This is a genomic window from Pontitalea aquivivens (genome assembly GCF_046507575.1).
In the GTDB taxonomy this organism is placed as follows: Bacteria; Pseudomonadota; Alphaproteobacteria; order Rhodobacterales; family Rhodobacteraceae; genus Pontitalea; species Pontitalea aquivivens.
This window is the reverse complement of record NZ_JBKFEY010000004.1, coordinates 109,305-191,091: the sequence shown is the minus strand read 5'-3', so window position 1 is coordinate 191,091 and position 81,787 is coordinate 109,305. Positions and strand designations below refer to the sequence as shown.

General features: G+C 66.0%; 81 protein-coding genes (1 of these 81 running past the window's edge). 40 read left to right on the top strand and 41 right to left on the bottom strand.

The annotated features are described in order from the left end of the window. Positions 1-54: 54 nt before the first annotated feature. On the bottom strand, positions 55-897 hold the full coding sequence (locus ACK8OU_RS08520) for a lytic transglycosylase domain-containing protein (protein WP_410302949.1): 843 nt from the start codon (positions 895-897) through the stop codon (positions 55-57). Between the two features lie 17 nt (positions 898-914). Between ACK8OU_RS08520 and ACK8OU_RS08515 the strand changes: the two genes are divergently transcribed. From ACK8OU_RS08515 to ACK8OU_RS08445, 15 genes are all read left to right on the top strand, one after another. Further along, on the top strand, positions 915-1,127 hold the full coding sequence (locus ACK8OU_RS08515; RefSeq protein ID WP_410302948.1) for a hypothetical protein: 213 nt from the start codon (positions 915-917) through the stop codon (positions 1,125-1,127). A 138-nt stretch (positions 1,128-1,265) separates the two neighbouring features. Continuing rightward, positions 1,266-1,481 carry a hypothetical protein gene (locus tag ACK8OU_RS08510; RefSeq protein WP_410302947.1) on the top strand — a complete coding sequence of 72 codons (216 nt, stop codon included), beginning with the start codon at positions 1,266-1,268 and terminating at the stop codon, positions 1,479-1,481. Positions 1,482-1,680: 199 nt separating this feature from the next. Continuing rightward, a complete protein-coding gene (locus ACK8OU_RS08505) occupies positions 1,681-1,866 on the top strand; it encodes a hypothetical protein (RefSeq protein WP_410302946.1) in 186 nt (61 codons plus the stop codon). Between the two features lie 160 nt (positions 1,867-2,026). Then, positions 2,027-2,896 (top strand): Flp pilus assembly protein CpaB, encoded by an 870-nt coding sequence (gene cpaB / locus ACK8OU_RS08500; RefSeq protein WP_410302945.1) that lies wholly within the window; start codon positions 2,027-2,029, stop codon positions 2,894-2,896. Between the two features lie 203 nt (positions 2,897-3,099). Continuing rightward, on the top strand, positions 3,100-4,515 hold the full coding sequence (locus ACK8OU_RS08495; RefSeq protein ID WP_410302944.1) for a type II and III secretion system protein family protein: 1,416 nt from the start codon (positions 3,100-3,102) through the stop codon (positions 4,513-4,515). 22 nt (positions 4,516-4,537) lie between these two features. Further along, positions 4,538-5,182, top strand: coding sequence for an OmpA family protein (locus ACK8OU_RS08490; RefSeq protein ID WP_410302943.1), 645 nt, complete (start codon positions 4,538-4,540; stop codon positions 5,180-5,182). 263 nt (positions 5,183-5,445) lie between these two features. Then, on the top strand, positions 5,446-6,711 hold the full coding sequence (locus ACK8OU_RS08485) for an AAA family ATPase (protein WP_410302942.1): 1,266 nt from the start codon (positions 5,446-5,448) through the stop codon (positions 6,709-6,711). A gap of 12 nt (positions 6,712-6,723) precedes the next feature. Further along, positions 6,724-8,178 (top strand): CpaF family protein, encoded by a 1,455-nt coding sequence (locus ACK8OU_RS08480; RefSeq protein WP_410302941.1) that lies wholly within the window; start codon positions 6,724-6,726, stop codon positions 8,176-8,178. Between the two features lie 5 nt (positions 8,179-8,183). Then, the gene (locus ACK8OU_RS08475) at positions 8,184-9,152 is read left to right on the top strand and encodes a type II secretion system F family protein (RefSeq protein WP_410302940.1); all 969 of its coding nucleotides are present in this window, start codon (positions 8,184-8,186) and stop codon (positions 9,150-9,152) included. 11 nt (positions 9,153-9,163) lie between these two features. Then, on the top strand, positions 9,164-10,177 hold the full coding sequence (locus ACK8OU_RS08470) for a type II secretion system F family protein (RefSeq protein ID WP_410302939.1): 1,014 nt from the start codon (positions 9,164-9,166) through the stop codon (positions 10,175-10,177). A 6-nt stretch (positions 10,178-10,183) separates the two neighbouring features. Further along, positions 10,184-10,750 (top strand): tetratricopeptide repeat protein, encoded by a 567-nt coding sequence (locus tag ACK8OU_RS08465; RefSeq protein WP_410302938.1) that lies wholly within the window; start codon positions 10,184-10,186, stop codon positions 10,748-10,750. Between the two features lie 38 nt (positions 10,751-10,788). Continuing rightward, positions 10,789-11,646 (top strand): tetratricopeptide repeat protein, encoded by an 858-nt coding sequence (locus ACK8OU_RS08460; RefSeq protein WP_410302937.1) that lies wholly within the window; start codon positions 10,789-10,791, stop codon positions 11,644-11,646. Positions 11,647-11,652: 6 nt separating this feature from the next. Then, complete coding sequence (locus ACK8OU_RS08455) at positions 11,653-12,147, top strand: prepilin peptidase (RefSeq protein ID WP_410302936.1); 495 nt, start codon at positions 11,653-11,655, stop codon at positions 12,145-12,147. 107 nt (positions 12,148-12,254) lie between these two features. Then, positions 12,255-13,565 carry a P-loop NTPase family protein gene (locus tag ACK8OU_RS08450; protein WP_410302935.1) on the top strand — a complete coding sequence of 437 codons (1,311 nt, stop codon included), beginning with the start codon at positions 12,255-12,257 and terminating at the stop codon, positions 13,563-13,565. Positions 13,566-13,885: 320 nt separating this feature from the next. Then, the gene (locus ACK8OU_RS08445) at positions 13,886-14,314 is read left to right on the top strand and encodes a PaaI family thioesterase (RefSeq protein WP_410302934.1); all 429 of its coding nucleotides are present in this window, start codon (positions 13,886-13,888) and stop codon (positions 14,312-14,314) included. Between the two features lie 5 nt (positions 14,315-14,319). Here the strand turns inward: ACK8OU_RS08445 and folD are convergent, their stop codons facing one another. The 17 genes from folD to ruvC form a co-directional block, all read right to left on the bottom strand. Continuing rightward, positions 14,320-15,210: a bifunctional methylenetetrahydrofolate dehydrogenase/methenyltetrahydrofolate cyclohydrolase FolD gene (gene folD / locus ACK8OU_RS08440; RefSeq protein ID WP_410302933.1), complete on the bottom strand. Its 891-nt coding sequence runs from the start codon at positions 15,208-15,210 to the stop codon at positions 14,320-14,322. Further along, positions 15,207-15,512 (bottom strand): chorismate mutase, encoded by a 306-nt coding sequence (locus ACK8OU_RS08435; RefSeq protein ID WP_410302932.1) that lies wholly within the window; start codon positions 15,510-15,512, stop codon positions 15,207-15,209. The genes folD and ACK8OU_RS08435 overlap by 4 nt, the downstream gene beginning before the upstream one ends. Before the next feature lie 74 nt (positions 15,513-15,586). Further along, positions 15,587-17,257, bottom strand: coding sequence for a formate--tetrahydrofolate ligase (locus ACK8OU_RS08430; RefSeq protein ID WP_410302931.1), 1,671 nt, complete (start codon positions 17,255-17,257; stop codon positions 15,587-15,589). Positions 17,258-17,372: 115 nt separating this feature from the next. Then, the gene (locus tag ACK8OU_RS08425; RefSeq protein ID WP_410302930.1) at positions 17,373-18,191 is read right to left on the bottom strand and encodes a methyltransferase domain-containing protein; all 819 of its coding nucleotides are present in this window, start codon (positions 18,189-18,191) and stop codon (positions 17,373-17,375) included. Between the two features lie 4 nt (positions 18,192-18,195). Beyond that, positions 18,196-20,106 carry an ATP-dependent zinc metalloprotease FtsH gene (gene ftsH / locus ACK8OU_RS08420; RefSeq protein WP_410302929.1) on the bottom strand — a complete coding sequence of 637 codons (1,911 nt, stop codon included), beginning with the start codon at positions 20,104-20,106 and terminating at the stop codon, positions 18,196-18,198. An 80-nt stretch (positions 20,107-20,186) separates the two neighbouring features. Then, on the bottom strand, positions 20,187-21,413 hold the full coding sequence (gene tilS / locus ACK8OU_RS08415; RefSeq protein WP_410302928.1) for a tRNA lysidine(34) synthetase TilS: 1,227 nt from the start codon (positions 21,411-21,413) through the stop codon (positions 20,187-20,189). Beyond that, positions 21,410-22,237, bottom strand: a complete 828-nt coding sequence (gene ybgF / locus ACK8OU_RS08410; protein WP_410302927.1) for a tol-pal system protein YbgF — start codon at positions 22,235-22,237, stop codon at positions 21,410-21,412. Before ybgF ends, tilS begins: the two co-directional genes overlap by 4 nt. 17 nt (positions 22,238-22,254) lie before the next feature. Next, positions 22,255-22,785: a peptidoglycan-associated lipoprotein Pal gene (gene pal, locus ACK8OU_RS08405; RefSeq protein WP_410302926.1), complete on the bottom strand. Its 531-nt coding sequence runs from the start codon at positions 22,783-22,785 to the stop codon at positions 22,255-22,257. Between the two features lie 75 nt (positions 22,786-22,860). Further along, on the bottom strand, positions 22,861-24,180 hold the full coding sequence (gene tolB / locus ACK8OU_RS08400) for a Tol-Pal system beta propeller repeat protein TolB (protein ID WP_410302925.1): 1,320 nt from the start codon (positions 24,178-24,180) through the stop codon (positions 22,861-22,863). 109 nt (positions 24,181-24,289) lie between these two features. Continuing rightward, positions 24,290-25,480, bottom strand: coding sequence for a hypothetical protein (locus ACK8OU_RS08395; protein ID WP_410302924.1), 1,191 nt, complete (start codon positions 25,478-25,480; stop codon positions 24,290-24,292). Between the two features lie 7 nt (positions 25,481-25,487). Then, positions 25,488-25,979, bottom strand: coding sequence for an ExbD/TolR family protein (locus tag ACK8OU_RS08390; RefSeq protein ID WP_410302923.1), 492 nt, complete (start codon positions 25,977-25,979; stop codon positions 25,488-25,490). A gap of 3 nt (positions 25,980-25,982) precedes the next feature. Next, complete coding sequence (tolQ, locus tag ACK8OU_RS08385; protein ID WP_410302922.1) at positions 25,983-26,678, bottom strand: protein TolQ; 696 nt, start codon at positions 26,676-26,678, stop codon at positions 25,983-25,985. A 55-nt stretch (positions 26,679-26,733) separates the two neighbouring features. After that, entirely contained in the window at positions 26,734-27,195 is a 462-nt protein-coding gene (gene ybgC / locus ACK8OU_RS08380) for a tol-pal system-associated acyl-CoA thioesterase (RefSeq protein WP_410302921.1), read from the bottom strand. Further along, a complete protein-coding gene (locus ACK8OU_RS08375; protein WP_410302920.1) occupies positions 27,192-27,824 on the bottom strand; it encodes a hypothetical protein in 633 nt (210 codons plus the stop codon). Before ACK8OU_RS08375 ends, ybgC begins: the two co-directional genes overlap by 4 nt. Before the next feature lie 50 nt (positions 27,825-27,874). Beyond that, positions 27,875-28,948, bottom strand: a complete 1,074-nt coding sequence (gene ruvB / locus ACK8OU_RS08370) for a Holliday junction branch migration DNA helicase RuvB (protein WP_410302919.1) — start codon at positions 28,946-28,948, stop codon at positions 27,875-27,877. 88 nt (positions 28,949-29,036) lie between these two features. Further along, a complete protein-coding gene (ruvA, locus tag ACK8OU_RS08365; protein WP_410302918.1) occupies positions 29,037-29,705 on the bottom strand; it encodes a Holliday junction branch migration protein RuvA in 669 nt (222 codons plus the stop codon). Further along, a complete protein-coding gene (gene ruvC / locus ACK8OU_RS08360) occupies positions 29,702-30,208 on the bottom strand; it encodes a crossover junction endodeoxyribonuclease RuvC (protein ID WP_410302917.1) in 507 nt (168 codons plus the stop codon). Before ruvC ends, ruvA begins: the two co-directional genes overlap by 4 nt. Before the next feature lie 309 nt (positions 30,209-30,517). On the opposite strand from ruvC, the gene ACK8OU_RS08355 reads away from it, so the two are divergent. Continuing rightward, positions 30,518-30,709, top strand: a complete 192-nt coding sequence (locus ACK8OU_RS08355) for a DUF1127 domain-containing protein (RefSeq protein ID WP_250040142.1) — start codon at positions 30,518-30,520, stop codon at positions 30,707-30,709. Positions 30,710-30,780: 71 nt separating this feature from the next. Here ACK8OU_RS08355 and ACK8OU_RS08350 read toward each other — a convergent pair whose 3' ends face one another. Beyond that, the gene (locus ACK8OU_RS08350; protein WP_410302916.1) at positions 30,781-31,140 is read right to left on the bottom strand and encodes a hypothetical protein; all 360 of its coding nucleotides are present in this window, start codon (positions 31,138-31,140) and stop codon (positions 30,781-30,783) included. 68 nt (positions 31,141-31,208) lie between these two features. Next, the gene (locus ACK8OU_RS08345) at positions 31,209-32,078 is read right to left on the bottom strand and encodes a 50S ribosomal protein L11 methyltransferase (RefSeq protein WP_410302915.1); all 870 of its coding nucleotides are present in this window, start codon (positions 32,076-32,078) and stop codon (positions 31,209-31,211) included. A gap of 173 nt (positions 32,079-32,251) precedes the next feature. Here ACK8OU_RS08345 and ACK8OU_RS08340 point away from each other — a divergent pair, with 173 nt between their 5' ends. Next, the gene (locus ACK8OU_RS08340) at positions 32,252-33,316 is read left to right on the top strand and encodes a YeeE/YedE family protein (protein WP_410302914.1); all 1,065 of its coding nucleotides are present in this window, start codon (positions 32,252-32,254) and stop codon (positions 33,314-33,316) included. A 99-nt stretch (positions 33,317-33,415) separates the two neighbouring features. On the opposite strand, the gene ACK8OU_RS08335 is transcribed toward ACK8OU_RS08340, so the two are convergent. Then, positions 33,416-35,614, bottom strand: a complete 2,199-nt coding sequence (locus ACK8OU_RS08335) for a primosomal protein N' (protein WP_410302913.1) — start codon at positions 35,612-35,614, stop codon at positions 33,416-33,418. Between the two features lie 170 nt (positions 35,615-35,784). Here ACK8OU_RS08335 and fsa point away from each other — a divergent pair, with 170 nt between their 5' ends. From fsa to ACK8OU_RS08315, 4 genes are all read left to right on the top strand, one after another. Continuing rightward, entirely contained in the window at positions 35,785-36,435 is a 651-nt protein-coding gene (gene fsa, locus ACK8OU_RS08330) for a fructose-6-phosphate aldolase (RefSeq protein WP_410302912.1), read from the top strand. Positions 36,436-36,559: 124 nt separating this feature from the next. Next, entirely contained in the window at positions 36,560-37,291 is a 732-nt protein-coding gene (locus ACK8OU_RS08325) for a DUF484 family protein (protein WP_410302952.1), read from the top strand. Next, entirely contained in the window at positions 37,291-38,214 is a 924-nt protein-coding gene (locus ACK8OU_RS08320; protein ID WP_410302911.1) for a tyrosine recombinase XerC, read from the top strand. Before ACK8OU_RS08325 ends, ACK8OU_RS08320 begins: the two co-directional genes overlap by 1 nt. A 39-nt stretch (positions 38,215-38,253) precedes the next feature. Then, positions 38,254-38,949: a CDP-alcohol phosphatidyltransferase family protein gene (locus tag ACK8OU_RS08315; protein ID WP_410302910.1), complete on the top strand. Its 696-nt coding sequence runs from the start codon at positions 38,254-38,256 to the stop codon at positions 38,947-38,949. 59 nt (positions 38,950-39,008) lie between these two features. On the opposite strand, the gene ACK8OU_RS08310 is transcribed toward ACK8OU_RS08315, so the two are convergent. The 3 genes from ACK8OU_RS08310 to ACK8OU_RS08300 all read right to left on the bottom strand — a co-directional run bounded on the left by ACK8OU_RS08310 (position 39,009) and on the right by ACK8OU_RS08300 (position 43,384). Next, positions 39,009-39,845, bottom strand: coding sequence for an EamA family transporter (locus ACK8OU_RS08310; protein WP_410302909.1), 837 nt, complete (start codon positions 39,843-39,845; stop codon positions 39,009-39,011). 126 nt (positions 39,846-39,971) lie between these two features. Then, entirely contained in the window at positions 39,972-42,905 is a 2,934-nt protein-coding gene (ileS, locus tag ACK8OU_RS08305) for an isoleucine--tRNA ligase (protein ID WP_410302908.1), read from the bottom strand. A 272-nt stretch (positions 42,906-43,177) separates the two neighbouring features. Beyond that, entirely contained in the window at positions 43,178-43,384 is a 207-nt protein-coding gene (locus ACK8OU_RS08300) for a cold-shock protein (protein WP_250040567.1), read from the bottom strand. A 298-nt stretch (positions 43,385-43,682) separates the two neighbouring features. Between ACK8OU_RS08300 and rocF the strand changes: the two genes are divergently transcribed. Beyond that, on the top strand, positions 43,683-44,609 hold the full coding sequence (gene rocF, locus ACK8OU_RS08295; protein WP_410302907.1) for an arginase: 927 nt from the start codon (positions 43,683-43,685) through the stop codon (positions 44,607-44,609). After that, the gene (locus tag ACK8OU_RS08290) at positions 44,606-45,649 is read left to right on the top strand and encodes an ornithine cyclodeaminase (protein ID WP_410302906.1); all 1,044 of its coding nucleotides are present in this window, start codon (positions 44,606-44,608) and stop codon (positions 45,647-45,649) included. The genes rocF and ACK8OU_RS08290 overlap by 4 nt, the downstream gene beginning before the upstream one ends. Before the next feature lie 97 nt (positions 45,650-45,746). On the opposite strand, the gene ACK8OU_RS08285 is transcribed toward ACK8OU_RS08290, so the two are convergent. From ACK8OU_RS08285 to ACK8OU_RS08260, 6 genes are all read right to left on the bottom strand, one after another. Next, entirely contained in the window at positions 45,747-46,235 is a 489-nt protein-coding gene (locus ACK8OU_RS08285; protein ID WP_410302905.1) for a holin family protein, read from the bottom strand. Beyond that, positions 46,226-46,837, bottom strand: a complete 612-nt coding sequence (locus ACK8OU_RS08280) for a holin-associated N-acetylmuramidase (protein ID WP_410302904.1) — start codon at positions 46,835-46,837, stop codon at positions 46,226-46,228. The genes ACK8OU_RS08285 and ACK8OU_RS08280 overlap by 10 nt, the downstream gene beginning before the upstream one ends. A gap of 72 nt (positions 46,838-46,909) precedes the next feature. Then, positions 46,910-47,353 carry a cytochrome c maturation protein CcmE gene (gene ccmE, locus ACK8OU_RS08275; protein ID WP_410302903.1) on the bottom strand — a complete coding sequence of 148 codons (444 nt, stop codon included), beginning with the start codon at positions 47,351-47,353 and terminating at the stop codon, positions 46,910-46,912. Between the two features lie 9 nt (positions 47,354-47,362). Beyond that, the gene (gene argC / locus ACK8OU_RS08270; RefSeq protein ID WP_410302902.1) at positions 47,363-48,391 is read right to left on the bottom strand and encodes an N-acetyl-gamma-glutamyl-phosphate reductase; all 1,029 of its coding nucleotides are present in this window, start codon (positions 48,389-48,391) and stop codon (positions 47,363-47,365) included. 18 nt (positions 48,392-48,409) lie between these two features. After that, positions 48,410-49,222, bottom strand: a complete 813-nt coding sequence (gene murI / locus ACK8OU_RS08265; protein ID WP_410302901.1) for a glutamate racemase — start codon at positions 49,220-49,222, stop codon at positions 48,410-48,412. Positions 49,223-49,319: 97 nt separating this feature from the next. Continuing rightward, positions 49,320-52,715 (bottom strand): indolepyruvate ferredoxin oxidoreductase family protein, encoded by a 3,396-nt coding sequence (locus ACK8OU_RS08260; RefSeq protein WP_410302900.1) that lies wholly within the window; start codon positions 52,713-52,715, stop codon positions 49,320-49,322. A 155-nt stretch (positions 52,716-52,870) separates the two neighbouring features. Between ACK8OU_RS08260 and ACK8OU_RS08255 the strand changes: the two genes are divergently transcribed. From ACK8OU_RS08255 to ACK8OU_RS08230, 6 genes are all read left to right on the top strand, one after another. Then, positions 52,871-53,779, top strand: coding sequence for a LysR family transcriptional regulator (locus ACK8OU_RS08255; RefSeq protein WP_410302899.1), 909 nt, complete (start codon positions 52,871-52,873; stop codon positions 53,777-53,779). A gap of 269 nt (positions 53,780-54,048) precedes the next feature. Then, a complete protein-coding gene (gene purL / locus ACK8OU_RS08250) occupies positions 54,049-56,211 on the top strand; it encodes a phosphoribosylformylglycinamidine synthase subunit PurL (protein ID WP_410302898.1) in 2,163 nt (720 codons plus the stop codon). Positions 56,212-56,401: 190 nt separating this feature from the next. Continuing rightward, positions 56,402-56,644 (top strand): BolA/IbaG family iron-sulfur metabolism protein, encoded by a 243-nt coding sequence (locus tag ACK8OU_RS08245; RefSeq protein WP_250040183.1) that lies wholly within the window; start codon positions 56,402-56,404, stop codon positions 56,642-56,644. A 96-nt stretch (positions 56,645-56,740) separates the two neighbouring features. After that, entirely contained in the window at positions 56,741-57,100 is a 360-nt protein-coding gene (grxD, locus tag ACK8OU_RS08240; RefSeq protein ID WP_410302897.1) for a Grx4 family monothiol glutaredoxin, read from the top strand. A 152-nt stretch (positions 57,101-57,252) separates the two neighbouring features. Further along, the gene (gene deoC, locus ACK8OU_RS08235) at positions 57,253-58,254 is read left to right on the top strand and encodes a deoxyribose-phosphate aldolase (RefSeq protein WP_410302896.1); all 1,002 of its coding nucleotides are present in this window, start codon (positions 57,253-57,255) and stop codon (positions 58,252-58,254) included. 7 nt (positions 58,255-58,261) lie between these two features. Next, the gene (locus tag ACK8OU_RS08230; protein WP_410302895.1) at positions 58,262-60,601 is read left to right on the top strand and encodes an aldehyde dehydrogenase family protein; all 2,340 of its coding nucleotides are present in this window, start codon (positions 58,262-58,264) and stop codon (positions 60,599-60,601) included. Between the two features lie 3 nt (positions 60,602-60,604). Here the strand turns inward: ACK8OU_RS08230 and ACK8OU_RS08225 are convergent, their stop codons facing one another. Further along, positions 60,605-61,255: a DUF1523 family protein gene (locus tag ACK8OU_RS08225; protein ID WP_410302894.1), complete on the bottom strand. Its 651-nt coding sequence runs from the start codon at positions 61,253-61,255 to the stop codon at positions 60,605-60,607. A gap of 7 nt (positions 61,256-61,262) precedes the next feature. After that, the gene (locus ACK8OU_RS08220; RefSeq protein ID WP_410302893.1) at positions 61,263-61,541 is read right to left on the bottom strand and encodes a hypothetical protein; all 279 of its coding nucleotides are present in this window, start codon (positions 61,539-61,541) and stop codon (positions 61,263-61,265) included. Positions 61,542-61,636: 95 nt separating this feature from the next. Here ACK8OU_RS08220 and ACK8OU_RS08215 point away from each other — a divergent pair, with 95 nt between their 5' ends. Next, positions 61,637-62,929, top strand: coding sequence for an acetylornithine deacetylase/succinyl-diaminopimelate desuccinylase family protein (locus tag ACK8OU_RS08215; RefSeq protein ID WP_410302892.1), 1,293 nt, complete (start codon positions 61,637-61,639; stop codon positions 62,927-62,929). A gap of 7 nt (positions 62,930-62,936) precedes the next feature. Here the strand turns inward: ACK8OU_RS08215 and panC are convergent, their stop codons facing one another. After that, a complete protein-coding gene (panC, locus tag ACK8OU_RS08210) occupies positions 62,937-63,776 on the bottom strand; it encodes a pantoate--beta-alanine ligase (RefSeq protein ID WP_410302891.1) in 840 nt (279 codons plus the stop codon). Next, the gene (gene panB, locus ACK8OU_RS08205; protein WP_410302890.1) at positions 63,773-64,597 is read right to left on the bottom strand and encodes a 3-methyl-2-oxobutanoate hydroxymethyltransferase; all 825 of its coding nucleotides are present in this window, start codon (positions 64,595-64,597) and stop codon (positions 63,773-63,775) included. Before panB ends, panC begins: the two co-directional genes overlap by 4 nt. A 228-nt stretch (positions 64,598-64,825) precedes the next feature. Here panB and ACK8OU_RS08200 point away from each other — a divergent pair, with 228 nt between their 5' ends. Together ACK8OU_RS08200 and ACK8OU_RS08195 are read left to right on the top strand one after the other, a co-directional pair. Next, a complete protein-coding gene (locus ACK8OU_RS08200) occupies positions 64,826-66,298 on the top strand; it encodes an ABC transporter substrate-binding protein (RefSeq protein ID WP_410302889.1) in 1,473 nt (490 codons plus the stop codon). Positions 66,299-66,407: 109 nt separating this feature from the next. Further along, positions 66,408-66,749: a cupin domain-containing protein gene (locus ACK8OU_RS08195; RefSeq protein ID WP_410302888.1), complete on the top strand. Its 342-nt coding sequence runs from the start codon at positions 66,408-66,410 to the stop codon at positions 66,747-66,749. A 25-nt stretch (positions 66,750-66,774) separates the two neighbouring features. Here the strand turns inward: ACK8OU_RS08195 and ACK8OU_RS08190 are convergent, their stop codons facing one another. Then, positions 66,775-67,575 (bottom strand): L,D-transpeptidase, encoded by an 801-nt coding sequence (locus ACK8OU_RS08190; protein WP_410302887.1) that lies wholly within the window; start codon positions 67,573-67,575, stop codon positions 66,775-66,777. Between the two features lie 234 nt (positions 67,576-67,809). Here ACK8OU_RS08190 and ACK8OU_RS08185 point away from each other — a divergent pair, with 234 nt between their 5' ends. The 6 genes from ACK8OU_RS08185 (at position 67,810) to ACK8OU_RS08160 (ending at position 74,678) form a co-directional block, all read left to right on the top strand. Next, a complete protein-coding gene (locus tag ACK8OU_RS08185) occupies positions 67,810-68,754 on the top strand; it encodes an ABC transporter permease (RefSeq protein WP_410302886.1) in 945 nt (314 codons plus the stop codon). After that, positions 68,751-69,566: an ABC transporter permease gene (locus tag ACK8OU_RS08180; RefSeq protein ID WP_410302885.1), complete on the top strand. Its 816-nt coding sequence runs from the start codon at positions 68,751-68,753 to the stop codon at positions 69,564-69,566. The genes ACK8OU_RS08185 and ACK8OU_RS08180 overlap by 4 nt, the downstream gene beginning before the upstream one ends. Further along, positions 69,563-71,236 carry an ABC transporter ATP-binding protein gene (locus ACK8OU_RS08175; protein ID WP_410302884.1) on the top strand — a complete coding sequence of 558 codons (1,674 nt, stop codon included), beginning with the start codon at positions 69,563-69,565 and terminating at the stop codon, positions 71,234-71,236. The genes ACK8OU_RS08180 and ACK8OU_RS08175 overlap by 4 nt, the downstream gene beginning before the upstream one ends. Next, on the top strand, positions 71,233-72,693 hold the full coding sequence (locus tag ACK8OU_RS08170; RefSeq protein ID WP_410302883.1) for an aldehyde dehydrogenase family protein: 1,461 nt from the start codon (positions 71,233-71,235) through the stop codon (positions 72,691-72,693). The genes ACK8OU_RS08175 and ACK8OU_RS08170 overlap by 4 nt, the downstream gene beginning before the upstream one ends. 155 nt (positions 72,694-72,848) lie before the next feature. Further along, positions 72,849-73,586: a glucose 1-dehydrogenase gene (locus ACK8OU_RS08165; protein ID WP_410302882.1), complete on the top strand. Its 738-nt coding sequence runs from the start codon at positions 72,849-72,851 to the stop codon at positions 73,584-73,586. A gap of 99 nt (positions 73,587-73,685) precedes the next feature. Continuing rightward, positions 73,686-74,678: a P1 family peptidase gene (locus ACK8OU_RS08160; protein ID WP_410302881.1), complete on the top strand. Its 993-nt coding sequence runs from the start codon at positions 73,686-73,688 to the stop codon at positions 74,676-74,678. On the opposite strand, the gene ACK8OU_RS08155 is transcribed toward ACK8OU_RS08160, so the two are convergent. After that, positions 74,668-75,450 carry an alpha/beta hydrolase gene (locus ACK8OU_RS08155; protein WP_410302880.1) on the bottom strand — a complete coding sequence of 261 codons (783 nt, stop codon included), beginning with the start codon at positions 75,448-75,450 and terminating at the stop codon, positions 74,668-74,670. The genes ACK8OU_RS08160 and ACK8OU_RS08155 overlap by 11 nt on opposite strands. Positions 75,451-75,534: 84 nt before the next feature. Between ACK8OU_RS08155 and ACK8OU_RS08150 the strand changes: the two genes are divergently transcribed. Then, complete coding sequence (locus tag ACK8OU_RS08150) at positions 75,535-77,013, top strand: NAD-dependent succinate-semialdehyde dehydrogenase (protein WP_410302879.1); 1,479 nt, start codon at positions 75,535-75,537, stop codon at positions 77,011-77,013. 143 nt (positions 77,014-77,156) lie between these two features. Here ACK8OU_RS08150 and ACK8OU_RS08145 read toward each other — a convergent pair whose 3' ends face one another. Genes ACK8OU_RS08145 through ACK8OU_RS08135 form a run of 3 tightly spaced genes read right to left on the bottom strand, consistent with a single transcriptional unit; the run spans position 77,157 to position 79,737 of the window. Continuing rightward, positions 77,157-77,741: a DUF1190 domain-containing protein gene (locus ACK8OU_RS08145; RefSeq protein WP_410302878.1), complete on the bottom strand. Its 585-nt coding sequence runs from the start codon at positions 77,739-77,741 to the stop codon at positions 77,157-77,159. An 11-nt stretch (positions 77,742-77,752) separates the two neighbouring features. After that, positions 77,753-78,922, bottom strand: a complete 1,170-nt coding sequence (locus tag ACK8OU_RS08140) for a glutathionylspermidine synthase family protein (RefSeq protein ID WP_410302877.1) — start codon at positions 78,920-78,922, stop codon at positions 77,753-77,755. Between the two features lie 53 nt (positions 78,923-78,975). After that, positions 78,976-79,737 (bottom strand): DUF1013 domain-containing protein, encoded by a 762-nt coding sequence (locus ACK8OU_RS08135; RefSeq protein ID WP_410302876.1) that lies wholly within the window; start codon positions 79,735-79,737, stop codon positions 78,976-78,978. Between the two features lie 135 nt (positions 79,738-79,872). Between ACK8OU_RS08135 and ACK8OU_RS08130 the strand changes: the two genes are divergently transcribed. Beyond that, entirely contained in the window at positions 79,873-80,505 is a 633-nt protein-coding gene (locus ACK8OU_RS08130; protein WP_410302875.1) for a ribonuclease T2 family protein, read from the top strand. On the opposite strand, the gene ACK8OU_RS08125 is transcribed toward ACK8OU_RS08130, so the two are convergent. Further along, positions 80,506-81,492, bottom strand: coding sequence for an NAD(P)H-quinone oxidoreductase (locus ACK8OU_RS08125; protein WP_410302874.1), 987 nt, complete (start codon positions 81,490-81,492; stop codon positions 80,506-80,508). It abuts the gene before it with no gap. Next, positions 81,489-81,787 carry the 3' portion of a COQ9 family protein gene (locus ACK8OU_RS08120; protein ID WP_410302873.1) on the bottom strand. Its footprint extends 376 nt past the window's final position, so 299 of the gene's 675 nt are visible here — the last part of the coding sequence; its start codon lies beyond the right edge, outside the window — the gene reads right to left on this strand; the stop codon is at positions 81,489-81,491. The genes ACK8OU_RS08125 and ACK8OU_RS08120 overlap by 4 nt, the downstream gene beginning before the upstream one ends.

Here is an 81,787-nt window from a genome sequence, read left to right as displayed (position 1 = left end):
GGCAAAAGGACAAGGGGGCCCCGCATCCGCTGCGGGGCCTTTTTCATGGGGTAATCAGGTGCCCTTCAGCGCAAAGACGCAGCCATCGGTCACAAGCTCGGGCGGGGTGCGGCACAGACCGCGCGCCACCGTCCAGGCGGCCAGAACCTTGGGCACATAGGCGCGGGTTTCCGCAAACGGTGGCACGCCACCGTTCTTTTTCACCGCATTTTCACCCGCATTATAGGCGGCCAGCACCATCAGCGGGTCGCGGTCGAATTCCTTCATCAGCCAGTCCAGATAGGCCACGCCGCCGCGGATGTTCTGCACCGGATCGACGCTGTCGCCGACCTTGAACCGATCCGCCGTGGCCGGGATCAGCTGCATCAGCCCCACCGCCCCGGCGGATGACACGGCATCCACCCGCCCCCCGCTTTCGATGCCAATCACCGCCAGCACCAGCGCGGGCGATACCTCGGTGCCGATCGTGGCGGCCAGGATGTCGGCGCCGTGGCGGGTCGCGATATCCTGCAGATGGGCAAGCCGGGGCGCGGCCACCGCCTTGCCCCCCGGCCCCTGCGACAGCGCCGCCAGCGCCTTGCCAAAGCGCCCGTCGCGGTCGCCCAGGCTGGGCGAGACGGCATCCCAATACCAGTCATAGATGCCCGGCCCCTTGGGCGCCGCCGCATCGGGCAGGCGCGTCACCGGGGTAAAGGGCCGGGCGGCGGCGGCGGCCAGCGCGCGGCGCTGTTCCTCGGGGTCGATCTGGATCGTCAGGAACCGCCTGGTGCCGGGCTGCGGCACGCCCACGCGCTTGGGCTGGATGTCATTCGTGATCGGCGCGGCAAGCTCTGCCCCCGCGGGCGCGGCGCCAAGCGCCACACAGATCGCCATCGCCCCTGCCCATATGCGGTGCATTCCGGCCGTCCTGCCTTGTGAAATACCTGCTCTGGGGTCTTTGCCCCTTGGATTTCTTATCCCCGCATCGGGCCGGAAAATCCAGAAAAACCGGCCAAATGGGGGCGAAAGCGCCCGAAATCGACCAGAAGGCAACAGGTTTCCGGGGCGGAAAATCCGAAAATTCAGGAATGTTTCATTTATTTTCAATGCTTTGGGAAAATCACCCAAAGAAAATTAACGCTTCGTGAAAAGGCCCAAGGCCTGCCCAAATCCTGCCACCATCCAAAGGCGATATAGGGACATGCCGCGACGGTTAGGCCACAGCAACACAGGGCCAGCGACCCGGGGCGCGGAGGATGCAACCAGTGACCGCAAGGGGAAATACGATGAAACTGTTCAAATTCGCTCGCAAGATCCGCACCGAAGAAGACGGCGCCGTGACCGTTGACTGGGTTGTGCTGACCGCTGCCGTTGTTGGCCTGGGCGCGCTGGCGCTGAGCTTCATCCGTCAGGGCACCGAAGATCTGGCAACCGGGATCGGCGGCTACATGACCACCGAATCGACCAACGTTGGCGTTGTTCCGCCCGCTAATCCCGGCTGATCCTTCCAGCCCCCAAAAGACAATCAGGGCCACGCGATCTTCGCGTGGCCTTTTCATTTTGCCGTCACGCCAAAGCCGAAAATCCGCCGTGGCCCAAACATTTCCCCAATTTGCCCGAATTTGGCCCAGATACAAAAGCACCCTTATCCCGGAAGCCACCGATCATGGTAGCAGCCAGGTAGATTTACGAGGATTGCCGATGAAGACCCATTTTGCTGCCCTGCGGTTGGCATGGAAAGATGAAGACGGCGCAGTCACGGTGGACTGGGTCGTGCTGACGGCGGTTGTGGTGGGTTTCGGCGCAATGGTCGTTGGCCTGCTTTTCGATGGAACATCGTCGCTGTCCGAGGCAATCGCGGCATACCTGAGCGCGCGCGAGGTCTGATCCAGCCGGTCAAGCCAGCCTTAACCGGTTTACCTGTTCGCGCCGCCGCTTCATGGTTCCCCCGAAAATCCGCCACGGTGTTGCCACTTTTTGCGCTCAGGAAGGCAAAAACGCCCCGGGCCCCGGCCACGCTGGCGGTGCATGAGGAAGGAGTAGTCGGATGCGTATGGTTGTTGTGCTGGTGCTGGCGCTTGGCGTCGCCCTTGCGGGGGCTGCGGTCTATATGGCGCAGGAAACGATTGCCCGCGCCCAGGCTGAACGGGACTATCTTCTGCGCGAACGGCAGAAATCGCCGCAGCTGATCGATGTGGTGGTGGTCAAACGCCCGCTTGAATACGGCGAACGCTTTACCCGCGACGACCTTGAGGTGATCAAGGTTCAGGCCGGCAAGGTGCCCGAAGGCGCCTATCAGGCGATCACCGTGGCGCAAGGCGCCCAGAACGCCCCCCGCGCCGTGTTTCTGGATGCCGAAACCCGCCCCCGCGCCGCGCTGCGGTCTTTCGCGGCGTTTGAACCGATCCTGGAAAGCAAGGTCACGGCGCCGGGCACCGATGCGGGCATTCACGCCGCGCTGTCGGTCAACATGCGCGCCTTTACCATCAATGTGGACGTGGCATCGGGCGTGTCGGGCTTTTTGCGGCCGGGCGATCATGTCGATGTCTATTGGTCGGGCCAGATCAACGGCCAGCCGGTCACCAAGCTGATCGACACCAACCTGCGCCTGATCGCCGTGGACCAAAGCGCCGATGCCGACCGCAGCGAAACCACCCGGATCGCGCGCACCGTCACCGCCGAAGTGTCCCCCGAACAGGTCGCGGCGCTGACGCTGGCGCAATCCACGGGGCGGCTGACGCTGTCACTGGTGGGGATGCAGAACACCAGTGAAATCGGCGCGATCGAGATTGACCGCAACCAGCTGCTGGGCGTCACCGCCCCCGCGGTGGTGAAGGTCGAGGCCGCCAGGGTCTGCACGATTCGCACCCGCAAGGGCGCCGAGGTGGTCGAGGTCGAAATCCCCTGCACCAACTGACCCTGCCCCGCCGCGCGCAGCGTTGGCGGGACAGGCAGGCGACACCCGGCCTGTTGCAGGATTTCCACATGAACGCCCTGCGGCAATGCGTTGATTCTTGCAAAAATATCGCAACTCGCACATGATGTGGCAAATTTCGGGCAAAACTTCCTAAGGCGGGCGCCAGATCCGCCATGTGACGTGATCAGAGAGGCAGGATCACAATGAGTATGAAATATCTGATTCAGGCCGGGCTTTTGGGTGGCGCGCTGGTGCTTGGCATGGCGGCGCCCGTTGCGGCGGAAACGCTGCGGGTGATGTCCGGCTCGGCTTCCAGCCCGCTGAACGTTCCGATGAACCGCGCCGTGGTGGTGGAAAGCGACCAGCCCTTTGCGGAACTGTCGATCGCCAACCCCGGCATCGCCGATATCACCACGCTGTCGGACCGCACGATCTATGTGCTGGGCAAGGTGCCGGGCCGCACGACGATGACGATCCTGGGCGCCGACGGCAAGCTGATCACCAATGTCGAGGTGCAGGTCACCCCCGACATCGGCGAATTCAAGGAACGGCTGCGCCAGATCCTGCCCGGCGAAACCATCGAGGTGCGCACCGCCAACGACGGGATCGTGCTGTCGGGCACCGTTTCGTCGACGGCCAAGCTGGACCGCGCGCTGGACCTGGCCCAACGCTATGCGCCGGACCGGGTTTCGAACCTGATGACGGTGGGCGGCACCCAGCAGGTGATGCTGAAGGTGCGCTTTGCCGAAATGCAGCGATCCGTGTCCAAGAACCTGTCGGCCTCGCTGGGGGTGCGCGGGGTGACGGGGGATGTGGGCGTTGCCTCGGGCACGGGCAACTATACCTCGAACGGGGCGCTTTCCGGTTCCTTTGACAACGGCAATTTCCCGGTGAAAACGACCTCGACCGGGGCCCTGGGGCTGGGGTTCACCTCGGGCAACCTGGAATTCGCGGTGCTGCTTGAGGCGCTGGAATCCAAGGGCGTCGTGCGCACGCTGGCCGAACCGAACCTGACCGCGCTGTCGGGCCAGGAGGCCAAGTTCCTGGCCGGCGGGGAATACCCGATCCCGGTGGTCGATGACGGCAGCATCTCGATTGAATACAAGCCCTTCGGCGTGGAAATGTCGTTCATTCCGCGCGTGGTGGATGGCGATATCATCAACCTGGCGATCACCGCGGCGGTGTCGGAAATCGACACCTCGGTCAGCCTGCAATCGGGCGGCTTTTCGGTCAACGCCTTCAAGCGGCGCGAAACCAAGACAACGGTTGAAATGCGCGATGGCGAAAGCTTTGCCATCGCCGGCCTGCTGCAGGACAGCTTCAACGACCTGAACGCGCAGGTGCCGTGGCTGGGTGACGTGCCGGTTCTGGGCGCCCTGTTCCGGTCGGCGGATTACAAGCGCCAGCAGTCGGAACTGGTGATCATCGTGACGCCGCATCTGGTTTCGCCCACCCGGGGCGAGGCGCTGGCCCTGCCGACCGACCGGGTCCGCCCGCCGACCGAGGCAGAGCTGTTCCTGTTTGGCAAGACCGCGGCCGGCACCGGCCCGAAATCGGGCGCGGCCGCCGAAGTGGCCAAGCAGGATTTCACGGGCTCCTACGGCTATGTGATGGAGTAAGCGGATGAACAGGGGGCCAGCAATGCGCAATCTCATGCTCGCGGCGGCGGTTCTGGCGCTGGCCGCCTGTGAACCGGCCGCCCGCGGTTTCCATTCCGAGGCGGGAAGCGAACTTGACACCGGCGGCTTCGGCAATGCCACGATGAACAACACGCTGGTGCAAACCGGCGATCGCGATCTGGCGGTCAACCTGACCAACCGCTTTGCCGCCGAGGTGCCCAATACCGTCACCTTTGCCTTCAATTCCTCGGTTCTGGACGGTCAGGCCCAGGCGGCCCTGCGCCAGCAGGCGGACTGGATCCGGCAGTTCCCCGAAGTGCGGTTCCGCGTCTATGGCCACACCGATCTGGTCGGATCGGAAAGCTACAACAAGGCACTTGGCCTGCGCCGGGCGCAGGCGGTGGTGGCCTATCTTGCCAGCCAGGGCATTTCGCGCACACGGCTGGAGGCGGTCGTTTCCTTTGGTGAAACGCAGCCCCTTGTCTACACCCAGGCGCCCGAGGAACGGAACCGCCGCACCGTCACCGAGGTTTCGGGCTTTGTCAAAAGCCACCCGATGGTGCTGAACGGCAAATATGCCGCCGTGATCTTCCGTGAATATGTGCGCAGCGCCGCGCCGGCACACACGCTGAACGACACGATCATCCAGACTGGCACCGGCGGCTAAGCGACCACAACGTCACGATCAGAACCGGACACGGCGGCCTTGTGAAAACAAAGGCCGCCGTTCCCGTTCCATCGTAAACCAAAATCGCACAATTGGAACATTATAGCCCCAATGTCGCCAAGATTCCCGACGACCGTAAACCCAGGCAAAAGTGGCACGACCCCGAGTCGTGCCCGGATGACGGGATCGGTCTGACAGATGGCTGGCAAAAGCATGATCAACGTTAGGGCGCCCCGGATCCGCGTGCAAAAGGACGTGAGGCTATGAGTACCGCAGCAGTTCTGAAACCCGAACCCGCGCCGATCGTGGCCTGCACGATCTCGCGCGATGTGGCGAATTTCGATCTTCTGATCGAGGATATGGAAGCCGAGCTTGGCGAAAGCTGGGGCGACCTGACCTTTGACGACGCGGTTCAGTTCCTGTCGCAACCCGATGCGGATTCGCTGGAATTCGTGGCCGTCGCGGTGGACAGCCAGGATGAGACCGATCTGGCCCGGATTTCTTCGGTAATCACCACCGCCAAGGACCGGGGCATCCGGGTGATCGTGATCGCCGAAGAGGTCAGCCCGATCGCCCTGCATCAACTGCTGCGGCTGGGGGCGGATGATTTCGTCCCCTACCCCCTGCCCGAAGGCGCCCTGCATGAGGCGATCGAACGGCTTGGCCAGGCCGATGCCCCCGCCGCCATGCTGCCCCCCCATGTCAGCGAAACTGCCGACACCGCCTTCAAGGCCACCGGCGGGCGTGACGGCGTGGTGCTGCCGGTGCATGGCCTGTCGGGTGGTGTGGGCGCCACGACGTTTGCGGTGAACCTGGCCTGGGAACTGGCGCGCGAACAAAGAAAGGGCGCGTCCGCGCCGCGGGTCTGCCTGTTGGATTTCGATTTCCAGTATGGCTCGACCGCGACCTATCTGGATCTGCCGCGCCGCGAGGTGGTGTTCGAACTGCTGTCGGACACGGCGCATATGGACGCCTCATCCTTCCGGCAGGCGCTGTTGACTTTCAATGACCGGCTGCATGTGCTGACCGCGCCGGTCGACATGCTGCCGCTGGACATCGTTACCGGCGAAGACGTGAACCGCATCATCGACATGGCGCGGGCCAATTTCGACTTTGTCGTGATCGACATGCCCTCAACCGTGGCGCAATGGACCGAGGCGGTCCTGCAGCAGGCCAAGGTCTATTTCGCGCTTCTGGAACTGGACATGCGTTCGGCGCAGAATGCGCTGCGGATGATCCGCGCGCTCAAGGCCGAGGGGCTTCCGGCGGAAAAGCTGCGCTTCATCCTGAACCGCGCGCCGAAATTTACCGACCTGACCGGCAAGTCGCGCGTCAAGCGGATGGCTGAAAGCCTGGACATCTCGATCGAGGTGCAACTGCCTGATGGCGGCAAGCCGATCACCCAGGCCAATGACCACGGGCTGCCACTGGCCGAAACGGCCGCGAAAGCGCCCCTGCGCAAGGAACTGCAAAAGCTTGCCCAATCGCTGCTGGCGCTGACGCAGGTCGCCGAAAGCGCCGCACCCTGAGGAGACTGACCGATGTTCTCGCGCTACAAGAAGGCCGCGCAGCCGACCAAGGGCCCGGCGCTGAAACCTGCGGGCACCGACAGGCCCGAGGCCGCGGGCGCGCCGGTCGTCGACCACAAGCCCCTGATCCAGCGCCGCCCCGTCGCCCCGGCCGAATTGGCCGCCCAGGCCGCCGCCCTGGACAAGGAGCGCAAGCGCAAGGAACGGATGAGCGAGCTAAAGGTGGAACTGCACCGCCGCCTTCTGGAAAACCTGAACCTGTCCGCGCTGGAACGCGCCTCGGAAACCGAACTGAAGGCGGAAATCGCCTCGATCGCGGGCGAGGCGATGGCCGAGATGTCGGTGGCGCTGAACGCCACCGAACGCCAGACGCTGAACCAGGAACTGTATGATGAGGTCATGGGCCTTGGCCCGCTGGAACCGCTGCTGAAGGACGAAACCGTCAGCGACATTCTGGTGAACGGGCCACAACAGATTTTTGTGGAACGCGGCGGCAAGCTGCAGCTGACCGACATCACCTTCAAGGACGAACGCCACCTGCTGCGGATCATCGACAAGATCGTGTCCGCCGTGGGCAGGCGGGTGGATGAATCGAATCCCTATGTCGATGCCCGCCTGGCCGACGGGTCGCGGTTCAACGCGATGGTGCCGCCGATCGCGGTGGATGGCAGTCTGGTTTCCATCCGAAAGTTCAAAAAGGACAAGCTGGGGATCGATGATCTGGTGCGCTTTGGCGCCTTTACCGAAGAAATGGCCGCCTATCTGCAGGCCGCCGTGTCCACCCGGCTGAACGTGATCGTTTCGGGCGGGACGGGTTCGGGGAAAACCACCACGCTGAACGCGCTGTCGTCGTTCATCGACAATTCCGAGCGCATCCTGACGATCGAGGATACGGCCGAACTTCAGCTGCAACAGATCCATGTCGGCCGGATGGAAAGCCGCCCGCCGAATGTGGAAGGCAAGGGCGCCGTCACCCCGCGCGACTGCCTGCGCAACGCGCTGCGGATGCGGCCCGACCGGATCATCGTCGGCGAAACCCGCGGCGAGGAAGTGATCGACATGTTGCAGGCGATGAACACCGGCCACGACGGGTCGATGACCACGATCCACGCCAACAGCGCCCGCGACGGCATCAGCCGCCTGGAAAACATGATCGCCATGTCGGGGATCGAAATGCCGATCAAGGCGGTCCGCAGCCAGATCGCCAGCGCGGTCAACCTGATCGTGCAGGCCAGCCGACTGCAGGACGGTTCGCGCCGGATGACCTCGATCACCGAGATCACCGGGATGGAAGGCGAAGTAATCTCGATGCAGGAAATCTTCCGCTACGAACGGCTGGGCCTTGCGCCGGATGGCAGGATCATCGGTCGCTTTACCGCAACCGGGGTCCGGTCGCATTATTCCGATCGGTTCCGGCAATGGGGCTATGATCTGCCCGCCTCGATCTATGAACCGGTGGAGGGCTGAAACCAATGATCATCAGCCCCACCCCGATCATCTACGGCCTGATCTTCGTTGCGGTTCTTCTGCTGGTGGAAGGGATCTACCTGCTGGTCTTCGGCAAGTCGATCTCGCTCAACAACAAGGTCAACCGCCGCCTGGCGCTGCTGGACAAGGGTGGCCGGCGCGAAGAGGTGCTGGAACAGCTTCGCAAGGAAGCCACCCAGCACATGAACGCCAGGGGCATCCCGCTTTATTCCCTGCTGGCCGAAAAGGCGCGCAAGGGCAACATCGCCTTTTCCCCCGCCGCGCTGATCGGGGTGATGGCGCTTTTGTCGGCGGTGGCCTTTGTCGGGCTGACGCTGGCCAGCCAGGCGGGGCTTGCCGTGCGCATCGCGCTGTCGGTCGGCATGGGGGTGGGCGCGGTCTATTTCTGGGTCAGCGGCAAGGCATCCAAGCGGATCAAGCTGGCCGAGGAACAATTGCCCGAAGCCGTCGAACTGATGGTGCGCAGCCTGCGCGTGGGCCATCCGTTTTCCTCGGCGATCCAGATCGTGGCAAAAGAGGTGGCCGACCCGCTTGGGTCGGAATTCGGCATCATCGCCGACGAGGCCGCCTATGGCCGCAACGTGGCCGATAGCCTGCGCGACATGGCCGAACGGATGGACATGCAGGATTTGCGCTTCCTGGCGGTGGCCGTGTCGATCCAGCAAACATCGGGCGGCAACCTGGCCGAGATCCTGGATGGCCTGTCCAAGGTGATCCGCGCGCGTTTCCGGCTGTTCCGCCGGGTCAGCGCGATCACCGCAGAACCACGCTGGTCGGGGATCTTCCTGTCCGCCTTCCCGATCGTGGTGCTGGTGATCATCCAGATCGTGGCGCCGGACTATTATGACGCGGTCAAGGATACGCCCGCCTTCATCCCGACCGCGATCGTCGTTTTCGCGCTGCTGGGGGCGAACATGCTGTTCATGAAGATCATGACGACGATCAAGGTCTGAGGAGGCGGGAAATGGATATTGTCCAATCGCTCAACGCGACGCTGACGAATGCGCTGGGGCCGATGGGCCCGCTGATCGCGCTGGGGGGCGTGGGTCTGCTGATGGTGCTGGCCACCCTGCCCGCGCTGCTGAAGAAACGCGCCGACCCCTTTGACCGGCTGCGCGAAGGGCGCAAGGGGCCGGGCGGGGCATCGCCCCTTCGCGGGCGCGACAAGGCGGGCAAGACCACAAAGGCAAGCCTGCGCCTTGGCGGCGGGTCGGACAAGCTGGACAAATATGCCAACTTCCTGGAACCCAAGACCGAGCAGGAGATGTCGGCCGCCCGCATGCGGATGACCCGCGCCGGCTATCGCAGCGCCAGCGCCGTGCGGACCTTTCACGCCATTCAGTTCGGGCTTGGGCTTGGGATGCTGACGCTGGGCGGGGTCTATGCCTTCGTGATGAACGCCAATGGCGCGTTCAGTTCAACCGAGGCGATCCTGTGGGTGCTGATCCCGGGTCTTGCCGGCTATTACGGCCCGCAGCGCTGGGTCGATCAGCGCATCGCCGCGCGCACCGCCGAAATCCAGAACGGTTTTCCCGACGCGCTGGACATGCTGCTGGTCTGCGTCGAGGCGGGGCAGTCGCTGGATCAGGGGATCTTGCGGGTGGCCAGGGAACTGCGCACATCCTACCCCGTGATGGCCGAGGAATTCGAAACCGTCAGCCAGGAAATCAAGGCCGGCAAGGACAAGGCGCAGGTGCTGCGCGCCTTCGGCGAACGGTCGGGCGTGCCGGATGTGGCCTCTTTCGTGACCGTGATGATCCAGTCGCAGACCTTCGGCACCTCAATCGCCGAGGCGCTGCGCCTGTATGCCGCCGACATGCGCGACAAGCGGATCATGCGCGCCGAAGAGGCCGCCAACAAGATCCCTACCAAGATGACGCTGGGCACGATGATGTTCACGGTGCCACCGCTTCTGATCATCCTTGTCGGCCCCTCGGTGCATGATATGATGGAAAACTTCAAATCCATGAGCTTCTAGACCTTCATGCCCCCTCTGCGCACCGGCCGCGCCCTGGCCGCCCTGTTCGTGCTTCTGGCCGCCTGTTCCCCGGGCGGCCTTGCGCCGCAAGATGGCAGCCCCTATGCCCCCGGCACCGCCGCGGGGGGCGAGGCGGTGGATGGGCTGACCGTCGGCCACCGGCTGATGGCCGCGGGCGAATATGAACTGGCGCTGAAGGCCTATTACCGCGCCGCCGCCAGGCAGGGGGCAGATGTCGATGTGCTGTCCGCCGTGGGATCGGCCAACCTGCATCTGGGCCGGCTGGGCCAGGCCGAACAGCTGCTGCGCCGCGCCATCGAACAGGATCGCAGCTTCGTACCCGCCTGGAACAACCTTGGCGTCGTGCTGATGGAAAAGGGCGAGGTGGCCGAGGCCGCGAAGGTCTTTGAAACCGCCTATGCGCTGGATAGTGGCCATTCGGACGCGATCCGGGAAAACCTGCGCCTCGCGCTCGCCAACCGGGGCGATCCGGGCTACGGTGTTCCCGAGGAACGGAACTTCACGCTGGTGCGGCGGGGGGCGGGTGAATACCTTCTTCTGACCAAACGCTGAACCCGATCCTGAGGCAACGAGCAAAAGGACGCAGAAACATGCGCCACCCTGTTTTCTTCATGCTGCTTGCGGGCGGCGCGCTTGCGCTGGCAGGCTGTCAGAAAACCGATGCCGATGTCGCCCACGCGATGAAAAGCGTGAACGCGATCGATGAAACGAACCTGTCCGACATCATGCTGACGGTGGGCGACCCGAATGAGGCGGTGGCCTATTTCAAGCGCAGCGCGGATGAAAACCCCGACCGGATAGATCTGCGGCGGGGCCTGGCGAAATCGCTGGTGCGCGCCGGCCGCCCCGACGAGGCCGCGCGCGTCTGGGCCGAGGTCATCGCGTTGCCCGGCAGCGACAACGAAGATCGCGTGCAACTGGCCGATGCCCAGATCCGCGGCAACGACTGGAAGGGCGCCGAAGCGACGCTGAACCAGATCCCACCCACACACGAAACCTATCAGCGATACCGCCTTGAGGCGATGGTGGCCGATGCCAACAAGAACTGGGCCAAAGCCGATTCCTTCTATGAAACCGCAGCGGGGCTGACGACAAGACCGGGCGGCGTGCTGAACAACTGGGGCTTTTCCAAGCTGACGCGCGGCGATGCGAAGGGCGCTGAAAGGCTGTTCTCCGAAGCGTTGACACATGACCCGCGGGTCTTCACGACCAAGAACAACCTGGTGCTGGCCCGCGCGGCACAGCGCAAATACGACATGCCGGTGATCGACATGTCCCAGACCGAACGCGCGCAGCTGCTTTACACGGCGGCGCTGTCGGCGATCAAGCAGGGCGATGTGGCAATCGGCAAAGGGTTGCTGCAAGAGGCGGTCGATACCCATCCGCAGCATTTCGAGGAAGCCGCCCGCGCGCTGGCCGCGCTGGATGCCAATGTGGCCAAGGGCTAGGCCGCGATGCTTGGCCTGCCCCCCGCCACATCGGCGCTGATCTTTCTGATCCTGATCACCCCGATTTGCGCCTGGGTGATCTGGACCGACCTGAAGTTCATGAAGATCCGCAACAAGGCGGTGCTGGCACTGCTGGCGGTCTTTGTCCTGGCCGGTCCCTTCCTGCTGCCGCCCGGGGTCTGGACCTGGCGCCTGGCGCATGTGCCGGTGGTGCTGGCCGTCGGCGTCTTTCTGAACATGATCGCGCATTTCGGCATGGGGGATGCGAAATTCGCCGCCGCCGCCGCGCCCTTCTTCCCGCTTGAGGCCCTGTCGGCGGCCTTCCTGTTGCTGGCGGCCTTCCTGCTGGGCGCTTTCGCCGCCCACCGCCTGTTCCGCGCGATCCCGGCCGCACGCGCCGCCGCCCCCGATTGGGTCAGCTGGCAGCGCGCCGATTTCCCGCTGGGCCTGGCGCTGGTGGGAACACTGTGGACCTGGGTCGCCCTGGGCCTGCAGGCCTGATCCCCATCCCGCCCGGGGCTTTCCCTCATTTTGCCATATTGGCGGGGCAACCTGCGGCGGGGCTGGCATCAGACAGCCGAAACGGCCGGAAAGAGGGACCGCAGGCAATGAATATGATGGCAACGAACGTATTGGCGCCGGTGCCACCCAAATCCCTGCAGGACGTCGGCCTGACGGTGGTGATGATGCGCGACATCCTCCTCAAGACGATGTTCCGCACCAACATGGACACGGCCACCGGACTGTCGCGCCTGATCGCGCTGCCACTGACCCTGACGCAGGAACTGATCGACATGTGCCGCGCCCAGCGCCTGGTCGAGGCCACCGGCACCCTGCACGCCAATTCCGGCGGCGAGATGGGCTATCAGCTGGCCGATGCGGGCAAGGCCCGCGCGCTCGATGCGCTGTCGCAATCGGAATATTACGGCGCCATGCCGGTGCCGCTGGCGCAATATCGCGAACAGACGACGCGCCAGTCGATCCGCAATATCCAGCTTACACGCGATCAGCTGACCACGGCCATGGGCCACCTGATCCTGCCGCCGACGCTGCTGGACCAACTTGGCCCCGCCGTGTCCTCGGGCCGGTCGATTCTGATGTATGGCCCGCCCGGCAACGGCAAATCCTCGATCTCGAACGGCATCCGCGACGCGCTGGGGGATCGCATCTACATCCCCCGCGCCGTTGAATACGCAGGCCAGGTGATTACCGTCTACGACCCGATCGTGCATTCCGCTGCGACGGAATCGGTGGATGACCCCAACAGCCTGCGCAAATCCGGCAACCGCTTCGACAACCGCTATGTGCTGTGCGAACGCCCCACCGTGATCACCGGGGGCGAATTGTCGCTCGACATGCTCGACCTGACCTACAACCCCACCGCACGCACCTATACCGCGCCCTTGCAGATGAAATCCTCGGGCGGGGTCTTCATCGTAGACGACCTTGGCCGACAGGCAGAACCGCCGCAAAAACTCGTCAACCGCTGGATCGTGCCGCTGGAGGAAAGCCGCGACATCCTGGCCCTGCAGTCGGGCGAAAAATTCGAGGTGCCCTTTGACACGCTGGTGATTTTTTCCACCAACTTCCACCCAAACCAGATCTTCGACAAGGCGGCGCTGCGCCGGATCTTCTTCAAGATCAAGATCGACGGCCCCAGCCAGCAGGATTTCCTGAAGATCTTCGCGCTGGTGGCGAAGAAGAAAAAAATGCCGCTGAACGAAGCGGCGCTGGTCTATCTGCTGAAGACCAAATACCCCACGATCGACAACGTCTATGCGAATTACCAGCCGGTGTTCCTGATCGACCAGATGATCGCGATCTGCGAATTCGAAGGCATCCCTTATCAGATGAGCCCCGAACTGATCGACCGCGCCTGGGCCAACATGTTCGTACGCGAAGAAGCGATCCAACACTGACCGGCGCACCCGGCCGCAGCGCCGGAATCCGAGTATTTTTTCCAAGAAGAAGCGGCAATCTCTTCCCCCGGCCCTGGCTTCTTCTTGGCCCAAATACTCCCGCCGGAGGCTTCCGCAGGCAGTGTCCGGTCCTTGTGGCAGGCAAGCGCGGGACCGTCTTGGTGCCATGCGGCACGGCCCCGCCGCGGCGCGGGCCGCGCATGCGACACTGGTGATCCCGCCGCCCCGCCCGGCACAGAACGCGCAGCACGGATGACAGGCGCTTTGCCTGTTGCCAGCCCCCCCGCGCCGGGCCAGACTGTCGGCCCGGAGGACCCGTAATGACAGACATGCCCCTTGCTGCGCGCATCAACGACAGCTTTGCCCGGCAGGGCCTGATGCAGACCTTTGGCGCGCGGATCACCGCGCTGGAACCCGGTCTGTGTGAGATCACGGCGCCGATCCTGCCGGCGGCCTGTCAGCAACATGGCGCGGGCCATGCCGGTCTGACCTTTGCCCTGGGCGATACCGCCGCGGGCTATGCCGCCCTGAGCCTGATGCCCGAAGGGCGCGAAGTCATGACCGCCGAGATCAAGATCAACCTGCTGGCCCCGGCGGTCGGCACGCAACTGGTCGCGTCGGGCCGGGTCGTCAAGGCGGGCAAACGGCTGAGCGTGGTCACCGCCGAGGTTGCGGCCGAGGCCACCGATGGCAGCCGCAAGCTGATCGCGGTCCTGCAGGGGACGATGGTGCCGGTAGACCCCGCCTGATCCGGTCAGGCCGTCAGGCCTTCGGGTTCCGGCAGGCCATGTGCGCGGCAACAGGCGGTGACGGTATTGGCCAGCAGGCAGGCGATGGTCATCGGCCCGACGCCCCCCGGCACCGGCGTGATCGCGCCTGCCACCTGCACGGCAGAGGCGAAATGCACATCGCCTGCCAGACGGGTTTTGCCGTCGCGTTCGATCCGGTTGATGCCGACGTCGATCACCGTGGCGCCGGGCCTGACCCAATCGCCGGGGATCATCTCGGGGCGGCCGACGGCAGCGACAAGAATATCGGCGCGCCGGCACACCCCGGGCAGATCGCGGGTGCGGCTGTGGGCGATGGTCACGGTGCAGCTTTCGCCCAGCAGCAGTTGCGCCATGGGCTTGCCCACGATGTTGGACCGGCCCACGACAACCGCGTTCAGCCCGGTCAGGTCGCCCAGGTGATCGCGCAGCAGCATCAGGCAGCCCAGCGGTGTGCAGGGCACCATCGCCTTTTGCCCCGTGCCCAGAAGCCCCACGTTCGAAATGTGGAACCCGTCCACATCCTTGGCCGGGTCGATCGCATTGATCACCAGATCGGCGTTCAGATGCGCGGGCAAGGGCAGCTGAACCAGAATACCATGCACCGCAGGGTCGGCATTCAGCCGGGTGATCAGCGCCAGAAGCGTCTCTTCGGTGGTGTCGGCGGGCAGCTTGTGTTCAAAGCTGTTCATCCCCGCGGCGCGGGTCTGGATGCCCTTGTTCTTGACATAGACCGCCGAGGCCGGATCTTCGCCCACCAGCACCACGGCCAGCCCCGGGATCAGGCCATGTTCGCTGTGCAGGCGCGCGGCATGGGCGGCGACCTTTTCACGCACCCGCGCGGCGAAGGCCTTGCCATCAATGATCGTGGCGGTCATGCCCCCTCTCCTTTTCCCAGAACCTGTTCTTCGCGGGTGATCGCCCATTCGATGATCTGACGCCAAAGCGCCTCGGCCTGGGCGGGGTCCAGCCCTTCGCGTTGGGCCACGGCGCGCACATGGGCCACGACCTCTTCCACCCGGGCGTCGATGCGCGCCGGAAGGCCCGCGCCCTGTTTGATCTGCGCCGCGCGTTCGATCAGCCGCGCGCGCGTGGCCAGCAGCGCCACAAGCCGGGCATCCAGCGCATCGATTTCCGTGCGCAGTTCTGCCATGCTGGCGATGGTTTCCGGTGTCTTCATCCGTGCCCCCAAGCCTTGCACAATCCGTGCATGCCCTATCGCAGGGATCGCGCCAAGGCTCAAGCCCGGAAGGCCTAGAACAGGCCCATCACCGCGCCATCGGGGCCAAGGCCGATCGTTTCGGCGGCGGGGCTGCGCGGCAGGCCCGGCATTGTCATGATCTCGCCGCAGATCACCACGATGAAGCCCGCGCCGGCCGACAGGCGTACCTCGCGGATCGGCAGGGTGTGGCCGGTGGGTGCGCCGCGCAGCTGCGGATCGGTGGAAAAGCTGTATTGCGTCTTGGCCATGCAGATCGGAAAATCGCCATAGCCCGCCGTTTCCCAGGCGCGCAGCTGATCGCGGATCGCCTTGTCGGCGATGACCTCGCCGGCGTGGTAGATGCGCCGCGCGATCGTGTCGATCTTGTCGAACAGGCCCATGCCGTCGGGGTAAAGCGGGGCGAAGGCCCCGGCCCCGCTTTCGGCCAGCGCCACGACCTTGCGCGCCAGTTCCTCGGCCCCGGCGCCGCCTTCGGCCCAATGACGGCAAACGATCGCCTCGGCGCCCTGCCCCGCCACATAGTCCCTGACCGCGGCGATCTCGGCCTCGGTATCGGTGGCGAAATGGTTGATCGCGACCACGACCGGCACGCCAAAGCCCTTGGTATTGGCGATATGGCGGCCAAGATTGGGACAGCCCTTCTGTACCGCCCCGACGTTCTCGGTGCCCAGATCGGCCTTGGCCACGCCGCCGTTCATCTTCATCGCGCGCACGGTGGCCACGATCACCGCTGCCGCAGGTGTCAACCCCGCCTTGCGGCATTTGATGTCAAAGAACTTCTCGGCCCCCAGATCGGCACCAAAGCCCGCCTCGGTCACGACGTAATCGGCCAGCTTCAGCGCCGTGGTCGTAGCCATCACCGAATTGCAGCCATGCGCGATATTGGCAAAGGGCCCGCCATGGACGAAGGCCGGGGTATGTTCCAGCGTCTGCACCAGATTGGGCTGCATCGCCTCTTTCAGCAGCACCGTCATCGCGCCATCGGCCTTCAGATCGGCACAGGTGATCGGGGTCTTGTCGCGCCGATAGGCCACGACGATGCGGCCCAGCCGGTCCTGCAGGTCGGCCAGGTCGCGCGCCAGGCACAGGATCGCCATCACCTCGGAGGCGACGGTGATGTCAAACCCGGTCTGGCGGGCAAAGCCGTTCGACACGCCGCCCAACCCCACGACGATGTCGCGCAGCGCGCGGTCGTTCATGTCCATCACCCGGCGCCAGGTGATCCGGCGTTCGTCAATCTCCAGCGCGTTGCCCCAGTAGATGTGGTTGTCAATCATCGCCGACAACAGATTGTGCGCCGCCGTGATGGCGTGGAAATCGCCGGTAAAATGCAGGTTCATTTCTTCCATCGGCACGATCTGGGCAAAGCCGCCCCCCGCGGCCCCCCCCTTCATGCCGAAATTCGGGCCAAGGCTGGCTTCGCGGATACAGATCGCGCTGCGCTTGCCGATCCGCGACAGCGCATCGCCCAGACCCACGGTGGTGGTGGTCTTGCCTTCGCCCGCGGGCGTGGGGTTGATGGCGGTCACCAGGATCAGCCTGCCATCCGCCCGGCCCTTCAGCCCGTCGATGAAGGCGCGATCGACCTTGGCCTTGTCGCGGCCATAGGGGATCAGCGCGTCTTCGGGAATGCCCAGGCTCGCGCCGATCTCGGCGATAGGGCGTTTGTGGGCGGCGCGGGCGATTTCGATATCGGATTGCATCCTGTCCTCCGTCAGTTGGAGCCAGCCTAATCGCGCGCGGGGGCAAGGCGAACCGAAATGCGACACAACAGGGCGGAAATCGCCCTGCCCGCCGGACGGCGCAGGGCCGCCCGCGTCAGCCGCCGACGCGCAGGGTCAGGAACATCCGCCGATAGGGAAAGATCACGCTGCCATCGGCTTCGGCCGGATAGGCCGCGCCAAGCGCCATTTCATAGCGGTGCAGAAAGGCCGCCGCCTCATCCCGGGCCAGAAGATCCAGAAAGGGGCGCATCGTGGTGGGTTCGGTGAACAGCCGCACCGGGTGCCCCGTTTCGGCAGCGGGCAGGCGCTGAAGGTAATCGGTTTCCCAGACATCCGCCGCCCCCAGCGGCGCCAGCATCCGCAGATAGTCGATCGGGGCGGCAACCGGGGGCTGCCAGCCGGTGAAATCGAACCGATCGGGGAACATTTCCGCCGCGAATTCCCGCAGGAACCGGTGCGAGGGCGCATTGTGCTGGCGCGACATCTGCAGCGCCAACACCCCGCCCGGCGCCAGACGGCCCGCAAGATCGGGGATCAGCCGGTCATGATCGGGCAACCATTGCAGCAGGCCATTGGCAAAGATCAGCGCAGGGGGCTTGCCCGGGCGCCAATCCACCGCATCGGCCAGATCGCAGCGGTGGTAGGCGCCGGTCGCCGCGGCCTCGGCCAGCATGGCCGGCGCGGCATCGACGCCGATGATCTTGCGATCGGGGAAGCGGTCCGCGATCGCCGGGCCCGCCGCGCCATTGGCGCAGCCCAGATCGACGATCTTGCCGCCGGGCAGGTCATCGGGCACCCGCGCCAGCAGATCCCGCGCAGGCCGCAGCCGCAGCGATGCATAGCGACCGTAAAGGGCGGGGTCCCACCCCCCGCCCTGCGCGACCGTGCCCCTGGGGGCGGACAGGCGCGTCACCGGATCAGGCCGACGGTTCGGGGGCGGCGTCACCGCCCTTGGGCGCCGCGGGCTTGGTCTTGGGGATCGCCGTCACCGAAGGCAGGCTGCCCGAGGGCGGCACTTCGGCGTCATCATCGCCACCCAGCGGCGTTCCCGCGATCACCTTCCTGATCTCATCCCCGGTCAGCGTTTCGTATTCCAGCAAACCCTTGGCCAGACGTTCGAACTGTTCGGACTGTTCCAGAAGGATCTGGCGGGCCTGCTGATAGCCTTCCTCGATCAGGTCCTTCACCTCTTGCTCGATCAGTTCCTTGGTATGGGCTGAAACCGAGAAGCCGCCGGCATTGCCGGAATACCCCTCATGCGCCTCGGCATAGTCGATATTGCCGACCTTGTCGGACATGCCCCAGCGCATGACCATGGCGCGGGCCAGGGCGCTGGCCTGCTGGATGTCGCCGGCCGGGCCGTTGGACACACCTTCCTCACCATATTTGATGATCTCGGCGGCCTTGCCCGCCATGGTCATGGTGATTCGCTGCCTGGCTTCATCCTTGTGCATGTTCAGCCGGTCCATTTCGGGCAGGCTGACAACCATGCCCAGCGCGCCGCCGCGCGGGATGATTGTGGCCTTGTAGACCGGGTCGCATTTGGGCAGCGCCAGGCCGACAATGGCGTGGCCGGCCTCATGATAGGCGGTCTTTTCCTTCTGCTCGGGCGTCAACACCATGGACCGGCGTTCAACCCCCAGCATCACCTTGTCCTTGGCGTTTTCGAAATCGGCCATGCTGACCTGACGGCGATCGACGCGGGCCGCCATCAGGGCAGCCTCATTCACCAGGTTCATCAGGTCGGCACCGGAAAACCCCGGTGTGCCGCGCGCGATCAGGCGCAGGTCGACATCGGGCGCCAGCGGCACCTTGCGGGCATGCACCGACAGGATCTTTTCGCGGCCCTTGATGTCGGGGTTGGGCACATGGATCTGGCGGTCAAAGCGGCCGGGACGCAGCAATGCCGGGTCCAGCACGTCACGGCGGTTGGTGGCGGCGATGATGATGATGCCCTCATTCGCCTCAAAGCCATCCATTTCGACCAGCAGCTGGTTCAGCGTCTGTTCGCGTTCGTCATTGCCGCCGCCGATGCCCACGCCGCGCGCACGGCCCACGGCGTCGATTTCGTCGATGAAGACGATACAGGGGGCGTTCTTCTTGGCCTGTTCGAACATGTCGCGCACGCGGCTGGCGCCCACGCCCACGAACATTTCCACGAAATCCGAGCCCGAGATGGTAAAGAACGGTACGCCCGCCTCGCCCGCAATGGCGCGCGCCAGCAGGGTCTTACCCGTGCCGGGCGGGCCGACCAGCAGCGCCCCTTTCGGGATCTTGCCGCCCAGACGGCTGAATTTCTGCGGGTTGCGCAGGAATTCGACGATTTCTTCCAGTTCTTCCTTGGCCTCGTCGATACCGGCCACGTCGTCAAAGGTCACACGGCCTTGCTTTTCGGTCAGCAGCTTGGCCTTGGACTTGCCAAAGCCCATCGCGCCGCCCTTGCCGCCGCCCTGCATGCGGTTCATGAAGAAAATCCAGATGCCGATCAGCACCAGGAACGGCAGCCACACCCCCAGCAGCGACATGAAGCCCGACTGTTCCTGCCGGACCACCGAAACCTCGACCCCGCGTTCGATCAGCTTTTCCGCGATTGGGTCGGATGCGGGCTTGATCGTGGTGAAGGTGCTGCCATCGGCCACCTGGAAGGTCACCGTCTCGCCATCCAGGCGGACGTTCCGAACCTCACCCTTTTCGACCCGGTCCATGAAGGCCGAATAGCTGGTCGAGCGCGCATTGACCGAGCTTTGCCCGTCACCAAACAGGTTGAAAAGCGCCAGGATGAGCAGGAAAAGCACTGCCCAGAAGGCAAGATTGCGCGCGTTACCCAAGGGGAAACCTCCAATAGTTCGCCGGCGCCGGATGCAGGTCCGCGCCTTTGGTTCTGAAAATAGGGATTAGTTGGGCAGGTTCAACGTCTGAATAGCGATCGGCGGAAACTGCCGCGCGCGATCTGCGCTTTCCAGCCGTTTTCCACGCCCGCAAGCGGCGCCGCCACAAGCTGCGCCCCCGCCCAGATGGCCGGGCTGGCCAGCAGCGTGGCGCGTGGCAGGCCCGTCGCGCGCCAGTCGGGGCAGTGGCGCAGCCCCTCCAGCCCAAGCGCGGCAATGGTCAGGCCCGACCGGACGGGGCCGCCCAGTTGCCAGCGGTCCCAGATCTGGCCTGCGGGCACGCGAAGGCCCGCCACGGCGCGAAATTCGCGGGTGATGCGGATCTGGCCGGGGCCGGCCAGCACACGGCAACCGTGCAGGGTGCGGTCGCGCAGATCCGCCAGAAGCCCCGAAACCTTGGCTGCGCGGGGGGCATAGTCGGCGCCCGACACCCAGATCAGCGCGGCATTGATCAGGCGGCGGCGCATTTCGGGGTGGACATCGGGGGCAAAGGCGGCGGCCTCGATCACCACATCGCCCGCCGCTTCGGTGACATGGGCCGTGACCAGCCGGTCAAGATCTGCGCAAAGCGCGGCCTCGGCCTGGGCCAGATGGCCGACGACGGTCGTGATCGTGCCCGTCCCGATCCCCAGGGGCGCCAATGCAGCAAGGACGCGGCGCGCCTTCACGCGGTCAAAGCGCAGGTTGTCGTTCGACGGGTCGTCAACCCACGGCACATCCCGCGCCGAAAGCCAGGCACGCAGATCGGCGCGGGTCACGGCCAGAAGCGGGCGGTGCCAGGTGACACCCCCGGCCTCAAAGCGGGGGCGCATGCCGGACAACCCTTCGAGCCCCGCGGCGCGCGACAGGCGCATCAGAAAGGTTTCCGCCTGATCGTCGGCGGTATGGCCCAGCGCGACATGCGCGATGCCCTGCGCGCGCGCCCAGTCACCGATCAGCGACAGCCGCGCACGGCGCGCCTGGTCCATCAGGTTGCCCCGCGCCGCCGCCCCTTGCCAGTGCAGCGTGGCCTGCCCCACCCCCAACCGCGCGCAGGCCCGGGCAACAAAGTCGGCCTCGGCCTTCGCCTCGGGTCGCAGGCCATGATCGACGGTAACGGCCTGAAGCTGAAACCGCCCCGTCGCGTGCAACAGATGCAAAAGCGCCATCGAATCGCCGCCGCCGGAAACGGCAACCCCGACACGCACGGGCATGTCGGGGGAAAAGGCCATTCGTGCCAGGTCTTCCAGCACCCTGGGCGCGGTCACTGACAGCCCAGACCCTGCATGGCGGATGCCGCCTGCCCCGCCGCCGGCGCGCCCGGAAAACGGATGCCCACCTCGGCCAGGGTGGCGCAGGCCTCCAGCTGTTGGCCCAGATCACCCAGCGAACGGCCCAGCATCAGCAGGCTGTCGGCGGCGCGCAGGCCCTGCGGCTCGGCCGAAAACGACTCAAGCCAGGCGCGGGCCGCGCCGGGCAGGTCGCCCGCCTGCTGCAACGCCTCGCCGCGCAGGAACATCGCCTCGGCGGTCAGGGGGCCGCCCGGATAGGTTTGGGCAAAGGTCGCAAAGAGGTCAGCGGCGCCGCGAAAGTCACCTTGACCGAGCACCTCCCTGGCCCGGTCGAAATCCGCCTGTTCGTTCATGGCCATCGACGGCGCGGCGGTGGGCGCGGTGGCATTGGGGGCCGGGGCGGTGACCGCCGCGGCCGTGACCGGCGCGCCGCCCAGCGTGGGCGTCTGGCCGATGGTGGAAATGTCGCAGCCCGGTTCCAGCTCGCACAGGCGGAATTCCAGATCGCCCAAGCGGTTGGTGCCGTCGCTGACGACGCGATTGATGCGGTTTTCCAGTGCTTCGGCGCGCGCGGTCAGACGCGACAGGGCCGCCTCCAGCGTGTTCATCCGATCCAGCGCCGACGCCCCGCCCGCGGCCTGCAGCCCCTGCGCACCCGAGGCCACCAGCTCGGATCGCAGGCCCTGCAGGTCGGCCGACAGCTGCGACAACTCGGCCCGGATATCGGCAAGGGTGCCCGCATCCTGCCCGAAGGCAGGCGCGGCCAATCCCAGGGCCAGCGAAAGAACAACCGCCCGCATCATCGCGCCACCGCCCTTCAGCTGCCCGCGCCGATCGAGATCACGGTAACCGCGCGGCGGTTCTGCGAATAGCACTGCTCGGTCGAGCAGACAGCCAGCGGGCGTTCCTTGCCATAGGAAACAGTACGCAGGCGGTTCGGGGCAACGCCTTGCGAAATCAGGTATTCCTGTACCGAATTGGCGCGGCGGGCGCCCAGCGCAAGGTTGTATTCACGCGTGCCCTGTTCGTCGGCATGGCCTTCGATGATAGCGGAATATTGCGGCCGGCCGGCCAGCCACTGCGCCTGGCCGCGCAGGGTATTCTGCGCATCGGGGCCAAGCGTCGACTGATCGACCGCGAACAGCACCTTGTCGCCGATGGTCTGGGCGAAATAGGCCGGCGAATTCGGATCAGAGGCCAGACCCATCTGGTCCACCCCCCCCGCGCCGCCGCCAAAGGCACCGCCCGGATCGACGACACCACCGCCCGCGCCATAGCGGTCGGGGTTGTTACAGGCCGCAAGCGCAAGCGCGGACAGAAGAAGAAGTGCCTTGGGTGCGAAAGTCATGGTGTACCGCCTTTTTTTCACTGGCTCGATGCCGTTCATCCTAACAGGTTCGCCGCAGCTTGGGAATCACCCGCCTCATGGCAGAAGCGGCGACCAGGCCGGGTCCGAGGCCGCGCCCGAAAGCGGTACCGCCTTCAGGTTGCGCCCCGAAATATCCACCGAGAAAAGCTGCGCCCCGCCCGCCGCGCCGGGGCTTTCGCGGGTGAACATGATCACGCGGCCATTGGGCGACCAGGTCGGCCCTTCATCCAGGAAGGACGAGGTCAGCAACCGTTCCTCCGACCCGTCGGTGCGCATCACGCCGATGTGAAAGCGCCCGGCATGTTGCTTGGTAAACGCGATCAGGTCACCGCGCGGCGACCAGACCGGCGTGCCATATCGCCCCTCACCAAAGGAAATCCGTACCGCCTCGCCGCCGCCGGCGGGCATGATGTACAGTTGCTGGCTGCCCGAACGGTCGGATTCGAACACGATCCGGCTGCCATCGGGGGAATAGGACGGCGCCGTTTCGATCGCGGGCGTATTGGTCAGCCGTTGCGGCGCGCCACCGTTCACGCCCATGCGCCAGATGTCGGTATTGCCACCCTGTTCCAGCGAATAGACGATGCTGCCGCCATCGGGCGAAAACCGCGGGGCAAAGGTCATCGTGCCGGGCACCTCGGGCAGAAGCTGGCCTGCGACATTGGCGACGTTCAGCATCTTGATGCGGGGGAAGCCGGTTTCAAAGGTCGTGTAAAGGATGCGGTCCCCGGTGGGCGAAAACCGCGGGGCCAGAACGATGGTGCTGGAATCCGTCAGATACTGCACATTCGCGCCATCATAATCCATCACCGCAAGACGCTTCTGACGGTTGTCCTTGGGCCCGCTTTCGGACACAAACACCACCCGGCTGTCGAAATAGCCCGTTTCCCCGGTGATCCGGCTATAGGCGATATCGGCGACCTTGTGTGCCAGACGCCGCCAGCTGGCCGGCGAGGCCGCAAGCTGCTGCCCCTCGCCCAGTTCCTGGCCCGAGAACACATCGAACAGCCGGAACTTGACCACCACGCGCCCACCCGAAACCGACACCGCCCCGGTCAGCAGCGCCTGGGCATTGATCGCCTGCCAATCGGGGTAGGACACCGGCGCGTCAAAGGATGAAATGCGCTGGATATGCGCGCTTTGCGGAATTTCCCGAAACAGCCCCGTTCCCGACAGGTCGGTGGCGATGACGCGGGTGATATCGGCGGCCAATTGCCCGGCATCACCGCTTTCGGGCACGAAACCGGGCAGCGCGAAAGGCAAGGGCTCGATCACACCATCGGTGATCTCGATGCGCAGCGGCCCTTGCTGGGCATGCAGCGGGACGGGGGTCAGCGCAAGGGCGGCCAGGGCGGCCAGGGCGAAGCGGATCATTCGGTGCATCCCTGAAATGCGGGTGAAACTGTTGTAACGGGTTTTCGCGGCGGCTGGGATCACAACTGCCTCAGCGGGCGCGCGGTTCCCCGGCGGGGCGGCGGCGGGGTCATTTCATCCTCATCTTTTCAGGATTGAAGACGATCTCGATTTCGCGCCAGTGGTCGTATTTTTCCGGTGGCAGCGGAAAGCCATCCGACCCACAGCGCACGATGGCGCGGCGCCCGGCCTCAAAGGCCTGGTTGGCCGCGGCCTCGGACCCGCCTTCATGGCTGATCCGGCGGATGGACCCCACATCGGGACGGCCATCGGGCATCATCGTGACGCCCAGCGTGACAACGGTGCGCAGCGCCTCGGTCGACAGCGCGCCAACGTTCCAGCAGGCCTTCACATCGACGATCAGCGCATCCTTTTCCCCCGAGGTCAGCGGCGGGCCCGAGGCCGCACGGCCAGCGCCGCCCGTGCCGGTGCCGGTGTCCGAGGCCAGCGCCTCGGCCAGCGCATCGGCGACAGCATCCGACTGGCTTGGCATCGCGGCAGGCGGGGTCGGGCGCGAAGCGGTTTCGACCTGCGGCGCGGGCCGGGCGGGGGCGGGCTGGGCCGGGCGCGCCCGGGGCCGTGCCGAGGTCAGCGGGGCCGAAGATTGCGGCCTGTCGTCGGTTTCCGTGGCCTCGGTCACGATCTCGGTCGTGGCCTCGGGCGGGGCGGCTTCGGGTTCCGGCGCCTCGACGGTTTCCTCGGGCGCGGCGGCCTCATCGGGGCGGGTTTCGGCCTGCGCCATATCGGAAACCTGCGCATCCGGCGGGGGCGCCTCGGCGGGCGTCGGGGCCACGCGCGGGGCCGGGCGCGGCCGGGGGCGCGGGCTGATTTCCATCAGCACGGTGGCCGAAGGTTCCTCGACCGGGGGCATCGGCTGCATCGGTGGCGCCTCGGTCACCTGGGCCTGGGCGGGCGGAGTCGTCAGATCGCTCATGTCCGGGGCGGTTTCCGGTTCCGGCTCGGTCATCGGCGCGGGCGGGGCCTCGGCGGCCACCCCGGGGTCAGGCTGCGGCGCGGGGGCCGCGTCCTGTGCAACCGACGGCGCCTGCGGCTGGCTCACCGCCAGATCCGATGGACGCGGCGCCGCCGCCATCATCGCGGCAAATTCCGCCTCGGACATCACCGAAACTTCGGTCATGACCACCGGATCGGCGGGACGCGCACGAAACAGATCGCCGCCAAAGGCCACCCAGGCGATCAGCCCCAGATGAACCGCCGCCGAAACCCCGGTGCCAATCCTGTCCGCCCGATCCATGGGCATGATGACCTCAATTCCCTGCCGGGGCGGTCTGCCCGCCGGTCAGCGTGGGCCCGCCCGCATCCGTCACCAGAACGATATTGGTGAACCCCCCCGCATTCAGCGCACCCATCACCTGCACCACGCGGGCATATTCGATCCCGCCATCCGCGCGCAGGAACACCTTGTCGCTTTCGCGTTCCTGCGACACGGCGCGCAGCCGGTCGACCAGCTCGCCATCGGCCACCGGCGTGTTCATCAACGACACGGTGCCATCCAGCTGCAACGAGATCGTCAGCGGCTCTTCCTGTTCGGTGGGCACGGTCCGCGCGGCAGTCTTGGGCAGTTCCAGCGGCACGCCCACCGTCATCAGCGGCGCTGCCACCATGAAGATGATCAGCAACACCAACATCACGTCGACAAAGGGCGTGACGTTGATCTCGCTCATCGCGGCATGCTTGCCACGCGCGCCCCGGCGGCGGCGCCCGCCCCCGCCCGACTTTTTCATCACCCCCGCACCCATGGCTCAGGCGTCCAGCTGGCGCGACAGGATCGTGGCGAATTCGTCGGCAAAGGCCTCATACCCCGAGGCGATGCGGTCGGCATCGGCCGACAGCTTGTTGTAAAAGATCACCGCCGGGATCGCCGCCAGCAGGCCCAGACCCGTGGCCAGAAGCGCCTCGGAAATCCCGGGCGCCACGACGGCAAGCGAGGTGTTTTGCGAAATCGCGATTTCCTCGAAGGCAACCTTGATCCCCCAGACCGTGCCGAACAGCCCCACGAAGGGCGCGGTCGACCCGACGGTCGCCAGGAACGGCAGGCCTGCGTTCAGATACTCGGTCTCCTTGGCGATCGCCACATCCATCGACCGGTCAATGCGCGCCTGCGCCCCGGTGATCAGCGCGCCATCGCTGCGGTGACTGCGGCGCCATTCCAGCATCCCGGCGGCAAAGATCTTCTGGCTGGCCCCGTCCGGTGCCGGACCGATCTGGTCAAACAACTCATCCAGCGGCTCACCCGACCAGAAGGCGCGATCAAAGGTCGCGGCTTCGGCGCGGGCGGCGCGGAAGGTGATGAACTTGCGGATGATGATCGACCAGGACCAGAAACTGGCCACGATCAGCATGATCATCACGACTTGAACGATAAAGGATGCGCGCGCGAACAGCGCCACAAGGGAGAAGTCAATCTCCTGCGCCATCGCAAGGGCTTCGGTTTCCATCTGTCACTGCTCGCCGGTTGGGGCCACATTCTCGCGGCTCTGATTAACAGTGATTCTATACAAGGTTCAGGGGGAGCGCCATAACAACTGCGTCATTTGGCCCGATGCCCCGCGCCTGGCGCAAGGCGGGCGCGATCTTGTGCCGGATATCGGCAGGAAGCCGCGCAGGCGCACCGCCGTCGCCAAGGCACACAAGGGTCACGGCCGCGGCAAACAGCCGCTCGCCCGCGCGCCGCACCTCTTGTTCCAGAACGATGCGCGCGCCCGAGGCGGACACAGGCACGGTGGTGACGCAAAGCTCATCATCGAAACGCGCAGGGCGCAGGTAATCGGCCTCGACCCGGCGCACGGCAAAGACGATGCCATGATCGCGCTTCATCGCCGCCTGATCCACGCCCAGCGCGCGAATCCATTCCGACCGGCCCCGCTCGATGAACTTCAGATAATTGGCGTAATAAACAATGCCCGCCAGGTCGGTGTCCTCGTAATAGACACGAACGGGAAAAGCATGGGTCATTGCACGCCCCCCGCCGCCCCGGTCCGGGCCGCAAGCCGCAGCGCATGGGCGGGGTCGCGCGCCACCGCAGGCAGCACCGGGTCATAGCCCGCCCGGATCACCGCGGCGATCCCGGGGCGCAACACCGTCACCCCGCGCGCCAGCGCCAGGGGCGAGGCCTCGGCAAAGGCGCGGTCCGACCACAGCAGGATCATCTGCACCGCCTGGCTCAGCGCCAGGGTCTCGGCGGGCACCTCATCCAGCGCCTCATCCATCCGCACAAAGGCGAAACAGGCCCGGATCGCGCCTTCCTGGTCAAAACGGAACACGCGATACTGGTTCGCGCCCCCGTCATCCAGCCGCACCACCAGATCGTGCAACCCCTCGATCAGCTGGTCCAGATTGGGCACATCCAGCAATTCATGCCAGTCACGGAAAAAAAAGATCATCAGGTTCGCGCCCAGTTCGGGGTCGGTTTCGGCCATCTTGTGGCCCGCCAGCGCCACCACCGCCTCAACCGCACCCTTCACGACCGAAAGCGTCGTGGCATTGACCCCAAAGACCACCGGAACGATCGGCCGCCCCCAGCGTGCGAACAGATATTCGCCCGTGCCGCGGGTAAACAGCGCCTCGACCTCTGCTGCCTGCATCCTGGTTCCCCTTCTTCTTGGCCCAAATACTCCCGCCGGAGGCGTCCGCGCTATCCATCCCCGAACAGGTCTGGCTGCGGCTTCCCCGATGACGCCCCGGATGACGCACCGGACACCGCACCTGCCGCCACCGGCGCCGCAAGGCCCAGATGCCGCCAGGCGCGGGCACCCAGCATCCGCCCGCGCGGGGTGCGGCTGATCAGGCCCTGCTGCAGCAGATAAGGCTCGATCACCTCTTCGATCGCGTCGCGGCTTTCCGACAGCGCGGCGGAAATCGTCTCGACCCCAACCGGGCCCCCGCCATAATGTTCCGCGATCAGCATCAGATAGCGCCGATCGGCCCCGTCCAGCCCCAGCTTGTCCACACCCAGACGGGTCAACGAGCCATCGGCAATCTCGCACGTCAGCCGCCCGTCCCCCTCAACCAGCGCGAAATCAACGACCCGGCGCAACAGCCGGCCTGCGATCCGCGGCGTGCCGCGCGCGCGCCGCGCAATTTCGCGCGTGCCGGCCGGTTCGGCCGGAATGCCCAGAAGCCGCGCGCCACGCGCCACGATCAGGTCCAGCTCATCCTCGGTATAGAATTGCAGCCGGGTGGGAATGCCAAAGCGGTCGCGCAGCGGCGTCGTCAGAAGCCCCAGCCGCGTTGTGGCCCCCACCAGCGTGAAGGGCTGCAATTCGATCCGGACGGTGCGCGCGGCGGGACCTTCGCCGATCACCAGATCAAGCTCAAAATCCTCCATCGCGGGATAAAGCACCTCTTCCACAGCCGGATTCAGGCGGTGGATCTCGTCGATGAACAGGACATCGCGCGCCTCAAGGTTGGTCAGGATCGCGGCCAGATCGCCCGCCTTGGCCAGCACCGGCCCCGAGGTCATCTTGAAGTTCACCCCCAGTTCGCGCGCCATGATCTGCGCCAGCGTGGTCTTGCCCAGACCCGGGGGGCCATGGAACAGGGTATGATCCATCGCCTGCCCGCGCATCCTGGCGCTTTCGATGAAAACGCGCAGATTGGCGCGGGCTTCGGCCTGGCCCACGAAGTCTTCAAGCGCCTGCGGGCGGAGCGCGCGGTCCGCGTCATCGGGCAGCCGGTCGGGGCGAAGGGTGGGGTCGGGTTCGGTCATGATGCGCCAGTGTCGTGCCTATTGGCGGGCGTTGCAAGCGGGGGCGCTGCCCCCGCACCCCCGGAGTATTTCGGCCAAGAAGAAGGGATCAGCCTTTCGGGGCCAGAAGGCGCAGGGCTGCGCGGATGAGTTTCGCGGTATCGCTGGCTTCGGGATTTTCCGAGGCCTGTGCCACGGCGGCCGCGGCCTCGGACGGGTTGTAGCCCAGGTTGGTCAGCGCGCTGAGCGCCTCGGCGGTGGAATTGACCTGTGGCGCGGGGGGCGGGGCGGCGGCCTTGCGCGGCCGGGGGGCCGGTTCGACCACCTCATCCGATGGGGCCAGATCGACCGTCAGGGCCCCGCCCATCGCCATGACCGAGGGCGCCTTGTCCCTGAGTTCCATCACCACACGCTGGGCCAGTTTCGGCCCCACCCCGGGCGCGGCCTTGATCGCGGACCAATCGCCCAGCGCAATGGCCCGGCCCACACCCTCGGCGCCCAGGGTGCCCAGGATCGCAAGCGACGCCTTGGCGCCAATGCCTTGCACCGAGGTCAGCAGGCGGTGCCATTCCTTTTCCAGAAGGCTGGGAAACCCGAACAATTGCAACAGATCCTCGCGCACCAGCAGGTCGGTATAAAGTGCGCAGGCCTGGCCCACCGGCGGCAGGCTGCCGGCGGTTCGGGCCGAGACATGGACGACATAGCCCACGCCGCGCACGTCGATCAGGACATGGTCCATCGCCCGGTGCAGGATGGTGCCCGCGATCCGCCCGATCATGCGACTTTCCCTTTCATCGCCGCCGCCATGCGGCCCGCCGATTGCAGGTGGTGGGCGTGGCAGATCGCCACGGCAAGCGCATCGGCCGCGTCGGGGCCTGCCAGATCCACCCCCGGCAACTGAAACCTGACCATGTGCTGGATCTGGCCCTTGTCGGCATGGCCCACGCCGACCACCGCCTTTTTCACCGCGTTGGGGGCGTATTCCCCCACGCTCAGCCCCGCCTGGGCCGGCGCCAGCAGCGCGATGCCGCGCGCCTGACCCAGTTTCAGCGTGGCCACCGCATCCTTGTTCACGAAGGTCTGTTCCACCGCCGCCGCGTCAGGGGCGTGCCGGGCGATCACCGCGGTCAGGGCCGCATAAAGCGAACGCAGACGCAGCGCCAGATCCTGCCCTTCGGAATGGATGATCCCATTGGCGACATGCGTCAGCCGCGAACCCGTCATCTCGATCACGCCCCAGCCGAGGTTGCGAAGCCCCGGATCGATTCCGATCACGCGCATGTGCCTGTTCCGCCTGCTCTGTTGCCTTTTTCACACGACTAGCACGAAAAGAGAACATCGCAAAGCGCGAACAGATCCCGCAGGCAAAAGAACGGTCGTTCCGGGTTTGCCGGAAAGTTGACGCCGCAGCGCGGAATCGTCCGCCGCCGCGCCGCAGCGGAAGAACGCCCGTCCCCCCCGCACCAAGCCATGCGGCAGGCGCATATCGGGCCTGCCGCCCTGTCGGTTGTTTTCGCACCCGGCCCGGCTTAGGTGCGCCGCATCGGGCCGGGTGCCCGAAAACAATGCACCTTATGAAGGATCACGGAAATGTCCGCCTATGACACCCACCGCGTCCTGACCCGGAGCGGCCGTCCCGGGTTCGTGACGAAACTGGTTGCCGCCATCCTGGCATGGAACGATGCGCGCGTGACTCGTGCCGCGCTGATGAAGCTGAGCGATCGCGAACTGGACGATATCGGTATTTCCCGCGGCGATATTGCCCGGGTCGCGCGTGGCTGAACCAGCGCCACGCGACAAATGAAAAGGCCGTGCCGGTACCCCGGCACGGCCTTTTTCGTGCTGAAATAACCTCAGTTCAAAACCGATTTGATCATGGCGGCAATCCAATGGCTGGCCGGGTCAGGGTGCAGCACCCAGGCGCTGACCTGTTCGCCGATGGTTCCCGCGGCAAGGGCTGCGACCCTGTCCTGATACCCCCCGGAACCCAATTGCGCCAGGATCGCCCCCTTGAACAAAAGCACCGCTGCCAGCACCAACGCGATTGAACGCAGCGGGATCGCGATCCGCCGACGCCCGCGCGCGGCGTCGAAATCGGCGCGGCCCAGCGCATCCCTTGCTTCGAACGAACGCCCGGCGGCATGCATCCGGTTGATGCGCCCCAGACGGTGTTCAAAATCTTTCATGTTCAGGTCGGGCATCGGTCGATCCATGCATGAGAGGGCGGATACCCGCCATCATGCCTTATTTTCGACCGGATTTCGACAGTTAAATGTGGCGATTATGTTCGTTTGAGAACCAATGTCGTCCAGTCGCCGAATTCATCGCGCGATACCAGAACAAATCCCTGCGCCTCATAGGCGGCGATCACCTCATCCGCCTGCGCATGCAGGATGCCGGACAGAATGACATGCCCTGATTCGGCACAGAACCGGCCCATGTCCGGGGCCAGCGCAATCAGCGGCCCTTTCAGGATATTGGCAAAGATCAGGTCATAGGGTGCGCCCTGCTGCAGGCGGGGATGATCGAAACCCGCCGCTTCCAGACAAGTCACCCGGTCTTCAAGCCCGTTCGCGACGACATTGGCCGCCGCCGTTTCAACCGCGACCGGATCGATGTCCGAGGCAAGGACCGGATCGGGCCAGATCCTGGCCGCCGCCATTGCCAGCACCGCCGTGCCGCAGCCGATATCGGCCACCCGCCGCGCGCGCGCGCCCGCCCGGTCCAGCCGGTCCAGCGCGGTCAGGCAGCCCAGCGTCGTGCCGTGATGCCCGGTTCCAAAGGCCATCGCCGCCTCAATCAGCAGGGGCACGGAACCTTCGGGAACCTTGTCCGCATCATGGCTTCCATAGACAAAAAACCGCCCTGCCACGACCGGGGCCAGTTCGCGCTTCACATGCGCGACCCAATCGACATCGGGCAGTTCGGACACCGCGAAGGGTTCCGCCCCATGCGCAACCGCCAGCAGCGCCAGCACGGTTTCATCGGGGTGTTCCAGGAAATAGCTGCCGACTTCCCAGCGTTCCGACCCATCCTCGATCTCGAACACGCCCACGCCATAGGGCGCGGGATCAAGATCCTCCAGCATCTCGGCCAGCGCCTCGGCGCGGTCGCGGTCGGGAAGGGTGGTGAAAGCGGTGAAGGTGGGCATCGCGGCCTCCCGGCTGAAGATTTCGCGCAGCTAGGGCCTTTGGGCCCCGCCCGTCAAGCCGCGCTGCATGCCGGGGCTGCGCCGCGCGCGCGTTTCGCGTATGATTTATATCAAGGCACCGGGCGTCGAAACATGGCACCCGGACGCGGTCCATGCGCAAGGGGGATACCGGAATGGATATCATCGCTCTGGTGGAACGAATCGGCGAGGGGCCGACAGCGGCGCTGTTCGGGGTGATCACCGGCATCATCTTCGGTGTCGCCGCGCAACGGTCGAACTTCTGCCTGCGGGCGGCCACCGTGGAATTCGCGCGCGGCAGGCTGGGGCCGAAGGTCGCGGTCTGGCTGCTGACCTTTTCCACCGCCGTGGTCTGGGTGCAGGGCGCCCAGCTTCTGGGCCTGTTCCGCGCCGGGGACAGCCGCGTGATGGCCGTCCCCGGCAGCTGGTCGGGCGCGATCATCGGCGGGCTGATGTTCGGCGCGGGCATGGTTCTGGCACGGGGCTGTTCGGGCCGGCTTCTGGTGCTGGCATCCACGGGCAACCTGCGCTCGGTCGTCTCGGGGCTGATCTTCGCCGTCGTCGCCCAGATGAGCCTGAAGGGCGTGCTGTCCCCCGCGCGCGACCGTCTGGCGGCGATCTGGACCACGCCGGGGGGCGAAAACGTCAACCTCCTGGCCAGCCTGCGCCTGCCGGACTGGTCTGGCCTTGCCTTCGGGCTCGGGGTCGCGGCGCTGGCGCTGTATCTGTCGCGGCGCAACCAGATCGGGACCCGGGTGCTTGTCTTCGCCTCGGGCGTGGGCTTTGCCGTGGCGGTGGGCTGGGTGCTGACCTGGACCTTGTCACAGGTCAGCTTCGATCCGGTCCCGGTGACGTCAGCCACTTTTTCGGGGCCCTCGGCCAATACGCTGATGTTCTTCCTGGATCGCGACGCAGTGCTGGAATTCGACGTGGGCCTTGTGCCGGGCGTGGTGATCGGGGCCTTCCTGTCCTCGGTCCTGGGCCGGCAGTTCGCCTTCCAGGCCTTTGAAGGGGTGCAGGTGATGCGCCGGTCCATGATCGGGGCGGCCCTGATGGGCTTTGGCGCGATGCTGGCGGGGGGCTGCGCCATCGGCGCGGGCGTCACCGGCGGGTCGATTTTTGCCGGCACCGCCTGGCTTGCACTGTTCTGCATGTGGATCGGCGCGATCGTGACGGATTTCCTGGTCGATCAGCGCAGCCCGCAGGGCCAGACCGCCTGACCCCCCTTCGGATTTGCCCAAATATCCTCGGGGGGAACGCCCTGCTGCCCCTATTGGGGCCGCAGGGCGTGGGGGGCAGACAGCCCCCCGCGGCACCGCTCAAAGGAAGCTCTGCGGATCGATGTCGATCGCCACGCGCAGGTTCGCAGGCACGCGCAGCTGCCCGACCCACTCCGCCACGGCGGCCTGCAACGGCGCCCCCTTGTCCGCCTTCACCAAAAGCCGCACCCGATGGCGCCCGCGCACCCGCGCGATCGGCGCGGGCGCCGGCCCGTACAGCGTGGCCCCCACACGCCGCAATGGCATGTCCGCCCGCGCCAGCGCCGCGCCAAAGTCAAAGACCTGCTGCAACTCCGGCCCCGACAGGATGATCCCCGCCATCCGGCCAAAGGGCGGCACACCCTGCGCGCGCCGCGCCTCGGCCTCGGCACGCCAGAAAGCCTCGTCATCGCCCGACAGGATCGCCCGGATCACCGGGTGGTCAGGCTGATGGGTCTGCAACAATGCCAGCCCCTTGCGCCCGTCGGCCCGTCCCGCGCGCCCCGCCACCTGCCGCATCAACTGAAACGTGCGTTCCGCCGCGCGCAGGTCCGACCCCTGCAGGCCCAGATCAGCATCGATTACCCCCACCAGCGTCAGCAACGGAAAGTTGTGCCCCTTGGCCACGATCTGCGTGCCGATGATGATGTCGGCACCACCGCCCGCGATGGTGCCAATCGCCTCTTTCAGCGCCCGCGCCGATCCGAACAGGTCCGAGGACAGCACCGCCACCCGCGCGCCCGGGAAACGCCCGGCCACCTCTTCGGCCAGCCGCTCCACCCCCGGCCCCACCGGGGCCAGCCGCCCCTCGGCCCCGCAGGATGGGCAGGCGGTCGGCACCGGCTTGCTTTCACCGCATTGATGGCAGACCAACCGCTTCAGAAACCGGTGCTCCACCATCCGCGCATCGCAATGATCGCAGCCGATCTGATGGCCGCAGGCCCGGCACACCGTCACCGGCGCATAACCGCGCCGGTTCAGGAACAGCATCGCCTGTTCACCCTTGCCGATCCGATCCGTCACCGCCGCCGCCATCGTGGGCGAGATCCAGCTGTTGGCCGCCATCGCCTCGGCCCGCAGGTCGATCGTCCGCATCTCGGGCAGTTCCGCCGACCCAAACCGCGACACCAGATCGATGCGCGCATATTTGCCAGCTTCGGCATTGACCCAGCTTTCCAGGCTGGGCGTGGCCGAGGCCAGCACCACCTGCGCCGCCGCCAGCGAGGCGCGCAGAACCGCCATGTCGCGCGCATTGTACAGCGCGCCTTCCTCTTGTTTGTAGGACGTGTCGTGTTCCTCATCCACGACGATCAGCCCAAGATCGCGAAACGGCAGATACAACGCCGAACGCGCGCCCACGACCAGCTGCACCCCGCCCTCGCCCGCCATCCGCCACAGCCGCCGCCGTTCCGTCTGGCTGACGCCCGAATGCCATTCGCCGGGGCACGCGCCAAACCGCTCCTCGACCCGGGTCAGGAATTCCGAGGTCAGCGCGATTTCCGGCAGCAGCACCAACGCCTGCCGGCCCTGCCGCAGACATTCTGCCACCGCCTCCAGATAAACCTCGGTCTTGCCGGACCCCGTGACCCCGCGCAAAAGCGTGGTGCCATAACGACCCGACCGCACCCCCGCACAAAGACGCGCGGCGGCCTCGGCCTGTTCGGCAGACAGGCTCTTGCCGGGCAGATCAGGGTCCAGCCGTGGAAAGGGCTGATCGCGGGGAATGTCCGCCTCATCCACCGCGCCCGCCTTCACCAGGCCCTTCACCACCTGCGTCGTGACCCCGGCCAGCCCGGCCAGCTCCGCCAGCATGAACCCCGCCCCGCCGTGATCGCGCAACAGCTGCAGCACGCGTTCGCGCGCCTCGGTCATCCGGTCGGGCAGAACCGCCCCCAGCCGATAGATCTTGCGCATCCCCGGCGCTTCGCCCAGACCCGGCGCCCGCGTGGCCAGCCGCAGCATCGCAGGCAACGGCGTCAGGGTGTAATCCGACATCTTCACCAGAAAGGCGCGCAACTCCGCGCGCATCGGCGGGGCATCCAGCACCCGCGTCACGGGCCGGATCTTCGACGGATCAAAGCCACCCTGCCCCGGCCCCCAGATCACGCCCAGCACCCGGCGCGGACCCAGCGGCACCTCGACAAAGGCCCCCACCGCACATCCCCCTTCGGGCGCGCGATAATCCAGCGGCCGCCCGATCGGCTCGGTCGTCAGCACCGCGACCAGCGCACCGTCTTCAAACCAGCCCGGATCAGCCATGCCCGTCCCCCCTTCGGATTTGCCCAAATATCCTCGGGGGGCGGCGCGTCCCGCGCCGTGGGGGGCAGACAGCCCCCCTGCCCCGCCCGGCGCCCGCGCAACGGATGGGGGGTTCCGGCAGGCCCCGGATTGCGCTATCAGGCGCCAAACCCGCCTGCAGGAGTCTTGCCATGAAATTCTTCGTCGATACCGCCGACGTCGCCGCCATCCGTGAACTCAACGATCTGGGCATGGTCGATGGCGTCACCACCAACCCCTCGCTGATCCTGAAATCGGGCCGCGACATCATCGAGGTCACGAAAGAGATCTGCGACATGGTCTCGGGGCCCGTCTCGGCCGAGGTGGTCGCGACCGAATCCAGGGACATGATCAAAGAAGGTCTGAAACTGGCCAAGATCGCCCCCAATATCGCGATCAAGGTTCCGCTGACCTGGGATGGCCTGACCGCCTGCAAGGCTTTCGCATCCGAAGGCCACATGGTCAATGTCACGCTCTGCTTCTCGGCGGCGCAGGCGATCCTGGCGGCCAAGGCCGGCGCCTCGTTCGTGTCGCCCTTCATCGGGCGGCTGGATGACAACAACCTCGATGGCATCCAGCTGATCGAGGACATCCGCACCATCTATGACAACTACAGCTTCACCACCAACATCCTCGCGGCCTCGATCCGCTCGGTCAACCACATCACCGATTGCGCCCGCATCGGCGCCGATGTGATCACCGCCCCGCCCGCGGTCATCAAGGCCATGGCCAGCCATGTGCTGACCGACAAGGGGCTGGATCAGTTCCTGAAGGACTGGGCCAAGACCGGCCAGTCGATCTGATCCCAGCCGGACCGGCGATGGCCCGCCGACGCGGGCCATCCTTTCGGCACAAAATTTCCCTGCGAATTCCCCGGATCGGTGTAAGGTTGCGGCCATGACGACAGAAGCCGGCAAGGACACAGGCATGAACGACACCGCGCAGACCGCCGCGCCCCGACAGACCGCGCTGACCGAAGACCTGCGCGAAAAGATCCTCTCCACCCCCGAGATGATCCTGGAAGATCGTGACCTGATGCGCGCCCTGATCGCGGGCAACGAACGCACGATGGGCGGCAATATCGTCGATCTGCGCGGCATCGCGATGGAACGGCTGGAACGCCGGCTGGAACGGCTGGAAGACACCCACCGGTCCGTCATCGCAGCGGCCTATGAAAACCTCGCCGGCACCAACCAGATCCACCGCGCCGTGCTGAAGATGCTCGACCCGGTGGATTTCGAATCCTTCCTGACCAACCTGTCCACCGAGGTGGCCGAGATCCTGCGCGTGGACGCCCTGCGCCTGGTGCTGGAAAACCGCGGCGCCCGCCAGGATCCCGCACTTCAGCGCCTGGGCGAAGTGCTCTGCCTGGCCGAGCCGGGCTTTATCGAGACCTATCTGCGCGCCGGTCGCGCGGGTCCGCCACGCAACGTCACCCTGCGCCAGACCCTGCCCCAGGCTGCCGCCGTTTTCGGCGATGCCGCCGGCTGGCTTCGGTCCGAGGCGGTGCTGCGCCTTGATTTCGGCGAAAACCGCCTGCCCGGCCTGCTGGTCCTGGGCGCCGAAGACCCGCAACAGTTCAAGCCCTCTCAGGGCACCGACCTTCTGACCTTCTTCGCCGGCGCATTCGAACGGGCCATGCGCCGCTGGCTGGGCTGATGGGTCCGGGCTTTTCCGCCGCCGCGGGCGATGCGCTGATGCGCTGGCTGGATCATCTGCGCGCGCTTGATGGCGCTGCGGATGAAACGGTAACCGCCTATCGCACCGATGTGGCGGCCTTCCTCGGCTTTTTGCATAACCATCATGGCGAAAGTCTGGGACGGGCGCGGCTTGGCGCGATCACCCAGGCCGACATGCGCGCCTTTCTGGCGCATGAACGCAACCGGGGCCTGTCTTCGCGTTCCCTGGCGCGGCGGCTGTCCTCGGTGAAATCCTTCATCCGCTGGCTGGCCGACCGTGACGGCTTTGACCCGACCCATGTGCTGGCCACGCGCGCGCCGCGCTATCAGCGCAAACTGCCCCGCCCGCTGACCGAAGAAGCCGCCCGCGCGGTGATCGATCAGGTCGACCTGCAGGCGGCCGAACCCTGGATCGCGGCGCGCGATGCCGCGGTGGTGACGCTGCTTTATGGCTGTGGCCTGCGCATCTCCGAGGCGCTGGGGCTGACCGGCGACTGCGCCCCCCTGCCACAGGTGCTGCGCATCCGCGGCAAGGGCGGCAAGGAACGGCTGGTGCCGGTCCTGCCCGCCGCGCGCGCCGCGGTGGACGATTACCTGCGCCTGTGCCCCTATGACATCGGCCCGGCCACACCGCTTTTCCGCGGGGCCCGCGGCGGCGCGCTGAACCCGCGGCTGATCTCGGGCGCGATGGCGCGCGCGCGCATGGCGCTTGGCCTGCCCGCCACCGCCACACCCCACGCCCTGCGCCACAGCTTTGCCACCCATCTTCTGGCCGCCGGTGGCGATCTGCGCGCGATCCAGGAATTGCTGGGCCACGCCAGCCTGGCGACCACCCAGGTCTACACCGCCGTCGATTCCACCCGGCTGATGGAAATCTACAATTCCGCCCACCCGCGCGCCTGACGCCATTGCAGCCGCCCGCCGAATGGGCGAAGGAGGATCATGGATATCCGCCTGAAAGCCCTTTTCGTGCATCTGCTGACCGCAACCGGCGCGGTTCTGTCGATGCTGGCCATCCTGGCCGCCGTCGACGGGGAATGGAGCCTGATGTTCCTCTGGCTCGTCGTGGCCCTGGTGGTGGACGGGGTCGATGGGCCGCTGGCGCGGCGCTACGCAGTGCGCAAGAACTGGCCCACCTATGATGGCGTTCTGCTGGACCTGATCATCGACTATCTGACCTATGTCTTCATCCCGGCCTTCGCCCTGTTCAAATCTGGTCTGCTTCCCGGCTGGACGGGCTGGATCGCGATCATCGTGATCACCTATACCTCGGCACTCTACTTCGTCGACACGCGCATGAAGACCAAGGACAATTCCTTCGCTGGCTTCCCCGCCTGCTGGAACATGGTGGTGCTGGTGCTGTTTGCGATCGCGCCGAATTTCTGGGTGGTTCTGGCCCTGGTGGTCGCGCTGGCCGGGGCCATGTTCACCAACCTGAAATTCATCCACCCGATGCGCACCCAACGCTGGCGCAACCTGTCGATGCCCGTGGCGCTGGCCTGGACGGCCTGCGCCGGCTGGGCCGCCTGGGTCGATTTCCACCCCGATAGCTGGGCCAACCGGGGCCTGGTGGTGACCACGCTCTACCTGCTTCTGGCCGGCATCGCGCAGCAGATCATCCCCGAAAAACGCGCCTGAGGCTTCTTCTTGGCCGAAATACTCCGGGGGTCCGGGGGCGGCGCCCCCGGCCCTGGCCGCTAGATGCGCGTCACGATCACCCCCAGAACGATCATCCCCGCCGCCAGCGCCTTGGCCGGGCCCATCCGTTCGCCAAAGGCGATCCAGCCGATCAGCACCGCAAACAGGATCGAGGTTTCCCGCAGCGCCGCCACCAGCGCGATCGGCGCCAGCGTCATCGCCCAGACCGAAATCGCATAGGCCCCGTAGGATGCCGCCGAAGCCAGCCCCCCCAGCAGCCATTCCGCGCGCCCGCCAGCCAGAACCGACCGCCCGCGCAACGCCACCATGCCCGCGGCGAACAGCGCCCCGTCAACCACAAAGATCCAGCCCACATAGGCCACCGCATCGCCCGACACCCGCGCACCCAGCCCGTCGATCAGCGTATAACACGCCGTGGCGCAGGCCGATCCCAGCGCAAAGGGCAGCAAGCGCCGGCTTTCCCCGTCGGTGAACACCCCCCGCGCCATCAGCACGATGCCAAGGCCCAGCGTCGCAATACCCAGATATTCCCCCGCCCGCAGCGAATCGGCCAGAAACAGCGCCCCGACCAGCGCCACGATCATCGGCGCCGCGCCACGCGCGATCGGATAGACGCGGCTCAGATCACCCTGTTCATAGGCATAGGTCAGAAAGAACTTGTAGGCGAAATGGGTGCAGCCCGCGGCCAGAACCCAGGGCCAGACCTCGGGCGCGGGCCAGGGGCGGGTGACCACGACGGCCAGGCCGATCGGGATTTCCATCACCGACAACACCACCATGGATCCGACCTTGGATCGCCCCCGCTTGATCAACGCGTTCCACAGCGCGTGCAGGAAGGCCGCGCCCAGAACCGCCACCATGACCCCGACCGTCATCCCGTCACCCCGTGCCGCCACCCTGCGCAGCCCCGGGCCGCTTCGCCAATCGGTAAGCGGTGACGCGGCGCAAGGCAAGCAGGCACACCCCCCGGCCGGACCCGGCGGGGGGGCCGCTGCCAGCCGTCAGCCCAGCGCGTCGTTACAGCGTTTGCAGGTCGCCGCGTGGGCGTGACTGCCCACATCGGGCAGGATCTTCCAGCAGCGCCCGCACTTCTCGCCCAACGCCGTTTCGAACACGACCGAGACGCCGGACACCTCGGGCAGGCGGAAGGCCTCATTCGGGGCCGGGTCGGCGGTCAATTCCAGCGCCGAGGTGATGCAGACATCGGCAAAATCGACCGAATGCAGCGCCTTCAGCAGCCCCGCGTCTTCAACATGCACCACGGGCGCGGCCTCCAGGCTGGCACCGATCGCCTTGGCGGTGCGCTGCACCTCCAGCGCGGCGGTCACGGCGCGACGGGCGCGGCGGATGCCATCCCATTTCTGCGCAAGCGGCTCATCCAGCCAGTCGGCGGGCGTGTCCGGCATGTCGACCAGATGGACCGAGCTGTCTTCGCCCGGGAAACGGCTCAGCCAGACGTCCTCCATCGTGAACACCAGGATCGGCGCCAGCCAGGTGGTCAGGCGGTGGAACAGGATGTCCAGCACCGTGCGCGTGGCCCGGCGCCGCGCGCTGGCGGGCGCATCGCAATACAGGACGTCCTTGCGAATGTCGAAGTAAAAGGCCGACAGGTCCACCGTGCAGAAGTTGAACAGCGCCTGGAACACGCCCTGGAAGTCATAGGCGTCATAGCCCTTGCGGACCGTGTGGTCCAATTCGGCCAGGCGATGCAGGACCCAGCGTTCCAGTTCGGGCATGTCGGCGGGGGCGACACGCTCTGCCGCCTCAAAGCCCGACAGGTTGCCCAGCAGGAAACGCATCGTGTTGCGCAGCCGCCGATAGCTGTCGGCCACCCCTTTCAGGATTTCCTTCCCGATCCGCAAGTCGACCGTATAGTCCGACTGCGCCACCCACAGCCGCAGGATATCGGCGCCATATTCCTTGATCACATCCTCGGGGGCGACGGTGTTGCCAAGCGACTTGGACATTTTCATGCCCTTCTCGTCCAGCGTGAAGCCATGCGTCAGCACCCCGCGATAGGGCGCGCGGCCCTTGGTCGCGCAGGCCTGCAGCATTGACGAATGGAACCAGCCACGGTGCTGGTCGGTGCCTTCCAGATACAGATCCGCAATCCCGTCCGGCGTGCCGTCCGCACGGTCACGCAACACGAAGGCATGGGTGGATCCACTATCGAACCACACGTCCAGCACGTCATAGACCTGTTCATAATTCGACGGATCGGCGATGCCATCCAGCACGCGTTCCTTGAATCCTTGCACATACCAGACATCGGCCCCCTCGGCTTCAAACGCAGCCACGATGCGGGCGTTGACCTGCGCGTCGCGCAACAGGAAATCGGGATCGGTCGGCCTGGCCCCCTTTCTGACGAAGCAGGTCAGCGGCACACCCCAGGCGCGCTGGCGCGACAGCACCCAGTCGGGCCGGTTCTCGATCATCGAATACAGCCGGTTGCGCCCGGTCTGCGGCGTCCATTTCACCAGCCGGTCGATCGAGGCCAGCGCCCGCGCCCGGATCGTATCGCCATATTCACCCATGCCATCGTCCAGCGCCTTGTCGATCGCGGCGAACCACTGCGGCGTGTTACGATAGATCAGCGGCGCCTTGGACCGCCAGGAATGCGGATAGCTGTGCTTCAGCCTGCCCTTGGCCAACAGCGCCCCGGCGCCATGCAGCGCCTTGATGTTGGACACATTCGCCGGGCCTTCCTTGCCCTCGGGGGTTATGATCTGCTGCCCGCCGAACAGCGGCAGGTCGGCGCGGTAGCTGCCATCCTCCATCACGTTCCAGGTCATCGGCAGGCCGAATTTCAGGCCCAGTTGATAGTCGTCATCGCCGTGGCTGGGCGCGGTGTGGACAAAGCCGGTGCCGGCATCGTCGGTGACATGTTCGCCCGGCAGCAGCGGCACGTCATAGTCCCATTCGCCCGCGCCGCCCTCGATCCCGCGATAGGGATGCGCAAGGGCCAGGCCCTCCAGCGCCGCCGCCGGAACATCGCCCAGCCGCTCATGCGCCTCGACCCGGGCCGAAGTCATCACCCCCGCCGCCAGCGCATCCGCCAGAATCACCACCTCGCCCGGCTGCGCCGTCGAATGCTCACCGACCGCAATCACCTCATAGGCCCCGTACGGAATCGTCGGGTTGAACGCCACCGCCCGGTTCTGCGGGATCGTCCAGGGGGTCGTCGTCCAGATCACTACCGAGATGGGCTTCTTCTTGGTCAAAATACTCAATTCCGACCCATCCGGCGGCGCGACGGGCCGGAACCGCACCCAGATCGTGTGGCTGGTGTGGTCGTGATATTCCACCTCGGCCTCGGCCAGGGCGGTCTTTTCGACCGGCGACCACATCACGGGCTTGGACCCCTGATAAAGGCTGCCGTTCATCAGCAGCTTCATGAACTCATCCGCGATCACCGCCTCGGCGTGGTAATCCATCGTCAGGTAAGGCGCGTCCCACTTGCCGGTGATGCCCAGGCGCTTGAATTCGTCGCGCTGGATGTCGATCCAGCCTTCGGCAAAGCGGCGGCATTCCTGGCGGAAGGCAACGATGTCCACATCGTCCTTGTTCAGGTCCTTGGCGCGGTATTGTTCCTCGATCTTCCATTCGATCGGCAGGCCGTGGCAGTCCCAGCCCGGCACATAGCGCGAATCGCGGCCCATCATCTGCTGGCTGCGAACGATGAAATCCTTCAGCACCTTGTTCAGCGCGTGGCCAATGTGCAGATGGCCGTTGGCATAGGGCGGACCGTCATGCAGCACGAAGGGCGCGCGCCCCGCCGCCTGTTCCCGCAGCCGGTCATAGACCCCGATCCGCGCCCAGCGCGCCAGCCAGTCGGGTTCGCGCTGCGGCAGGCCCGCACGCATCGGAAAATCGGTTTCGGGCAGAAAGACGGTGCTGCGGTAATCAGGCGAAGTCTGGGGGGTGTCGGCGCACATCTGGCATATCCTTGACGGGAGGGGGGCGCATCACCCGCGCCCGGTACTGGCGTGAAAATCCCGGCAACCCTGACGCGTCAGAGCGCCGGGCCGGTAATTCGATGTATGATACATACAGGCCAGATCATGCCGCCTTATAGGCCCCGCGCCGCCCTGCGGCAAGGCGATCAAACGCGCGATTGCGCCCCCTGTTCGGACAGCGGATCGACCCGGCGCAAAAGAAAACGGGGCGGGTTTGCACCCGCCCCGTTTCCCGAAATATCGCGGACCGATCAGGCCAGAGCGAGATTCGTCGCCGATTCACGGCCATCGCGGCCGGATTCGATGTCGAAGGTCACTTTCTGACCGTCGTTCAGCTGACGGATGCCAGCGCGCTCAACAGCAGAGATGTGGACGAAGATGTCCTTGTTGCCATTGTCCGGCGCGATGAAGCCATAGCCTTTGGTGGTGTTGAACCATTTCACGGAGCCCGTAGCCATCGTGATGTCTCCTTCAAACTTGCCGCCTGCACCATTGCAGCGGCCCGGCTCAGTCAGTGCAGAATCGAAAGACTGGCCGATGAAGGAACAGCGGGTCGATAAAGGTAACGTCGCCCGGCAAATATGGGGCGGGGTCGGGAAAAAAGCAAGGATAATGCGCGGAAAAAGAATGCGGTGGCAGATCTGCCCATTTCGGCAAGAGATACTGCGCAAAACGAACATCTATCGTGCTTTTTGTTCAAAGTTTCGCTTCAAATTGTGTCACGACCCGGAAAGCATGCGGCAAAGGGGGATATTCATGACCAAGACCTGCATTCTGATCGGCGCGCCGGTCGATACCGGCCAGCGCAATCCCGGGTGCCTGATGGGGCCGGCCGCCTATCGCGTGGCGGGGCTTGCGCAGACACTGGCCGATCTGGGCCATCGCGTCGAAGACCGTGGCGATATGGCGCCGCGCCCGGTCCACGGCGCGACCTGCGCCAACCCGGCGGTGCATCATCTGGACGAAACCCTGGGCTGGACCGCGGCCCTGGCCGAGGCCGGGGCGCGGGCGATGGATCAGGGCTTTGCGATCTTTCTGGGCGGCGATCATTCGCTGTCGCTGGGTTCGGTCGCAGGCGTGGCCCGCCATGCCCGGGCGGCGGGGCGGCCGCTGTTCCTGCTGTGGCTGGATGCGCATTCCGATTTCCACACTTTCGAAAGCACGACATCGGGCAACCTGCACGGCACGCCCGTGGCCTATATCGCGGGCCGGGCAGGCTTTGCGCCGCTGGCGCCCTTTCCCGCCCCGATCCCGCCGGAACACATCTGCCTGTTCGGCATAAGGTCCGTTGACCCGGCCGAGCACAAGGCGCTGCTGCACCACCGGATCGAGATCAACGACATGCGCGTGCTGGATGAACGCGGCATCGTGGCCCCGCTGCGCGCCTTTCTTGACCGCGTGCAGGCGGCGGGCGGGCTGCTGCATGTGTCGCTGGATGTGGATTTCCTGGACCCCTCGATCGCGCCGGCAGTGGGCACCACCGTGCCCGGCGGCGCCACCTTCCGCGAGGCGCACCTGGTGATGGAACTGCTGCATGAAAGCGGGCTTGTGACCTCGCTTGATCTGGTCGAGCTGAACCCCTTTCTGGATGATCGCGGGCGCACCGCGAAGCTGATGGTGGATCTGGTCGCCAGCCTGATGGGCCGCAAGGTCTTTGACCGCAAGACACGGAGTTTCGGATGATCGCCCCGTCCCGCCAGGCGCTGGTGCCCTTTGTTTCCGTGGCCAACATGATGCGGCTGGTGCACCGCATCGGGCTGGAAACGATGCTGTCCGAGCTGACCGACGAAATCGAGGCCGATTTCCGCCGCTGGCCGGATTTCGACAAGACCCCGCGCGTGGCCTCGCACAGCGACGTGGGGGTGATTGAGCTGATGCCCACCTCGGACGGGCACACCTATGGCTTCAAATATGTGAACGGCCACCCCAAGAACACGCGCGAAGGCCTGCAGACCGTCACCGCCTTCGGCGTGCTGGCCGATGTGGACACGGGTTATCCGCTGCTGGTGTCGGAAATGACCTTGCTGACCGCGCTGCGCACCGCCGCCAGCAGTGCGCTGGCCGCGCGGTATCTGGCACCGCGGGGGGCGCGGGTCATGGCAATGATCGGCAACGGCGCCCAGTCGGAATTTCAGGCGCTGGCCCTGCATGCCGTGAACGGCATCAAGGAGGTGCGCCTGTGGGACATCGATCCCGCCGCCACCGCCAAATGCCGCACCAATCTGGCCGGAACCGGGCTGCGCGTGGTGCCATGCGGCAGCCCCGAAGAGGCGATCGAGGGCGCGCAGATCATCACCACCTGCACCGCGGACAAGCAGTTGGCAACGATCCTGACCGACAACATGGTCGGCGCAGGCGTGCATATCAACGCGATCGGCGGCGATTGCCCGGGCAAGACGGAACTTGCCCCCGGCATCCTGCACCGCGCCGATATCTTTGTGGAATACCCACCGCAAACCCGGATCGAAGGCGAGATCCAGCAATTGCCCCCCGACCACCCGGTGACCGAGCTTTGGCAGGTGATCACCGGCGCCGCACCGGGCCGGGTGACGGACGCACAGGTGACATTGTTCGACGGGGTGGGCTTTGCGGTCGAGGATTTCTCGGCCTTGCGCTATGTCTTGCGCCGGTTGCAGGGCACACAGCTGTTCGAGGAACTGGACATGATCGCCGACCCCGACGATCCGCGCGACCTGTTCGGCATGCTGATGCGGGCCCGGTAAGGGATAGTGACCGACGAAGGGGGGCTGTCTGCCCCCCCACGGGCCCCGCCCTGCGGGCCGGGCCCGCCCCCCGAGGATATTTTGGCAAAGCCGAAGATCAGCGCGCGAACTGGGCGCGCCATTCGTCAAGCGCGGGATTGTCGCCCGCCGCAGATGGCATCGCCGGGGCGCCGGCCCCGGGCGCCGGCGTGCGAACGCGGAGATAGTGCGCCTCACGCGCGCCGAAATAGAAGCTGACGATCGCCCCCAGAAGCCACCAGAGCGGCTCGGGCACGGCGGCAAGGCCCACCATGCGTTCGGCGAAGCTGACCGGGTCCACCATGGCATGGATGAACAGCCCCAGCGTGCCCAGCGCCAGCATCGGACGCGGCATCCGGTTCAGCCCGTTCACGAAACGGTCGAACCAGCCCCCGCCCACATACTGGAATTCGGCACCATGTTGGCCCAGCGCCGCGACATAGGCCGCATGGGCGGCCTCCATCTTCCTGGTTGCGTTGGGAACGAAGACCTCGGCCACGCCAGTGGCGGCATTGCCCAGCGCCGTGGTCGCGGCAGCCCCGCCGAAGATCTTGTCGATCAGCCCCATGATGCGGTCCTTTCCTTGTGTTCTGCGGCGGTCAGGTGAAAGCGCGACGTGATGAATTCCTCGGCGCGGCGGATCCAGCCGCCCTTGTCGCCCTGCCGGGTGCGCGCATATTTCCGGCTGGCCGGGCGCGCATCGGCCAGGGCATAGTAATAGTTGCGCCGCGCGATCCCGTAGGCATCGGCGAAATGGTCGGGCGCGGCGGCAGCGGCGGCATGGGCGGCGGCGATGGTCTGTGGCCCAAGGACACCGTCCACGGCAACAGGCTCGCCCATCTGGTTCAGCAGCCGCTGCAGGATGCGGATCGCCTGCGCGCCCGCATTCACATACATGTCGAAGACCGAGGCCTGGATCGGGACGGGCAATTCCCCCAGACGCGGCGCATCGAAATAATGACGGATGAAGATGTCTTCGGCCTGATCAGGGCTGAGCGCGCGCACATCGGCCACCGTCACGCGGCCATCGCCCGTCAGGTCGATGCCAAGCCGCTGCAGGGTCGCCAAGGTGACGCCGTATTTGGTGGCGCCGCCCGGATCATCCGGGTCATTCACATAGCCGCCTTCACGGGCGACGATTTCACGGGCAATGTCTTTGACTGATTTCATGGCGGTGTCCCCAGGTTTCCCAGGGGAACTGTCCGCCATGTTCCGTTAAGGCCGCCTTGGGGCAGCGAACGATCAGCTGTTCGGGTCCTGATAGACGCCCTGTTCCTTGAGCGCGTCCATCACTTCCTTGGGCATGTAGGTTTCGTCGTGCTTGGCCAGGATTTCGCTGGCGACGAAGACCTCGCCCTCCATCCGGCCGGTGCCGATCATGCCCTGGTTTTCCGAAAACAGATCCGGCAGCACGCCCGAAAAGCGCACCGGGATCACTGCGGCGCCATCGGTCACGTTGAAGGTGATCACTTCGCTTTCGCCGCGCTTCAGGCTGCCATCCTCGACCAGACCGCCAAGGCGGAACACCTCGCCCTCGGCCGGGGGCTCTTCGACCACCTGGATCGGCGAGCGGAAGAAATTGATCCCGTCGCGCATCGCATAGCCAATCATCGCGGTGGAGACCACCAGCGCCAGGGCTGTGACCAGAAGCACCTGGATGCGGCGTTTCTTCTTCAGGCTCTTCATCGTCACTCCTTACGGGAAGACGGGCGCCAGCATAAGCCCGGCTGTTTCCTCGTTTCCAAGCATCAGGTTGGCGTTCTGCAAGGCCTGCCCCGACGATCCCTTGGCCAGATTGTCCAGTGCGACAACAACCAGGGCACGCCCGGGCAGCCGATCACCGATCACGCCCACATGCACGAAATTGGACCCGGCGATCGACCGTGTCGAGGGGAGTGTGCCAAAAGGTAGCACCTCAAGAAAGACCTCGGGGGCGTAGCGTTCGGCCAGGGCGGCGTGAATCTGCTGCGCATCGCCGCGCAGATAGACGGTGGCCAGAATGCCCCGGTTGAAGGGCATCAGGTGGGGGGTGAATTGCACACGCACCGGCCGGCCCGCCAACTTGCTGAATTCCTGATCGAATTCGCCAAGGTGGCGATGCGCGCCACCGGCGGAATAGGGATGCGTGCCACCCGACAATTCAGCATGCAGCAGGTTTTCCCTGAGACTGCGGCCCGCCCCGGACACGCCCGCCTTCAGGTCAATCACAATCTCGTCAAGGTCGACCACGCCGGCCTGGATCAGCGGGCGGATGGCATATTGACCAGCCGCCGCATTGCAGCCGGTGCCGGCCACCAGACGCGCGGCACGAATCTCATCACGATAGAATTCGGTCAGGCCATAGACCGCCTCGGCCTGCAGATCGACGGCCGCATGGGGCTTGCCATACCATTTTTCATAATCCGCCGGATCACGCAGACGGAAGTCGGCGGACAGGTCCACAACCTTCAGGTCGCGCGGCAGGCCCGCGATCACCGCCTGGCTTGTAGCATGGGGCAGCGCGCAAAAGGCCAGGTCGATGCCGGAAAAGTCGATATCCTCGATCTTCACCAGATCGGGCAGGTCCAGATGACGCAGATGGGGGAAGACCTCGCCCATGCTCATCCCCGCCTTGCGGTCGCCCGACAGCGCGGTGATGCGCATCGTGGGGTGGGTCGCGATCAGGCGGACAAGTTCCGCCCCCGTATAGCCCGAAGCGCCAAGGATGGCGATGGTCTGGGTCATGGCAAGGCTCCTTCCGTGTCAGGCGGTTTCGAACTTGATCGGGTGGCGCAGGAACTGCGTCGCCTTGGACGACACCGAGACCGGATCCCCCGTGGTCAGGAATTTCGACACCTTGCCCGGCCCCGCGAATTCGGGATGCCGGGTCAGATAGTCTGCAAGACTTTCCGCGACCAGATTGGCCTGGCTATAGACCGCGACATCGGCCCCCAGCGCCTCTTGAAAAGCCTTTTGCATCAAGGGGTAATGCGTGCACCCCAGGATCGCGGCCTCAGGGTGGGGCATCCGGCGCTTCAGCGCCTCGACATGGCTGCGCACCAGCGCCTCGGCCAGAATTTCATCGCCCGACTCGATGGCATCGACCACGCCGCCACAGGGCTGTGCCTCGACATCCACCCCGATGGCGCGATAGGCCAGTTCGCGTTGAAACGCGCGGCTTGCCACGGTGGCGGGGGTGGCGAACAGCGCCACATGCTTGACCGCCACCTCGCGCGGGGGGGAATTGTCGCCCCACTGGCGTTCGGTCAGCGCCTCGATCAGCGGAACGAAGACGCCCAGAACGCGCTTGTCGCGGGGCACCCAGCTTTCCTGCATCCGCTTCAGCGCCGCGGCGGACGCCGTGTTGCACGCCAGGATCACCAGATCGCAGCCCTCGGCCCAAAGCCGTTCCACCCCCCGGCAGGTCAGCTGATAGATGTCCTCGGCATCGCGCACACCATAGGGCGCATGGGCATTGTCGCCGTAATAGACAAAGGCGACGTCGGGCAGCCGCTTTGCCACGGCCTCATAGACCGTCAGCCCGCCAAGGCCCGAATCGAAAACCCCAACCGCCATGCCTGTCTCCTGCGTTTTTCAGGGTGCGCCCGGCACGCGGCTGCGACCGGGTCGCTTTCTCATAAGCTGCATTGCGGCGGAAATAAACGCCCGATTCTTACTCGGCCGCCATGCGATCGGGGGCGCCCCCGGCCCGGAACGCGGCCAGCAGTTCTGCCCGCCGCGCCGCCGCCTTTTCGACCGCCGCGTCCTTGACCGGGCCAAAACCCCGGATCGCCAGCGGCAGTTCGGCCAGCTCGCGGGCGATACCCATCGTGGCCGGGGTGACGGCAGGCAGGATCTCGGCCAGGTCGGCCTCATATTGCGCGATCAGCGCGCGTTCGGTACGCCGTTCCGCACTGCCGCCAAAGGGATCGAAGGCGGTGCCCCGCAGCCCCTTCATCCGCGCCAGAAGCCGGAACACCGGCACCATCCAGGACCCGAATTCCCGCTTTTTCGGTCGCCCGTCGGGCCCCGTGCCGCCCAGGATCGGCGGGGCCAGGTGGAAGGTCATGCGAAAATCGCCGCCAAATTCCGCCCGCGCCTTGTCCGCTGTCTGCAGATGCAGCCGCGCGACTTCATATTCATCCTTGTAGGCCAAAAGCTTGTGATAGCCCCTGGCCACGGCGTCGCGCAGGTCTTCGGGCGCACGGGCGACCAGCGCGCGGAACCGATCGGCCAGCGCCGTATCCTGATATTGCGCCAGATGCGCGGCACGAAACGCCACCGGGTCCGCCTTGGGCCGATCCGCCTCGGGCGCGATCAGGCGGGCGGCGGCCTCGGGCATCGCCACGGCCCAGCGGCCCAGATCGAAGGCACGGCTGTTCGCCGCCACCCCGGTGCCGTTCAGCTCGATCGCCCGCAGGATCGCCGCGCGCGACAACGGCACATAGCCCTGCTGCCAGGCCGCGCCCAGCACCGCCATGTTGGAATAGATCGAATCGCCCAGCACCCTGCGGGTCAGTTCGGTGGCGTCGAAAAACGCAAGCCGATCCCCCAGCCGGGCCTGCAGCCCAAGCCGCAGCTGGCCGGCCGGCAGATGGAAATCGCGGTTGCGGGTGAATTCGCCGGTGACGATTTCATGCGCATTGACCACCGCGCCGGTGCGTCCCGTGGTCATCAGCCCCAGCGTCCGGGCCCCCGCCGTCACCACCAGATCGCCGCCGATCACGCAATCGGCCTCGCCCACGGCCACACGGATCGCACTGATATCGTCGGGGCGATTGGCCAGCCGCAGATGGATGTGGACCGCGCCGCCCTTTTGCGCCAGGCCCGCCATTTCCATCATGCCTGCGCCCTTGCCGTCGATATGCGCGGCCATCGCCAGCACCGCCCCCACCGTCACCACGCCGGTGCCGCCGACCCCGGTGATCACCACGTTATGGGTGCCGGAAATGACGGGCAGCGCAGGTTCCGGCAGATCGGGCAGGGTGAAATCGGCGGTCGCGGCCTTTTTCACCTGCGCCCCCCGCAGCGTCACGAAAGACGGGCAAAAACCCCTGAGACAGGAAAAATCCTTGTTGCAGCTGGATTGGTCGATGGCGCGTTTCGTGCCCAGTTCGGTTTCCACCGGCACGATCGAGACGCAGTTCGACTGCACCCCGCAATCGCCGCAGCCTTCGCAGACATCGGTGTTGATGAACACGCGGCGATCCGGGTCGGGGAAGGCGCCGCGCTTGCGGCGGCGGCGCTTTTCGGCGGCACAGGTCTGTACATAGACGATGGCGGACACGCCCGGTGTCTTGGCAAGACGGTCCTGCACCGGCATCAGCCCCGCGCGTTCGACCTTTTCAACATCGGCCGGGAAGGCGCCGGGGTCGATCTGTTCCTTTTCGTCATAGACCACGACGATCGGCTTTACCCCCATCGCCTGGATCTCACGCACGATCTGCGGCGCGGTCAGCCCGCCCTCGTTCTGCTGCCCGCCGGTCATCGCCACGGCGTCGTTGAACAGGATCTTGTAGGTGATGTTGGTGCCCGCCGCCAAAGCCGCCCGGATCGCCAGACTGCCCGAATGATTGTAGGTGCCATCGCCCAGGTTCTGGAACACATGCTTGCGGCTGGAAAACGGCGCCTCGCCGATCCAGTTCGCACCCTCGCCCCCCATGTGGGTAAAGCCCTGCGTGTCACGGCCCATCCATTGCACCATATAGTGGCAGCCGATCCCGGCATAGGCGCGGCTGCCCTCGGGCACCCTGGTGGAACTGTTGTGCGGGCACCCCGAACAGAACCAGGGCGTACGCGTGGCAATCTCGGGCGCATTGTCGGCGCGGCGCGCATCGGCAATGCGGGCCAGGCCCGCCTTGACATGTTCGGTTCCGCGGCCTTCCTCGATCAGGATCTTGCCGATCTTTTCGGCAATCATCACCGGGTCCAGCGCATAGCGGGTGGGGAACAATTCTTCCCCCGTCTGGTCATGGCGCCAGCCCAGCACGCGCCGGCCACGCCGGTTGTCAAAGATCGCTTCCTTGACCTGCACCTCGATCAGCTTGCGCTTTTCCTCGACGACCACGATCATTTCCAGGCCTTCGGCCCATTCGGAAAAGCTTTTCATATCCATCGGAAAGGTCTGCCCGACCTTCCAGGTCGTCAGGCCCAGCCGCTCGGCTTCGGGGCCGTCGATGCCCAGCAGCGCCAGCGCATGGACCAGATCCAGCCAGTTCTTGCCCGCCGCGACAAAGCCGATCCTGGCGCCCGCCCGGCCATGCACGCGCCGGTCGATACGATTGGCGCGGGCGAATGCCTCGGCGGCAAAGCGTTTGTGGTCGATCATCCGCGCTTCCTGCGCGACCGGCGTGTCGCCCAGCCGGATATTCACCCCCCCGGGTGGCATCTTGAAATCGGGCGTCACGAACTGCATGCGGAACGGATCGCCATCGACCACCGCCGTGGCCTCGACCGTGTCCTTCATCGTCTTCAGGCCCACCCAGACCCCGGCGAACCGGCTGAGCGCATAGCCGTAATGGCCGAAATCCAGAATCTCCTGCACGCCGGCAGGCGACAGCACCGGCATGTAGGCATCGACCATCGCCCAGTCCGACTGATGCAGCACGGTCGAGCTTTCGCCGGTATGGTCATCGCCCATCGCCATGATCACCCCGCCCCTGGCCGAGGTGCCCGCCATATTGGCATGGCGCATCACGTCGCCCGACCGATCCACCCCCGGCCCCTTGCCATACCAGAGCGCGAAGACGCCGTCGTATTTCCCCTCGCCGCGCAGTTCGGCCTGCTGACTGCCCCAGATCGCGGTGGCGGCCAGATCCTCGTTCAGGCCGGGCTGAAACAGCACATTGGCTGCCGAAAGCTCTTGCTTCGCACGCGCCATCTGCAGATCGACCGCGCCCAGCGGGCTGCCGCGGTAGCCGGTGACATAGCCCGCCGTGTTCCACCCCGCCACCCGGTCACGCGCGGCCTGCGCCAGCACCAGCCGCACCAGCGCCTGGGTGCCGTTCAGCAACACCGGGCTTTTCGCAAGGTCGAAACGGTCGGCCAGAGAAATATCCTGCCTGCCCATCATTCCCCCCCTATCCGAACTAGGCCTTCCCAATGGTAGGTCAAAAATATTGACCTACAAAGGGAAATTTCCGTTGCCACATCTTTGTTATCGGCTTCAGGGCAATATATGCGATGGTGCGCGACAATATGCTGATATTCGGGAAGGCGGCGGAAATGGATTGGGACAAACTGAGAATCTTTCATGCGGTGGCGGACGCGGGGTCGCTGACCCATGCGGGCGATGCGCTGCACCTGTCCCAATCGGCCGTCAGCCGCCAGATCCGCGCGCTGGAGGAAAGCCTTGGCACGACGCTGTTTCACCGCCATGCGCGCGGCCTGATTCTGACCGAACAGGGCGAATTGCTGTTCGATGCCACCTCGACCATGGCACGCAAGCTTGACACCGCCGCCGCACGCATCCGCGACAGCGAGGAAGAGGTGTATGGCGAACTGAAGGTGACCACCACCACCGGCTTTGGCACACTGTGGCTGGTGCCGCGGCTGACCAAGCTTTACGAACGCTACCCCGACCTGAAGATCGACCTGATGCTGGAAGAACGCGTGCTGGACCTGCCCATGCGCGAGGCGGACGTCGCCATCCGGATGAAAGAGCCCAGCCAGGCCGATCTGATCCGCAAACGGCTTTTGACCATCCGCATGCGGCTTTATGCCACCGCCGAATATCTGGCGATGAATGAACGCCCGAAAACCCTGCACGACATCGCCCGGCACCGCCTGATCTGCCAAAGCCCAACCACGCCGCAGATTCAGGCAGGCGCCTCGCTGGTGCAAAAGCTGCTCAGCTTCGAGGTGCATTCAACGCTGATGGTGAACAATTACTTTGGCGTGCTGCAAGGCGTGCTGAACAACATCGGCATCGGCGTCCTGCCTGATTACCTGACCGTGGATTTTCCCAATCTGGAACGCGTCCTGCCCGATGTGGAATCGGTCGAGGTGCCGGTCTACCTGGCCTACCCGGAAGAGCTGCGCCAATCGCGCCGGGTCGCGGCATTCCGCGACTTCGTGCAGGAAGAAATCCTGAACTATCGCCGCGCCCAGATTGTCGACGCAACCCAGGATTGAGGTGAGGCATTACCGCAACGCATAGCGGCCATGATGCATCTGCAGCAAGATTTCCCTTGAATGGTTCGCACACTGCCCATAAATCGTGCTTCGAAGGCGATGACCTGAGGAAACTCTCATCACCTTCTACCTCCCTGTTGGACTATGGCCGAGCTTTGTCTCGGCCTTTTTTTTGCCCTGCGCCAGAATTCCACGCTTTTCGCACCAAATCGGCCTTTCCCGAAAGCCCCCCCTGTTCTAAGAGGCGGCATCTGCACGAGGAGGCCCCGATGGAAGAGCCGAAGATCAACCCCGACCTGATCGCCGCGCACGGGCTCAAGCCCGACGAATACGATCGCATCCTGGACATCATCGGCCGCCAGCCGAGCTTCACGGAACTCGGCATCTTCTCGGCGATGTGGAACGAACATTGTTCCTATAAATCCTCGAAGAAATGGCTGCGCACGCTGCACACCACCGGCCCGCAGGTGATCTGCGGCCCGGGCGAAAATGCAGGCGTCGTCGACATCGGCGACGGGCAGGCCGTGGTCTTCAAGATGGAAAGCCACAACCACCCCAGCTATATCGAGCCGCATCAGGGCGCGGCCACGGGCGTGGGCGGCATCCTGCGCGACGTCTTCACCATGGGCGCGCGCCCGATCGCGGCGATGGACGCGCTCAGCTTCGGCCTGCCTTCGCATCCGAAAACCGCGCATCTGGTCAAGGGCGTGGTCGAAGGCATCGGCGCCTATGGCAATGCCTTTGGCGTGCCGAACGTGGGTGGCGAGGTACGCTTCCACGCCGCCTATAACGGCAACTGCCTTGTGAACGCCTTTGCCGCGGGCCTGGCCGATGCCGACAAGATCTTTTATTCCGCCGCCTCGGGCGTGGGCATGCCGGTGGTCTATCTGGGTGCCAAGACCGGCCGCGACGGCGTCGGCGGCGCCACCATGGCCAGCGCCGAATTCGACGACACGATCGAGGAAAAGCGCCCCACCGTGCAGGTCGGCGACCCCTTCACCGAAAAATGCCTGCTGGAAGCCTGCCTTGAACTGATGGCCTCGGATTCGGTGATCTCGATCCAGGACATGGGCGCCGCGGGCCTGACCTGCTCGGCGGTGGAAATGGGTGACAAGGGCGGCCTTGGCATCAAGCTGCAACTGGATGCCGTGCCGCAGCGCGAAAAGAACATGACCGCCTATGAGATGATGCTGTCCGAATCGCAGGAACGCATGCTCATGGTGCTGAAGCCCGAAAAAGAGGCCGAGGCGCGGGCGATCTTTGAAAAATGGGATCTCGATTTCGCCATCGTCGGCGAAACCATCGCCGAGGACCGCTTCCTGATCCTGCATGGCAATGAGGTAAAGGCCGATCTGCCGCTGTCGAAACTGTCCTCCAGCGCACCGGAATATGACCGGCCCTGGGTGGAAACGCCCGCCGCCAAACCCTTCCCCGGCCTGCCTGCGATCACGCCGATCGCGGCGCTGAAGGCACTGATCGGTTCGCCCAACTACGCCCACAAGGGTTGGGTCTGGGAACAATATGACACGCAGGTTGGCGCCGACACCGTACGCCGTCCCGGTCTGGGCGCCGGCGTGGTCCGCGTGCATGGCACCGAAAAGGCGCTGGCCTTCACCAGCGACGTCACCCCGCGCTATGTGCGCGCCAACCCCTTTGAAGGCGGCAAGCAGGCCGTGGCCGAAGCCTGGCGCAACCTGACCGCAGTCGGCGCGACGCCGCTGGCCGCAACCGACAACCTGAACTTCGGCAATCCCGAAAAGCCGGAAATCATGGGCCAGTTCGTCGGCGCCATCAAGGGCATTGGCGAGGCCTGCCGCGCACTCGACTTCCCGATCGTGTCGGGCAACGTGTCACTTTACAATGAAACCGACGGCAAGGGCATCCTGCCCACGCCCACCATCGGCGCCGTGGGCCTGCTCGCCACGCTGGATCAGCTGATCGCAGGCCCCCCCGGCGCGGGCGATCTGGCCGTCGTGATCGGCGAAACCCGTGGTCATCTGGGCCAGTCGGCCCTGGCCTGTGAAGCCTTCGGCATCGAAGAGGGCGACGCCCCCCCCGTGGATCTGGCGACGGAACGGCGCAACGGCGAATTCCTGCGCGCCAACCGCAAGCTGGTGAAGGCCGCCAGCGACCTGTCCGACGGCGGGCTGGCGCTGGCCGCGTTCGAAATGGCCGAGGCGGCGGGTATCGGCATCACGCTGGACGCCGGCGACACCGGTTTCCTCTTTGGCGAGGATCAGGCCCGCTACCTTGTGGCGGTTGCCGCCTCTGACCTTGCCGCGCTGACCGCTGCCGCCAAGGCGGCCGGTGTTCCGGTGGCGCTGGCAGGCCAGTTCGGCGGCGACACGGTCACGCTGGGTGGGGACAGCGCACCGCTGGCCGTGCTGCGCACGCTGTACCGTTCAGCCTTCGCCAAAGCGATCGAAGGCTGAACCCGGAAGACGGGGGGCTGTCTGCCCCCCGCACCCCCCGAAGGTATTTTCAGCAAGATGAAACAGCCGCTTCTTCTTGGCTGAAATACTCCCGCCGGAGGCTTCCGCCCGCGGAGCTGGAAGAACAGCTGGCCCTTGCGGGCCCGCCCCGTGCGGCCTAGATTCCCCGAAAGGACGCGAGGAGAACGCCATGCCGATGGAAGCCCACGACATCGAAGCCCTGATCCGCAGCCGGTTTCCGGATGCAAAGATCACCATCACCGATCTGGCCGGGGACGGGAACCACTGGGCGGCAGAGGTCATTGACGCCTCGTTCAAGGGCATGAACCGGGTGCAGCAGCAACGCGCCGTCTATGCCGCGCTGCAGGGTGCCATGGATGGGCCCAATGGTGCGCTTCACGCCCTGGCGCTGACCACAAAGGCGCCCGACTGAGGGGCGATGACTGTGGGCGGGCCTGACTTTCGTCAAAGCGCCGGGCACACAGGAATGCAACACGACAGCGGACGGACCGCGAACAGGAACAGACACATGACCGCAATCGACCAGATCAAGCAGGACATCGCCGCCAATGACGTGGTGCTTTTCATGAAGGGCACCAAGGAAATGCCGCAATGCGGCTTTTCCAGCCGTGTGGCCGGCGTATTGAACTTCATGGGCGTCAGCTACAAGGACGTGAACGTTCTGGCCGATGCCGACATCCGCCAGGGGATCAAGGATTTCTCGGACTGGCCGACGATTCCGCAGCTTTACGTCAAGGGCGAATTCGTCGGCGGCTGCGATATCGTGACCGAGATGACCCTGTCGGGCGAGCTGGATCAGCTGTTCGACACCAAGGGCGTTGCCTACAACAAGGACGCCGCCGACCAGATCCGGGCCGCGAACGCCTGACCCACCACAAGCCGTGCAAGGCCCCGCCCGGGTGGGGCCCTGCACGGTTCGGGGCGGTCTTGGCCCGGTTGAAGCCGCATGAGGCTTTCGCTAGCCTTTGCGGATTACCCGCGCGCCCGGCACGGGACGCGCGTAGCCAACAGGGACATGTCATGCCCGATACCCCGGCGAACACCACCTCGGCCCTGACCCCAGGCACGGGCGCCACCGTTTTGCCGCACAATCCCGGGGTGCCGCTGGCGACGGACTGGTTCGATCAAGCCGCCGTCAACACCCCCGCCGCCGAACGACGCGCCGAAACGCTGGCAACCCGGCGCAGTCTCAAGAAGGAATGGCAGGCGGCCTGGCTGGTCAACGCGATCCGCTGCATGGATCTGACGACGCTTGCGGGCGACGACACCGAAGCGCGGGTTGAACGACTGTGCGCCAAGGCGCGCAACCCGCTGGCCGATCACATCCTTGAAGGCCTTGGCCTGGCTTCGGCCCGGACCGGGGCAGTCTGCGTCTATCCCACCATGGTCGCCGCCGCCGCGCGCGCGCTGGACGGGTCAGGCATTCCCGTCGCTTCGGTCGCGACGGGCTTTCCGGCGGGGCTGATGCCGCTGGACCTGCGACTGGCCGAAATCCGTTATGCCGTGGGTCAGGGTGCGCAGGAAATCGACATCGTTATCACCCGCGCCCATGCGCTGCGCGCCGACTGGGCCGCGCTTTATGATGAGGTCGCCGCCATGCGCGAGGCTTGCGGGCCCGCGCATATGAAGGCGATTCTGGCCACCGGCGATCTGAAAACGCTGCGCAATGTCTACAAGGCCAGCATGGTGGCGATGCAGGCGGGTGCCGATTTCATCAAGACCTCGACGGGCAAGGAAGGGGTGAACGCCACCCTTCCGGTGTCGTTGACCATGGTGCGGGCGCTGCGCGACTATGGCGCGCGGACCGGCTTCCGCGTCGGCTTCAAACCCGCAGGCGGGATGAAGACGGCCAGGGATGCACTGGCCTGGCAGATCCTGATGAAAGAGGAACTGGGCACCGACTGGCTGCGCCCCGGCCTGTTCCGCCTGGGCGCGTCCTCGATGCTGGCCGATATCGAGCGGCAGTTGGATCACCACGTCACCGGGCGCTATGCGTCCACCAGCCGCCACGCCATCGCCTGAGGGAAAGATGCCGACCGTGACCGATATCCTTGAGACGATGGACTATGGCCCCGCCCCCGAGGCCACGACCGAGGTCCGCGCCTGGCTGGCCGCGCGTGGCCGTTTCGGACATTTCATCAACGGCACCTTCACCGCGCCGGGTCAGGTCTTTGGCACCACCGATCCCGCCACCGGCGAAGCCCTGGCCGAGGTGACGCAGGGCACGCCCGCCGATATTGCCGCCGCCGTGGCCGCCGCGCGCAAGGCGCAGCCGAAATGGGCCGCGCTGTCGGGGCACGAACGCGCGACGTGGCTTTACGCCATCGCCCGTCACATCCAGAAACGCGAACGCTTCCTGTCGGTGCTGGAGGTGCTGGACAACGGCAAACCGATCCGCGAGGCGCGCGACATCGACCTGCCGCTGGTGATCCGCCATTTCTACCACCACGCCGGCTGGGCCGAAATTCTGGCCGATGAATTCCCCGGTGTCGCGCCGCAGGGCGTCTGCGGCCAGATCATCCCGTGGAACTTTCCGCTGCTGATGCTGGCCTGGAAGGTCGCCCCCGCACTGGCCGCGGGCAACACGGTGGTGCTGAAACCCGCCGAATACACGCCGCTGACCGCGCTGGCCTTTGCCGAGATCTGCGCGGAAATCGGCCTGCCCCGCGGCGTGGTCAACATCGTCACCGGCGATGGCGATACCGGGGCCGCGCTGGTCGCTGCCCCCGTGGACAAGATCGCCTTCACCGGATCGACCGAGGTGGGGCGCGTGATCCGCCGCGCCACCGCCGGGTCGGCCAAGGCACTGACGCTGGAACTGGGCGGCAAATCGCCCTTCATCGTCTTTGCCGATGCCGATCTGGATGCCGCGGTCGAGGGCGTGGTCGATGCGATCTGGTTCAACCAGGGCCAGGTCTGCTGCGCGGGGTCCCGCCTGCTGGTGGCCGAGGCGGCGGTGGCCGATTTCACCGCACGCCTGACCGCACGGCTGGGCAAGCTGCGCATGGGCGACCCGCTGGACAAATGCACCGACATCGGCGCCATCGTGCATCCGGTGCAACTGGCGCGCATCCGCGATCTGGTTGCGCGCGGCGAGGCGGCGGGCGCGCATCTGGTGCAGGCCGAAATGCAACTGCCCGCCAAAGGCTGCTTCTTCGCCCCCGGGTTTCTGACCGGGGCCCAGCCTGCCAATCCCGCGATGGTCGAGGAAATCTTTGGCCCCGTCGCCACGCTGACCACCTTCCGCACACCCGACGAGGCGGTCGAACTGGCCAACAATACGCGCTACGGGCTTTCCGCCTCGATCTGGTCGGAAAACATCACGCTGGCCACCGATATTGCGGCACGGGTCAAGGCGGGGGTGGTCTGGATCAACTGCACCAATGTCTTCGACGCGGGCGCGGGCTTTGGCGGCATGCGCGAATCGGGCTTTGGCCGCGAAGGCGGGCGTGAGGGGATGGCGGCCTATCTGCGGGTGCCCGATCCAAAGCCGCTGGCCGAGACCGCGCCTGCGCCACTTGATGCCACGCCACTGCCGGGCGTGCCCGCAGCGTCCGGCATCGACCGGACAGCCAAGCTGTATATCGGCGGCGCGCAAAAGCGCCCCGATGGCGGCCACTCTTACGCCATCACGCATCGGGGCCGCGAAATCGGCCTGACGCCGCTTGGCAACCGCAAGGACATCCGCAACGCGGTCGAGGCCGCACACAAGGCCGCCGCCTGGGGCAAGGCCACCGGCCACAACCGCGCGCAGGTGCTGTATTACATCGCCGAAAACCTGTCAGCCCGGCAGACCGAATTCGAAGCGCGCCTGAAAGAGGCCGGGCATGACAAGGCCGAGGTCGCCGCCACGATCCGGCGCGCCTTCTGGTATGCCGCGCAGGCCGACAAGTTCGATGGCGCGGTCCATGCCACCAAATCGCGTCATGTCACGCTGGCCATGCACGAACCCTGGGGCGTGATGGGCCTCGCCTGTCCCAATGCCGCGCCGCTTCTGGGCTTTGCCAGCCTGGTGTTGCCCGCCATCGCCATGGGTAACCGGGTCGTGGCGATCCCGGCCCCATCGATGCCGCTGGCCGCCACCGACCTTTACCAGGTTTTCGACACCTCGGACCTGCCGGGCGGCGTGGTCAACATCGTCACCGGCGACCGGGACGACCTGACCCGCACGCTGGCCCGGCACGACGATGTGGCGGCGCTGTGGTCCTGCGGCCCCGACCCGGCGATGGTCGAGGCCGAAAGCGCGGGAAACCTGAAGGCCACCTGGGTCTTGCCGAACCGCGACTGGCACGGCCCGCAGGGGCAGGGCCGCGATTTTCTGGCCCATGCCGTTCAGGTCAAGAACATCTGGATTCCCTACGGGGAATGACCCCTAGCGCCGGAACCGATGCCGCAGCCGCGCCCAGGCCCCTTTGGCGCGCGCGCCTGCGGCATCGGCGCGATCCTCAACCCCGTCCCAGGCCTCGCCCACGTCCTCCAGCATCGGGTCGATCGACCGTTCGCGGAACTGCCGCCACATCGCCCGCAGATACAAAAGCGCCGCCCCGATCAGCGTCAGGATCACGATGTTCACCCAAGGGATGATCCGCGCATCCGGCCCGGACACCACCTTGACCGCCACCGCATTGGGAAAGATCGTCAGCCATTCGTTGCGCCAGCCGTAATGGGTGACCGACACCCATTTCGGCGCCTCGGCCGGGGATACAAGCGCGGTCGCCTCGGTCTGCAGGTTGGAACTGTCCAGCTTGAAATAGGGCGGCCAACCCCAGCCGGTATCCTCATTGCGGTAGACCATCGGCTTGCCATCGGGCTGCACCGTCTGGATGAAGAACACATCGCGGCTGGTCCCCGCAGCCGTGCCCACATCGGGCGAGGCCCAGAAGATCGAGTTTTCACCAAAATCGATCCGCCGGTTTTCGGTACCCACGATGCGCACGATGTCATGCTGTGGCAATGTGTAGTGGAAAAACCCGAAGATGGTCAGCGCAACCAGCGCCAGCAGGGTCCATTTCACATATTTCATCGCCGCCTCATGCATAATTGACCAGATAGACCACCAGCGCGACCACCGCGACCGGAATGACAAACACCAGCCAGATCAGTTTCCTGCGCAGGCTTCGTTCATAGGCCCGCATTCCTTCCTCGATATAGGCATCGCGTTCAAAGGTTGCAGCCCCCGGCTCGGTGCCTTCGTCCCAGCGTTTTTCCAGCCGTTCGCGCGCGGTCGAACGGGAATAGGCCGATACCATCACATAGATCAGGATCAGGACCAGAGATCCGAAAAAGGCCAGCTGGATTAGTGCGATCATCGTTTCACTCCGCAGTTGCCCCGACCATAGCGCCTTTGTCCGCCCCGGGCCACGCCGGACTTGCCCGGCGCCGATCGCCCCGCTAGCGTTTGGCCATGGAAAACCGGATTGCCCAGGAAATCGCCACCCGCCGCAAGGATCTGATCGCGCTTGCGCAGGATCTGATCCGTATTCCGACGCTGAACCCGCCGGGACGGAATTATCGTGAAATCTGCGATTATCTGGCCGCACGGCTGGAACCGCAGGGCTTTGCGATCCAGATGATCCGTGCCACCGGCGCCCCCGGCGACAGCGACAAATATCCCCGCTGGAACATCGTCGCACGGCGTGACGGGGCCGCCCCCGGCGAATGCGTGCACTTCAACTCGCACCACGATGTGGTTGAGGTTGGGCACGGCTGGACCCGTGATCCGTTCGGCGGGGAACTGGATGACGGCAAGGTCTATGGCCGCGGCGCCTGCGACATGAAGGGGGGCCTGGCCGCCAGCATCATCGCGGCCGAGGCCTTCATCGCCGCCTGCCCCGATTTCACCGGCGCGATCGAGATTTCGGCCACCGCGGATGAAGAAACCGGCGGCTATGGCGGCGTGGCCTATCTGGCCGGGCGTGGCTTTTTCGCGCCCGACCGGGTGCAGCATGTCATCATCCCCGAACCCCTGCACAAGGACCAGATCTGCCTTGGCCACCGCGGCGTCTGGTGGGCGGAAATCGAAACGCAGGGGCGCATCGCCCATGGGTCCATGCCGTTTCTGGGCGACAGCGCGATCCGCCACATGGGCGCCGTTCTGGCGGAAATCGAGGACACGCTTTACCCCCTGCTGGCGGGCAAGCACACGGCGATGCCCGTGATCCCCGAAGGCGCGCGGCAATCGACGCTGAACATCAATTCGATCCACGGCGGCGAGCCGGACCCTGAACCTGGCTTTACCGGCCTGCCCGCGCCCTGCGTGGCCGACCGCTGCCGCATCATCATCGACCGCCGCTTCCTGATCGAGGAAGACCTGGCCGAGGTGAAACACGAAGTCACCGCCCTGCTGGAACGCGTGAAGGCCCGGCGCCCCAGCTTCAGCTATGAAATCCGCGACCTGTTTGCGGTACAGCCCACGATGACCGACAAGAACGCCCCGATCGTGCGGTCCACCGCCGCCGCGATCGAGGCGGTGCTGGGCCGGCAGGCGCGCTATGTCGTCTCGCCCGGCACCTATGACCAGAAGCACATCGACCGGATCGGGCGGCTGAAGAACTGCATCGCCTACGGGCCGGGCGTTCTGGCGCTGGCGCATCAGCCCGACGAATGGGTGGGCGTCGACGACATGGCCGACAGCGCCCGCGTCATGGCGCTGGTGCTGGCCGAACTGCTGGCGCCCCCCGAACGGCAGACGCCCTGACCCGCCCTCAGACGGCGATATTGTCGATCAGCCGCACATCGCCCAGCCAGACCGCCGCCAGAAGCCGGGCGGGTTCGGACAGCGACGACAGCGGGCGCAGCCCTTCAACCGACCGCAATTCCAGATATTCCACCGGACCGAACCCCGCCCCCGCCAGCGCGGCGCGGGTCGTCTCCAGCGCCGCCGCAGCCTGCGTGCCGGCACGGATCGCCCCGACCGCAGCCTGCATCTGCGCATGCAGCTGCGGGGCCAGCGTGCGTTCGGCGGCCGACAGGCGCACATTGCGCGACGACATCGCCAGACCATCCGCCTCGCGGATCGTGGGGCAGCCGATGATGCGCACCGGAATGTTCAGATCGGCCACCAGCCGGCGGACCACCTGCAACTGCTGCCAGTCCTTTTCGCCAAAGAAGGCGCGGCCCGCCTGGGTCATGCCGAACAGCTTGGACACCACCGTCGCCACGCCGTCGAAATGACCCGGACGGAAGGCGCCCTCCAGCGGTTCTGACACGCCCGTCACGGATACCGTGGTGGCAAAACCGTCGGGATACACCTCATCCACGCCCGGCGCGAACAGCACATCGACCCCTTCCGCCTGCAACAGGGCCAGGTCATGCGCCTCATCCCGGGGGTATTTCTTAAGATCTTCGGGGTTGTTGAACTGCATCGGATTGACAAAGATCGTCACGATCACCCGGTCCGATTGCGCACGCGCCGCGCGGGCCAGGCTCAGATGCCCGTCATGCAGCGCGCCCATCGTGGGCACCACGCCCACCAGCATGCCCGAACGTTTCCATCCCGCGACCTTTTCCTGCAGCTCGGCGCTGGTGCGGATCACCTGGGTCATTTCGCCCCCTCATCGGCAAAGACATGTTCGGGACCGGGAAAGCGGCGCGCGCGCACCTCACCGGCATAGGCGGCCACGGCGGTCTCGGCGGCGGCGCCAAGCTCGCCAAAGCGTTTCACGAATTTCGGTTTGAAATCGGTGAACAGGCCCAGCATGTCATCGACCACCAGAACCTGCCCGTCACAGCCCGCCCCCGCGCCGATGCCGATCGTGGGAATGGGCAACTCGGCCGTCACCGCATCGGCCAGCCGCGCGGGCACCTTTTCCAGCACCACCGCAAAGGCCCCCGCCCCGGCCACGGCCCGGGCATCGGCGCGCAGGCGTTCGGCATCGGCGCCCCGGCCCTGCACCTTGTAGCCGCCCAGTGTATTCACCGATTGCGGCGTCAGCCCGACATGGCCCATCACCGGAATGCCGCGCGCCACCAGAAAGGCGATGGTGTCGGCCATGTGCCGCCCGCCTTCCAGCTTGACCGCGCCTGCCCCGGTTTCCGCCATGATCCGCGCGGCATTGCGAAAGGCCTGTTCGGGGCCTTCCTCATAACTGCCAAAGGGCATGTCCACGACGATCAGCGCCCGCGATGCGCCGCGCGCCACCGCGCAGGCGTGCAGGATCATCATCTCCATCGTCACGCCAAGGGTCGAGGGCAGGCCATGCAGCACCATCCCCACCGAATCCCCCACCAGGATCAGGTCGCAATGCGCATCCACCAGCCGGGCCACCGGCGTGGTATAGGCCGTCAGACAGACGATCGGCGCGCCGCCCTTCTGCGCGGCAATATCGGCGGGCATCCGTGCACGGGCCTGTCCGGTGACACTCATGGCGACCTCCCTGGGGTTTCTTCGTCACGGGTCTTAAAACGTTAAGGCGCGGGAAGAAAGAATATTTCTTCTGCGATGCAGAACGCGCAATCTTTTCCCGACTGGTCAAAGCGGGCGCGCCAAATTGCTTGATCGGCGCCCGTGATCGGGTCAATCATGCGCCAAAAGCAGGGGCACGCAGGCCCCTGCGGGCCTGTGATTATGGCCCTGCAATCAAGGGGAAGCCTGATGATCCATCGCCTGACCATCTCTGCCGCCATTGTCGCGCTGTGCACGGGAACAGCCCTTGCCGCGCCGGACGCCATCACGCTGGGCATGGTGCTGGAACCGCCAAACCTTGACCCGACCGCCGGTGCCGCCGCGGCGATCGACGAAGTGGTCTATGCCAATGTCTTCGAAGGCTTGACGCGATTCGGCCCCGATGGCGCGATCCGCCCAGGCCTTGCCGAACGCTGGGACGTGTCCGACGACGGCACCACCTATACCTTTCACCTGCGCCAGGGCGTACGCTTTCACGATGGCAGCGGATTTGACGCCGAGGATGTCAGGTTCACCCTGGACCGTGCCCGCGCCGAAGACAGCGCCAACGCGCAAAAGGCGCTGTTTGCCGGCATCGCCACGGTCGAGGTGGTGGACCCGGCCACCGTGCGCGTGACGCTGTCGGCGCCGGACGGGGCCTTCCCCTTCAAGATGGCCTGGGGCGATGCGGTGATCGTGGCCCCCGAAACCGCCGCCGACCTGGCGACCCGGCCGGTCGGAACCGGCCCCTTCAGCTTTGGCGAATGGGTGCAGGGCGACCGTGTCACGCTGCAGGCCTTTGCTGACTATTGGGGCGAAAAGCCGGCGCTGCAGACCGCCACCTTCCGCTTCATCCCCGACCCGACCGCGGCCTTTGCGGCGATGATGGCGGGCGATGTGGATGCCTTCCCGAACTTCCCCGCCCCCGAAACCCTGCCCCAGCTTGAGGCGGATCCCCGCTTCAGGGTCATCGTCGGATCGACCGAGGGCGAGACGATCCTGGCGATGAACAACCGCAAGGCACCGCTGGATGATGTGCGCGTGCGCCAGGCCATCGCCCATGCGATCAACCGCCAAGAGGTGATCGACGGCGCGATGTTCGGCTATGGCACCCCGATCGGCACCCATTTCGCGCCGCACAACCCCGATTACCAGGATCTGACCGCCCTGTCCGCGCATGATCCCGACAAGGCCCGCGCCCTGCTGGAAACGGCGGGCGTGGCCGATCTGACCCTGCGCCTGGCGCTGCCGCCACCGACCTATGCCCGCCGCGGCGGCGAGATCATCGCGGCCCAACTGGCCGCCGTGGGGATCAAGACCCAGATCACCAACCTGGAATGGGCGCAATGGCTGGAACAGGTGTTCAAGGGCAAGGATTTCGACCTGACCATCATCAGCCATACCGAACCCGCCGATATCGATATCTACGCGCGTGAGGATTACTATTTCGGCTATGCCCGGCCGGAATTCGTGACCCTGATGGGGGAACTGGGCCGCACCGCCGACCCGGCCGAACGCAGCGCCCTGCTGAAATCCGCGCAGGACATGATCGCGCAGGATTACGTCAATGGCTATCTGTTCCAGCTGGCCAAGACCGGGGTTGCGGATGCCCGCATCGAAGGGCTTTGGGAAAATGCCCCCACCCAGGCCAATGATCTGACGCAGGTGCGCTGGACCGACTGACCCGGCGCGGGCGGCCCGGACCGGCGCCGCCCGCCCTGCTTTCCCCGATGCCGGGCCAAGACCTGCGCCCCGTCATGCGCCGCCCGCCAGGCCCACTGTGAAAGACCCGATGAACCTGTTCCCCCTGACGCCTGACGCCGCCGAACCCGAAATCACCCGCCCCGATCCCGCCCGGGTGCTGGCGGGTGATCCGGTCCATACCACCTGGAATGCCGAAGACCGTGACGGGCTTTATTGCGGCATCTGGCAATCTACCCCCGGCACCTGGCGCGTCGCCTATGACGAATGGGAATATTGCCGCATTCTGGCGGGGCGTTCGGTGATCACCGGCGATGACGGCACCCGGATGCAGGTCGGGCCCGGCGACAGCTTTGTGATCCGGCCCGGTTTCACCGGAACCTGGGAGGTGCAGGAAACCACGCGCAAGGACTATGTGATCGTGCTGCGCTGACCCGGCCCCCCCGGCGCGGGCGGCCCTAGCCCGGGCTGCCGCGCAGTTCCGCATCGCGGATGGCGCGCGCCCGCGCCTCGGTCTCGACGACCGAGGCGGGAACCACCGTGCCCGCCGCCAGCGCCGCGCGATCCGCCTCAATCGCGGCGACATCGCTGGCCGGCACCAGATAGCCCGAGGACAGTTCCACCATCGGCCCTTCCAGCGCCAGGCTTTCGGCACGCGTGCGCACCTTGACCCGCGTGCCAAGGTCCATCTCGTCATACAGGTCGATGATGTCCTGATTGAACAGCCGGATACAGCCCGCCGAGGTCGCCTTGCCGATCGAGCCTGGGTCCATCGTGCCATGGATGCGGTACATCGTGTCGCGCCCGTTGCGATACAGATACAGCGCCCGCGCGCCCAGCGGATTGTCCAGCCCCCCCGGCAGCCCCGCCGCCAGCGGGCCGTAAAGTTCGGGGTCCTGCCGGATCATGTTTTTCGTCGGTGCCCAATAGGGATATTCCTGCTTGCGCTGCACCACGGCCGACCCGGTGAACCCACGCCCTTCCTGGCCGACGGCGATGCCAAAGCGCATCGCCAGCCCGGGTTCGGTGACGTGATACAAAAGCCGCGCATGGGGATCGACGACGATCGTGCCGGGCGCCTCGGGGCCCTGATATTTAACCCAGCGGCGCGTGTTGCGCTCGGTCAGATAGGCGGGGTTGACCGCAGGAATCACCCGATCGCCATCCTGACGCGCCTGATATTCGACCGGCACCGCGCCGCCACGGCTGCTTTGCGTGGGCGCCCCGCCGCAGGCAGCAAGGGCCACCAGAATTAGCATGCCCAGGCCCGGGCGGATGGATCGGATCAAAATGGCTTTCACGGCAGTCAGCCCCCGCTAAAATCGATTCCCGCGCGCACCGGGTCCGGCTATCAGCGCCCGCCACGCATGGCCCGTCAACCCTGCCGGGGCGCAAAGGTTCCCCCGGCGCGCGAAAAAACCTTGCCGCCCGGCCAGTTGCACACCTTGACCACGGGCGCGCGCCGGGCCAGCCTTCGCCGGAAGGGGGACCCGATGACGCGCTATCTGATCAACCGCGCCCTGTCGCTCGCGACAAGCCTGATCGTGGCCAGCCTTGTCATCTTTGCCATGATCGAGGTGATCCCGGGCGATCCGGCGGCCTATATGCTGGGCCTGAACGCAAGCCCCGATACGGTGGCGGCCCTGCGTGAGACGCTGGGCCTGAACCAGTCGCTGCCCGCGCGCTACCTGTCATGGCTGGGCGGCATGCTGCGCGGCGATTTCGGGGTTTCCTATACCTACAAGGTGCCGGTGGCGGATCTGGTCGCCGACCGGCTGGCGGTGTCGCTGCCGCTTGCGGCGCTGGCGCTGGCGCTGTCGACGGCGCTGGCGCTGCCGACAGGGCTTCTGGCGGCGGCGCGGCGCGGGCGGGCGGCGGATGCGGCGGTGATCGGGGCCACCCAGCTGGGCATCGCGGTGCCGAACTTCTGGTTCGCGATGCTGCTGGTGCTGGTCTTCGCGGTGCAATGGCGGCTGTTCCCGGCCGGCGGCTTTCCGGGCTGGGCCGATCCCCTGGCCGCCCTGCGCGCGCTGGTGCTGCCTGCGGTGGCACTGGCGCTGCCACAGGCCGCGATCCTGGCGCGTGTACTGCGATCCGCGCTGATTGAAACGATGGGCCAGGATTACATCCGCACCGCCCGCGCCAAGGGCCTCAGCCAGGGCCGCGCGCTGACCCGCCATGCCTTCCGCAACGCCCTGATCCCGGTGCTGACCATCCTGGGCATGCAGTTTTCCTTCCTGCTGGCGGGCGCGATCATCATCGAGAATGTGTTCTACCTGCCCGGCCTTGGGCGTCTGATCTTTCAGGCGATCACCCAGCGCGACCTGATCGTGGTGGAATCGGTGGTGATGATCCTTGTGCTGGCGGTGATCCTTGTGACCTTCCTGACCGATCTGGCCTATGCCGCGATCGACCCAAGACTAAGGCACCGCGCATGAGACCCGCCCTGATCCTTGGCACCGCACTGTGCCTTGCAGCCCTGGCCGCGGCCCTGCTGTCGCTGGTCTGGACCCCGCATGACGTGACCCGGATGGCCATCGCGCAACGCCTGCAGCCGCCATCGCTGGCGCATTGGGCGGGCACCGATCATTTCGGGCGCGACATCGCCTCGATGCTGATGTCGGGGGCGCGCACCTCGCTGGCGGTGGCGCTGGTGGCGGTGGGCATCGGCATGGGCCTGGGCGTGCCGCTTGGCCTGACCGCCGCGGCCCGGCGCGGCAGCTGGCCCGATGAGCTGATCATGCGCGGCAACGACCTGATCTTTGCCTTTCCCAGCCTTGTGATCGCCATCCTGATCACCGCCGTCTTCGGCCCCTCGGCCACCAATGCGATCATCGCCATCGGCATCTTCAACATCCCCGTCTTCGCCCGCGTGGCCCGCGCCGGCGCGCTCAGCCTGTGGACGCTGGATTACATCCGCGCAGCACAGGTGGCGGGCAAGGGGCGGGCGCGGATTTCGGGCGAACACATCCTGCCCAACATCGCCAACCTGCTGATCGTGCAGGGCACGATCCAGTTCTCGCTGGGCGTTCTGGCCGAGGCGGGGCTGAGCTATGTGGGCCTGGGTGCCCAGCCGCCCACGCCCAGCTGGGGCCGGATGCTGGCCGAGGCGCAGACGATGGTGACGCTGGCCCCCCATGTGGCACTGGCACCCGGGCTTGCGATCGTGGTCACGGTGCTGGGGCTGAACCTGCTGGGCGATGGTCTGCGCGATGCGCTTGACCCCCGGCTGCGGGGGCGGCTTGCATGACGCTGCTGTCAATTCAGGATCTGTCGGTCCACATCGGGTCCACGCCGGTCCTGTCAGAAATCTCACTGACGATTGCGCCCGGGGAAACGCTGGGCGTCGTCGGTGAAAGCGGATCAGGCAAGTCGATGACCGCGCTGGCCGCCATCGGCCTGCTGCCCCAGGGCGCCCGCGCCGCCGGCCGCGTCGTCCTTGAAGGCCAGGATCTGCTGTCGCTGCCCGAACGCGCCCTGTGCGCCCTGCGCGGCAACCGGATCGGGATGATCTTTCAGGAACCTATGACCGCGCTGAACCCGCTGATGACCATCGGCGATCAGGTCGCCGAAACGCTGCGGGTGCACAAGGCCATGCCCCGGACCGGGGCGCTGGCGATCGCGCGCGACCGGCTGGACCGCGTCGGCCTGCCCGAATCCCGCTTTCCGCTGACCCTTTACCCACATGAACTGTCCGGCGGGCAACGCCAGCGCGTCGCCATCGCGCTGGCCATCGCGGCAGGCCCCCGGCTTCTGATCGCGGATGAACCCACAACGGCACTGGATGTGACAACCCAGGCGCAGATCCTGGACCTTCTGCGCGATCTGGCCGCCGAAAAGGGCATGGCCCTGATGCTGATCACCCATGACCTGGCCGTCGTGGCGGGCATGGCCAATCGCGTCGCGGTGATGAAATCGGGCCGCATCGTGGAAACCGGCCCGACCGAAGCCCTGTTCCGCACCCGCTCCCATCCCTATACCGCCGCGCTGTTCGCGGCCTCTGCCCCGCGCAGACCACCGCCCACGCCCCCGGCCCCGCCGACGGATCATGAGTATTTGGACCAAGAAGAAACGGCAGGGTCTTCTTCTTGGCAAAAATACTCAAATTCCCCGGCACAGGAGGGCGCGCCGCTTCTGGTCGTGGATCGCGCCCGACGCATCTATCGGCTTGCGCGCCCCGCCCCCTTTGCCCCCCACCCCGAACTGCAGGCGCTGGCAGATGTCAGCTTCTGCCTGCAGGCCGGCGAAAGCCTGGGCCTGGTAGGGGAATCGGGCTGTGGCAAGTCGACGCTGACCCGCGCGATCCTGGGGCTTGATCCCTTGCAGGGCGGGCAGATCCGGCTGGCCGGGCACGCTGTCGGACCCTTGATGCCGGGGCCGCAACGCGCGCAGGTGCAGGTCGTGTTTCAGGACCCTTACGGCAGTTTCAACCCCCGCCACCGGGTCGAGCGACTGATTGCCGAGCCCTTCCATCTGACCGGACGCCCGGCCGACTGGCGAGACCGCGTCGCCGAAAGCCTGCGCGAGGTGGGGCTGACGCCCGATGACGGGCGCAAATACATCCACGCCTTTTCCGGCGGCCAGCGTCAGCGCATCGCCATCGCCCGTGCGCTGATCATCCGCCCCGCGCTGATTGTTCTGGATGAAGCCGTCTCGGCGCTGGATGTGCAGGTTCGCCTGCAGGTGCTTGATCTGCTTGCCCGCCTGCGCGACAGCCACCGGCTGTCTTACCTGTTCATCTCGCATGACCTGTCGGTCGTGCGGCAGGTGACATCGCGGGTGCTGGTGATGCAGGCAGGCCGCATCGTCGAGGCCGGTCCGACCGAGGCCGTCCTCACCACCCCCAAACATGCCTATACGCAACGGCTTCTGGCCGCGACCCCGCGCATCCCCCCCGCCTGGCTGGAGCAAAGCCCATGACCCAAGAACTTCTGCGCCAGACGCTCTGGTTCAATCCCGCCGAACTGCTGATCGGGGGGCACTGGCGCCCCTGCGATCGGCATCTGCCGGTCGAGAACCCTTCGACCGGGCAGATCATCGGCCAGATCGCCCGGGCCGATGCCGCCACTGTCGATGAGGCCGTCACCGCGGCACGGGCTGCGCTCTCGGGCGACTGGGGCCGTCTGGGTGCGGTCCGGCGTGGCCGCATCCTGGCCCGGATCGGGCAGATCGTCAGCGACCGGGCCGAGGCGCTGGCGGTTCTGGAATCGCTGGATGTCGGCAAGCCGCTGGCACAGGCACGGGCCGATGCACTGGCGCTGGCGCGCTACATGGAATTCTACGCCGGCGCCGCCGACAAGGTGATGGGCCATACGATCCCCTATCAACCCGGCTACACCGCCTATACCCTGCGCGAACCGCATGGCGTGACCGCCCATATCGTGCCCTGGAACTATCCGATGCAGATCATTGGCCGTTCCGTGGGCGCGGCGCTGGCCATGGGCAATGCGGCGGTACTGAAACCCGCCGAAGAGGCAAGCCTGACCGCGCTGGCCTTTGCCCGCATCGCGGTTGAGGCCGGGCTGCCCGCCGGCGCGCTGAATGTGATCCCGGGCCTGGGCGAGGAAGCCGGCGCCGCGCTGGCCGCCCACCCCGGTGTCAACCACATCAGCTTTACCGGATCGGTCGGCGTCGGCATCCGGATCCAGTCCGCCGCCGCCCGCAATGTGGTGCCGGTCACGCTGGAACTTGGCGGCAAGTCGCCGCAACTGGTCTTTGCCGATGCCGATCTTGATCGCGCCCTGCCCTTTCTGGTGAACGCGGGGGTGCAGAATGCAGGCCAGACCTGTTCGGCCAGTGCGCGCATTCTGGTGGAACGCAAGCGCCATGCCGAGGTGGTCGAGCGCATGGCCGCAAGCTATGCCAGGCTGCGGGTGGGACCCGCACTGTCCGATCTTGACCTGGGACCCCTGATCTCGGCGCGTCAGAAGGCGGTTGTGGAAGGCTACCTGGCGCTGGCCGGTGACCTGAGCGTTGCCGCGATCGGCAGGATCGAGGCCGATGCCCCGCCGGGCGGCCATTACGTCGCCCCCCGCCTGCTGGCCGACGTACGCCCCGATCACCGGCTGGCGCAAGAGGAAATCTTTGGCCCCGCGCAGGTGATCATCCCCTTCGATGACGAAGACGAGGCTGTGGCCATCGCCAATGGCACCGACTATGGCCTGGTCGCCGCCGTCTGGTCGGAAAATGGCGCCCGCCAGATGCGGCTGGCACACAGGCTGCGGGCGGGGCAAGTCTATCTGAACAACTATGGCGCGGGCGGCGGGGTCGAGTTGCCCTTTGGCGGCACCGGAAAATCCGGCCACGGCCGCGAAAAGGGCTTTGAGGCGCTGTACGGGTTTTCAACCCTCAAGACCGTCGCTGCCTGGCACGGCTGACCCTTTCGGCTTTGTCCAAATATCCCGGGGGGAGGCCTTGGCGCGCCCCGCACGGGCGCGGCAAGGCCCGGGGGGCAGCGCCCCCCGCCCGGCGGCAGTGCTTGCCTCACGGCGAAATTCTGACACTCTGCCGTAAACAGCGAAGGACATTGCAGATGCGGTTGAAGGACAAGACGGCGATCGTGACCGGCGGGGCCTCGGGGTTCGGGGCCGGGATCGCGCGGCGCTTTGCCGCCGAAGGCGCGCAGGTCATGGTGGCCGACATCAGCCCCGCCGCGCAGGCGCTTGCCAATGAGATCGGCGGGCTCGCCTGGACCGTGGACGTCAGCCGCGATGCGGATGTGGCCGCGATGGCCCGGGCTGCGGCCGACAGATGGGGCGGGCTGGACATTCTGGTGAACAACGCCGGTATCACGCACCTGCCGCAACCGATGGAAGATGTTGCCGAGGCCGAATTCGACCGGGTGCTTGCCGTGAACGCGAAATCGGTCTTTCTGACCACGCGCCACATCGTGCCGATGATGAAGGCGGCCGGGCGCGGCGCGATCCTGAATGTCGCCTCGACCGCCGGGGTCAGCCCGCGCCCGCGGCTTTGCTGGTACAATGCCTCGAAGGGCTGGATGATCACCGCGACGCGCGCGATGGCGGTGGAACTGGCGCCCTTCGGTGTGCGCGTCAACGCCATCAATCCGGTCGCCGGCGAAACGCCCCTGCTGAAATCCTTCATGGGTGAGGACACGCCGGACATGCGGGCAAAGTTCCTGTCAAGCATTCCGATCGGCCGGTTTTCGACGCCCGAAGATATGGCGGCGGCGGCGCTATACCTGTGTTCTGATGAGGCCTCGATGGTGACGGGCGTTGCGCTGGAGGTCGATGGCGGACGCTGCATCTGAGGGCGCCCGGGGGGGCGCTGCCCCCCGGCGTTGCAGCCCCCTTGACGGGGGCCGCAACGCCCCCCCCGAGGTATTTGTGGCAAGATGAAAGGACAAGAAATGAAGCCCGGCAGGCGCAACCTGATCACCGATGTCGAGGGTCTTCTGGTCGGCAATGCGCAGGACGGGGACCTGCGCAGCGGGGCCACGGTGCTTGCGGGCGCCCGTCCCTTCACGGCGGCGGTTCATGTGATGGGCGGTGCCCCCGGCACGCGCGAAACCGACCTTCTGGCGCCGGACCGGCTGGTGCAAGAGGTGGACGCGCTGGTTCTGTCGGGCGGATCGGCGTTCGGGCTGGACGCGGCCTCGGGCGTTGCCGGGGGGCTGCGCGCCATGGGGCGGGGCTTTGCCGTGGGGGATATGCGCGTACCGATCGTGCCGGGTGCGATCCTGTTCGATCTGCTCAATGGTGGCGACAAGGGCTGGACGGAAAATCCCTATGGGCGGCTGGGCCGGGAGGCGCTGAAAGACGCGCGCCCGGATTTCGCGATCGGGTCGGTTGGCGCGGGTTACGGCGCGCTGACGGGAAATCTGAAGGGGGGGCTGGGGTCCGCCTCGGCGGTTCTGGACAGCGGGGTGACGGTCGGGGCGCTGGTCGCGGTCAATGCGCTGGGATCGGTGGTGATGGGCGAAGGGCCGCAGTTCTGGGCCGCGCCCTGGGAAATGGCGGGCGAATTCGGCGGGCTTGGGCCCGGAACCGCCCCCCCGCCGGGGCATGAGCCCCCACCCGCGAAACGGATGGGCGAAGCGACGACGATCGCCATTGTCGCCACGGATGCCGCCCTGACACAGGCACAGGCCCAGCGCATGGCGGTGGCCGCGCATGACGGCATGGCGCGCGCGATCGTGCCCAGCCACACGCCGCTGGATGGCGATCTGGTCTTTGCCGTGGCCACCGGCGCGAGGCCCCTGGCCGACCCGCTGGCCGGGTCCTTTGCGCTGGGCCATGCTGCTGCCTGCTGTCTGGCCCGGGCCATCGCGCGGGCGGTTCACGCCGCCACGCCGATGCCCGGAGATCTGCAACCGGCCTGGCGGGCGCGGTTCAGCCGATGAAGGCCGACAGCAGCGGCGAGGAATGTTCCAGCCCGGCGATCACATCGAAATGATGCCGCCCGGTATCGATCGTCAGCGGGCAGGCCCAGGCCTCAGCCAGCCAGCGAGCCTGATCCAGGAAGGCCGGGCGTTCAGCCCCGCCAACCCAGACATGCACTGCCTGCCCCGGGCGGGGGCGCAGATGCAGCGGGCTTTCGGCCCGTGCCTCGGCCGCATCGATCCGCAAATCGGCATTCATCATGGTCCGCATCAGCGGCGCCAGATCCGACAGCGGCGAGATCGGAACCACACGCGCGATGCGGGCGGCCACAGCCGCAGGCAGGGGCGAATCTTCGCAGGCCAGCCGCGCGACCAGGTGGCCACCGGCCGAATGCCCCGCCAGATGGATCGGCCCCGCAACCTGTTCGGATAACACCGCAACCGCCGCGCCAAGCTGCTGCGTGATCCCGGCCAGCCGCGCCTGTGGGGCCAGCGTATAGGCCGGCACCGCCACCGCCCAGCCCGCCGCCAGCGCACCCGCCGCAAGATGCGCAAAATCCTCGGGCGAGAAGCGCAACCAATACCCCCCATGCACGATCACCGCCAGACCCCGCGCGCCCCCTGCGGGTTGCCAAAACCAGGCCCATTCGCGCGCGGCACGGCCATAGACGATCCGCCGGGGCGGGTGGGCCGCGCAAAATACCCCTGACGCCGCCCGCCAGCGCGCCGGATAGGCTGCGCCATCCGGAATATGGGCCGCATTGGCATAGGCATCATCCAGATCTGTGGTCATCGTCCCCCCTCTGTACGGCTGCCGGGATGGACTTTGCCCCCACCGCATGGTTCCTTCCTACCATACCCAGGGAGGGAGGACATCATGCTTGATACCGCGACCGATCTGCGATCGCTGCTGAAAGACCCGACGTTGCTGGCGACGCGCGCCTATGTTGCCGGCGCATGGATCGCGGCCGACGACGGGTCGACCTTTGCCGTCACCAACCCCGCGCGCGGCGATGTGATCTGCGAGGTGCCCAACCTTGGCCGCGCCGAGACCGCCCGTGCGATCGAAGCGGCGCGGATCGCAATGAAGGACTGGGCCGCGCGCACCGGCAAGGAACGCGCCGCGGTGATGCGCCGCTGGTTTGAACTGATGATGGAAAACCAGGACGATCTGGGCGCGATCCTGACCGCCGAAATGGGCAAGCCGCTGGCCGAGGCCAAGGGCGAGATCGCCTATGGCGCCAGCTTCATCGAATGGTTCGGCGAAGAGGCCAAGCGCATTTACGGCGAAACCATCCCCGGCCACATGCGCGACAAACGCATCACGGTGATCAAGCAGCCGATCGGCGTGGTGGGCTCGATCACGCCATGGAACTTTCCCAATGCGATGATAACGCGCAAATGCGGCCCGGCGCTGGCGGTAGGCTGCGGCTTTGTCGCGCGGCCCGCGGCGGAAACGCCACTGTCGGCGCTGGCACTGGCGGTGCTGGGGGAACGCGCGGGGCTGCCCAAGGGGATCTTCTCGGTCATCACCTCAAGGCGGTCGTCGGACATCGGCAAGGAATTCTGCGAAAACCCCACCGTGCGCAAGCTGACCTTCACCGGCTCAACCGAGGTGGGGCGCATCCTGATGCGGCAGGCGGCCGATCAGGTGATGAAATGCTCGATGGAGCTGGGCGGCAACGCGCCCTTCATCGTCTTCGACGATGCCGATCTGGATGCAGCCGTGGAAGGGGCAATGGCGTCCAAGTTCCGCAACAACGGCCAGACCTGCGTCTGCGCCAACCGCATCTATGTGCAGGCAAGGGTCTATGACGCCTTTGCGGCAAAACTGGCGGCGGCAGTGGCCAGGCTGAAGGTCGGCGACGGGCTGAAAGAGGGCGTGACCACCGGCCCGCTGGTCAACATGGCCGCGGTGGAAAAGGTCGAGGAACATATCCATGACGCACTGGCCAAGGGCGGCGAAATCGTCACCGGCGGCAAACGCCATGAACTGGGCGGGTCGTTCTTTGAACCCACCGTCGTCGCCAATGTCACCGATGAGATGCTGGTCACGAACGAGGAAACCTTTGGCCCGCTGGCCCCCCTGTTCCGGTTCGAAACCGAGGAAGAGGTGATCGAAAAGGCCAATGCCACGATCTTTGGCCTCGCCAGCTATTTCTACGCCCGCGATATCGGCCGCATCACCCGCGTACAGGAAGGGCTGGAATACGGCATCGTGGGGGTCAACACCGGAATCATCTCGACCGAGGTGGCGCCGTTTGGCGGGGTCAAGCAATCGGGGCTGGGGCGCGAAGGGTCGCACCACGGGGCCGAGGATTATCTGGAAATGAAATACATCTGCCTGTCGATCTGATCCGCCGCGCGGGGGCCCTGCCCCCGCACCCCCGGAGTATTTTGACCAAGAAGAAGATAACACGATCCTGTTTCTTCTTGGTCAAAATACTCCGGGGGGAGTCCGCAGGACGGGGGGCAGCGCCCCCCCTGAGCGGTCACCGTCTAGCCACCGACCGAGGTGCCGCGCGCACTAGCCGTCTTGCCAAAGCCGCCGCGGCTTGCCACATCGGCGCGGGTCATGGGTGGCTTGCCGATGGTCGCGGGGGCCTTGGCGAAGGCGTTTGTGGACAGCTTGCCCGATGCCGTGTTGGAACTGATCGCGGTGCCGCCGGGGGTAGCAAAACGGCCATCGCCTGTCTTGACTAGGGGCTGGCTCATCACCCCGCGCCCGCCGCCCAGCATCGAGCCGAGCATGTAGCCCGCGAGCAAGGGCAGGACGGAAAAGCCCCCGCCGCCCTGGGCCTGCGCCGCCGGATCGCCGCCGCAAGCGCCCTCGCCATGTTCGGCCTCGCACAGGTCAAGGCTTTCATAGCGCGGCGCGGTTTCCAGATGGCTGGCCAGGGCCTCGGCGAAAGCCGTGTCGCAATCGGCCTCGGAAAAGAAGAAGTCATTTTCGCGCGCGGCGGCCTTGCAGCTTTGCGCATCCGGGAAGGCGCGCGCGTCTGTTTCCTGTTCCTTGCAGGCCGACAGCCCGAAGGCAGCCGCGCCCAGCAGGGCGATTGCCACGGATTTCGAACGTTTCCTCATCGCGTCCTCCTTCAGGGCAGGATGTAATGCGGTTTGAACCGCGACAGGTTCTGGGTGATGCGGCTGCGGTCTTCGCGCAGGCCGATGCCCACGCAGCCCTGCCCGACAATCCAGGCGCCGATCACCGGGCGAAAGCCATCCAGGACCGGCAGGGGCTGATAGGCCTGCACGATGCGCGCACCGCCATAGGTCGTGTCGCCGGCGGCTTCGATGATCTGGCCTTCCGCGTGGATCTCGACCGAGGCGCCTTCGCGCGAAAAGACGGGCTTGATCACGCGACTGGCGAACAGTGTGGCGTCGGCGCTGGCCAGATCGGCCTCGAACACCGCGGGCAGCAGGTTGGGGTGGCCCGGGAACATCTGCCACAGCATCGGCAGGATCGCCTTGTTCGACACCAGCGCCTTCCAGGCAGGTTCCACAAAACGGCAGCCCGAGGGCACGACATGGGCGGCGAAATCGTCGCGCAACAGGTCTTCCCAGGGGTAGAGCTTGAACAGCGATCCGATCACGCGGCTGTCGGCATCGGCGAACTGGCCCCCGGTCGTCAGGCCGATCTGTTCCAGGTCGGTGTAATGCGCGCCCAGCCCCGCCTCGCGCGCGGCCCAGGCCAAGGCCTCGACCGTGGCGTAATCCTCGGGCTGGTTCGCCATGGCGGCAAAATGCACCTCGGTCCCTTTGGTGAAAATCTCGGCAAAGCGGGTCACCAGGGCCTCATGAATGCCGTTGAACTGATCGGCCCCCTCGGGCAGGACGCCCGCCGCCAGTTGCTGTTCCAGCCAGAGCCATTGGAACGCGGCGCTTTCATAAAGCGCGGTCGGCGTATCGGCGTTATATTCCAGAAGCTTGGCCGGACCCTGCCCATCATAGGCCAGATCCATCCGGCCATAAAGTTCGGGTTCACCCGCCCGCCAGCTGTCGGCGACCAGATCCCAATGCGGGCGCGGAATTTCCATCCGTGCCATCAGCGCCTCGGAGGCCACGATCCGGTCCACCGCCTCGCGCGTCAGGGCATGCAGGTCGGTGGCCGGGTCCTCGATGTCACGCTCGATCTGATCCAGCGTGAATTCATAGGCCGAGGTTTCATCCCAGTAGGGTTCACCATACATGTCGGCAAAGGTGAAACCCAATTCCCTGGCCTGGTCGCGCCAGTCCGGCCGTTCGGGCAGGGCAATCCTGCGCATATCCATCCCTTCCCGCAAGATGGCCCGGGCGCGGACACCCGGGCCAGTGCCGCTTAGCGGTTGTCTTCGTCTTCGTCCTCGCCCTCTTCGGCATCGGGCAGGTTGAAGAAGCTGTCTGCATCCGAGAAGTCGCGCGGATTGGCTTCTTCCTCCTCGGGGGTGCCCAGCGTGAAGTTTTCCAGCCCCTGGATCGCGGTAGGCAGGCGCGGTTCGGTGCCCATCGCCAGGCTTTGCTCGGTCGAGACCAGCTTGCGCCGTTCATCATCGGTCATCAGCCCGCCTTCGGCAGCCTTCTTCTTGGCGGCCTTCTGCACCTCGGCATCCAGTTCGGACTGCCGGCACAGGCCCAGCGCGACCGGGTCGATCGGGGTCATGCTGGCGATGTTCCAATGCGTGCGTTCGCGGATCGACTGAATCGTGGGCTTGGTGGTGCCCACCAGGCGGGCGATCTGTGCATCGGCCAGTTCGGGGTGAAACTTGACCAGCCACAGGATCGCGTTGGGACGGTCCTGGCGCTTGGACAGGGGGGTGTAGCGCGGGCCGCGGCGCTTGTCCTCGCCCGCCGAGGCGGGGTTGTATTTCAGGCGCAGCTTGTAAAGGGGGTCTTTCTCACCCTTTTCAATCTCTTTCGGATCCAGCTGGTTCGAACCGACCGGATCGAACCCCTTCACCCCTGCCGCCACGTCGCCATCGGCGATGCCCTGCACCTCCAGTTCATGCATGCCGCAGAAATCCGCGATCTGCTTGAAGGTCAGCGTCGTATTGTCCACCAGCCAGACCGCGGTCGCCTTGGCCATCAGGGGCTTGTTCGTCATCGGAGCCATCCTTTACAAATCTCTCCCGTGCCGTGAAATCGGCTGCGACCCCGGGTGCCTCCCTCGGTCGCGGTCCATTTCGGAAGGGGAATTGTGTGGCTATATAGTGCCGAACGTGACCGGAGGAAAGAGAAAATGATCCGAGCCGCCCTTGTGGCGCTGATGCTGGCCCTGCCCGCCTGGGCCGAGGGCGAACGGGCCGGCGATTTCGACTATTACCTTCTGGCACTGTCCTGGTCGCCCGGCTGGTGCGCCACCACCGGCGATGCCCGTGGTGAGGATCAGTGCCACCCGCGCCACGATCACAGCTTTGTCCTGCACGGGCTTTGGCCGCAACATGACCTTGGCTGGCCGTCCTACTGCCGCAGCGGGGAACGCGACCCCACGCGCGCGCAAACCGCCGCAATGGCCGATATCATGGGATCGGCAGGGCTGGCCTGGCATCAGTGGAAGAAACACGGCCGTTGCACCGGCCTGTCGGCAGACGGCTATTTCGCGGCCGCCCGCGCCGCCTATGACAGCATCGTCATCCCCGAGGTATTTGCCCGCCTGAATCGCGATGTAAAACTGCCCGTCAGCGTCGTCGAGGACGCCTTCATCGAGGCGAACCCGGGGCTGTCACGCAACATGATTACCATCACCTGTGACCGGGGCCGCATCCAGGAGGCACGGATCTGCCTGACCCGCGACCTGACCCCCCGCCCCTGCGGCACGGACACGATCCGCGATTGCCGGATGGGCGATGCCCTGATGGAGGCGGTGCGCTGATCAGCGCACCCGCAACACGATCTTGCCGATATGGGCGCTGCTTTCCATGCGCGCATGGGCGGCGGCGGCCTGATCCAGCGGGAATTCGCTGTCATGCACCACGCGCAGCGTGCCGGCCTGCACCATCGGCCAGACGTGGGCGCGCAGTTCCGCCGCGATACCCGCCTTGGCCGCGGCGGATTGCGGGCGCAGCGTTGATCCGGTGATCGTCAGGCGGTGCAACATGACCTGGGCAAAGTTGATCTCGGCCTTGGGGCTTTCCAGGAAGGCGATGAAGACCAGCCGCCCGTCATCGGCCAGCGCCTTGATATCGCGCGAAATATAGCTGCCGCCGACCATGTCCAGGATCAGGTTCGCGCCGCCCTGGGCACGCAGGACATCGACGAAATCGGCCTGCCGATAGTTGATCGCGGTGGCGCCAAGCGCTTCGCAGGCCGCGCATTTCTCGGCCGTTCCGGCGGTGGCAAAGACCCGCGCGCCAAGCGCCCTGGCGATCTGGATCGCCGTGGTGCCGATACCCGAAGACCCGCCATGCACCAAAAACCGCTCGCCCGCCTTCAGCCCACCGCGCATCACCACATTGGACCAGACAGTGAAACAGGTTTCTGGCAGGCAGGCGGCCGATTTCAGGTCGATCCCGTCGGGAACGGGCAGCGCATGGGTGGCCGGACAGGTGGCATATTCGGCATAGCCGCCGCCAGGCAACAACGCGCAGACCCGATCGCCAACGGCCCAGCCACTGACGCCGGGGCCAATGGCGGCGACACGGCCCGCCGCCTCAAGCCCCGGCAAATCCGACGCGCCGGGCGGCACCTTGTAGGTCCCGGCGCGTTGCAGGGCATCGGGACGGTTGACGCCCGCATAATGCACCTCGATCAGGATTTCCCCGGCACCGGGCACCGGAACCGGCCGCACCGCGGGGCGCAGCACCTCGGGGCCGCCCGCACCAGCGATTTCCACTACGCGCATCTGTTCCGGCATCATCACACCCGCCCCCCCGTATTCAGCACAGATCCCGGCAAATCCCTGGCCGCCGATGGTGCGCGGATGCCGCCCAGCGCGCTGGCAAGGCCGGGCAGCTTGCCCTTGATCTTTTCGAACTGCATCACATCCGCGATCCGGCGATCCAGAAAGGCCCAGGTATCGGCATGCCCTTCACTTTCATCGGCCAGCCAGAACAGAACGGTCGCGGAATAGACCGCCGAAAGCGTCGCCCGCTTGGTGTACCAGTTGTAATCCTCGCTGCTGTCACCCAGCGCCCGCCAGACCGCATCCGCCGTTT

What these genes read in the sequence shown, in the direction of transcription:
- ACK8OU_RS08520 (WP_410302949.1), bottom strand. Translation starts at nt 897, where the DNA reads ATGCACCGCATATGGGCAGGGGCGATGGCGATCTGTGTGGCGCTTGGC.
- ACK8OU_RS08510 (WP_410302947.1), top strand. Translation starts at nt 1,266, where the DNA reads ATGAAACTGTTCAAATTCGCTCGCAAGATCCGCACCGAAGAAGACGGC.
- ACK8OU_RS08505 (WP_410302946.1), top strand. Translation starts at nt 1,681, where the DNA reads ATGAAGACCCATTTTGCTGCCCTGCGGTTGGCATGGAAAGATGAAGAC.
- cpaB (WP_410302945.1), top strand. Translation starts at nt 2,027, where the DNA reads ATGCGTATGGTTGTTGTGCTGGTGCTGGCGCTTGGCGTCGCCCTTGCG.
- ACK8OU_RS08495 (WP_410302944.1), top strand. Translation starts at nt 3,100, where the DNA reads ATGAGTATGAAATATCTGATTCAGGCCGGGCTTTTGGGTGGCGCGCTG.
- ACK8OU_RS08490 (WP_410302943.1), top strand. Translation starts at nt 4,538, where the DNA reads ATGCGCAATCTCATGCTCGCGGCGGCGGTTCTGGCGCTGGCCGCCTGT.
- ACK8OU_RS08485 (WP_410302942.1), top strand. Translation starts at nt 5,446, where the DNA reads ATGAGTACCGCAGCAGTTCTGAAACCCGAACCCGCGCCGATCGTGGCC.
- ACK8OU_RS08480 (WP_410302941.1), top strand. Translation starts at nt 6,724, where the DNA reads ATGTTCTCGCGCTACAAGAAGGCCGCGCAGCCGACCAAGGGCCCGGCG.
- ACK8OU_RS08475 (WP_410302940.1), top strand. Translation starts at nt 8,184, where the DNA reads ATGATCATCAGCCCCACCCCGATCATCTACGGCCTGATCTTCGTTGCG.
- ACK8OU_RS08470 (WP_410302939.1), top strand. Translation starts at nt 9,164, where the DNA reads ATGGATATTGTCCAATCGCTCAACGCGACGCTGACGAATGCGCTGGGG.
- ACK8OU_RS08465 (WP_410302938.1), top strand. Translation starts at nt 10,184, where the DNA reads ATGCCCCCTCTGCGCACCGGCCGCGCCCTGGCCGCCCTGTTCGTGCTT.
- ACK8OU_RS08460 (WP_410302937.1), top strand. Translation starts at nt 10,789, where the DNA reads ATGCGCCACCCTGTTTTCTTCATGCTGCTTGCGGGCGGCGCGCTTGCG.
- ACK8OU_RS08455 (WP_410302936.1), top strand. Translation starts at nt 11,653, where the DNA reads ATGCTTGGCCTGCCCCCCGCCACATCGGCGCTGATCTTTCTGATCCTG.
- ACK8OU_RS08450 (WP_410302935.1), top strand. Translation starts at nt 12,255, where the DNA reads ATGAATATGATGGCAACGAACGTATTGGCGCCGGTGCCACCCAAATCC.
- ACK8OU_RS08445 (WP_410302934.1), top strand. Translation starts at nt 13,886, where the DNA reads ATGACAGACATGCCCCTTGCTGCGCGCATCAACGACAGCTTTGCCCGG.
- folD (WP_410302933.1), bottom strand. Translation starts at nt 15,210, where the DNA reads ATGACCGCCACGATCATTGATGGCAAGGCCTTCGCCGCGCGGGTGCGT.
- ACK8OU_RS08435 (WP_410302932.1), bottom strand. Translation starts at nt 15,512, where the DNA reads ATGAAGACACCGGAAACCATCGCCAGCATGGCAGAACTGCGCACGGAA.
- ACK8OU_RS08430 (WP_410302931.1), bottom strand. Translation starts at nt 17,257, where the DNA reads ATGCAATCCGATATCGAAATCGCCCGCGCCGCCCACAAACGCCCTATC.
- ybgF (WP_410302927.1), bottom strand. Translation starts at nt 22,237, where the DNA reads ATGCGGGCGGTTGTTCTTTCGCTGGCCCTGGGATTGGCCGCGCCTGCC.
- pal (WP_410302926.1), bottom strand. Translation starts at nt 22,785, where the DNA reads ATGACTTTCGCACCCAAGGCACTTCTTCTTCTGTCCGCGCTTGCGCTT.
- tolB (WP_410302925.1), bottom strand. Translation starts at nt 24,180, where the DNA reads ATGATCCGCTTCGCCCTGGCCGCCCTGGCCGCCCTTGCGCTGACCCCC.
- ACK8OU_RS08395 (WP_410302924.1), bottom strand. Translation starts at nt 25,480, where the DNA reads ATGCCCATGGATCGGGCGGACAGGATTGGCACCGGGGTTTCGGCGGCG.
- ACK8OU_RS08390 (WP_410302923.1), bottom strand. Translation starts at nt 25,979, where the DNA reads ATGGGTGCGGGGGTGATGAAAAAGTCGGGCGGGGGCGGGCGCCGCCGC.
- tolQ (WP_410302922.1), bottom strand. Translation starts at nt 26,678, where the DNA reads ATGGAAACCGAAGCCCTTGCGATGGCGCAGGAGATTGACTTCTCCCTT.
- ybgC (WP_410302921.1), bottom strand. Translation starts at nt 27,195, where the DNA reads ATGACCCATGCTTTTCCCGTTCGTGTCTATTACGAGGACACCGACCTG.
- ACK8OU_RS08375 (WP_410302920.1), bottom strand. Translation starts at nt 27,824, where the DNA reads ATGCAGGCAGCAGAGGTCGAGGCGCTGTTTACCCGCGGCACGGGCGAA.
- ruvB (WP_410302919.1), bottom strand. Translation starts at nt 28,948, where the DNA reads ATGACCGAACCCGACCCCACCCTTCGCCCCGACCGGCTGCCCGATGAC.
- ruvA (WP_410302918.1), bottom strand. Translation starts at nt 29,705, where the DNA reads ATGATCGGGCGGATCGCGGGCACCATCCTGCACCGGGCGATGGACCAT.
- ruvC (WP_410302917.1), bottom strand. Translation starts at nt 30,208, where the DNA reads ATGCGCGTGATCGGAATCGATCCGGGGCTTCGCAACCTCGGCTGGGGC.
- ACK8OU_RS08355 (WP_250040142.1), top strand. Translation starts at nt 30,518, where the DNA reads ATGTCCGCCTATGACACCCACCGCGTCCTGACCCGGAGCGGCCGTCCC.
- ACK8OU_RS08350 (WP_410302916.1), bottom strand. Translation starts at nt 31,140, where the DNA reads ATGGATCGACCGATGCCCGACCTGAACATGAAAGATTTTGAACACCGT.
- ACK8OU_RS08345 (WP_410302915.1), bottom strand. Translation starts at nt 32,078, where the DNA reads ATGCCCACCTTCACCGCTTTCACCACCCTTCCCGACCGCGACCGCGCC.
- ACK8OU_RS08340 (WP_410302914.1), top strand. Translation starts at nt 32,252, where the DNA reads ATGGATATCATCGCTCTGGTGGAACGAATCGGCGAGGGGCCGACAGCG.
- ACK8OU_RS08335 (WP_410302913.1), bottom strand. Translation starts at nt 35,614, where the DNA reads ATGGCTGATCCGGGCTGGTTTGAAGACGGTGCGCTGGTCGCGGTGCTG.
- fsa (WP_410302912.1), top strand. Translation starts at nt 35,785, where the DNA reads ATGAAATTCTTCGTCGATACCGCCGACGTCGCCGCCATCCGTGAACTC.
- ACK8OU_RS08325 (WP_410302952.1), top strand. Translation starts at nt 36,560, where the DNA reads ATGAACGACACCGCGCAGACCGCCGCGCCCCGACAGACCGCGCTGACC.
- ACK8OU_RS08320 (WP_410302911.1), top strand. Translation starts at nt 37,291, where the DNA reads ATGGGTCCGGGCTTTTCCGCCGCCGCGGGCGATGCGCTGATGCGCTGG.
- ACK8OU_RS08315 (WP_410302910.1), top strand. Translation starts at nt 38,254, where the DNA reads ATGGATATCCGCCTGAAAGCCCTTTTCGTGCATCTGCTGACCGCAACC.
- ACK8OU_RS08310 (WP_410302909.1), bottom strand. Translation starts at nt 39,845, where the DNA reads ATGACGGTCGGGGTCATGGTGGCGGTTCTGGGCGCGGCCTTCCTGCAC.
- ileS (WP_410302908.1), bottom strand. Translation starts at nt 42,905, where the DNA reads ATGTGCGCCGACACCCCCCAGACTTCGCCTGATTACCGCAGCACCGTC.
- ACK8OU_RS08300 (WP_250040567.1), bottom strand. Translation starts at nt 43,384, where the DNA reads ATGGCTACGGGCTCCGTGAAATGGTTCAACACCACCAAAGGCTATGGC.
- rocF (WP_410302907.1), top strand. Translation starts at nt 43,683, where the DNA reads ATGACCAAGACCTGCATTCTGATCGGCGCGCCGGTCGATACCGGCCAG.
- ACK8OU_RS08290 (WP_410302906.1), top strand. Translation starts at nt 44,606, where the DNA reads ATGATCGCCCCGTCCCGCCAGGCGCTGGTGCCCTTTGTTTCCGTGGCC.
- ACK8OU_RS08285 (WP_410302905.1), bottom strand. Translation starts at nt 46,235, where the DNA reads ATGGGGCTGATCGACAAGATCTTCGGCGGGGCTGCCGCGACCACGGCG.
- ACK8OU_RS08280 (WP_410302904.1), bottom strand. Translation starts at nt 46,837, where the DNA reads ATGAAATCAGTCAAAGACATTGCCCGTGAAATCGTCGCCCGTGAAGGC.
- ccmE (WP_410302903.1), bottom strand. Translation starts at nt 47,353, where the DNA reads ATGAAGAGCCTGAAGAAGAAACGCCGCATCCAGGTGCTTCTGGTCACA.
- argC (WP_410302902.1), bottom strand. Translation starts at nt 48,391, where the DNA reads ATGACCCAGACCATCGCCATCCTTGGCGCTTCGGGCTATACGGGGGCG.
- murI (WP_410302901.1), bottom strand. Translation starts at nt 49,222, where the DNA reads ATGGCGGTTGGGGTTTTCGATTCGGGCCTTGGCGGGCTGACGGTCTAT.
- ACK8OU_RS08260 (WP_410302900.1), bottom strand. Translation starts at nt 52,715, where the DNA reads ATGGGCAGGCAGGATATTTCTCTGGCCGACCGTTTCGACCTTGCGAAA.
- ACK8OU_RS08255 (WP_410302899.1), top strand. Translation starts at nt 52,871, where the DNA reads ATGGATTGGGACAAACTGAGAATCTTTCATGCGGTGGCGGACGCGGGG.
- purL (WP_410302898.1), top strand. Translation starts at nt 54,049, where the DNA reads ATGGAAGAGCCGAAGATCAACCCCGACCTGATCGCCGCGCACGGGCTC.
- ACK8OU_RS08245 (WP_250040183.1), top strand. Translation starts at nt 56,402, where the DNA reads ATGCCGATGGAAGCCCACGACATCGAAGCCCTGATCCGCAGCCGGTTT.
- grxD (WP_410302897.1), top strand. Translation starts at nt 56,741, where the DNA reads ATGACCGCAATCGACCAGATCAAGCAGGACATCGCCGCCAATGACGTG.
- deoC (WP_410302896.1), top strand. Translation starts at nt 57,253, where the DNA reads ATGCCCGATACCCCGGCGAACACCACCTCGGCCCTGACCCCAGGCACG.
- ACK8OU_RS08230 (WP_410302895.1), top strand. Translation starts at nt 58,262, where the DNA reads ATGCCGACCGTGACCGATATCCTTGAGACGATGGACTATGGCCCCGCC.
- ACK8OU_RS08225 (WP_410302894.1), bottom strand. Translation starts at nt 61,255, where the DNA reads ATGAAATATGTGAAATGGACCCTGCTGGCGCTGGTTGCGCTGACCATC.
- ACK8OU_RS08220 (WP_410302893.1), bottom strand. Translation starts at nt 61,541, where the DNA reads ATGATCGCACTAATCCAGCTGGCCTTTTTCGGATCTCTGGTCCTGATC.
- ACK8OU_RS08215 (WP_410302892.1), top strand. Translation starts at nt 61,637, where the DNA reads ATGGAAAACCGGATTGCCCAGGAAATCGCCACCCGCCGCAAGGATCTG.
- panC (WP_410302891.1), bottom strand. Translation starts at nt 63,776, where the DNA reads ATGACCCAGGTGATCCGCACCAGCGCCGAGCTGCAGGAAAAGGTCGCG.
- panB (WP_410302890.1), bottom strand. Translation starts at nt 64,597, where the DNA reads ATGAGTGTCACCGGACAGGCCCGTGCACGGATGCCCGCCGATATTGCC.
- ACK8OU_RS08200 (WP_410302889.1), top strand. Translation starts at nt 64,826, where the DNA reads ATGATCCATCGCCTGACCATCTCTGCCGCCATTGTCGCGCTGTGCACG.
- ACK8OU_RS08195 (WP_410302888.1), top strand. Translation starts at nt 66,408, where the DNA reads ATGAACCTGTTCCCCCTGACGCCTGACGCCGCCGAACCCGAAATCACC.
- ACK8OU_RS08190 (WP_410302887.1), bottom strand. Translation starts at nt 67,575, where the DNA reads ATGCTAATTCTGGTGGCCCTTGCTGCCTGCGGCGGGGCGCCCACGCAA.
- ACK8OU_RS08185 (WP_410302886.1), top strand. Translation starts at nt 67,810, where the DNA reads ATGACGCGCTATCTGATCAACCGCGCCCTGTCGCTCGCGACAAGCCTG.
- ACK8OU_RS08180 (WP_410302885.1), top strand. Translation starts at nt 68,751, where the DNA reads ATGAGACCCGCCCTGATCCTTGGCACCGCACTGTGCCTTGCAGCCCTG.
- ACK8OU_RS08175 (WP_410302884.1), top strand. Translation starts at nt 69,563, where the DNA reads ATGACGCTGCTGTCAATTCAGGATCTGTCGGTCCACATCGGGTCCACG.
- ACK8OU_RS08170 (WP_410302883.1), top strand. Translation starts at nt 71,233, where the DNA reads ATGACCCAAGAACTTCTGCGCCAGACGCTCTGGTTCAATCCCGCCGAA.
- ACK8OU_RS08165 (WP_410302882.1), top strand. Translation starts at nt 72,849, where the DNA reads ATGCGGTTGAAGGACAAGACGGCGATCGTGACCGGCGGGGCCTCGGGG.
- ACK8OU_RS08160 (WP_410302881.1), top strand. Translation starts at nt 73,686, where the DNA reads ATGAAGCCCGGCAGGCGCAACCTGATCACCGATGTCGAGGGTCTTCTG.
- ACK8OU_RS08155 (WP_410302880.1), bottom strand. Translation starts at nt 75,450, where the DNA reads ATGACCACAGATCTGGATGATGCCTATGCCAATGCGGCCCATATTCCG.
- ACK8OU_RS08150 (WP_410302879.1), top strand. Translation starts at nt 75,535, where the DNA reads ATGCTTGATACCGCGACCGATCTGCGATCGCTGCTGAAAGACCCGACG.
- ACK8OU_RS08145 (WP_410302878.1), bottom strand. Translation starts at nt 77,741, where the DNA reads ATGAGGAAACGTTCGAAATCCGTGGCAATCGCCCTGCTGGGCGCGGCT.
- ACK8OU_RS08140 (WP_410302877.1), bottom strand. Translation starts at nt 78,922, where the DNA reads ATGCGCAGGATTGCCCTGCCCGAACGGCCGGACTGGCGCGACCAGGCC.
- ACK8OU_RS08135 (WP_410302876.1), bottom strand. Translation starts at nt 79,737, where the DNA reads ATGACGAACAAGCCCCTGATGGCCAAGGCGACCGCGGTCTGGCTGGTG.
- ACK8OU_RS08130 (WP_410302875.1), top strand. Translation starts at nt 79,873, where the DNA reads ATGATCCGAGCCGCCCTTGTGGCGCTGATGCTGGCCCTGCCCGCCTGG.